110 protein-coding genes (2 of these 110 running past the window's edge) are annotated in these 111548 nt (G+C 64.7%); 51 read left to right on the top strand and 59 right to left on the bottom strand.

The window, feature by feature from the left end; translation table 11 throughout:
- On the top strand, positions 1-465 hold the 3' portion of the coding sequence (locus NIBR502770_RS13945; RefSeq protein WP_141182322.1) for a response regulator. The gene continues 219 nt to the left of window position 1, outside the view; 465 of the gene's 684 nt are visible here — the last part of the coding sequence; the start codon falls outside the window, past its left edge; the stop codon is at positions 463-465.
- A gap of 27 nt (positions 466-492) precedes the next feature.
- Here NIBR502770_RS13945 and NIBR502770_RS13940 read toward each other — a convergent pair whose 3' ends face one another.
- A complete protein-coding gene (locus NIBR502770_RS13940; protein WP_141182321.1) occupies positions 493-1170 on the bottom strand; it encodes an NADPH-dependent F420 reductase in 678 nt (225 codons plus the stop codon).
- Positions 1171-1305: 135 nt separating this feature from the next.
- Between NIBR502770_RS13940 and NIBR502770_RS13935 the strand changes: the two genes are divergently transcribed.
- Together NIBR502770_RS13935 and NIBR502770_RS13930 are read left to right on the top strand one after the other, a co-directional pair.
- Positions 1306-1884, top strand: coding sequence for a TetR/AcrR family transcriptional regulator (locus NIBR502770_RS13935; protein ID WP_141182320.1), 579 nt, complete (start codon positions 1306-1308; stop codon positions 1882-1884).
- Positions 1885-2029: 145 nt separating this feature from the next.
- A complete protein-coding gene (locus NIBR502770_RS13930; protein ID WP_141182319.1) occupies positions 2030-4006 on the top strand; it encodes an amino acid transporter in 1977 nt (658 codons plus the stop codon).
- Here NIBR502770_RS13930 and NIBR502770_RS13925 read toward each other — a convergent pair.
- A complete protein-coding gene (locus NIBR502770_RS13925) occupies positions 3975-4385 on the bottom strand; it encodes a hypothetical protein (protein WP_141182318.1) in 411 nt (136 codons plus the stop codon). The genes NIBR502770_RS13930 and NIBR502770_RS13925 overlap by 32 nt on opposite strands.
- Positions 4386-4549: 164 nt before the next feature.
- Here NIBR502770_RS13925 and NIBR502770_RS13920 point away from each other — a divergent pair, with 164 nt between their 5' ends.
- A complete protein-coding gene (locus NIBR502770_RS13920; protein WP_141182317.1) occupies positions 4550-5068 on the top strand; it encodes a GNAT family N-acetyltransferase in 519 nt (172 codons plus the stop codon).
- 121 nt (positions 5069-5189) lie between these two features.
- The gene (locus NIBR502770_RS13915; protein WP_141182316.1) at positions 5190-6089 is read left to right on the top strand and encodes an SGNH/GDSL hydrolase family protein; all 900 of its coding nucleotides are present in this window, start codon (positions 5190-5192) and stop codon (positions 6087-6089) included.
- Positions 6090-6152: 63 nt separating this feature from the next.
- On the opposite strand, the gene map is transcribed toward NIBR502770_RS13915, so the two are convergent.
- On the bottom strand, positions 6153-6926 hold the full coding sequence (map, locus tag NIBR502770_RS13910) for a type I methionyl aminopeptidase (RefSeq protein WP_141159530.1): 774 nt from the start codon (positions 6924-6926) through the stop codon (positions 6153-6155).
- A 373-nt stretch (positions 6927-7299) separates the two neighbouring features.
- Between map and NIBR502770_RS13905 the strand changes: the two genes are divergently transcribed.
- Positions 7300-8208 carry a response regulator transcription factor gene (locus tag NIBR502770_RS13905; RefSeq protein ID WP_168223177.1) on the top strand — a complete coding sequence of 303 codons (909 nt, stop codon included), beginning with the start codon at positions 7300-7302 and terminating at the stop codon, positions 8206-8208.
- A 55-nt stretch (positions 8209-8263) separates the two neighbouring features.
- On the opposite strand, the gene NIBR502770_RS13900 is transcribed toward NIBR502770_RS13905, so the two are convergent.
- Genes NIBR502770_RS13900 through arsB form a run of 3 tightly spaced genes read right to left on the bottom strand, consistent with a single transcriptional unit; the run spans position 8264 to position 11233 of the window.
- Positions 8264-9652, bottom strand: a complete 1389-nt coding sequence (locus tag NIBR502770_RS13900) for an FAD-dependent oxidoreductase (protein WP_141182314.1) — start codon at positions 9650-9652, stop codon at positions 8264-8266.
- Between the two features lie 43 nt (positions 9653-9695).
- Positions 9696-10115 (bottom strand): arsenate reductase ArsC, encoded by a 420-nt coding sequence (locus tag NIBR502770_RS13895; protein ID WP_141182313.1) that lies wholly within the window; start codon positions 10113-10115, stop codon positions 9696-9698.
- A 26-nt stretch (positions 10116-10141) separates the two neighbouring features.
- A complete protein-coding gene (arsB, locus tag NIBR502770_RS13890; protein ID WP_256371938.1) occupies positions 10142-11233 on the bottom strand; it encodes an ACR3 family arsenite efflux transporter in 1092 nt (363 codons plus the stop codon).
- A gap of 124 nt (positions 11234-11357) precedes the next feature.
- On the opposite strand from arsB, the gene NIBR502770_RS13885 reads away from it, so the two are divergent.
- Positions 11358-11708, top strand: coding sequence for a helix-turn-helix transcriptional regulator (locus NIBR502770_RS13885; RefSeq protein ID WP_141182311.1), 351 nt, complete (start codon positions 11358-11360; stop codon positions 11706-11708).
- A gap of 16 nt (positions 11709-11724) precedes the next feature.
- Here NIBR502770_RS13885 and arsA read toward each other — a convergent pair whose 3' ends face one another.
- Entirely contained in the window at positions 11725-13488 is a 1764-nt protein-coding gene (arsA, locus tag NIBR502770_RS13880; RefSeq protein WP_141182310.1) for an arsenical pump-driving ATPase, read from the bottom strand.
- 112 nt (positions 13489-13600) lie between these two features.
- Here arsA and NIBR502770_RS13875 point away from each other — a divergent pair, with 112 nt between their 5' ends.
- Positions 13601-14296, top strand: coding sequence for a DinB family protein (locus tag NIBR502770_RS13875; RefSeq protein ID WP_168223176.1), 696 nt, complete (start codon positions 13601-13603; stop codon positions 14294-14296).
- Here the strand turns inward: NIBR502770_RS13875 and NIBR502770_RS13870 are convergent.
- From NIBR502770_RS13870 to NIBR502770_RS13855, 4 genes are all read right to left on the bottom strand, one after another.
- A complete protein-coding gene (locus tag NIBR502770_RS13870) occupies positions 14293-14730 on the bottom strand; it encodes a hypothetical protein (protein ID WP_141182308.1) in 438 nt (145 codons plus the stop codon). The genes NIBR502770_RS13875 and NIBR502770_RS13870 overlap by 4 nt on opposite strands.
- Before the next feature lie 87 nt (positions 14731-14817).
- Positions 14818-15648 (bottom strand): oxidoreductase, encoded by an 831-nt coding sequence (locus NIBR502770_RS13865; RefSeq protein ID WP_141182307.1) that lies wholly within the window; start codon positions 15646-15648, stop codon positions 14818-14820.
- Between the two features lie 39 nt (positions 15649-15687).
- Positions 15688-16716 carry an aldo/keto reductase gene (locus tag NIBR502770_RS13860; protein ID WP_141182306.1) on the bottom strand — a complete coding sequence of 343 codons (1029 nt, stop codon included), beginning with the start codon at positions 16714-16716 and terminating at the stop codon, positions 15688-15690.
- 13 nt (positions 16717-16729) lie between these two features.
- A complete protein-coding gene (locus NIBR502770_RS13855) occupies positions 16730-17611 on the bottom strand; it encodes an aldo/keto reductase (RefSeq protein WP_141182305.1) in 882 nt (293 codons plus the stop codon).
- 86 nt (positions 17612-17697) lie between these two features.
- On the opposite strand from NIBR502770_RS13855, the gene NIBR502770_RS13850 reads away from it, so the two are divergent.
- On the top strand, positions 17698-18600 hold the full coding sequence (locus NIBR502770_RS13850; RefSeq protein ID WP_141182304.1) for a helix-turn-helix domain-containing protein: 903 nt from the start codon (positions 17698-17700) through the stop codon (positions 18598-18600).
- Between the two features lie 148 nt (positions 18601-18748).
- On the opposite strand, the gene NIBR502770_RS13845 is transcribed toward NIBR502770_RS13850, so the two are convergent.
- The 3 genes from NIBR502770_RS13845 to NIBR502770_RS13835 all read right to left on the bottom strand — a co-directional run bounded on the left by NIBR502770_RS13845 (position 18749) and on the right by NIBR502770_RS13835 (position 21067).
- Positions 18749-19129 carry an STAS/SEC14 domain-containing protein gene (locus NIBR502770_RS13845; RefSeq protein ID WP_141182303.1) on the bottom strand — a complete coding sequence of 127 codons (381 nt, stop codon included), beginning with the start codon at positions 19127-19129 and terminating at the stop codon, positions 18749-18751.
- A gap of 246 nt (positions 19130-19375) precedes the next feature.
- Positions 19376-20350 carry a type IV toxin-antitoxin system AbiEi family antitoxin domain-containing protein gene (locus tag NIBR502770_RS13840; RefSeq protein WP_141182302.1) on the bottom strand — a complete coding sequence of 325 codons (975 nt, stop codon included), beginning with the start codon at positions 20348-20350 and terminating at the stop codon, positions 19376-19378.
- Between the two features lie 231 nt (positions 20351-20581).
- Positions 20582-21067: a DUF4188 domain-containing protein gene (locus tag NIBR502770_RS13835; RefSeq protein ID WP_141182301.1), complete on the bottom strand. Its 486-nt coding sequence runs from the start codon at positions 21065-21067 to the stop codon at positions 20582-20584.
- A gap of 66 nt (positions 21068-21133) precedes the next feature.
- Here NIBR502770_RS13835 and NIBR502770_RS13830 point away from each other — a divergent pair, with 66 nt between their 5' ends.
- Positions 21134-21709: a TetR/AcrR family transcriptional regulator gene (locus tag NIBR502770_RS13830; protein WP_246857285.1), complete on the top strand. Its 576-nt coding sequence runs from the start codon at positions 21134-21136 to the stop codon at positions 21707-21709.
- A 115-nt stretch (positions 21710-21824) separates the two neighbouring features.
- On the opposite strand, the gene NIBR502770_RS13825 is transcribed toward NIBR502770_RS13830, so the two are convergent.
- The 8 genes from NIBR502770_RS13825 to NIBR502770_RS13790 all read right to left on the bottom strand — a co-directional run bounded on the left by NIBR502770_RS13825 (position 21825) and on the right by NIBR502770_RS13790 (position 28925).
- A complete protein-coding gene (locus NIBR502770_RS13825; protein ID WP_141182300.1) occupies positions 21825-22643 on the bottom strand; it encodes an alpha/beta fold hydrolase in 819 nt (272 codons plus the stop codon).
- Positions 22644-22707: 64 nt separating this feature from the next.
- On the bottom strand, positions 22708-23349 hold the full coding sequence (locus NIBR502770_RS13820) for a helix-turn-helix domain-containing protein (protein WP_141182299.1): 642 nt from the start codon (positions 23347-23349) through the stop codon (positions 22708-22710).
- A 5-nt stretch (positions 23350-23354) separates the two neighbouring features.
- Positions 23355-23789, bottom strand: a complete 435-nt coding sequence (locus NIBR502770_RS13815) for a VOC family protein (protein WP_141182298.1) — start codon at positions 23787-23789, stop codon at positions 23355-23357.
- 337 nt (positions 23790-24126) lie between these two features.
- Positions 24127-25116: a HAMP domain-containing sensor histidine kinase gene (locus NIBR502770_RS13810; RefSeq protein ID WP_141182297.1), complete on the bottom strand. Its 990-nt coding sequence runs from the start codon at positions 25114-25116 to the stop codon at positions 24127-24129.
- The gene (locus tag NIBR502770_RS13805) at positions 25113-25784 is read right to left on the bottom strand and encodes a response regulator transcription factor (protein WP_141182296.1); all 672 of its coding nucleotides are present in this window, start codon (positions 25782-25784) and stop codon (positions 25113-25115) included. Before NIBR502770_RS13805 ends, NIBR502770_RS13810 begins: the two co-directional genes overlap by 4 nt.
- A gap of 4 nt (positions 25785-25788) precedes the next feature.
- Positions 25789-26559 carry a DedA family protein gene (locus tag NIBR502770_RS13800; RefSeq protein WP_246857284.1) on the bottom strand — a complete coding sequence of 257 codons (771 nt, stop codon included), beginning with the start codon at positions 26557-26559 and terminating at the stop codon, positions 25789-25791.
- Positions 26560-26567: 8 nt separating this feature from the next.
- The gene (locus tag NIBR502770_RS13795; RefSeq protein ID WP_246839858.1) at positions 26568-27323 is read right to left on the bottom strand and encodes a phosphatase PAP2 family protein; all 756 of its coding nucleotides are present in this window, start codon (positions 27321-27323) and stop codon (positions 26568-26570) included.
- Between the two features lie 582 nt (positions 27324-27905).
- On the bottom strand, positions 27906-28925 hold the full coding sequence (locus tag NIBR502770_RS13790; RefSeq protein WP_141182295.1) for a hypothetical protein: 1020 nt from the start codon (positions 28923-28925) through the stop codon (positions 27906-27908).
- A 709-nt stretch (positions 28926-29634) separates the two neighbouring features.
- Between NIBR502770_RS13790 and paaA the strand changes: the two genes are divergently transcribed.
- The 12 genes from paaA (at position 29635) to galU (ending at position 40182) form a co-directional block, all read left to right on the top strand.
- Positions 29635-30630 carry a 1,2-phenylacetyl-CoA epoxidase subunit PaaA gene (paaA, locus tag NIBR502770_RS13785; protein ID WP_141182294.1) on the top strand — a complete coding sequence of 332 codons (996 nt, stop codon included), beginning with the start codon at positions 29635-29637 and terminating at the stop codon, positions 30628-30630.
- A complete protein-coding gene (paaB, locus tag NIBR502770_RS13780) occupies positions 30627-31004 on the top strand; it encodes a 1,2-phenylacetyl-CoA epoxidase subunit PaaB (protein ID WP_141182293.1) in 378 nt (125 codons plus the stop codon). The genes paaA and paaB overlap by 4 nt, the downstream gene beginning before the upstream one ends.
- Positions 31001-31861 carry a 1,2-phenylacetyl-CoA epoxidase subunit PaaC gene (paaC, locus tag NIBR502770_RS13775; protein WP_141182292.1) on the top strand — a complete coding sequence of 287 codons (861 nt, stop codon included), beginning with the start codon at positions 31001-31003 and terminating at the stop codon, positions 31859-31861. The genes paaB and paaC overlap by 4 nt, the downstream gene beginning before the upstream one ends.
- A 2-nt stretch (positions 31862-31863) precedes the next feature.
- On the top strand, positions 31864-32385 hold the full coding sequence (paaD, locus tag NIBR502770_RS13770; RefSeq protein WP_141183434.1) for a 1,2-phenylacetyl-CoA epoxidase subunit PaaD: 522 nt from the start codon (positions 31864-31866) through the stop codon (positions 32383-32385).
- Between the two features lie 10 nt (positions 32386-32395).
- Positions 32396-33622 (top strand): 1,2-phenylacetyl-CoA epoxidase subunit PaaE, encoded by a 1227-nt coding sequence (gene paaE / locus NIBR502770_RS13765; protein WP_141159554.1) that lies wholly within the window; start codon positions 32396-32398, stop codon positions 33620-33622.
- A 24-nt stretch (positions 33623-33646) separates the two neighbouring features.
- Positions 33647-34435 (top strand): enoyl-CoA hydratase/isomerase family protein, encoded by a 789-nt coding sequence (locus NIBR502770_RS13760; protein WP_141182291.1) that lies wholly within the window; start codon positions 33647-33649, stop codon positions 34433-34435.
- A gap of 169 nt (positions 34436-34604) precedes the next feature.
- Complete coding sequence (locus tag NIBR502770_RS13755; RefSeq protein WP_141182290.1) at positions 34605-35210, top strand: hypothetical protein; 606 nt, start codon at positions 34605-34607, stop codon at positions 35208-35210.
- A gap of 2 nt (positions 35211-35212) precedes the next feature.
- Positions 35213-35494: a PqqD family protein gene (locus NIBR502770_RS13750; RefSeq protein WP_141182289.1), complete on the top strand. Its 282-nt coding sequence runs from the start codon at positions 35213-35215 to the stop codon at positions 35492-35494.
- Positions 35495-35498: 4 nt separating this feature from the next.
- Positions 35499-36719 carry a PqqD family protein gene (locus tag NIBR502770_RS13745; protein WP_246857282.1) on the top strand — a complete coding sequence of 407 codons (1221 nt, stop codon included), beginning with the start codon at positions 35499-35501 and terminating at the stop codon, positions 36717-36719.
- Positions 36720-36764: 45 nt separating this feature from the next.
- On the top strand, positions 36765-38336 hold the full coding sequence (locus tag NIBR502770_RS13740) for a polysaccharide biosynthesis tyrosine autokinase (RefSeq protein WP_141182288.1): 1572 nt from the start codon (positions 36765-36767) through the stop codon (positions 38334-38336).
- On the top strand, positions 38302-39243 hold the full coding sequence (locus NIBR502770_RS13735; protein WP_371416463.1) for a nucleotidyltransferase family protein: 942 nt from the start codon (positions 38302-38304) through the stop codon (positions 39241-39243). The genes NIBR502770_RS13740 and NIBR502770_RS13735 overlap by 35 nt, the downstream gene beginning before the upstream one ends.
- A 48-nt stretch (positions 39244-39291) precedes the next feature.
- A complete protein-coding gene (gene galU / locus NIBR502770_RS13730; protein WP_141182286.1) occupies positions 39292-40182 on the top strand; it encodes a UTP--glucose-1-phosphate uridylyltransferase GalU in 891 nt (296 codons plus the stop codon).
- Positions 40183-40192: 10 nt separating this feature from the next.
- Here galU and NIBR502770_RS13725 read toward each other — a convergent pair whose 3' ends face one another.
- The 4 genes from NIBR502770_RS13725 to NIBR502770_RS13710 form a co-directional block, all read right to left on the bottom strand.
- Entirely contained in the window at positions 40193-40558 is a 366-nt protein-coding gene (locus NIBR502770_RS13725) for a VanZ family protein (protein WP_246857281.1), read from the bottom strand.
- A gap of 334 nt (positions 40559-40892) precedes the next feature.
- Positions 40893-41507, bottom strand: coding sequence for an LPXTG cell wall anchor domain-containing protein (locus tag NIBR502770_RS13720; protein ID WP_141182284.1), 615 nt, complete (start codon positions 41505-41507; stop codon positions 40893-40895).
- A 170-nt stretch (positions 41508-41677) separates the two neighbouring features.
- The gene (locus tag NIBR502770_RS13715; protein ID WP_246857280.1) at positions 41678-43384 is read right to left on the bottom strand and encodes a DUF4012 domain-containing protein; all 1707 of its coding nucleotides are present in this window, start codon (positions 43382-43384) and stop codon (positions 41678-41680) included.
- 201 nt (positions 43385-43585) lie between these two features.
- Positions 43586-45022: a sugar transferase gene (locus NIBR502770_RS13710; RefSeq protein WP_141182282.1), complete on the bottom strand. Its 1437-nt coding sequence runs from the start codon at positions 45020-45022 to the stop codon at positions 43586-43588.
- Between the two features lie 366 nt (positions 45023-45388).
- Between NIBR502770_RS13710 and NIBR502770_RS13705 the strand changes: the two genes are divergently transcribed.
- From NIBR502770_RS13705 to NIBR502770_RS13690, 4 genes are all read left to right on the top strand, one after another.
- Complete coding sequence (locus NIBR502770_RS13705; protein WP_141182281.1) at positions 45389-46534, top strand: glycosyltransferase; 1146 nt, start codon at positions 45389-45391, stop codon at positions 46532-46534.
- Positions 46535-46578: 44 nt separating this feature from the next.
- Entirely contained in the window at positions 46579-48465 is a 1887-nt protein-coding gene (locus NIBR502770_RS13700; RefSeq protein ID WP_141182280.1) for a glycosyltransferase, read from the top strand.
- 234 nt (positions 48466-48699) lie between these two features.
- Complete coding sequence (locus NIBR502770_RS21885) at positions 48700-49041, top strand: helix-turn-helix domain-containing protein (protein WP_141182279.1); 342 nt, start codon at positions 48700-48702, stop codon at positions 49039-49041.
- A gap of 46 nt (positions 49042-49087) precedes the next feature.
- Positions 49088-49891, top strand: coding sequence for an IS3 family transposase (locus tag NIBR502770_RS13690; protein WP_141182278.1), 804 nt, complete (start codon positions 49088-49090; stop codon positions 49889-49891).
- A 75-nt stretch (positions 49892-49966) separates the two neighbouring features.
- On the opposite strand, the gene NIBR502770_RS13685 is transcribed toward NIBR502770_RS13690, so the two are convergent.
- From NIBR502770_RS13685 to NIBR502770_RS13670, 4 genes are all read right to left on the bottom strand, one after another.
- Complete coding sequence (locus tag NIBR502770_RS13685) at positions 49967-50980, bottom strand: glycosyltransferase family 4 protein (protein ID WP_141182277.1); 1014 nt, start codon at positions 50978-50980, stop codon at positions 49967-49969.
- Positions 50977-52008: a polysaccharide pyruvyl transferase family protein gene (locus tag NIBR502770_RS13680; RefSeq protein ID WP_141182276.1), complete on the bottom strand. Its 1032-nt coding sequence runs from the start codon at positions 52006-52008 to the stop codon at positions 50977-50979. The genes NIBR502770_RS13685 and NIBR502770_RS13680 overlap by 4 nt, the downstream gene beginning before the upstream one ends.
- Positions 52009-52046: 38 nt before the next feature.
- Positions 52047-53564, bottom strand: coding sequence for a lipopolysaccharide biosynthesis protein (locus NIBR502770_RS13675; RefSeq protein WP_141182275.1), 1518 nt, complete (start codon positions 53562-53564; stop codon positions 52047-52049).
- 144 nt (positions 53565-53708) lie between these two features.
- The gene (locus NIBR502770_RS13670; RefSeq protein ID WP_141182274.1) at positions 53709-55196 is read right to left on the bottom strand and encodes a polysaccharide biosynthesis tyrosine autokinase; all 1488 of its coding nucleotides are present in this window, start codon (positions 55194-55196) and stop codon (positions 53709-53711) included.
- 380 nt (positions 55197-55576) lie between these two features.
- On the opposite strand from NIBR502770_RS13670, the gene NIBR502770_RS13665 reads away from it, so the two are divergent.
- From NIBR502770_RS13665 to NIBR502770_RS21725, 3 genes are all read left to right on the top strand, one after another.
- Entirely contained in the window at positions 55577-56404 is an 828-nt protein-coding gene (locus NIBR502770_RS13665; RefSeq protein WP_141182273.1) for an MBL fold metallo-hydrolase, read from the top strand.
- Positions 56405-56558: 154 nt separating this feature from the next.
- A complete protein-coding gene (locus tag NIBR502770_RS13660; protein ID WP_141182272.1) occupies positions 56559-58763 on the top strand; it encodes an acyltransferase family protein in 2205 nt (734 codons plus the stop codon).
- 743 nt (positions 58764-59506) lie between these two features.
- On the top strand, positions 59507-60094 hold the full coding sequence (locus NIBR502770_RS21725) for a DapH/DapD/GlmU-related protein (RefSeq protein WP_210418868.1): 588 nt from the start codon (positions 59507-59509) through the stop codon (positions 60092-60094).
- 298 nt (positions 60095-60392) lie between these two features.
- Here NIBR502770_RS21725 and NIBR502770_RS13650 read toward each other — a convergent pair whose 3' ends face one another.
- Entirely contained in the window at positions 60393-61859 is a 1467-nt protein-coding gene (locus NIBR502770_RS13650; protein WP_141182271.1) for an O-antigen ligase, read from the bottom strand.
- 374 nt (positions 61860-62233) lie between these two features.
- Between NIBR502770_RS13650 and NIBR502770_RS21230 the strand changes: the two genes are divergently transcribed.
- The gene (locus tag NIBR502770_RS21230) at positions 62234-62377 is read left to right on the top strand and encodes a hypothetical protein (protein ID WP_168223174.1); all 144 of its coding nucleotides are present in this window, start codon (positions 62234-62236) and stop codon (positions 62375-62377) included.
- Between the two features lie 152 nt (positions 62378-62529).
- On the opposite strand, the gene NIBR502770_RS21550 is transcribed toward NIBR502770_RS21230, so the two are convergent.
- Positions 62530-62928 carry a hypothetical protein gene (locus tag NIBR502770_RS21550; protein ID WP_246857279.1) on the bottom strand — a complete coding sequence of 133 codons (399 nt, stop codon included), beginning with the start codon at positions 62926-62928 and terminating at the stop codon, positions 62530-62532.
- 93 nt (positions 62929-63021) lie between these two features.
- Here NIBR502770_RS21550 and NIBR502770_RS21545 point away from each other — a divergent pair, with 93 nt between their 5' ends.
- The 4 genes from NIBR502770_RS21545 (at position 63022) to NIBR502770_RS13635 (ending at position 65869) form a co-directional block, all read left to right on the top strand.
- Positions 63022-63726: a cellulose biosynthesis cyclic di-GMP-binding regulatory protein BcsB gene (locus NIBR502770_RS21545; protein ID WP_246857278.1), complete on the top strand. Its 705-nt coding sequence runs from the start codon at positions 63022-63024 to the stop codon at positions 63724-63726.
- Between the two features lie 99 nt (positions 63727-63825).
- Positions 63826-63984, top strand: a complete 159-nt coding sequence (locus tag NIBR502770_RS21225) for a hypothetical protein (RefSeq protein ID WP_168223173.1) — start codon at positions 63826-63828, stop codon at positions 63982-63984.
- A 219-nt stretch (positions 63985-64203) separates the two neighbouring features.
- Positions 64204-65577: a MinD/ParA family protein gene (locus NIBR502770_RS13640; protein WP_141182270.1), complete on the top strand. Its 1374-nt coding sequence runs from the start codon at positions 64204-64206 to the stop codon at positions 65575-65577.
- Between the two features lie 85 nt (positions 65578-65662).
- The gene (locus NIBR502770_RS13635) at positions 65663-65869 is read left to right on the top strand and encodes a hypothetical protein (RefSeq protein ID WP_246857276.1); all 207 of its coding nucleotides are present in this window, start codon (positions 65663-65665) and stop codon (positions 65867-65869) included.
- A gap of 106 nt (positions 65870-65975) precedes the next feature.
- Here the strand turns inward: NIBR502770_RS13635 and NIBR502770_RS13630 are convergent, their stop codons facing one another.
- The 4 genes from NIBR502770_RS13630 to NIBR502770_RS13615 are packed head-to-tail and all read right to left on the bottom strand — an operon-like array spanning position 65976 to position 69814.
- Positions 65976-67151 (bottom strand): alpha-hydroxy acid oxidase, encoded by a 1176-nt coding sequence (locus tag NIBR502770_RS13630; RefSeq protein ID WP_141182269.1) that lies wholly within the window; start codon positions 67149-67151, stop codon positions 65976-65978.
- 23 nt (positions 67152-67174) lie between these two features.
- On the bottom strand, positions 67175-67939 hold the full coding sequence (locus tag NIBR502770_RS13625) for an amino acid ABC transporter ATP-binding protein (protein ID WP_141182268.1): 765 nt from the start codon (positions 67937-67939) through the stop codon (positions 67175-67177).
- Positions 67936-68895, bottom strand: a complete 960-nt coding sequence (locus NIBR502770_RS13620; protein WP_141182267.1) for an amino acid ABC transporter permease — start codon at positions 68893-68895, stop codon at positions 67936-67938. The genes NIBR502770_RS13625 and NIBR502770_RS13620 overlap by 4 nt, the downstream gene beginning before the upstream one ends.
- A gap of 4 nt (positions 68896-68899) precedes the next feature.
- Positions 68900-69814 (bottom strand): ABC transporter substrate-binding protein, encoded by a 915-nt coding sequence (locus NIBR502770_RS13615; RefSeq protein WP_141182266.1) that lies wholly within the window; start codon positions 69812-69814, stop codon positions 68900-68902.
- Between the two features lie 220 nt (positions 69815-70034).
- Here NIBR502770_RS13615 and NIBR502770_RS13610 point away from each other — a divergent pair, with 220 nt between their 5' ends.
- A complete protein-coding gene (locus NIBR502770_RS13610) occupies positions 70035-70736 on the top strand; it encodes a GntR family transcriptional regulator (RefSeq protein WP_141182265.1) in 702 nt (233 codons plus the stop codon).
- Positions 70737-70759: 23 nt separating this feature from the next.
- On the opposite strand, the gene NIBR502770_RS13605 is transcribed toward NIBR502770_RS13610, so the two are convergent.
- Positions 70760-71650: a hypothetical protein gene (locus NIBR502770_RS13605; protein ID WP_141182264.1), complete on the bottom strand. Its 891-nt coding sequence runs from the start codon at positions 71648-71650 to the stop codon at positions 70760-70762.
- Positions 71651-72194: 544 nt separating this feature from the next.
- Here NIBR502770_RS13605 and NIBR502770_RS13600 point away from each other — a divergent pair.
- Positions 72195-72548 (top strand): hypothetical protein, encoded by a 354-nt coding sequence (locus NIBR502770_RS13600; RefSeq protein ID WP_141182263.1) that lies wholly within the window; start codon positions 72195-72197, stop codon positions 72546-72548.
- A gap of 77 nt (positions 72549-72625) precedes the next feature.
- Here the strand turns inward: NIBR502770_RS13600 and NIBR502770_RS13595 are convergent, their stop codons facing one another.
- Positions 72626-73042 (bottom strand): hypothetical protein, encoded by a 417-nt coding sequence (locus tag NIBR502770_RS13595; RefSeq protein ID WP_141182262.1) that lies wholly within the window; start codon positions 73040-73042, stop codon positions 72626-72628.
- A 478-nt stretch (positions 73043-73520) separates the two neighbouring features.
- Here NIBR502770_RS13595 and NIBR502770_RS13590 point away from each other — a divergent pair, with 478 nt between their 5' ends.
- From NIBR502770_RS13590 to NIBR502770_RS13580, 3 genes are all read left to right on the top strand, one after another.
- A complete protein-coding gene (locus NIBR502770_RS13590) occupies positions 73521-74921 on the top strand; it encodes a glutamate decarboxylase (RefSeq protein WP_141182261.1) in 1401 nt (466 codons plus the stop codon).
- Positions 74922-75070: 149 nt separating this feature from the next.
- Positions 75071-75466: an Hpt domain-containing protein gene (locus tag NIBR502770_RS13585; RefSeq protein ID WP_141182260.1), complete on the top strand. Its 396-nt coding sequence runs from the start codon at positions 75071-75073 to the stop codon at positions 75464-75466.
- 217 nt (positions 75467-75683) lie between these two features.
- Positions 75684-76553, top strand: a complete 870-nt coding sequence (locus NIBR502770_RS13580) for a class II glutamine amidotransferase (protein WP_141182259.1) — start codon at positions 75684-75686, stop codon at positions 76551-76553.
- Here the strand turns inward: NIBR502770_RS13580 and NIBR502770_RS13575 are convergent.
- Complete coding sequence (locus NIBR502770_RS13575) at positions 76504-77136, bottom strand: hypothetical protein (RefSeq protein WP_141182258.1); 633 nt, start codon at positions 77134-77136, stop codon at positions 76504-76506. The two genes, NIBR502770_RS13580 and NIBR502770_RS13575, sit on opposite strands and share 50 nt — an antisense overlap.
- A gap of 129 nt (positions 77137-77265) precedes the next feature.
- Entirely contained in the window at positions 77266-77967 is a 702-nt protein-coding gene (locus NIBR502770_RS21220; RefSeq protein WP_168223172.1) for a hypothetical protein, read from the bottom strand.
- A 207-nt stretch (positions 77968-78174) separates the two neighbouring features.
- Between NIBR502770_RS21220 and NIBR502770_RS21215 the strand changes: the two genes are divergently transcribed.
- Complete coding sequence (locus tag NIBR502770_RS21215; protein ID WP_168223171.1) at positions 78175-78672, top strand: DUF2127 domain-containing protein; 498 nt, start codon at positions 78175-78177, stop codon at positions 78670-78672.
- Positions 78673-78676: 4 nt separating this feature from the next.
- Here the strand turns inward: NIBR502770_RS21215 and NIBR502770_RS21360 are convergent, their stop codons facing one another.
- From NIBR502770_RS21360 to NIBR502770_RS13545, 5 genes are all read right to left on the bottom strand, one after another.
- Positions 78677-79135: a cupredoxin domain-containing protein gene (locus NIBR502770_RS21360; protein ID WP_210418867.1), complete on the bottom strand. Its 459-nt coding sequence runs from the start codon at positions 79133-79135 to the stop codon at positions 78677-78679.
- Positions 79136-79193: 58 nt separating this feature from the next.
- Positions 79194-79799 (bottom strand): class F sortase, encoded by a 606-nt coding sequence (locus NIBR502770_RS13560; RefSeq protein WP_141182256.1) that lies wholly within the window; start codon positions 79797-79799, stop codon positions 79194-79196.
- Positions 79800-79966: 167 nt separating this feature from the next.
- Positions 79967-80719 carry a CHRD domain-containing protein gene (locus tag NIBR502770_RS13555; RefSeq protein WP_141182255.1) on the bottom strand — a complete coding sequence of 251 codons (753 nt, stop codon included), beginning with the start codon at positions 80717-80719 and terminating at the stop codon, positions 79967-79969.
- Between the two features lie 122 nt (positions 80720-80841).
- Positions 80842-81246, bottom strand: a complete 405-nt coding sequence (locus tag NIBR502770_RS13550; protein ID WP_141182254.1) for a hypothetical protein — start codon at positions 81244-81246, stop codon at positions 80842-80844.
- A gap of 333 nt (positions 81247-81579) precedes the next feature.
- Entirely contained in the window at positions 81580-82644 is a 1065-nt protein-coding gene (locus NIBR502770_RS13545) for a sodium:calcium antiporter (RefSeq protein ID WP_141182253.1), read from the bottom strand.
- A gap of 185 nt (positions 82645-82829) precedes the next feature.
- Between NIBR502770_RS13545 and NIBR502770_RS13540 the strand changes: the two genes are divergently transcribed.
- Complete coding sequence (locus NIBR502770_RS13540; RefSeq protein WP_141182252.1) at positions 82830-83342, top strand: hemerythrin domain-containing protein; 513 nt, start codon at positions 82830-82832, stop codon at positions 83340-83342.
- A 14-nt stretch (positions 83343-83356) separates the two neighbouring features.
- Here the strand turns inward: NIBR502770_RS13540 and NIBR502770_RS13535 are convergent, their stop codons facing one another.
- The 7 genes from NIBR502770_RS13535 to NIBR502770_RS13505 all read right to left on the bottom strand — a co-directional run bounded on the left by NIBR502770_RS13535 (position 83357) and on the right by NIBR502770_RS13505 (position 89002).
- The gene (locus NIBR502770_RS13535) at positions 83357-84271 is read right to left on the bottom strand and encodes a DMT family transporter (protein WP_141182251.1); all 915 of its coding nucleotides are present in this window, start codon (positions 84269-84271) and stop codon (positions 83357-83359) included.
- Between the two features lie 72 nt (positions 84272-84343).
- Complete coding sequence (locus tag NIBR502770_RS13530; RefSeq protein ID WP_246857275.1) at positions 84344-85621, bottom strand: glycoside hydrolase family 26 protein; 1278 nt, start codon at positions 85619-85621, stop codon at positions 84344-84346.
- 102 nt (positions 85622-85723) lie between these two features.
- Positions 85724-86491 carry a VOC family protein gene (locus NIBR502770_RS13525; RefSeq protein WP_141182250.1) on the bottom strand — a complete coding sequence of 256 codons (768 nt, stop codon included), beginning with the start codon at positions 86489-86491 and terminating at the stop codon, positions 85724-85726.
- 126 nt (positions 86492-86617) lie between these two features.
- Complete coding sequence (locus tag NIBR502770_RS13520; protein ID WP_246857274.1) at positions 86618-87181, bottom strand: copper resistance CopC family protein; 564 nt, start codon at positions 87179-87181, stop codon at positions 86618-86620.
- Positions 87182-87189: 8 nt separating this feature from the next.
- The gene (locus NIBR502770_RS13515) at positions 87190-87921 is read right to left on the bottom strand and encodes a YcnI family protein (protein ID WP_141182249.1); all 732 of its coding nucleotides are present in this window, start codon (positions 87919-87921) and stop codon (positions 87190-87192) included.
- A gap of 120 nt (positions 87922-88041) precedes the next feature.
- Positions 88042-88623, bottom strand: a complete 582-nt coding sequence (locus NIBR502770_RS13510) for a hypothetical protein (protein WP_141182248.1) — start codon at positions 88621-88623, stop codon at positions 88042-88044.
- A gap of 172 nt (positions 88624-88795) precedes the next feature.
- Positions 88796-89002, bottom strand: coding sequence for a hypothetical protein (locus tag NIBR502770_RS13505; protein WP_141159594.1), 207 nt, complete (start codon positions 89000-89002; stop codon positions 88796-88798).
- Between the two features lie 176 nt (positions 89003-89178).
- On the opposite strand from NIBR502770_RS13505, the gene NIBR502770_RS13500 reads away from it, so the two are divergent.
- The 6 genes from NIBR502770_RS13500 (at position 89179) to NIBR502770_RS13475 (ending at position 97527) form a co-directional block, all read left to right on the top strand.
- Complete coding sequence (locus NIBR502770_RS13500; RefSeq protein ID WP_141182247.1) at positions 89179-90417, top strand: DUF1611 domain-containing protein; 1239 nt, start codon at positions 89179-89181, stop codon at positions 90415-90417.
- Positions 90411-92156, top strand: a complete 1746-nt coding sequence (locus NIBR502770_RS13495) for an ABC transporter ATP-binding protein (protein WP_141182246.1) — start codon at positions 90411-90413, stop codon at positions 92154-92156. The genes NIBR502770_RS13500 and NIBR502770_RS13495 overlap by 7 nt, the downstream gene beginning before the upstream one ends.
- On the top strand, positions 92156-93274 hold the full coding sequence (locus NIBR502770_RS13490) for a CapA family protein (RefSeq protein ID WP_141182245.1): 1119 nt from the start codon (positions 92156-92158) through the stop codon (positions 93272-93274). Before NIBR502770_RS13495 ends, NIBR502770_RS13490 begins: the two co-directional genes overlap by 1 nt.
- Before the next feature lie 143 nt (positions 93275-93417).
- Positions 93418-94263, top strand: coding sequence for a hypothetical protein (locus tag NIBR502770_RS13485; protein WP_141182244.1), 846 nt, complete (start codon positions 93418-93420; stop codon positions 94261-94263).
- Positions 94264-94419: 156 nt separating this feature from the next.
- Complete coding sequence (locus NIBR502770_RS13480; protein WP_246857273.1) at positions 94420-95079, top strand: peptidoglycan-binding protein; 660 nt, start codon at positions 94420-94422, stop codon at positions 95077-95079.
- Positions 95080-95085: 6 nt separating this feature from the next.
- A complete protein-coding gene (locus NIBR502770_RS13475; protein WP_141182242.1) occupies positions 95086-97527 on the top strand; it encodes a hypothetical protein in 2442 nt (813 codons plus the stop codon).
- A 16-nt stretch (positions 97528-97543) separates the two neighbouring features.
- On the opposite strand, the gene NIBR502770_RS13470 is transcribed toward NIBR502770_RS13475, so the two are convergent.
- Complete coding sequence (locus NIBR502770_RS13470) at positions 97544-98575, bottom strand: S1C family serine protease (protein ID WP_168223170.1); 1032 nt, start codon at positions 98573-98575, stop codon at positions 97544-97546.
- A gap of 541 nt (positions 98576-99116) precedes the next feature.
- Here NIBR502770_RS13470 and NIBR502770_RS13465 point away from each other — a divergent pair.
- Positions 99117-101339: a transglycosylase domain-containing protein gene (locus NIBR502770_RS13465; protein WP_141182240.1), complete on the top strand. Its 2223-nt coding sequence runs from the start codon at positions 99117-99119 to the stop codon at positions 101337-101339.
- 317 nt (positions 101340-101656) lie between these two features.
- Here the strand turns inward: NIBR502770_RS13465 and NIBR502770_RS13460 are convergent, their stop codons facing one another.
- The 5 genes from NIBR502770_RS13460 to NIBR502770_RS13440 all read right to left on the bottom strand — a co-directional run bounded on the left by NIBR502770_RS13460 (position 101657) and on the right by NIBR502770_RS13440 (position 106912).
- Positions 101657-103795: an OmpL47-type beta-barrel domain-containing protein gene (locus NIBR502770_RS13460; RefSeq protein WP_141182239.1), complete on the bottom strand. Its 2139-nt coding sequence runs from the start codon at positions 103793-103795 to the stop codon at positions 101657-101659.
- On the bottom strand, positions 103792-104280 hold the full coding sequence (locus NIBR502770_RS13455) for a hypothetical protein (RefSeq protein WP_141159599.1): 489 nt from the start codon (positions 104278-104280) through the stop codon (positions 103792-103794). The genes NIBR502770_RS13460 and NIBR502770_RS13455 overlap by 4 nt, the downstream gene beginning before the upstream one ends.
- A 1-nt stretch (position 104281) precedes the next feature.
- Positions 104282-105418, bottom strand: coding sequence for a hypothetical protein (locus NIBR502770_RS13450; protein WP_141182238.1), 1137 nt, complete (start codon positions 105416-105418; stop codon positions 104282-104284).
- 76 nt (positions 105419-105494) lie between these two features.
- A complete protein-coding gene (locus NIBR502770_RS13445; protein WP_141182237.1) occupies positions 105495-105950 on the bottom strand; it encodes a hypothetical protein in 456 nt (151 codons plus the stop codon).
- 503 nt (positions 105951-106453) lie between these two features.
- The gene (locus tag NIBR502770_RS13440; RefSeq protein ID WP_141161497.1) at positions 106454-106912 is read right to left on the bottom strand and encodes an Lrp/AsnC family transcriptional regulator; all 459 of its coding nucleotides are present in this window, start codon (positions 106910-106912) and stop codon (positions 106454-106456) included.
- A 160-nt stretch (positions 106913-107072) separates the two neighbouring features.
- Here NIBR502770_RS13440 and pdhA point away from each other — a divergent pair, with 160 nt between their 5' ends.
- From pdhA to NIBR502770_RS13425, 3 genes are read left to right on the top strand one after another with little or no spacing between them, the layout of a single operon-like run.
- On the top strand, positions 107073-108299 hold the full coding sequence (pdhA, locus tag NIBR502770_RS13435; protein ID WP_141182236.1) for a pyruvate dehydrogenase (acetyl-transferring) E1 component subunit alpha: 1227 nt from the start codon (positions 107073-107075) through the stop codon (positions 108297-108299).
- Positions 108296-109408 carry an alpha-ketoacid dehydrogenase subunit beta gene (locus tag NIBR502770_RS13430; protein ID WP_141182235.1) on the top strand — a complete coding sequence of 371 codons (1113 nt, stop codon included), beginning with the start codon at positions 108296-108298 and terminating at the stop codon, positions 109406-109408. The genes pdhA and NIBR502770_RS13430 overlap by 4 nt, the downstream gene beginning before the upstream one ends.
- A gap of 2 nt (positions 109409-109410) precedes the next feature.
- Positions 109411-110835 carry a dihydrolipoamide acetyltransferase family protein gene (locus tag NIBR502770_RS13425; RefSeq protein WP_141182234.1) on the top strand — a complete coding sequence of 475 codons (1425 nt, stop codon included), beginning with the start codon at positions 109411-109413 and terminating at the stop codon, positions 110833-110835.
- A 123-nt stretch (positions 110836-110958) separates the two neighbouring features.
- Here the strand turns inward: NIBR502770_RS13425 and NIBR502770_RS13420 are convergent, their stop codons facing one another.
- Positions 110959-111548 carry the 3' portion of a DUF1648 domain-containing protein gene (locus NIBR502770_RS13420; protein ID WP_141182233.1) on the bottom strand. 493 nt of this gene lie beyond the right edge of the window, so 590 of the gene's 1083 nt are visible here — the last part of the coding sequence; the start codon falls outside the window, past its right edge; the stop codon is at positions 110959-110961.

Here is a 111548-nt window from a genome sequence, read left to right as displayed (position 1 = left end):
CCCATCATCGTGCTCTCCGCCCGGCACGGGTCCGTGGACAAGGTCAGGGCCCTGGACGCCGGCGCCGACGACTACGTGACCAAGCCGTTCGGGCTGGACGAGCTCCTGGCAAGGCTGCGCGTCGCCGGCCGCCGGAGCAGCGCGCCCGAGGTTGCCGAGGACCCGCCCGCCGTCGACGTGGGGGACTTCGAGGTGGACCTGGCCAACCGGAAGGTGACCCGGGAAGGGGAACCGGTCCGGCTCACCCCGCGCGAGTGGGCCATCCTGGAACTGCTGGTGCGGAACCCGGGCCGGCTGATCACCCAGCAGCAGATGCTGGCCAGGATCTGGGGCCCGGGCTACGACAACGAAACCCACTACCTGCGCGTTTACATGGGCCAGCTGCGCCGCAAGCTGGAAAAGGACCCGGCCCGGCCCCGGCACCTGCTCACCGAGGCCGGGATGGGCTACCGCTTCGAGCCATAACCCGTACCAGGGCCGGCAGGCGCGGGCTTACCGGACGATCTTGAAGTTGAACGCCGGGGTGCCCAGCGCGCCCCAGAGGCGCAGCCAAACGGGCAGGAGCATTTCGGTGCCGCGGGCGGTGGAGATGTCGCCGAGGTCGATGACATCGTCATGGCCGAAGTCCTTCAGGAGGCCCGTGACGGTGTTCTTGGCGTCCGCGTCGTTGCCGGAGACGAAGACCGTGCCGGGGTCGGCCAGGAGCGTGGGGCGCGCCATGAGGTCGGCGTTGAGCGTATTGAGGGACTTCACCACCCGCGAGGCAGGGAAGGTGCGCTGGATCTGTTCGCCGAGGGAGTCGGTGTCCTTGACGAACAGGGTGGGCGGCATGCCCTTGCTGAAATCGAGCGGGTTGGCGATGTCCAGGATTACCTTGCCGTCAAGGTTCCCGGCGCCTGCCGCTGCCAGGACGTCCAGGGACGCATTGCCGTTGGTTGCGTTGACGATGAGTTCGGCGCCGACCGCAGCGTCGGCGAAACCGGCGACGGCGATGCCCGGGTTTTCGGCGGCCCAGCCGGCGAACGGGGGAGTTCCCATGGCGTCCGGGGCCGTGCGCGCGAGGGTGGCCTCCGGATCGCGGGTGCCGATGGTGACATTGTGGCCCAGCTCTGCCAGGCGGGCTGCGATGGTCCGGCCGACGATGCCGGTGCCGAGGACGGCGATGTTCATGGATGCTCCTTGGTGGGTCCGTGGGGACGGTGTTGATTGTGACGGATCGTTCTCATTTAGTTTGTGACGGAACGTTCCGTCTGTCAAACTTAAGGCCAAGCAGAGTGCAGAAGCTTTCGAGGGAGTGTGGTCCGAATGGTGCGAAGGACGGCGGAGGAGAACCGGCGCAATGTCCTGGATGTGGCCACCCGGCTGTTCTACCAGCAGGGAATCCGGGCCGTGGGCATGGATACGGTGGTCAAGGAATGCGGGGTTGGAAACGCCACCGTCTACCGGCAGTTCCCCACCAAGGACGCCCTCGCCACCGCGTATGTGCAGGGGCGTGCCGACGCCTGGTTTGAGCGGATGCGGCAGGCCGCTGATGGGCAACACGACCCCCGGGAGAAGCTCCTTGCCGTGTTTAGGGTGCTGGCTGCCGACTGCGCCGGCCCTACATACCGGGGCTGCCCGATGCTGAACACGAGCACCGAGTTTCCGCTCGGCCAGCACCCGGCCCACATGGCAGCTGTGGGCCACAAGCAGCAGGTGCGCGACTGGTTCAGCTCGCTGGCGGCCGACGCCGGAGCGGAGTCGCCGGACCAGCTCGCCGAAGAGCTCCTCATCGTCCTCAACGGCGCCTACGCCACGGCGGCAGTGCTCGACGGCGGGACGTACGGCAGGCGCGCCCTGGCCCTTGCGCAGTTGCTCGTCGGGCAGGCCTGCCCGCGCCCCTAAACGGTGGGCACCAAAGCCGCGTGCCGCCGTCGTAAATTCCCGCGTAAAGGATTCGTCAATAAAGGTCCTTTTCGCCGATCCGCCGTTTTGCCCGGTGCTAGCTTCGCAGTGGTCGCGGTGCAAAGGGCAGCGCGGAAAGGCAGAGATGACCACGTTGAGCAGGCCCCCGGCGGATCCTTCCGCGCCCCATGCCCACGGCAGGAAGGCGCTGAAGGACTGGCTGCTGTTCGGGCTGCAGGACAGCAAGGGTACCCACCAGGGCCCCGGCGGCGTGCCCACGCAGCACGAGAAAAAGCATGCATGGTGGCAGGTCATGTGCCTGACCGGTGTGGACTACTTCTCCACCCTGGGCTACCAGCCGGCCATCGCCGCACTGGCCGCCGGTGTCATCTCACCCCTGGCCACCCTGGTGCTTGTGGCCGTGACCCTGCTCGGCGCCCTGCCGGTGTACCGGCGGGTGGCCGGTGAAAGCCCCCGCGGCGAAGGTTCCATCGCCATGCTGGAACGGCTGCTGCCGCGGTGGGGCGGCAAGCTCCTGGTCCTGGTGCTGCTGGGCTTCGCGGCCACCGACTTCATGATCACCATGACGCTCTCGGCCGCGGACGCCACCGCGCACCTGATCCACAACCCCGTGGCCCCCGGTTGGCTGCAGGGGCAGAACATTCCCATCACCCTGGTCCTGCTCGCCCTGCTGGCTGCCGTGTTCCTGCGGGGCTTCAAGGAAGCGATCGGCGTCGCCGTGGTCCTGGTGGTCCTGTACCTGGGCCTGAACGCCATCGTGGTGGTGGTGACCCTGGGCCAGGTCATCTCGCATCCGGTGGCCATGGGCGACTGGTGGACCAATTTGTGGGTATCGCACGGCAACCCGCTGATGGCGGTGGCCATCGCCCTGCTGGTGTTCCCCAAACTGGCGCTGGGCCTGTCCGGCTTCGAGACCGGCGTCGCCGTCATGCCCCAGGTGCGCGGGGCGGACAACGACACCGAGGACAATCCTGCCGGCCGCATCCGCGGAGCCCGGCGCATGCTCACCACCGCCGCTGTGATCATGAGCGCCTTCCTGCTGACCTCGAGCTTCATCACCGTGGTGCTCATCCCGGAGCAGGAGTTCCAGCCGGACGGCCAGGCGAACGGCCGTGCCCTGGCCTACCTGGCGCACGAATACCTGGGCGTGGGCTTCGGCAGCGTGTACGACATCAGCACCATCGCCATCCTCTGGTTCGCCGGGGCTTCCGCCATGGCCGGGCTGCTGAACCTGGTGCCCCGCTACCTGCCGCGCTACGGCATGGCCCCGGGCTGGGCCAAGGCCGTGCGGCCGCTGGTGCTGGTGTTCACCCTGATCGGCTTCCTGATCACCTTCATCTTCAATGCCGACGTCGATGCGCAGGGCGGTGCGTACGCCACCGGCGTCCTGGTGCTGATGACCTCCGCCGCGGTGGCTGTGACCCTCTCGGCCCGCAGGAAAGGGCAGCGGAACCTCACCGTGGGCTTCGGCGCCATTTCGGTGGTGTTCGCCTACACCACGGTGGCCAACATCTTTGAACGGCCCGAGGGCATCCGGATCGCCGCCATCTTCATCCTCGGCATCATCGTCATCTCGCTGCTGTCCCGGGTCCGCCGCTCCTTCGAGCTGCATGCCACCCGGGTGCACCTGGACCAGCAGGCCCTGGAGTTCATGTCCAGCACCCTGGACGGGCCCATCGCGATCATCGCGCACGAACCGCTGCGGCTGTCCCCGGAGGCCTACCGGGACAAGCTGGAGTCAGCCATCGAGGTCAGCCACCTCCCGCTGGCGGGGGACGCCCTGTTCCTTGAGGTCATCGTGGACGACTCCTCGGACTTCGAAACCGAACTGCATGTCCGCGGCGTCAACCGGCACGGCTACCACATCCTGGAGGTCCACGGCCCGGTGGTTCCCAACACCATCGCCTCCGTGCTGCTGCACATCCGCGACGTCACCGGCCTGATGCCGCACATCTACTTCCGCTGGACGGAGGGGAACCCCATCACCAACCTGGTCCGGTTCCTGTTCCTGGGCGAGGGCGAGATCGCCCCGGTCACCAGGGAGGTTCTCCGCGAGGCCGTCCCGGACGTCACCCAGCGGCCGTGGGTCCACGTCGGCTGATGTGTGGCTGGCTGATGTGCGCCACCGAGGCGGCAACCCGGGCTGCGTCCGCCAGGCTGGAAGGGCGGTGTGCGCGGAAGGCGGCCTCGGCGTCGTCCTCCCAGACGCCGGACGCCAGCACCACAACGTGCACCATGTCGCCGTAGGAGTCGTTGCAGGCCAGGACGTCGCCGGGCACCCGGTGCGCCTCCGGGCCGGCTGACGGCCAGGGCTGGAAGACCACCCACCAGCCCTCGCCGTCCTGGTCGGGGAACAGGTAGCCGCTGGCAGGCTGCAGGGCGCGGCCGTTCAGCCCCCGGCCGCCGTAGCCCTCCACGGCCTCGGCTGCCGCGGCGAACTTCACCCTGCCGCGGTCCTCGGGCGACTCATCCCACCGCATCTTGCGCCCCCTGGCTCTACACACTTTCCTGCCTTAATGAAAGGTCCTGAGGGGCCCGTCCGGGGCGCGGGCGGCCGTTTTTTGACGCATTATTTACGGGTCGCCGCACCCCCGGCCCCACGCCGCGGGATGAGGGGGAGCGGCCTGCCACCATAATGGGACCCATGGAGAGCCCCGTAACCATCCGCCCCATGTGCCCCGAGGACTGGGACGCCGTACACGCCATCTACGCCGCCGGCATTGCCACAGGGGAGGCGACTTTCGAGAGTGAGCCGCCCACCTGGGAAGCGTTCGACGCCGTGCGGCTGCCCCAGCACAGGTTGGTCGCCGAGGAGGCGGGGCGGGTTTCGGGCTGGGCCGCGGTGTCCCGCGTTTCGTCCCGGGAGGTGTACCGGGGCCTGGTGGAGCACTCCATCTACGTGGCGCCGCAGGCACAGGGCCGGGGCGTGGGCCGGCTGCTCCTGGGCGCCCTGGTGGAGTCGACGGAGGCCGCGGGCATCTGGACCATCCAGTCCAGCATTTTCCCGGAGAACACGGCAAGCCTGGCGCTGCACCGGAAGCTGGGCTTCCGGGTGGTGGGGACCAGGGAGCGGATTGCGCGGATCAGTACCGGCCCCAAAGCGGGGCACTGGCAGGACACGCTGCTGCTGGAACGCCGCAGCGCCGTGGCCGGTACCGGGTAGCTGCCTTATCCCATGTGGCTCCTTCAACTTCTTGTCCGGGGCCATAGGACCCTGTCCTGATCGTGCGCCCGCGCCTAGGGTCATGGGGACACGCGTCCTCGAGTACAGTTTGGAGCCCATAATGCAGTTCCCCGTAGTTTGGCGTCGCAGTGCGGCCACGTTCGCTGCCGCAACAGCCCTCATCCTCTCCGGCGCATCAGCTCCTGCCTTCGCCGCGCAGCAGCCCGTCAAATATGTCAACCTTGGGGACTCCTACTCGGCCGGTTGGGGCTCGTTGGCGCCAACCGCCGCCGTCAATCCGGCGTTCGGCAGCCCGGCCTGCCTGCACGGCGGCCCTGACGACGTGGCGTTGTTCGACCAGCTGCAATCGGTGGCCCTCACCGGCGACTATGCGTGTGCAGGCGCGACAATCGGAACAACAACTTCAGGTATCCCCACTATTGCCCAGCAGGCCGCCAAGGCGTCCCGTGATGGTGCGCTCAACAGCACCACAGGACTGGTGACCCTCACCGCCGGCGGCAACGACGTCAACTTCGGCCAGATCATCGGAGCGTGTGCTGCAGACCCGTCACCGACGGCCGTCGGTTGCCGGGAGGCCGTAGCCTATGGAGTCCAGCTTGCAAACGGCGTCGACGTGGTGGGAACGGTCGCAAAAATTCGCGGGTACGCGGCAAATGCTAAAATCGCCTGGCTCGGGTACCCCCAGCTCTTTGCGACGGCCGGGGAATCCACCACAGTCATAGCAGGCGGCGGTGTCATGTCCGCAGCGGCCGCAGCGGTGTTCGACAAGGGCACGGACCAGCTCAACGCCGTCCTCGCGGGCAAGGCACGGAGCGCCGGCGCGCAGTTCGTGGACGTCACCCCCAAATTCAACGGCCACGAAATCGGTTCCTCCGACTCCTGGTTCAACCTCGGCCAGTACACGCAGTTCAACTTCCACCCCACCGCCGACGGATATACACAGGGCTACTACCCGGCCATGGTCAGCGCGATCAAACCTGCACAGCTCGTGAAGGGCTGAGCCGTACCCTGGGCAGGGACACGCTGAACCGCCGCAGCGCCGTGGCCGGGACCGAGTAGCTTCTTACCGCGAGGGGAGCGTCAGGATCTCGGCGCCGTCCTCGGTGATGGCGATGGTGTGCTCGGTGTGGGCCGTCCGGCAGCCGGTGGCGCTCCTCAGGGTCCAGCCGTCGTCGTCCGTCACCAGCTCCGCCGTGTCCGCCATGATCCACGGCTCCAGCGCCAGCAGCAGCCCGGGCCTCAGTTTGAAGCCGCGGCCGGGCCGGCCCATGTTGGGGACGTGCGGGTCCTGGTGCATGGTGGAGCCGATGCCGTGGCCGCCGAACTGGGTGTTGATGGGGTAGCCGGCGTCGGTAAGGACCCGGCCGATGGCATAGGCGACGTCGCCGATCTTGGCGGCCGGCCCGGCGGCGGCTATCCCCGCGGCCAGGGCCCGTTCCGTGGCTTCGATCATGGCAACGCTCTCCGCCGGGCGTGATTCACCGACGATGAAGCTGATGGCAGCGTCGGCGGCAATCCCGTCCTTGACGACGGCGAGGTCCAGGGTGAGCAGGTCCCCGTCGGCCAGGTCATAGTTGTGGGGGAGTCCGTGCAGCACGGCATCGTTGACGCCGGTGCAGATGTAGTGGCCGAACGGGCCGCGGCCGAACGACGGCGCGTAGTCCACGTAGCAGGATTCGGCCCCGGCCTCGGTGATCATCTCCTTGGTCCACTGGTCGATGTCCAGGAGGTTGGTGCCCACGGTGGCGCGGCTCTTCATGGCCTGCAGGATGTCCGCCACCAGGGCGCCGGTGACGCGTGCGCGGGCCACTTCGGCAGGGTTCAGGATCTCGATCATGGGGCGCCCTTCGTGTCCGGTAAAGCCTACGGGCCATCCTATTTCCCGTATCCCGGCCGATTGCAAGGAACGGTGCCGACCTGCGGGATTATTGCGGGATTGTACTGGGCCCCAGTGACCGGAACCCTGCATTGAGCCCGGGCGGGGTGTCGGGACCCTGCTGATGGGGCTAGCCTGTTAGTGGGTCGACACATTCGTTCGCTTTCGCACGTACCCGTTTCAGGTAACTGTTCTCCTTTTCGCGGTGGGCCAGAGTGGCAAAGCAGGAGACTAACAAGTGCCTTTGGGGTTTCAAGGGCAATTGAACGGAACAAGTATGGCCACTGGCTATCAACCTGGTTTGGCGTCGTCTTCCTGGGGGAGCGTCTACGTCGTGACTGGGGAAGAGCTGGTTGGGCAGGGTCTGCGGAGGCTGTTGTCGGTTAATGGGTTCAACGTTGCCGGGGAATCGGGGTCTGTCCGCCAGGCGGCGCGGCGGATCCCTGCGATACGTCCGGATCTGGCCATCATCGACGATGACCTTCCAGATGGCTCCGGTGCGGGGCTCTGCCGGACAATCGCAGCCGCTGACCCCACCATCCGGTGCGTGCTGATGACGGGTGAAACTGACGAAGCGGTTCTTATTGGCGCGATTCTGGCCGGTGCCTGGGGGTGTTTGTCCCAGCAGGACGACAATGAGGAGCAGCTGAGGCTGATCCGGCGGGCCATGCACGGGTACACAGCCTTCAGCCGCCGTTTCCAGACCGGCATCCTGGCTCCGATCCAGGCCGACGGGATGAATGGGCCCGACGGCCGGCTGGGGATGCTTTCCAAACAGGAAATGAAGGTGGCTGTGGGGGTTGCCCGCGGGCTGGCCAACGCACAGATCGGCCAGGAATTGTCTCTGGCCGAAAAGACCGTGAAAAACATGGTCTCATCGGTGCTGATGAAATTCGACATGTCGCGCAGGACCGAGGTGGCGGTATTCGTCTCCGGGGAACTTGAGGAGACAGGAGACCTCGCCCGGGAGTACCGGCGCAGTCGTGACCCGGACCTGATCGCGGAAGTCACCGCGGCGCTGGTTATCTGCACCAGCGAGGCGGGCAGGATACCGCCGTCCAACAAGGTGCTGCTCCTGGACGCCATGCGGCTTGCTGATGCTTTGGCGGTTGCCCATCCCCGTCCCCGCCCGGCAAAACACCGGCAGGAACGACCAATGAAACTCAAAGGCCCCGATGACCGCATTCCGGGACCTTCAAATACCCGCGCCACAGACAGGGCGCCCGGGCCCACCCGGCACTAACTGGTTGGGACGTTGTCCCCCTTAGCGCTCATTTGGGGGGCGTTAAGGGGGATGGTCAGTCGTCCCCGGGGCGGCCGTGGGCCAGGCCAGTGGGGAATCCGATGAGCAGCGGCTCGGGGGTGCCGCAGCATCCTCCGGAAGTTTCTGCCACGAATCCGGCAGAAGCGGCAGCGGGGACGTCGCAGCTGGTGCCGGTGTCCGAGGAACAGACCCCGGTCTCCGGCAGCTCGAGTTGCACGGTGTCGGCTGCTTCCCGGTCCCCAGCCAGGGCAGCCGCGACGGACCGGACCTGTTCGTAGCCGGTGGCCAGCAGGAAGGTGGGCGCGCGCCCGTAGGACTTCATCCCAACGACGTAGAAGTCCTGTTCAGGGTGGGACAACATTGCTGCACCGTGCGGTTCCACCGTGCCGCAGGAGTGGAATTCCGGGTCGATCAGGGGTCCGAGTCTGCGCGGGGCCTCCACGCCCGGGTCCAGTTCCAGCCGCAGCTCCTGGAGGATCTTCAGGTCGGGACGGAACCCCGTGGCCGGAACCACCACATCGGCCTGGAGGGTCCGGCCGTCCGTGGCGGTCAAGGTGACCGGGCCGGCGTCGGCTGCCTCGATGGAGGCGATACCGAAGCCGGTGTGCAGTTCCACCCCGCCGGATTCGACGAGGGTACGCAGCCGGCTGCCCAGCCGGCCGCGGGCGGCGAGCCCGTCGGCGTCGCCGCCGCCGTCGACCTTGGCTGCCGACGTGCCGCGGATGGCCCAGATGATCCTGGTGCCGGGTTCCTGGGTGGCAAGGTCTGCGAGGTTGATCAGGGTGTTGGCGGCAGAGTGGCCGGAACCGATCACGACGGCGGTGCGTCCGGCAAAGCCTGCGCGCCCTCGGCCCAGCACGTCCGGCAGGGGGGAAGAGATGTGGGCAGCGGCGGCGGCTTCACCGACGGCGGGCAGTCCCGAGGTTCCGAGCGGGTTGGGGGTGGACCACGTACCGGAGGCGTCGATGACCGCGGCGGCCTGGTAGTCGCGGACGTCGCCGTCGGCGTGTTCCACCCGGACCACGAAGGGGGTGCTGTTCCTGTTGCGGCTGTGTGTTTTGTCCATGCCCTGGCGGGTCACCGCGATGACGCGGGCGCCGGTATGGAGGCGGGACGCGATGGCCGGCAGCGCGGCGAGCGGGTTGAGGTACCGGTCGATGAGGTCCCCGCCGGTGGGCAATGCCGCGGGCTCGGGTGCAGTCCAGCCTGTTTCGGTCAGCAGGCGCACGGCTGCGGCGTCGGTGTTGTACTGCCACGGGGAGAAGAGCCGGATGTGCCGCCACTGCCCGATCGCTGCGGCCGGGGCCGGGCCGGCTTCGAGGATGAGGGGTTCCAGGCCGCGTTCCAACAGGTGCGCCGCCGCGGCGAGGCCGATGGGGCCCGCGCCGATGACCACAACGGGGAGGGTGTTGGTACCAGCCATGAGGGTCCTGCTTTCTACGGTCCGGGGGTTACTGGGCGGTCGATTACTGGGCGGGGGTGAGGGAGGCGATGAGGCCCTCGATGCGGCCCTTGATCTCATCGCGGATGGGGCGGACGGCGTCGACGCCCTGGCCGGCGGGGTCTTCGAGTTCCCAGTCCTCGTAGCGCTTCCCCGGGAAAATCGGGCAGGTGTCGCCGCAGCCCATGGTGATGACGACGTCGGATTCCTTGACTGCCTCGGTGGTGAGGACCTTGGGGATCTCGGCGGACATGTCGATGCCGAGTTCGGCCATGGCCTCGACGGCGGCGGGGTTGACCTTGTCGGCGGGCTGGGAACCGGCGGAGCGGACCTCGATGGCGCCCTTGGAGAGGGTGGTCAGGAAGGCGGCGGCCATCTGGGACCGCCCGGCATTGTGGACGCAGACGAACAGGACGGAGGGCTTTTTGGCGGGTTCGGTGCTCACGGGGTTTCTCCTGGGGTTCTCGGGGGTTAGGCGGAAGGCTGGCTGGTGGTGAAATAGCGGGTGCGGGCCCAGAGGGCCGCGTACACCAGGGCAACGAGGGCGGGGACTTCGATCAGGGGCCCGACGACGCCGGCCAGGGCCTGCCCGGAGGTGACGCCGAAGGTGCCAATCGCCACAGCGATGGCGAGTTCGAAGTTGTTCCCTGCTGCGGTGAAGGCCATGGTGGCGGTCCTGGCGTAGCCGAGGCCCAGCCACTTTCCAACGGCCATGCCGGCGCCGAAAACGGCCACGAAGTAGACCAGCAGCGGCAGCGCGATCCGGGCCACGTCCAGCGGCCGGGACGTGATGGTGCCGCCCTGCAGGGCGAAGAGCAGGGTGATGGTGAAGAGCAGGCCGTACAGCGCCCACGGTCCGAGCTGCGGAAGGAATTTTCGTTCGTACCAGTCCCGGCCCCTGGCTCTTTCCCCGAGGGTCCGGGTGAGGAAGCCGGCCATCAGGGGGATCCCCAGGAACACCAGTACGGAGGCGGTGATGGACCAGAAGGAGAAGTCCACGCTGGTGGTGGGCAGTCCCAGCCAGGACGGCAGGAGCTGGAGGTAGAACCAGCCCAGGGCGCCAAACGCGATGACCTGGAAGACCGAGTTGATGGCCACCAGCACGGCCGCGGCCTCCCGGTCGCCGCAGGCGAGGTCGTTCCAGATCATCACCATGGCGATGCACCGGGCCAGGCCCACGATGATCAGGCCGGTGCGGTACTCGGGCAGGTCAGGGATGAAGATCCAGGCCAGGGCGAACATGAACGCCGGGGCCAGTACCCAGTTCAGCACCAACGAAGTGATCATGAGTTTGCGGTCACCGATTACCCGGTGTGCCTGGTCGTAGCGGACCTTCGCAAGCACGGGGTACATCATCACCAGCAGCCCGACGGCGATCGGCAGGGAAACCTGGCCGATCGTGACGGCCTCGAGAACCGTGTTCAGGCCCGGGACGAAGGTTCCCAGCAGCAGCCCCAGTGCCATGGCCGCAATGATCCACACAGGCAGGAACCGGTCCAGGGTGGAGAGCTTGCCCGCGATGGGAGCCGCCCCGTCAAGGCGGAATGTCGGGTCAGTCTGGATGCTCACGGAACTCCTGTGGCGCTGGTGTAAGGCCTGGGCGGGACTGCTGGAACAACATTGATATTCGTCGATATGAGTATCGGCAACTATATCGATGATTGTCAATCTTGTGCATAATGGACGCATGACTTCCCTGCAACTGGCTGAGCCCGCCATCGCCGAGGACTGCTGTGCGCCATCAGGCCGGCCAGCCCTCGAGGTGGAGGAGGCCCAGCGCACGGCCCTTGTGTTCAAGGCGCTGGCCGATCCGAACAGGCTTCGGCTGCTCTCGATTGTCAAGGGCGCCGGAGACGGCGAAGCGTGTGTCTGCGACCTGACCGAACCGCTGGACTTGAGCCAGCCCACAGTGTCCCACCATCTGAAGATCCTGGTGGACGCAGGGTTGCTGCACCGCGAAAAGCGCGGCACCTGGGCGTACTACTCGCTGGTTCCCGGTGCGATCGAGCAGGCGGCCGGCCTCCTGGCCACCCTGTAGAACCGCCCGGTGCCCGTTATGCGGGTTGGGAGCTGTAGGCGGTGAGGGCTGCCAGTTTTTCTTCGCCAACGGGCTCCTCGGGCAGCAGGGGGATGAGGGCCACCCGGTCGGCCAGCGCGTACACCTTTGAAATCTCTTCAAGCTCGCCGGCCGCGCGCGCCTGCAGGAACGGTGACTTTGGGTGTGCAGCGGCGATCGAGTTGTTGATGACCCAGGCCCACGGATGGATCCCGGCCCGTTCCAGGTCGTCCTGCAGCTCCTTGGCCTCGAGCACCGGGGTGGTTTCGGCCAGCGTCACCAGGACCACCTTGGTCTGTGCCGGGTCCTGCAGCCGCATGAGGGGTGTCACAAAGCCCATGGTTGTTCCCACTTGGCGGGCGATCTCCCGGTGGTATGAGCCCGTGGCGTCCAGGAGCAGCAGCGTGTGGCCGGTAGGGGCGGTGTCGATCACCACGAAGTGCCGGCGGGACTCCTGGACCACCTTGGAGAACTGCCGGAACACCGCAACCTCGTCCGTGCACGGGGAGATCAGGTCCTCTGCCAGGGCGGCGCGTCCTTCATCGTCCAGGTTCCGGCCTTTGGTCTCCATGACGTGGGCCCGGTACTCGCGGATTGCGGTTTCGGGATCGATGCGCGAGACGGTCAGGCCCGGGATGGAACCGTGGAGCGTTTCGGCCAGGTGTGCAGCCGGATCGGTGGTGGTGAGGTGGACGGCAAGCCCGCGCCTGGCCAGGGCTGCGGCGATGGCCGCGGCAACCGTGGTCTTGCCCACTCCGCCCTTGCCCATGCACATGACCAGGCCGCCGCCGTCGCGCTCCACTTCGTCCACCAGCGCGGCAAGCGGGGCATCGCCTGCACCAGGAACGGGCGCTGCGGTTGCCGGCAGTTCGGTGATCGGGGCTGTGGTGAACAAGGATTCAAGCGCGGGAATCCCCACCATGTTCCCCGGCTTCAGCTCCAGGATGTCGCGGGGAAGGCGGGCCACTGTGCCGGGGACCGCGCGGAGGGCAGCGGCTTCCCGGGCGCGCAGCGCCTTGGCCAGCTCTTCATCCCCAGCGGCGTCCGGCAGCACGCCGTTGATCACCACGTAGCCATTGCCGATGCCTATCTGGTTGAGCTCCAGGTAGGTCCGTTCTATCTCGCCCAGCGACGACGCCTGCGCGCGGCTGACCAGCACCAGCCGCGTACGGGCCGGGTCCGTGAGGGCCCGGACTGCTGCGGCGTAGACCTGTTTGTGCTTCTCGAGGCCCGAGAGGGGGCCCAGGCAGGAGGGATCACCCGTCCCGGCAGCCAGGAAGTCGGTCCACGACCCCGGAAGCTGCAGCAGCCGGATGGTGTGGCCCGTCGGCGCGGTATCGAAAACAATGTGGTGGTACTCGCCGTAGCTGCCGTCGTCGGCAAGCAGGCTTGTGAACTCGTCGAAGGAGGCGATCTCGGTGGTGCACGAACCGGAGAGGCTCTCCGCGATCCCCGCCAGCTCCGCGTCCGGAAGGACCCCGCGGGCCGGGCCAATGATCCGCTCCCGGTAGGCCTCGGCAGCTTGCTCCGGGTCGATCTCCAACGCCCGGAGACCTGGCACGCCGCGGATCGGGGTGACAGCGTTGCCCACCTCCTGGCTGAACACCTGGCCAATATTTGACGCGGGGTCGGTGCTGACCAGGAGGACTTGCTTCCCTGTCCTGGCAAGGGTGAGTGCGGCAGCGCAGGCCACGGACGTCTTGCCCACGCCGCCCTTGCCCGTGAAGAACAGGAACCGGGGCGCGTCCTGGAGGAACTTCATGGTGTTTCTCCTTGGCTTCCAGACGGGTCGCGGCATGCCGGCCCTGCGATGCTATTGATATCCATCAATGCCTGAAAGAATACCGGCTGACTCCCAAGGAAGGCAGGGTCCGATGGCGGTACCTGACAGCGATCCGGTGAAGGCAGACCTGCTGTGGATCGCGGCCGACTTCCGGCGCATCGTTGTGGGCGCCCCGGCGGATGAGCTGGACCTGCCCTCCAACGGAACGCGGTGGACCAACCGGCAGTTGCTCTTCCATATGGTGCTCGGCCAGAACATTGCGCTCGCCGGGATTCCGCTCCTGGGACTGTTCTCGCGCCTGCCGCCTCCGGCATCCCGGAACTGGAGCCGCCTCCTGGACTCCTGCGCCCGCCCCTATGACTGGGTGAACTGGGCCGGATCCGCCGCCGGAGGCCAGGTCCTGAAGCCGGCCGGCATGCTGGGGATGATGGACCGGACCACGCAGATCATTGTGAACTGGTACGACCATGCCGGCACCAGGGCACTGGACCGCGGCATGACCATGCCCGTGCGGTGGGATCCGTACTTCCTGCCCTGGATGAGCCGCCGGGACATCCTGGAGTGGGCGCCCAAGCACTACCGCCACCACCGGGCCCAGTTGAGCCTGACCACGCTTCAGCCTGAGCGGAGGGTTCGGTGCACTCCGGCCCAGTTACTCCGGCCGCATCCCGCGTGGGAGCGGGGACACGCCGCTGAGCACGGCGTGTTCACCGAGTGCGGCAGGAGTAATCGGGCGGGAATGTTCGACGGCGGCCCCGTGGACGGCCCGGGGCCGCGGCCGGGCTAGGGAACTAACGGGTCCCCGCCGTCCAGGCCGATGGAACGCCCGCGGGCAAAATGGGCGTTTGCGATCTCGTTGACCTCACGGACGCTCTTCCCCGGATAGGCCAGCCGGAGCCACTCGTAGTCCCACTCCTGCATGTCCCGCACGCGGCTGATCCGCTTGTGGGCCCGCATTTGGGCGGTGAGTTCCTCGCCGCTGGGCACCCGGGGCGGGGGCGGGGGCCTGAGGGGTTGCGGCGGGGGCTGCGGCATACGGACCGGACGTGCCGGGGCGTTGGCGGAGCGGACCAGTGCCACCGTCAGCGCAACCACCCCCGCCGCAATCAGCAGCACCCACCAGTACTGGATGATGAGCGCCACGATGATGAGGACGAAGAAGGGCGCGCACCCGATGGCGCCGCCGCCTCCGCTGCGTGACCGACGTCGTTTGGCTGCCATGCTGGTTCCTCTTGCGAAGTGATTGTTAGGCATCCACTTTCGCACCGGGCAAGCGCCGTGTCATGAGTACCCGGTACTCGAATTGGGCTAGTCCGTGATGTCGGTGCTGGTGCTCAGCTCCTGCCACTGGTCCAGCTCGGCGCGCTGGGCATCGGCCACCATGCCGAACGCGCCGAAGGCGTCCGTGCCCAGGACCAGCAGGCCCGGCGGGTTGGGGGAATCGACGACGGCGAGGATCGCCTTGGCTGCCTTGTCCGGGTCCCCGGGCTGGTTGCCGTGGGCCGTGTCGACTTCCTTGCGGCGCTTGCCGGCCGTGTCCGCGTAGTCCCCGATCGCCGTCGCGGACTGGGTGAGAGAGCGGCCCGCGAAGTCGGTCCGGAAGCCCCCGGGCTCGATGGCCGTGACGTTGATGCCCAGTGGCTTCAGTTCGTTGCGCAGCGATCCGGACATGCCCTCCAGCGCCGCCTTGGTGGCCGAGTAGTAGCCGGAACCGGGAGGGGTGATGCGGGCGCCGATGGAGGAGATGTTCAGGATGGTCCCGGACTTGTTGGCGCGCATGCCCGGCACCACGGCCTTGATCATGTCCACGGCGCCGAAGAAGTTGGTGTCGAACAGGCGGCGGATGTCGGCGTCGTCCGCTTCCTCCACGGCGGCGCGGTAGCCGTAGCCGGCGTTGTTCACCAGCACGTCGATGCTGCCGAACTTTTCCTCGGCTGCCTTGACCGCGGCGGCGATCTGCGCCTTGTCCGTGACGTCCAGGGCCAGGGGAAGTGCGCTGTCCGGGAAGCCGGCGGTGATGTCCTGCACCGCGTCAACGTTCCGGGCGGTGACCGCAGCGTTGTGCCCGGACGCGAGCACGGCTTCAGCGAGTGCCCGGCCAAGTCCGGTGGAGCAGCCTGTGATGAGCCACGTTGCCATGGGTTTTCCTTTCGTAGGGGTCTAAGGCGGGGCGGGCACCTAAGCCCGCTGCCGCCGTCGTGCGTGTGCGCTCAGTTCGTGCGCGCCGTAGCTGTTGTCGTCGGGGTTGACCGTGACGCCCGGGGCCACCAGCTGGTCGATGCGGTCCAGCACCTCCGGGGCCAGGACGGTGTCCGCGGCCGGGAGGTAGGACTCCAGCTGCTCCATGGTGCGCGGGCCGACGATGGCGGAGGTGACGCCGGGGTGGTTGATCACGAACGCGATGGCCAGCTCGATGAGCGTCACCCCGGCCCATTCGGCCACCTGCGCAAGCTCCTCCACGATGTCCAGCTTGCGCTGGTTGGCGGGCTGGCTCATGTCGAACCGGGCGCTGGGCCGGGCGCTCGAGGTGGGCCTGGATGCGGAGTCCTTCCGCCACCGCCCGGAGAGCCAGCCGCCCGCCAGCGGACTGTACGTGAGGGTGCCCATCCCGTGGCGCTGCACCGTGGGGAGCACGTCCTCCTCGATGCCGCGGGTCAGGATGGAGTAGGGCGGCTGCTCGGTGACGAACCGCTCCAAATTGCGCTCGCGGGACGCCCACTGGGCTTCGACGATCTGGGAGCCGGAGTAGGACGAGGAGCCGATGTAGCGCACCTTGCCCTGGCGGACCAGGTCGGTGAGTGCGCCGAGGGTTTCCTCCACGTCGGTGTCCGGGCTGGGCCGGTGCACCTGGTAGAGGTCGATGTGGTCGGTGTTCAGCCGGCGCAGCGAGTCCTCCACCTCCCGCATGATCCACCGGCGTGACCCGCCGCGCTGGTTGGGGTCCTTTTCGTTCATGGGCATGAAGAACTTGGTGGCCAGGAAGACGTCGTCGCGTCTTCCGGCAAGTGCCGCACCGACGATTTCCTCGGAGGCGCCCCCGGAGTAGACGTCCGCGGTGTCGATGAAGTTGATGCCGGCGTCCAGGGCGCGGTGGATGAGGCGGGTGGCGTCGGCGCGGTCGTCATTGCCCCACGGGCCGAACATCATGGCGCCGAGGCAGAGGGGGCTGACCTGCACGCCGGTGCGGCCAAGGGGGCGGTATTCCATAGCTTTTTCTCCTTTAGGCTTCGGGGATGACCATGGCAAACCGCTCCGGCCGGGCCACATCAGGGTCCGGGCCGCTGCGGATACCGGTATCCAGGGCGTCGATGGCGGCGAGTTCAGCTGCGGACAGCTCGAAGCCGAACACGTCGAAGTTCTCCGCGATGCGCACCGGGTTGGTGGACTTGGGAATGGCGGAGCGGCCCTGCTGCAGGTGCCACCGGAGCATTACCTGTGCGGGGGTCTTGCCGTGGGCGTCCGCGACGGCGGCAATCGCCGGGTCCCGCATGACGTTTTTCCGGTTCTCGCCCCAGCCGGGGTAGAACGTGATCCCGCCGATGGGTGACCACGCCTGGGTGAGGATGCCGTGTTCGGCGTCGGCCGCCTGGACGTTCCGCTGGGCGAAGTACGGGTGCAGTTCGATCTGGTTGACGGCGGGGACAACGTCCGTTTCCGCCAGCAGCTGGGTGAGGTGGTGCGGCATGAAGTTGCTGACGCCGATGGCCCGCACGCGCCCGTCCTTGAGCAGGGTTTCCAGGGCCTTGTACGCGGCGATGGTCTTGTCGAACCGGTCCGGGGCGGGCTGGTGCAGGATGAGCAGGTCCAGCTGCTCCACGCCCACCTTGCCCACCGCCTTGTCCCAGGCGTGCAGCGCCTCGTCGTAGCCGTAGTCGCTGACCCAGACTTTCGTCTCGATGAAGACCTCTTCGCGCGGCAGCCCGGAGCGGCGGATGCCTTCGCCCACCTCGCGCTCGTTGCCGTAGGCGGCGGCGGTGTCGATGTGCCGGTAGCCTACCTCGAGCGCGGTCTGGACGGCCGCCGTCGTCTCTTCCGGGGGACTTTGGAAGACGCCCAGGCCGAGTGCGGGCAGTGTGATTCCGTTGTTGAGCGTGAGTTCCATGCCTCCACGCTATTTCGGTACGCGGGATTGTGGGAGGGCTTGCCAGTCCCTCCTTCGCTGTCCACCCGGGGCGTAGCGTGGGTGCCATGACGAACAGCGAGGACGTGCGGAAGTTCCTGGCCTCCCGTCGGGCCAGGCTCACACCCGATGAAGCCGGGCTGCCCGCGTACGGCGGCGACCGGCGCGTGAAGGGCCTGCGCCGGGAGGAGGTGGCCATGCTCGCCGGGATGAGCATTGATTACTACATCCGGCTGGAGCGGGGGAACCTGTCCGGAGCTTCGGACAGTGTGCTGGAGGCTTTGGCACGGGCCCTGCAGTTGGACGACGCCGAGACGGCCCACCTTTTCGACCTGGCACGCGCGTCCACGGCTGCCCCGAGGGTGCGGCGCAAGCGCAGCCCGCAGACGGTGCGGCCCAGCGTGCAGCGGGTGATCGATGCGATTACCTCGGCGCCGGCCTGGGTCCGCAACGACCGCGGCGACGTGCTGGCTTCCAACGAGCTGGGCCGGGCCCTGTACCTGGAGATGATGCTCGACGGCGGCACCCCGCCCAACAGCGCGCGGTTCACCTTCCTGAGCCCAAGGGCGAGGGAGTTCTTCGCCGACTGGGAGCGCGCCGCGGATGACATCGTGGCTGTGCTGCGGTCCACTGCGGGCAAGAACCCGTACGACAAGGACCTCTCGGACCTGATCGGCGAACTCTCCACCCGCAGCGAGGAGTTCCGCGTCCGCTGGGCCCGGCACGACGTGAAGTACCACCGCACCGGCCGCAAGCGGCTCCATCATTCCATCGTGGGGGACCTGGACCTGACCTATGAGGCGATGGAGCTCCCTGCGGATCCCGGGCTGCGCGTCAACATCTATACGGCCGAGCCGGGCTCGCCGTCAGAGGACGCACTGAAGGTCCTCGCCAGCTGGGCGGCCACGCAGCGTGCTCTGGGGGCAGCGCCCGAGGTGCCGGCGTCTGACGTGGCGGCGCAGGAGACGTGAACCGCTTTCGCGCGGCGCACATTCGTTTTCGACGCGCGTATTCGCTGCCGCTGCGCAGATTCCGGCCGCGCTAGGGAATTTGCGCGTCGGATGTGGTTTTGCGCGTCGTAATGGAACCACAGAAGCAGAAATTCCCGGAGGCCTCCGCTCACACCAGCGGCGCATCCTCGTTCAGCCACGCGAGTGCCTCGTCCATGGAGGTGAAGTATCGGGTGGGATGGGCCGGCTTGTGCCGTCCCATATAGAAGTCGGCCAGTGTTTGGTCTACGGGGGATGTGCCTACCACCGCCGCGCACTTCACCGGCCAGGTGCCGGCGAAGGCCTTCAGGGCGCCCTGGTCAATCCATTCCAAGCCTGTCATTTCGACCAGCATCGGAAGGGCGCGGTCCCCGCTGAGGGCCCGGGCCCGGTGCATCAGCGCCCTGGCATCCCCCTCCGTGACCACGTCCCCGGGCGACCACTTCAGGTGGAGCAAGCCGCCGGAGAGCTCGATGGTTCCGGTGACGTCTGCATCCCCTTGGTCTTCCATACCTTCTACTGTGATGGCTTTTCAGCAGGAGCGCCACCGGTGAGACGCCCAAGCGTATTACGGCGGCCTGCATGCAACGAGGGGTGAAGTCGGCTCGGTTGGTTCACCAGCTGCGGGGGCCGACGCATGGCGGGCCAGAGGGTGACTTCACCGAACGGGTTGCCGGACACCGCTGCTGGGGTTCAGTCCCGACGCGCAAATTCCTGAACGCCACCCACATAAGCGCCGCGCGCGGCAGATGGTGCGTCACAAGGGATTTTGCGGGTCGAGAACAGCGGAACGCGTACGACGCCGGCCCACCCCCGCCGCCGCGAGCTTCCGTTCCAGCGTTCCAGCCGCAGCGAGCTCCGCCCAGTCCCACCGCTCCACGCGGAATCCCAAAGAACGAAGTCGGTTTTCGCGTTTCTTCTCAGCCAGGACTGCCTCGGATGTGGTCCTGCCCTTGAGGAACTCGGGTTTGACGTACTTCTCCTCACCGTCGAACTCGCCAATGATCCGCGACTCCTTCCAGTAGAAATCCGAGTACCCCACCAGACCTGCGGCGTCCGTGAAGCGCTGCTGGAGGAGAGGGGGTTCGAAGCCGGCCACGTGGATCAGTGCGCGGCTCCAGGATTCGCCGGCCGAAGCAGACGCGGGATCGGCAAAAGCGATGGCGGCCCGGATCCGTCGCGCCGCCGCAGCGGAGTAGATGTTCCCGATGCCCGCTTCCAGTTCAGCCTTGGTCAGGGCAGGCAATTGACGGGCCAGGTCCGGCCGGAGCACGTGGTCCAGCGGTGCCATGGCTTCGGCAAAGGGGCTGAATGCGGCCAGGTCCAGGACAGTCCGGACGCGGTCGGTGACCAGCAGCCCCTCCACGCAGCACGCCCTCAGGCCCGACCGGGCAGCGAAGTGGCGGCTGACTCCGGCGCGTGACCTCCCGCCGTCGTTCTTCAACGTGAGGGCCTGAACCGGGTGGTTCTGCCCGATGAACGGGATGTCCCACACGCTGGCTGAGGAGTGCCTGGCGAAGATTGTGGGTTTTTCAAACGTTTCCGCGGCGGCCTGGACCCTGACGCGGTACTGCTGCCAAGGCTTCAGGTCCCGCCACGTTGGTCCGTCGACATACACGCCGTGCCGGACCCGCACGAGGGTGCCGGACCGCACGCGCTTGGCCAGATCGTTGGCGCTGAGCCCGTGCAGAATGCGGTCCCGCGAAAGCAGGAACGGCGGGAGTTCGGTCATGTATCAACGGTGGCGTGCAGAGCGCATCACCGGAACGGCAGTCCGGGGTTATGTGGATAAGCGGCTTACCCTGTTGGCCAGTCGTACCGTCCCCCATCAGGGACGCGCATTTGCCCCGCTGACGCGCATGCTCCTTTTCGCGCCCCACATGTGGGCCGCGGGAGGGAGCGCCCGCGTCGAGGATGAATCCGCGCGTCGAAAACCCGAGCCGGAGCGGCTCGGGTTTCTCCCCTAGGCGCCGGCGTGGCCCATCCGTTGCTTGGCGGTGTTGGTTCCTGCGCCGATCGGGACATGTGTCGTTGCCTTGGCGAGCCCAAAGACCGGCATTCCGCTGTAAACGACCTCGATGCCGGTGGCCGGCACCTGGTACGTCTCGTGCCAGACGCCGACGTCTCCGCTCCCGGCAAGTTCCTTCATGAAGCGGCGCCAAGGCTCAAGATGAGGGGCGTCCCGGTCCGCCGCAAACTTCCGCAGGTGCTCCGGACTCTCCCAGTAGCTGACCAACATGGTGGTGCGCCCCGCCCACTGGTGGTAGCCGAGCATTCCCGCTTCGGGGACAGCGGCCAGGTGCTGGAGCATGCGCCCCATGGCGGCACCGACCCTGCCCACGGTTCCGATCTTCCACCACCGGTTGGCCCGCATGCCGATCAGGAAGACGGTTACGGATTCCCGTGCGGGGTCGGCGGTGTACCGGCCCGGAAATACCTTCTGCGCCATGGGAACTCCCTCGCTCGATCGTTTCATAACACCGTTACAAAACAAGGTTATGAAACAATGGGGTCCATGGCAAGACCTGTTGTGCATAACGATTCCCTGAGGCGGGACCTGTTGGACGTCACCGCCGGGTTGGTGGACCGCAGTGGTCCCGCGCGGCTGACGCTGCGGGACGTGGCCGCCGCGGCCAGAACGTCCACCACGGCTGTGTACTCACTCTTCGGCGGAAAAGCCCAGCTCCTGACAGCAGTGGTGGAGGACGGGTTCCGCTCGTTCGGCGATTCGCAGCGCGCAGCAGCCGGCGGCGGCCTCCAGGGGCTCGGGAACGCCTACCGGGCCTGGGCACTCCAGCACCCGGCCCTCTACCGCCTGATGTTCGGCGGCGCTTTGGCCGCGTACGTCGATTGCCAGCCAGACCCCGATGCGGCCATGGATGCCATGCAGCCCCTGAAAGACGCGGTCGCTTCTGCACAGACCGCCGGGACCCTGCGGGAGGCACCCGTGGACCTGGTCGCGGCAGCCATCTGGGGACAGGTCCACGGCCTCGTGAGCCTTGAGTTGGCGCAGGTTGGGCCGCCCGGAGCCGATTGGGCCGGGGTATACGTGCAGGCACTGGAAGCCGTTGGGCGTGGATGGGCGGCCTGACGGTTCCGGTCGCCAGCGCCCGCAGCTCCAGATCCAACCAGGGAAAGCACGACGGCGGGGCGCGCCAGTAAGAGCCGCGCCCCGCCGTCGGCAACTCCAAGGCAGCGGGGGCAGCCTAGTCTCCGCGGAAGAGATCCCTGAGCTGGGTGGCGATGGCGGCGGCGGAAACCTGGTGGGTCTGGCCATCGAGGACGCGGTGCTCGCTGCCGGGAACGGCGGCCGCGATGGTCTGTTGCCCCTGCGCCATGGGGTCCGGGGCCTTGCCGCCCACCATGACCAGGGTGGGCACGGTGATGGTGCGGAGCCGATCGACGGGGGCCACGAAGTTGTTGGTCACCCGGGTTTCGTAAGGCAGGGTGTTGGCCGCCGCCGTCTGCTTCTTCCACACCCCGGGCATGAGGCGCAGCATGTAAGGGAGGAACGCCGGCGCCCCCACCATCTTGACCAGGAAGTAGGACACGGCGTTGCCGCGCTTGCCGTCCCGCAGCAGGGCCTCGAGGTGTTCGCGGTGGCTCCCCGGTGTCCCGTCGGCGCCCTGGACACCGGTGTAGGGCGCCTCATACGTGGCCAGGCCGCGCATTGGAACTCCCGCCGCGGCAGCCTCGAGGGCCAGCGCGGCGCCCGAAGAGATCCCGTAGACAAAAGGATTCCCGCCGGCCTCGTTCAGCACGGCCTGGAGGTCCTCGATTTCCCGTTCGGTAGCGTACGGCAGCGTCTCGCCGCTGTCCCCGCGCCCGCGCCGGTCGTAGAAGTACACCGTGAAGGCATCCTTCAGTTCGTTCGCCAGGGCGCGGGAGGGCCCAAAGTTGCGGCCGCAGAAGGCTCCGTCCACCAGGACCAGGCTGGGTCCGGTCCCCATCCGCTCCACGCTGAGGGAGGTGCCGTCGGGCGACAGAATGCTGACGACGGTGCCGGTTTCCTGGGTCTTGGTCATCGCGGTGCTCCATTCAGAGGCGGTACATGTAGGTGCGTCAAGGGTGTCGGGTCAGGCTAGCGGGTCAGGCCGCCAGATGGAACGTGTCCGCGAAGCGGTGCAGGAGGTTCCCTTGTCCGCTCAGCACCTGGACCACGCCGCTCTCGATGGCGCGGTCGGGGGCGAGTTCGCCGGCGATAAGCCGCCGGATGCCCGGTCCGCTGGCGAACGCCAGGTCGGCCGCGCCGTCGCCACGCCGGACGTCCAGGCTGGGTCCATCCACCCGGATCAGGAGCTCGGTGGAACCGAAGTGCGCCGCGTAGGCGGTGGCCGGCAGGGTGGCGGCCACGTCCGGCCGGAAGGTGGTGCGCAGATCCATGGTCATTGAATCAGGGGTGATGATTTGCTCCTCGCGGGGATCGCCCATGGCCTTGAAACCCCAGGCGCCAAGGGCGAGGATCACGGGTTCAAGCTCACGGCCGTACGGCGTCAGTTCGTAGACGATCACCCGGGAGCGGGGAGCCCGCCGGATGACGCCGGCGGCCTGGAGCTCCTTGAGCCGCGCGGCCAGGATGTTGGTGGGGATGCGGGGGAGCCCGGCGGCGAGCTCCCCGTAGCGGCGCGGCCCCACCAGCAGGTCGCGGACAATCAGGAGGGCCCACCGCTCGCCAACGATCTCCATGGCCTGCGTAATCCCGGAGTACTGCCCGTAATCGCGTGCGGCCATGGACCTCAGGCCTGCTGGTTCATGAAGGCTTCGGGTCCCTGTTGCGCGGCCGCCGGGTCCATGTAGCCGAATTCCAGGATGTTGCCGTCCGGGTCCGTGAGCTGGCGCTGGTACATGAAGCCGTAATCGGATGCGGGCTGCGCTTCCGAGCCCCCGGCCGCGAGGCCGCTGGCCACGGTGGAGTCCACTGCATCCCGGCTGTCCAGGAAGATCGCGGTGGTGGCCGATACCGTGGCGGATGGGTCGCCGATGGGACGCTCGCTGAAGGTCTGGAAGTACTCGCGGACCAGGAGCATGAAGTAACTGTGCTCTTCCTCCACCACCACGCAGGCCGCGTTGTGGTCAGTGAAGAGGGGGTTGATGGTGAACCCTACCGCCGTGTAGAACGCCTTGGCGCGCTCCAGGTCGGTCACCGGCAGGTTGACGAACATTGCGGTCATTATGGTCTCTTTTCCAAGGGGTTGGTGCGGATAAGGCTGATACTTGCAAAAAACAAGTGGACCGTCAATACCCGAGTCATCCGCCCCCCTTCGCACCGATGCGGATACCCCCTCGCGACTCGCTTACTCCCCGCCGACGCGCATATTCCATGGCGCGACTCGAATGTGGGCCGCGGAGGGGAAGGTGCGCGTCGAAAACGGAGGTGCGCGTCGCTAAGGAGGGTGGGCCGCGGAGGGGAAGGCGCGTGTCGAAAACGGCAGCGAAAGACGGCGGCACGCGGCCCACGCAGTGCGGCCCACGCACCACGCCGGCACGCACCTCAGCGGTCAGCCCCGGTCAGTCCGGTGCCAGGGGGAGCGCCAGGGGGAGTGCCAGCCGCATGGTGGTTCCCCCGGGCCCGGTGCGGGCCACCTCCACGGTCCCGCCGGCCGCCGTCGCGATGTCGCGGACCAGGGCCAGGCCAATTCCGAAGCTTCGGCGGCCGCCGTCCCCGTCCAGTCCCGGGGCGCGGACAAACCGGTCAAAAATCCGGCCCGGGTCCACGCCGGTAATCCCGGAGCCGGTATCCGCCACCAGGATCACCGCCCGGGACCCTTCAACAGAGCAACTGATGGCTACCCGGCCGCGGGAAGGAGTGTGGGCCAGTGCGTTGTCCGCGAGTGCCAGGACCGCCCGCCGCAGCGAACCGGGGTCCACCCGGACCAAAGCCTGGCCGCCACTGGAGAACTCCACGGAGACACCCTGCTGCCGGGCCAGGTCCTGCAGACTTTCGCTGACGGACCGGGCAACAGAGGCAGCATCGGCAGGCTCCGCGCCGGCGGAAGGTGCGGACGCTGTCGCGGCCAGGAGCAGTTCGTTGACGATCCCCGTCAGGGTGGCGGTGTCCTCCCGGATCCGCGCCAGGGCCTGCGCGGATTCTGACCCCGGCTCGGCTTTGCGCTGGGCCAGCTGGATGCGGGTGTCCAGGATGGCCAGGGGCGTGCGGAGTTCGTGGCTGGCGTCCTGGACAAAGCGCCGCTGCCGGGCCAGGGCCTCGCCGAGGGGCCGGATGGCGCTTCGCGCGCTGACCCACCCCACCACGCCGGCCAGCACAATTCCCGCCAGCCCGGCCAGGATCATCCCCTCGATCAGGTCCCTCGAATCGAGGTACGTGTAGGCCGGGGAGGAGGGCACCGAGGGGTGCGCCAGCTTGTTCATCAGGAACACGGTAGCGGCGGCGAGCAGCACCAGCACCAGGACGGCCACCCCGGCGCTGATCCGCAGGGCCACCTTGAGCGACGCGCGGCGAAGGGTTTCCCTGTCCGGATCAGCAGGGCCAGAAGTCATGACGGGTCGCCAATCTGGTAGCCCACGCCGTGGACGGTGCGGATCACGGTCCGGGAAATCTTCCGGCGCAGGTGGTGGACGTACGTGTCGATCACGCCGGGCTGGTCCGTGGACTGGAAGTGCGCGGCGAGCAGTTCATCGCGGGTGAACACCCTGCCGGGCTCGGCCGCGAGAGCCGCCAGGACTTCGGCTTCCTTGGCGGTCAGCGTCACCAGGTCCCCGTAGGGGGAGCGAACAGCGCGCGACGCCGGGTCGAACTCCCAGGTGCCGATCCCCACCGGCCCAGCGGGGGTTCTGAAGGTCCGGGTCAGGGCGCGCAGGCGAGCGGCCAGCTCACCGGCGTCGAACGGTTTGGCCATGTAGTCGTTGGCTCCGGCGTCCAGCCCGCGGACCTTCTCGTCGGTTTCGCCCAGCGCCGTGAGGACCAAAATGGGGGTGCCGATGCCCTTGGACCGGAGCGCTGCGATGACGCCCAGGCCGTCCAGGATGGGCAGCCCGCGGTCAATGACCATCACATCCCAGGGCTGCGTGAGCCCCAGGTGCAGGGCCTCCTGCCCGGTGACCGCCAGCCGGACCCGGTAATCCGGTTCCAGCAGTTCGGTGATGAGCGGGCCCAGGGCGGGGTCGTCCTCGGCGAGCAGCAGGGAGAGCCGGTCCGCAGGTGTCATGCGGCTATTCTGTCGTGCCGCTGTCCCGGCCGGAGGTGCTGGCTGCCGTGTCGAGCGATGGCGCGGCGTCGGCTCCAAGGTCCGTGCCGTCGTCGTCCGTTGCCTGCTCCGCTGCGGCGCGGCGGTTCCTGCGGCGGTGCTTGAGGTACTCGATGCCCCACGGCACCACGGACACCAGGACCATGAGGATGGCGATCACGTCGATGTTCCTGGCGATGACCTCGTAGTGTCCCAGCCAGGTGCCCAGCAGTGTCACGGACGTGGCCCACGCCAGCGCGCCCACGATGTTCCACAGAGTGAACGCCTTGTGCCCGTACCGGGCGGTCCCGGCGGTCAGCGGCGCGAAGGTCCTGATGATGGGCACGAAGCGGGCCAGGACAATCGCGGCGCCGCCGTGCCGGTGGAAGAAGTTCTCGGTGGCGGTGAGGTGGGCGGTCTTGAGCACCTTGGCGTCGTCCTTGAACCACCGGCGGCCGAATTTGCGGCCCAGGAGGAAGCCCACCTGGTCGCCGGCCACCGCGGCGGCCGTGACCACGCCGATCAGGACGGGCAGGGCGAGGTTCAGTTGCTGGTGCAGGAGCCCGGCGGTGAACAGCAGCGAGTCGCCCGGCAGGAACGGGAACAGGACGCCGGATTCGATGAAGACCATCACGGCGATGACGCCCAGGGCGGCGGGGCCAAACCCTTCCAGGAGGCTGGCCGGGTCCAGCAGGGACGGGGAACCGCTGGCGGTGGCGACGCCGGAAATGGCGTGGGCGGCGAGGATGGTGTGCACGGGGGTCCTTAGTGTCGGCTGGCAGGGGCGGTAAGCGCTGCGGGCAGGCGGTCCAGGAGCCGGGGGCCAAAACGGTTCCAGAGTCCGGCGAGCAGGACCACCGCGGCGCCTGCCGCCAAGAAGGAGGCAATCACATCGGTGGGGTAGTGCACCCCTACATATACCCGCGACCACGCAACAATCACGGGCAAGGCGGCGCCGGCTGCGGCCACGGGCTTGGACCAGCGGGTGCCGCGGCTCAGGAAGTACACCGCGAAGGCCAGGGCAACGGCGAAGGAAACGTGGCCGCTGGGGAAGCTGTTGGAGCCGGTTTCCGGGGCCAGGGGGTCGTAGAGCAGGCCGGGGTTGGGCCGCTGCCGGGCGATGATGAGCTTGAAGACCTCGCTGGCCACCCAGCCGGAGCACGCCGTGAGCCCGAACGCGATCGCCTTCGGGAAGTCGCGGTGCACCAGCCAGAGGACCAGGGCGATCGCCGCGATGATGCACACGCCTGCCACGGGAGCGAACAGCACGTTGATCACCATGGCTATGGCGGTCAGCGCGGCCACGTGGTGCTGGCTGAGGTCCTGGTCCACGTGCAGCTCGGCCGTGGTTTCGCCGGGCGTCAGCTGCACCGTCAGGCCCAGGGCGACGACGGCGGCGCACAGCAGCACGCCCAGCAGCACCCAGTGGCGGGGCTGGGGGAGCGCGGGGAACTGGGTGCCGGCAGCAGCGCGGGTGCGGGGCGTTGCAGTCTCATGGCGGTCATGGGCGGGCTGGTGCACGAAAATCCTTCGGGGGTCCGGCGGTGGACAGGGTTCTGTCCTGGTCTCTGCTTCGATCGTCCCGCACAGTTCCTAAGAAAGGCTTAAGAAACGTGCCCCGCCGGTGTGCACTGCGGCCTGGTCCTGGCGCTGGCGACGCGCATATTCCCCTCCGCGGCGCAGGTTCCGTGGCGAACCGAATATACGGGGTGCACAGAGGAATCCGCGCGTCGAAATTGCAGCCGCGCGTCGAAACTGCAGGGACTCACGACGACGGCCCGCACCTTGGGCGGCCACGGCACCAATTCCGGCCCGGGTCCTGGCGACGCGCATATTCCTCTCCGCGGCGCAGGTTCCGTGGCGAACCGGATATACGGGGTGCGCAGGGGAATCTGCGCGTCGAAACCGCAGCCGCGCGTCGAAATCGGCAGGAACGCACGACGACGGCCCGCACCTTGGGCGGCCAGGGCACCAATTCCGGCCCTGGTGCTGGCGACGCGCATATTCCCTTCCGCGGCGCAGATTCCGTGGCGAACCGGATATGCGGGGTGCGCAGGGGAATCCGCGCGTCGAAACTGCAGCCGCGCGTCGAAGAAGCCGGGATCAGTTGGCCACCGTGAACGGAACCACCGTCACCCCGGAGTTCGTGGAGCCCAGCTTGTTGTCCCGGCACGACGTGCGGAGGTGGAGCTTGTGCACGCCGTTGGCCAGGGTCCTGGTGTCGATCGCGATGGGCGCCGAACCGAAGGACGCCCGCCCGTAGGGGCCGGCCGAATCCCACAGCACGGTTCCGGGGTTGGGCGGATCGGAGTGGAAGTCGGGGTCGATCGAGATGAAGGAGTGCGTTGCCGGGAGTGAGCCGTTGGGATGGGTGGTCAAGCCTACGGCCGGAGTCCAGACGCCGGACACCGGGGCGTCCGGAATGGGGACGCTGCGGACCGAGGCTTCGCAGTACCCGGAGTGGGTGTACCAGCCCTTGCCGCGCAGGAACGGGTACCGGGCGGCGTCGGACCGGGACTTTCCGTTCTGGATGTCTGTCTGCCAGTTGAGGCTTGCCCGCATCTCGTTGCCGTTCGGCTCCGGCACGAACGCGCGGAGGTGGACCTCCTGCAGGCCCGAATGACTGAATGCCGAGAGGGGCCGCGAGAATGTCAGCCAGCGCTCGCAGGTTTCACTGCACACAAAGTCGCCGCCGCCCGTGCTGGACGGGCCGGGGCAGGCGAAGTCCGCTGCCGCGGCCCGCAGGTAGCACTTCTGGACCGCGGTTTCGCCGCTGGACGTGAGGAACACCATCGAGACGTAGTCGGCCGTGCCGGGGTTGTCGTGGAGGACCACCCGCACGTTCACGGTGAAGTTGCCGGAACTGATGGTCTCGCGCTCGGGAATACAGGCCCCCAGGTGGACGTGGCCGTTGTTGGTGACGGAGTTGTTGGCCTGGTCGGCGTCCGGCATCCACCAGGACTGGGCGTCCACGAATTGCCGGGTTTCCGCGTAGGACGTGCCGTCGGCGGGAGGTGCCCCGATGCACGGTCCGGCTGCGGCCCGGGCGGCGCTGGCGCCCAGGGCGGGCATGGCGACGCCCGTCAAAGCAACGGCAATAAGCAGGGCCAGGAACCGTCTCATGACGATCCACCTTCCAACGGTGTCTGTCGCTATATGGGGTGGCGCACCCGCGCTGTGATGCTGTCAGGGCCAAATAAGGCGTGGTCATTGTATGCCCGGGATCAGAGGCAGACCAGAGTTGACATAGTGCTGGCGCCCCCGCGGGGAGGGAATTCGGCGGCAATGCACGACGACGGCCCCTCCCGACCCCCGACCGCGACGCGCATATTCCCTTCCGCGGCGCACATTCCTTCTCGCGCCGCATATTCGGGGGTCGCAAGGGAAAGTGCGCGTCGAACATGGGATGGCGCGTCGTCGGCGCTCCGCGTGGCTGCGCCGCTCCCGCAGAGGACGACGACGGCCCGCGCCATGTGCAGGACGTGATGGGGCGTTGGGGAAAACGTGGCAGGACGTGATGGGGCGTTGGGGAAAACGTGGCAGGACGTGATGGGGCGTTGGGGAAAACGTGGCAGGACGTGATGGGGCGTTGGGGAAAAGGTGGCAGGACGTGATGGGGCGTTGGGGAAAAGGTGGCAGGACGTGATGGGGCGTTGGGAGGGCAGCCCGCGTAACCGGTGGTGGCCAGCGGCCGACGGCCGGTCATGCGATGGACCGGCGCATACGAAAAGAGGGCGGCACGCTTGACGCCCGCGCGCGCTCCCGCATATCCTGAACGAACGGTCGGTAAATAATTCCGAGACGCCCGACAGGTCTTTGCATAGGAGCAACCATGGCAGCGCAGAACTTGCAGTCAGTGCCGGCTGAGCTAACCCCGGAAGAGGACGCCGCAGGCCAGGCCCACTTTGACCGGATCATCGCCGAGGACTCGCGGATCGAGCCCCGCGACTGGATGCCGGCGGCCTACCGCAAGACCCTCCTGCGCCAGGTCTCCCAGCACGCGCACTCCGAAATCATCGGCATGCAGCCGGAGGCCAACTGGATCTCCCGCGCCCCCAGCCTGAAGCGCAAGGCCATCCTCATGGCGAAGGTCCAGGACGAGGCCGGCCACGGCCTCTACCTCTACTCAGCAGCGGAAACCCTGGGCCAGTCCAGGGACAAGATGATGGACGACCTCATTGCCGGCAAGGCCCGCTACTCCAGCATCTTCAACTACCCGGCCCGCACCTGGGCGGACATGGGCGCCATCGGCTGGCTGGTGGACGGCGCAGCCATCTGCAACCAGGTCCCGCTGTGCCGCGCCTCGTACGGCCCGTACGGCCGCGCCATGGTGCGCGTCTGCAAGGAAGAGTCCTTCCACCAGCGCCAGGGCTTCGAAATCCTCCTTGAACTCTCCAACGGCACCCCGGAGCAGAAGCAGATGGCGCAGGACGCCGTGAACCGCTGGTACGCCCCGGCCCTGATGATGTTCGGCCCGCCGGATGACGATTCCCCCAACTCCAAGCAGTCCATGGCCTGGAACATCAAGCGGTTCAGCAATGACGAGCTCCGCAACCGGTTCGTGGGCATGATGGTGGAGCAGGTCAAGGTCCTGGGCCTCACCCTCCCCGATGACCAGATCCGTTTCAACGAGGACACCAAAAAGTGGGAGCACGGGCCGCTGGACTGGGACGAGTTCCACGAAGTCCTGGCCGGCCGTGGCCCTTGCAACGCCCAGCGCCTTGAGCGCCGGAGGTCAGCGCACGACGACGGCGCCTGGGTCCGCGAGGCAGCGGCGGCTTACGCAGCAAAACAGTCAGCAAAGATGCAGAAGGAATACGCAGCATGAGCCCGCACGGCAACCCGGAAACCCCCGCCAGCTCGGCCACCGAGATCAACCGCGAAGCCCCCAAGGCCAGCCCGGCCCCTGACCGCCATGACCGCTCCACCTGGGGCCTCTGGGAGGTCTTCGTCCGGTCCAGCCGCGGCCTGAGCCACGTCCACGCCGGATCCCTGCACGCCCCGGATGCCGCCATGGCCCTCCGGAATGCCCGCGACCTCTACACCCGCCGCAACGAGGGCGTCTCCATCTGGGTTGTCCCGGCCGACGCCATCGCCGCCAGCGATCCCGATTCCAAGGGTTCCTTCTTCGAGTCGCCCCAGGGCAAGGACTACCGGCACGCCACGTACTACACCAAGAGCGAGGGAGTGAAGCACCTGTGAGCGAAGCCAACGCCTCCGCCACCCGGATCACCCCCGGCAACGCCCTCCGTCCGGAGGACATCGCACTCGAGGTCAAGACCGGCCTCGCGAAGCCCAGCGAAGACGTCGCCGAGTACGCCCTCCGCCTGGGCGACGACGCCCTGGTCCTCGCCCAGCGCCTGGGCCACTGGATCTCCCGCGCACCGGAGCTGGAGGAGGACATCGCCTTGGGCAACATCGCCCTGGACCAACTGGGCCACGCCCGCAGCTTCCTCACCTACGCCGGCGCCGGCATGCCCAAGGAGGACGACACCCCCAAGTCGGAGGATGACCTGGCCTACTTCCGCCGCGAGCACGAGTTCCGCAGTGTCCAGCTGTTCGAGCAGCCCAACGGGGACTTCGCGGCCACTATCGCCCGCCAGTTCGTGGTGAGCTACTACCAGTACGAGCTCTACCGCCGCCTCACCGAGTCCACGGACGCCACCCTGGCCGCCGTCGCCGCCAAGGCCGTCAAGGAAGTGGACTACCACCGCGACCACAGCGCCCAGTGGGTCCTGCGCCTCGCCGGCGGCACCGAGGAATCGCGCACCAGGATGATCCACGGCCTCCGCACCATGTGGCCGTACGTTGCGGAACTCTTCCGCGACGACGAACTGACCGAAAGGCTCGCCCAGGCGGGTGCCGGCGTCCCGCCTTCCAGCCTGCGGGAAGACTTTGACCGCCTCACCGCCGAGGTCCTCAACGAGGCCGGGCTGGAGGTTCCGGACGTGCCCGCAGCCCCGGGCGGCGGCCGGCAGGGCAAGCACTCGGAGTACCTGGGCTACATCCTCGCGGAGATGCAGGTCCTGGCCCGCGAGCATCCCGGAGCGAGCTGGTGACCGTGTACGTCTCGGACTTCGAATCCCGCACCCGCACCCCGCAGCAGGATGCGTGGGACATCGCGGCAACCGTGGTGGACCCGGAGATCCCGGTGCTCACCATCGCGGACCTGGGCATCCTGCGGGACGTCCAGGTCACGGACAGCAAAGTCACCGTCACCATCACGCCCACGTACTCGGGCTGCCCGGCCATGGACGCCATCCGGGACGACCTCTACACCGCCTTCGCCAAGGAGGGCTACCAGGACGTGCACGTGGACCTGGTCCTCTCCCCGGCGTGGACCACTGACTGGATGACCGAGTCCGGCAAGCAGAAGCTGCAGGAGTACGGCATCGCCCCGCCCAGCGGCAACTCCCGGGCGGGCGGCCATTCCGGCCCCATCCGGTTGAGCCTGGCCGTGAAGTGCCCGCAGTGCAACAGCCTCAACACCAAGGAACTCACCCGCTTCGGTTCCACGTCCTGCAAGGCCCTCTATGTGTGCCAGGACTGCAAGGAACCGTTCGACTACTTCAAAGTCCTGTAAGGAAGCCCCCATGCCTGTTGTCCGCCAGACCGCCGCCGAAGAGGCTGAGGTGACCGGCCGCCGTCGTCCGTCCTTCCACACCCTGGCCGTGAAGGAGGTGCGCCGGCTCACCGATGACGCCATCGAGGTCGCCTTCCACGTACCGGCTGAGCTCGCCGGCAAGTTCGACTACCTGCCCGGCCAGTACGTGGCCCTGCGCACCACGCTGCCGGATGAGAGCGGCGAGCCGAAGGAAATCCGCCGCAGCTACTCCATCTGCGCCGAGCCGCGCAGCTTCGCGGACGGCACCAGCGAGATCCGCGTGGCCATCAAGAAGGACCTGGGCGGGCTGTTCTCCACGTGGGCCAACGCCGAGCTGAAGGCCGGGGACACCCTGGACGTGATGAGCCCCATGGGCGCGTTCGTGTCCAAGCACGGCCGCGACGGCGTGGCCGTGGACCAGAACGTTATGAACTCCATGAACCACCCGGAGGACCTGGCCGGGGAGGCCGGGAACTTCGTGGCCATCGCCGCCGGATCCGGCATCACCCCGGTGATCGCCATCGCCCGGACGCTGCTGGCCGCCAATCCGGACACCCGGTTCGACCTGATCTACGCCAACAAGGCCGCCATGGACGTGATGTTCCTGGAGGAGCTGGCAGACCTGAAGGACAAGTACCCGCAGCGGCTGGCCATCCACCACGTGCTGAGCCGGGAGCAGCGGATCGCGCCGCTGCTCTCCGGCCGGATCGACGCCGAGAAGCTGCAGCAGCTGCTGGGTACCGCCCTGCACGCGGACGATGTGGACGAGTGGTTCCTGTGCGGGCCGTTCGAGCTGGTCCAGCTGTGCCGGGACACCCTGGCCGAGCGCGGGGTGAAGCCGGAGAACGTCCGGTTCGAGCTGTTCACATCGGGCAAGCCGGACCGCCCGGAGGGGCAGGCCGGCCGTCCCGTCATAGTGGACGAGTCCAAGGAGACGTACAAGATCACGTTCAAGCTGGACGGCCTGCAGGGCGAGGTGGCCAGCCCCACCCACGCCCGCGAGTCCATCCTCAACGCGGCGCTGCGGGTCCGCCCGGACGTACCGTTCGCGTGCGCCGGCGGAGTGTGCGGCACCTGCCGGGCCAAGGTGGTCACCGGCACCGTGACCATGGACGAAAACTACGCGCTGGAACAGGATGAGCTGGACAAGGGCTACGTCCTGACCTGCCAGAGCCACCCCACCAGCAAGGAAGTCACGGTCGACTTCGACGTCTAAGTCTTTTCACAACAAAGGAGCCCCATGATTTCCCTTTCCATCAGCAACGGCATCGCCGAGGTCGTGCTGGACGCGCCGCACAAGCTGAACTCGCTGGATGAGCAGGCGCTGCGGGATTTAGCACAAGCGTACGACGACGCTGCTGCCGCCGCCTCACGCGGTGAGGTGCGGGCGCTGCTGCTGAGGGGAGAGGGCCGGGCCTTCTGCGCGGGCCGGGACATCGCCGAGGTCACCCCGGAGAACGACGACGCCGCCGCGTACCTGGGCGGGCTGGTGGAGCCGCTGTTGAAGAAGATGGCGTCCTTCCCCGCGCCGACGTTCGCGGCGGCGCAGGGAGCGTGCCTGGGCGTGGGGCTGGGACTGCTGCTGGCCACGGACGTGGTGTACGTGGCGGAGAACGCCAAGTTCGGGTCGCCCTTCGCCAAGCTGGGGGCCACGCTGGATTCGGGCGGGCACTGGTACTTCACGGAGCGGCTGGGCATGCACCGGACGCTGGACCTGATCTACACGGCGGACCTAATCTCCGGCGCCGAGGCGGTGGCGCAGGGCATGTTCAGCCGCGCCATGCCTGCGGCCGACCTGCTGGAGTCGACGCGGGCGATTGTCTCGCGGGTTGCTGGCGGCGCCACCGGGGCGTTCGTGGCCTCGAAGGAGCTGGTGGCGCATATCCGTGATCAGCGCCTGGGCCTGTGGCAGGCCATGCAGGAGGAGAACGACGAGCAGGCACGCCTCTGCAAAACCGAGGACTACGCGGAGGGCTTCCGGGCGTTCCAGGAGAAGCGCGAGCCGAAGTTCACGGGATCCCTTAGTTAAACGAGTTTGATCAAGAGGCCTTGCAGAATTCTTGAGTAAACCTTTCAACGCGTTTGCAGAAATCTTTATTTGTGTTCGCGAGAGTGGGCGAAGCCGGGCAACTCCGGCTATTGCGCGCTGCCGGTCTCAAACAGGCAGCGGCATTTAGGAACTTACTCTGGGGGCACCTTTGTCTGAGGTTTTGGATGCGGAAATTGAAGGTACGGAAGAGAACGGCTTCAGCCGCCGAAGGGTAGTTGCGGGCGTCGCCTGGTCGCTGCCGGTTATCGCCACCGCCATCGCTGCTCCGGCCGCCGCGGCGTCGCCGGGGCCCATCAGTGCAACGGCAACTTGGTCTTACGGTGCTGCTCCGCAATACTCCAAAATCGGAGGCGGAGGCAAGATCTACGGCGGTGCTGCCCCCGCTACTCTTAGCCTGAAGAATACGGGGACCTCCGCATTTACAGGTACTGTCAGCGTTACCGTAACGATGACGCCGAAGGGAACAGTGCTTGTAGGAATCGGTGCCGAGTCTTTGGCGCCTGCCGCATCATCCGGCTCAATTACCTACTCGCAGCACCAGTCAACAAAGTCTTTTTCGTATAGCCTGACTAATTTTGGGGCGGGCCAGACGCAAGTCTTTTCGATCACGTATAACTACGAATCGGTCAACCCTAAACCAACTGGCGTTTCTTACTATTTTGTCATGGGCACTTCGGTGGTTCTTACTGCAAACATCGGTGGCTCCCTCACGCTGACCCCGGCCGTCAGCCCCGACCCCCATATCCAGTTCTAGTCATGGTCTGGAAACGCGGCGGACTGGTCGCAGAGGTTTGTACAGAACCCCGGGCCCGCGTCGCCCTGCTGCACCTCGACGCAAACCAGCCAGTGGTTCTCGAGGGGCCGGCGGCGGTCATCTGGGACCTCATTGATGGCCAGCGGAGCGAGCGGGACATCTTCGCCGAGCTGGAGGCCACCTTCGAGGACCACTCAGGCCAGATGCAGGCGCAGGTGGAAGGCTTCCTGGCAAGCCTCGAAGCGCAGCGCCTGATCGAGGCTGCCTCCGGCACTTCACACTAACGGCATGACCTCCGCGGGAATCACCGGGAGCGCACGCTCGGCATGGCAGCAGCGCCTGTTCGATGAATTGGCACGGGGCGGTGACCTGCTGTGCCTCAAAATTATGGGCCAGCGGTTTGTGGTCCGCTGGGGCCGTGCGGTCACGTGGCAGCAGCGGGCATCAATGAGCATCGCCTGGGCCCGCTGTATCAGCGGCAGCCTTGAGCCGCTGCTGCCGCCGGAGCCGATGGAACCCACCGAAGACCGTCAGTTCACGGCCTCAGTCACCTGCGCCGCCATGCAGTACGGGGACGGTACGTTCCATATCGGGGCCGCGTCCTTTGACGAGCTTGCTGAGAACCTCACGTCCCGGCTCACCGTGTCCGCGATTCTGGCCAATGCCGGTGAACTGACCATGCTCCACGCCTGCGGGGTGGGTGACCCGGGCACAGGGGCTGTGGTGGCTTTGGTGGCCAAGTCTGGAACAGGAAAGACCACCGCAGCGTCCGTGCTCGCCAGGACGTACGGCTATGTCACTGACGAGACAGTTGCCATCGCATGGGACGGCTCCGTGGTTCCATATCCCAAGCCCTTATCGGTCAAGCAGGAAGCCGGTGCACCCAAACGCCAGGCAGGACCGGATGAGTTCGGACTTCAGCCGGCCCCGGCCATGCCCTTCATCCAGTCCATCGTGCTTTTGGACCGGGTCCAAGGGGAGCGTCCGGCGGCCCCGGTGCTGAAACGGGTACCACTGGCCGACGCTTTGCTGGCCCTGATCCCGGAATCGTCCTCGCAGGCAGAATTCGTGGATCCTCTGCAGTCGCTATGCCGCCTCATCGAGAGCGTCAGGGGAGTGTGGCAGGTGACCTATTCGGAGGCAGCGGACCTGCCGGCGGCCTTGGAGCCTCTCTTCCAGCTTCAGGCTAGGCCAGAGCCGGAGTGGGAACCAGTCGCTGAAGAACATCCCCAACGGGCACCCCTCCCGGCTGGCTGTATCCGGCGCAGGGCACCGAAAGACGCGGTGAAGATCGGCAGCGACCTGCTGGTCATGCTGGACCAAGACATAGTCCGCCTGAGCGGAATCGGACCCGCCATCTGGGAGGCCTGCTCGGGCCCGGTAGGGCTGGACCAGCTGACTGAACACGTGGCGAAGGTACACGGCAAACCTGAAGGCTACCGGGCCGCCGTCGCCCAGGCCGTAGAGCAACTCATCGCCACGTCGATCCTGGAATGCGGCGAAAACTGAACCGCCTGCACGGGCACATCAAGAACCTGAGCTTAAGGAACCACTATGAGCACAACCACCACGCCCCCGGAGGCATCCCCGGGCCTGGACTTGGCGGATTACCTCACTATCCTGCGGGTGTACTGGAAGGCCATCGTCGCCTTCACCCTGCTGGCCACCTTGGGGGCAGCGGGGTGGACCGTCCTCCAGCCAAAGATCTACTCCTCTGATTCCAGCGGCATAGTGGTCACGCCGGGCTCGGACAACGTGAGCCTGGCGTTGGCCGGCGACAGCCTGGCGAAGGCAAAGGTCAAGAACTATGAGTCCGTAGCGAAATCCCGCCTTGTCGCGGACCGGGTTATCCAGGCCCTGGACCTGAAGACAACTGCCGATGCCCTTCTTGGCAGCATTAGCGTCAAGGTTCCGATGGACACGGCAGAAATCAGGGTCACTGCGCAGTCCACGGATCCGGCAACAGCCCAGCGGGTGGCTGATGCCTGGGTAAATGGCCTGGCCGCCCAGGTGGAGGCCATTGAAACGGCGCCTGCCACCGACGCTGCGGGACAGGCCAGTACGGGTGCAACACCCGACGCCGGGCCGCAGGCGAGTGCAGCGACGGCCGTCCGTGTACTCCCGCTGGGCAAAGCCGTCCTGCCTACCAGCCCCACGTCACCCAACACCAAGCTGAACCTCGCGCTGGGCGCCCTGGTCGGGCTGGCCCTGGGTGTTGCCTATGCGCTGATCCGCCGGCACCTGGACCGGCGTATCCGGAAGGCTGCGGACATTGAGCGGCTGTTCGGCGTCCCCGCGATTGGCACCCTCCCGGTGGACCACCGTTTGGATGGGAAGAGCACCATCGTGGACGCCGGCACCGCCGCGCAACTCCATGACGCCGGCGGGGCTATGGCGGAGGCTCTCCGCGAGCTGCGGACCAACCTCAGCTTCGTGGACGTGGACAACCCGCCCCGGATTATCGTCGTCACCAGCTCGATGCAGGCGGAGGGCAAGTCCACGGTGACGGCCAATCTTGCGGTCACCATGGCGGCAGCAGGCGAAAACGTCGTGGTGGTCGACGGCGACCTCCGCCGGCCCACGCTGGTGGACGTCTTCAACCTTGTTCCGGGAGTTGGGGTCACCGATGTGCTCACGGGCACGGCCGAGCTCGCCGACGTCCTGCAGCCCTGGGGCGCGCTGCCCAACCTCTCAGTCCTGGGATCGGGCCGCATCCCGCCGAACCCCAGCGAGCTGCTGGGTTCCCGCGCCATGAAGAACATGCTCACCACGTTGGCCAAGGATGCTGTGGTCCTGATCGACGCACCACCGCTTCTTCCCGTGACGGACGCTGCTGTTCTCTCGCGCGCCGCCGACGGCGCCATCCTGGTGATCCGGACCGGCAGGACCACCCAGGAGCAGCTGGACCAGTCCCTGGGGAACCTTGAGAAGGTCAAGGGGCGCGTCTTGGGAGCCGTTCTCAACTACGTCCCCACCAAGGGAAGGGACGCCTACTCCTACTACGGAACATATTCCGCGACTCCCGCGCCGGCGTCTGCCGAACCTGAGCCCGTCGACGATTGGCGGGTCGCGGATACCCGCGAAGTAGGGGATGCCATTTCCGTCGGCCGCAGGGTCAGGATCTAGGCGTCCCATGGCAAACGCTGGCGACCAAACCCAGCTAAGGATCCAGGAAGGTGTGCTTCTCGGCCACGCCCTCGTGGCACGCTTGGCGGACAGTCTGGGCATCAGGGTCTTCTTCATCAAAGGACCAGCAAGCGTCATCCAGGGGCTGCGTGAAGCCAAAATATCCGCAGACGTGGACGTCTTCGTGGACCCGGCTCGTCTCGAGGAACTGCTCCAGGGCCTCTCCGAACGGGGCTGGCGGGGGCGCCCGTCGGATCCAGACAACGTCACCTTCCCCAAGCACTCGGTGACACTTGATCACCCTGAATGGCCCTGTTGCGTTGACGTCCACTTCCGCTTTCCAGGAATGGAAAAACCACACAGGGACTGCTTCGAGTATCTGTGGCAACATACCGTGAGCATGGAACTCGCAGGACAGCAATTGAGGGTCCCTTCGAACGAGCTTGGAATCCTGTTTCTGGCTCTGCACGCTTTGCGGTCGCCCGAGCTACCCGCCTGTCGACAGGAGCTTCAGTATCTGGCGGGCGCCATTCGGCGGTCCCAGTCTGAGCCGCTCCTGGAGCTCGCTGCGGCCACAGGTGCCCTGGCCGCTGTCCGGCCCTTCCTTGAAAGTCTTCTTCCCGAATCAGTGGCCCCTGCTTGGCCGGAACCTTCACAAGAGTGGCGCAACCGCGTCGCGGCGAAGGCGCCCGGGAGCGCTCGGATCATTGCGATTTTTCAGGCCCCGTGGAGGGACAAACCAAATATGCTCTGGCGCGCGGTCTTTCCTCGTACAGAAGTGTTTCTGACGGGAAATATCTATGCGGACCTGTCGGTACGGGGTCGGCTGAAGCAGCATCGAGGCAGGTGGGGCCGGTTTTTTCGGGATATCCCCGGCCTTGTCCGGGACCTTCGTCACCTTCCGTGACTTCGATTCAATTGCCGATCAGCCCAACAAATTTGTTAAGGTTCACCTATGACTAAGGGGAAAGCTATAACCAAAGCCGTCATTCCTGCTGCCGGATTGGGAACACGCTTCCTGCCCGCTACCAAGGCAATGCCTAAGGAAATGTTGCCTGTCGTTGACCGCCCGGCCATCCAGTACGTGGTCGAGGAAGCGGTGGACGCCGGCCTCACCGACCTGCTGATGATCACCGGCCGCAACAAGCGCGCCCTGGAGGACCACTTCGACCGCGAGCCGGGCCTGGAAGCTGCTCTGGAGGCCAAGGGCGACAAGGACAAGCTGGGCATGGTGGAGTACGCCTCCAACCTGGGCCCAATCCACTACGTCCGCCAAGGCGAGGCCAAGGGCCTGGGCCACGCTGTGCTCTGCGCCCAGCAGCACGTGGGGGACGAGCCTTTCGCCGTGCTCTTGGGTGACGACCTGATCGACGAGGCAGAGACCCTGCTGTCCACCATGATGGAGGTGCAGCAGAAGACCGGTGGTTCGGTGATCGCCCTGATCGAGGTTGATCCCTCCCAGATCAGTGCCTACGGCTGCGCGGACATCTCGGTTGTTGAAGGCGAGGACTACGTCCGCGTCAACAGCCTGGTGGAGAAGCCTGCGGTTGCTGACGCACCGTCCAACCTTGCCGTGATCGGCCGCTACGTGCTGCACCACTCGGTGTTCGGCGTCCTGGAGAACACCGCTCCGGGCCGGGGCAACGAGATCCAGCTGACCGACGCCCTGCAGACCCTCGCAGCCGGCGAGGGCGAAGGCTCAGGCGTTTATGGTGTGGTCTTCAAAGGCCGCCGCTATGACACGGGCGACAAGCTGAGCTACCTCAAGGCCGTCATCACGCTGGCTTCCGAGCGCGTGGAGTTCGGCGAGGACCTGAAAACCTGGATGAAGGGCTTCGTCGGGTAGTCCTGGCGTTCTATTGTTTTTGGGAGGCGCGTTGCCGGATGGCGGCGGGCCTCCCTTTTTGCATGGCCAGGAGTGCCAGCAGGGCGCCGATGACAGCGCCTGACGTGTTGGTCATGACATCTGACGGGCTTGCAAAGCGGCTGTGAAGAAACAGGAACTGTCCGAGTTCGATGCAGCCGGAAATGAGCATTCCGAAGGCGCCGATTTGCCACCATTTCTTGTTGGGAAATGCCAGGGTGGCAACGAAACCCGCAGGAATGAACAGGCCAACGTTGGCGGAGCGTTCCACAAAGTCGTAGTTAAACCAGGGGGGAATGCCGTAATGGTGGAGGAAATTCAACACGATGGCCAGTTGCCCTGAGACGGGCTGGTCCACGGGCGTCGGCCAGAAGGCAACAAGGGCCAATGGAACCACCATGGCCGCGAGGATGAGCTGCCACAGCCGGTGGTTATTGAGGATTCTCAAGTGGGCCTCAGGACGTCCGTAGAAGGGCGGAGGCGGCGGTGGCCAGGGCGCAGGCTGCGAGGAGAACGAGGAGGGCGTAGCCGAGCACTTGTGGGCTGGGGAGTGGGATAGAAAAGTCGTATTCGCGTGGTGCCCTGCGCCAATGTCTCCCCATAGATCAAATAGATACCACACAAAGCAAAAGGTGGGTGCATCTCCGTTTCCGGAAATGCACCCACCTTCGTTGGTGCAAAAAATACTGGGGCTAGGCAGCGACCTCAGCCTTGGCACGGCGGCGAACCACCACGACGGAGGTTGCACCTGCGGCCAGTGCGCCTGCGCCCACCAGAGTCCAAAGGACCAGGCCGGAGTCGGCGCCGGTGTTGGCCAGGCCGCCAGTATTGGCCAGCGGAGCGCCGCCGGTGGTGCCGGCAACAACGCTGCCGGTGTTTGCCAGAGCGGCCGCAACGGTGACCGTGACGGGACCAACAGTCACGCCTGAGGTTTCGCCGGTGGCGGTGATGGAGTAGGTGCCGGCCTCGTTGATGGCGATGGGCAGTTCAACAGCACCCTTCGCGTCGGCCTGAGCGGACAGGGTCTGTGCCTCGGCTACAACGTTGATGCGTGCAGCAACGGCACGGCTACCGGCGATGTTGGCGCCGTTCGAGGCAGGAGCCTGTCCGGGAGTAACGCGGATGATCAGTCGTTCCCCGGCGAGGAAGCCTTGGCCGCGGAACACGAAGGTTTCACCCGGTCCAACGGTGCCGTCGGAGACGGCGGCCTGCGGCGGAAGTGCTGGGTAGGTTGCGGCCATGGCAGGCGCGGAACCGATGAGTGCAATGGAGCCGGCCAGTGCGAGCGCGGCGAGTGTTTTCTTCATGTGTGTCCCCCCGGAGACGTTTAAGTTTTGATACCCGATTTTGGGGAAGTGTCCCCTCCGCACGAGACCATGTGCAGAACTACGGATAGATATCCCAGATAGAACGTACCATCCCGGATTGGTTGTAACCAACCTCAATCCAGTCGGTTTACATAGTGTTAACGCGACTGTCACTGGCCGTGATCACAGGACGCATTCTCCGTCGGCAGGATAACGTCCTTTACAGGCTGGACAGTTGGTGTGACAACCAGGTTAGGTTCCGTGTGCTGAACAATCTTCCCGAAGGTGAACTCAACCGTTTCGGTTTGGCCTGGTGTGAGCTGCTGGCCAACCACCCCTACTGGCCGGTTGGCGTGTAAGTAGGGGGCGAAAGTCGTCTTCTGTCCGTCGAGGCTGGCGGATTCGATGTTTGCTTGGACTGGTCCGTAGACGACGACATTTGTCCGGACAGTCCCTGGAGCAACGCCATAGTGACCACCGCCGGTAACGTATGAGGGCAAAGACTTCGCGGCATCTGCGGGCGCTGTGTTTGTGCTCACGATTCGAATAGCCGTTTCCTCGTACCCATCCTTGGAGCACTTCTTGATAAGTTGAACTGTTCGTTTGACGTAGTAATCCATCTTGGCGCCAGTTCCGTCGTTGAAGTACGTACCGAATTCGGCTGGTGAGACGCTTGGACCGCTGACGGAGCCACCCAATTTATAGGTTCCAATGATCGCCTGCTGAGCTGAGTTTGCGGACCACAAAGAGACCCGTCCCTCTTCGACACCTCGGGTAAGACTTGCCACCAACGATTTGGCATCACCATTCCCTTCCGAAAGGGCGCCGAACACCTCCTGGGCTACTCCCGCAAAGTAGGCGTCCTGCAGCTTCGGGTCCTCGATCTTAGCGTAGACGTCGGACAGGAGCGTAGAAACTATGTTCTCCTTTGTTAGGACGACAGGAAGTTTGCCCTTGGCCAGAGCCACTACCTGCGGATTGGTGACCTTGATCGGGCCGGTGGCATCCAAAAGATAACTGAAGGCCACTGGGTCGATGGAAACGACTCCGTCAAGACTCTCGCCGGTCTTTTGTTGCCACATGGCTTTTGCTGTAGCGGCTGCAGTGGGAAAATCAGGTGTTAAATTCACATCCTGCATGTATTTGCCGATACGGCTTGAGAAGATTTGTTGCTGTTGGGCCTCAACAGGAAGAACCGGTGTCATCGTTCCCAGTTCAGTAGCGGAGCTCTGTTTGCCGAGACGTAGTTTCCCTTGGTCGATGGTCAGTTCGGCGAGAGCACCCGGGATTCCGCCGGAAGCGCGTGTTTCAGCATTGTTTTGAATCATCAGCAGGTAGCGCTTGGACCCGTCTGCACCCAGCATATCTGGAGCAATTTGTGCGACATTCGCTGCGGTATTTAGTGCGGTGGTTGCTTGTTGAAGCTCTTCTCGCGCACTGTCGAGTGGAGCGGACACCTGTGGAAGCAGGTTATCGGAGTTAATGCTGTTCAGCCGGTCTGCCGAGGCAGCCACTGCATAGGCTGCAGATGACACTGTCGGAGCTGCGTTCTTTAGCGGAGCCAGATTGGATCCCGAAGATTTTGGAACAAGCTCTTTCCAGTCGAGAGAGTCGTAGATCCTCACGAGCGGAGCCATTCCCAAATGCGTAACGTCGTCAGCTGAACGGGCCACTTCTGTCACGGCCGAGAGATTGGGACCAATCCAAGGCAGCCCCGATGCGATGGTCCAAACGGGATCCTGGGCGGAGTTCTTTGCACTCTCGGTGTAATTTGCCATCTGATCGACAGTAGAAGCCGCACCGCCCGTATCGGATGAGGATATTTGGTGTTTCAGCTGCTGCACTAGGTTGGCTGCTGCTGACAAGTCTGCGTTCACCCGGGACGCTTTGTATGCGAGCCATGATGCCGCTATGACGAGAAGCAAGAGACAGCCAAGAAACCACACAAGAAGTCGGCGAATCCGAAGCTTACGGGACCGTTTCGTGGCCTCATTTCGATCAAGCCCCCGCGGACGTGATTCATGGGGTCCTGGCATGGGCGGATCCTTCCAGCTTGCAATAATTCGATATCTCAGTCATCAGTAGGCGCCGGTGCTCTGAAAGACAGCACGCGCGGTTCGCAACAGGATCACCATGTCCCCTGCTAGGGACCAGTTTTCGACGTAGTAGAGGTCCAGACGCACGGAGTCTTGCCACGACAGATCTGAACGTCCACTGACTTGCCAGAGTCCTGTCAGTCCAGGCTTAACCAGCAGCCGCCGACGCACGTCGTGTTCGTAGGCTTCGACCTCTCGAGGCAGAGGTGGGCGTGGGCCGACCAAGCTCATTGATCCGTAAAAGACGTTGAAGAGTTGGGGGAGTTCATCCAAGCTGTATCGGCGCAGGAACCCCCCGGCGCGGGTCACCCGCGGATCGCTCTTCATCTTAAACAAAACGCCGCTACCTTCGTTCCTGGTAGCGAGGTTGCTGAGTTGCGATTCCGCGTCCACAACCATCGAGCGAAACTTCAGCATTTTGAATGGTGCGCCTTCGATTCCTACGCGCTCCTGACGAAACAGGGCCGGCCCACGGCTGTCGAGCTTAACTGCGAGTGCAATGAGCGCCATGAGGGGGGATGCACACACAATCAGGACGCCGGACACAGCAACGTCGAAGAGGCGCTTGGCAACCCGTTGCCCACCTTCCAAGGTTGGTGTCGTTACATGGATAAGCGGAAGCCCGGCGACTTGCTGGGTGTGGATACGAGGACCAGCAATGTCAGTCAGCGCCGGGGCCATGATGAGGCCAACGTTCCGGGAAGCTAATTCCCAACCCAGGTGACGAAGAGTCTGCGGGTGCAACTGCACTCCGGCGGAAACAGCGACGGCATCAGCATTCGATTCGTCGATGGCAGCAAGTATCGACGGGATTGCGGGGTCTGAGCCAAGGACGGGCAGACCGGAGATGTCTGCACTGGTGTTCTTATCAAGACCACCAGGGGTATAGGCGGCGACTGGCAGATAGCCGGAGTGCCTCGCTCCCGCAAGCGTGTCGGCCAGATGCGCAACCGCGCTCGGGCCTCCCAGAATCATCAACCGTGACATGCTGAAGCCGCCCTGACGATCCACTGATAGGTGCTGCCGCAGCAGCCAGCGCGCCAGCAGCAGCCCAAGTAATCCGACCGGAAGCGCAATGCCGACGTAACCCCTGGCAGTGTCGATTCGAAGCACATATGAAACGATGGCTACTATCCCGAACAGCCAAAGTGACGCGGCTGCGACACGTTTGTATTCGTCTGCGCCCGAGCCCAAGATTCGACTTTGTCTGCTGTTCCATGCGCCGAGCATTAGCCACCACGCGATGACCAGAGCCACCGACAGCCCCATGTAGGAGAAGTCTTGTCCTTCGACGACGAGGTTCGGAGCAAAACCGAAGCGCACGATATAGGCACCAGAAATCGCCCACACTATTACGAACGCGTCGACGATACGCAGCCGTCGCGACGTTCGTTGACGCCAATCACGCGTTGTCCCCAAGTCAGTATCCCTACCAGTTCGTTAGTTAGGCCGGGAATAACCCCCGGCGTAACGATACAGCGAGCAGCCAGTCTCCCTCCATTTTTTCATGACGAGGAGTTGGGCTTGCGCCTAAGTAGGTCTGTATCGCATGTTCCCATCACTTCATGTGCCCAGGTTCAGGTTATGGTTAGCGGGACGAACAGAGCCGTGTCAGAAGCGCCGGATCTCAACGCGTGTTTGGGGTGTTTCGTCGGAAATCGATTTCCATCGATCCGTTACGAGCCTCGATGCGTGGCTACCCCTGATGAACGCCGTTTCGTACAGGAATGGTGTGTTCGGAAGGGACACGGCGCGAACTAGACGCCCGGGAGAAGATGGAACTGGATGAAGAGAACGACTGCCGCACCGCAAGACCGAACTGTGGCGATTATCGGAACTAGGGGGTACCCGAGCTATTACGGTGGATTTGAGACGGCAGTCCGTAAATTGGCTCCTTATCTTGCTGCTCGCGGTTGGAATGCCGTCGTCTACGGGCGACCCGGAGCCGCGCGGATGGACGATCCTGCTCGAGATTTGAGAGTCCAGTTGGTCGAAACAAAGGGACTTGAGACAAAGTCCTTAAGCACACTGACCTTCGGTTTGACCTCCGTGTTGCACGCCTGCATGCAAAAACCCGACGTCGCCATAATCATGAATGTTGCCAACGGGTTTTGGCTTCCCCTACTCCGGCTCCGAGGCATCCCAACCATTGTGAATGTTGATGGCATTGAGTGGGAACGCGCCAAATGGGGACGTCTGGCCAAAGGTGTGTTTAAACTGGGCGCGCATTTCACGGCTCGTTTTGGGACGACGCTTATAGCTGACTCCGTTGAGATTTCTAGGCGCTGGAAAAGAGATTTTGATAGAGAATCAACCTTTATTCCCTACGGCGGCGACATTCCGGCCGAGCTTCCGCTTGTGGATGGATTGAATCACCGAGGCTACGTACTAATTGTGGCGCGTTTTGTTCCCGAGAACTCGGTAGAAGAGTTCTTCGAGGCTGTACCGGAAATAGCCAAGAATTTTCCTGTTGTCATTGTTGGTTCGTCCGGCTATGGCGGTCCGCTCGATGATAAGGCCGAGGCGCTCAGCCTCAAACATGAAAATGTTCATTGGCTCGGGCACGTGAGCGACGATGCAAAATTGCTTTCACTTTGGCAACATTGCGGCGTCTATTTTCACGGTCACAGCGTTGGGGGTACGAATCCGGCCCTGGTGCAGGCCATGGCATGTGGTGCACCCACGCTTGCCCGCGACACTGTTTATAACCGGGAAGTGCTGGGTCCACATGGGAGGTTTACCGCAGTTGAGCCCAGAGACGTCGTTTCTTCAGTCTTGGAGTTAGCGGCGGATGTGAACTTACAGGCCGAAGCTTCCTCCAATGGACTGTCGCGGGCGGCGACAACCTATTCGTGGGCAAACGTGTGCAGGGCGTACGAGGAAGAAGCCGAAAAGGTACTTAGATCCCGTCACGTTCCTGCGCGGTCTTAGCCGTGCTGGGAAGATTTGTATTACTTTCTTCTAGGGGGAAATAGTTGCTTACGCACGTCGCCGCGGTCGTGGTCCATCACCGAAGCTATGCATCAGTGGGCGGAGTCGTTGACGCCCTGCTTATGCAGGGAGTGCTTCCGCAAAACATCCTGGTTGTTGACAATAGTGAAGAGCCTGAAAGACGAAGCGAACTTCGTGAGACAATAAATGCCGAAGTCGACTTGGAGTTCACTCCGAACAATGGATATGCGGCAGCAGTAAACCATTCCATAGCCCACTTTTCAAACCGGACGGTGGTGCCCGACTACCTTCTGGTCTCCACGCACGAGACGCAACCCGCCGCGGGTGCTGTCTCCGATCTTTATGAGGCCCTCGAGGGAAACCCGCGGGCGGCAGTAGCCGGTCCAACATTGATATCCGGAATTGAAGAGGAATACATATGGTCGACGGGAGGCTACATCGATCGACTTACTGGAGTGCCGGCACATTACGGCCATCGAGAAAGCCTGGAAATCCTCCACCAATACCATACTCCAATTCGACGTCAATGGCTCGATGGGGCATTCTTGTTGTACCGATGGAAAGAAATCTCAGAGCGCACGGTACCTGAAGGTTACTTCCTGTACATGGAGGAAACTGACTTGCACCTTACCCTAGGTAGGGATGGCTACGAGGTTCTTTGGGTACCTACTGCTAAGGTATGGCAACAATCGGGTGGAATTCCTCCTTATTTCTTTGCGCGGAACATCCGGCTTTTCCTTCGCGAGCATGGTGGCTTTCTAAGGGCGAGAATAGTGCCACCACTAATGGTGGCGCGAAAGATTGTTGCGGATGTAGTTCGCCGACGGGAGGTTGGCAGGACCAGAGATTATTTGCGGGGCCTATCATCGCCCCTTCCGCTGCCGGTTATGAAACCTCTCCTACCCGGCCGAGTACATATTATTAACCCGTTGGGTGCGGCATTGCTTCATTACGAGAATGAACTATGTAGTGTTTTACGTGAAACCGGGCATACGGTTTCTTCAACACGATTTCTCGAGCCGTCGGCCAGTAGACAGCATCGCCTAAATTGGCTGGCCAAATATCTGTCCATACTGCTTCGGGCCCGCTTTTTAGCGTCGGCGAGCAAACCAAGAATTATTGTTGTCTGGCCTGTACTTGGTTACTTGGATGTCGCTCTTGTAGGAATTCTTGGCCTGCGGAACGTTGCCGTGGTAGTACATGACCCTGTGCCTCTCGTACGATCCGTGGGCTATTCCAATCGGGCACGGCGGTTTGCCTCCATTTTCCAGAACCGGGTAGGAATCATTGCCCATAGTAATAAGGCGCAGGAAGCGATTGCCAGCGAGGATTTGCGCTTTAACGTAGATGTTCTGCCACACCCGATTCTGGATCCAGTCAGCAAGGGGAATTTAGGGCAACCTGCTGCTCCCATAGTTCGAGTCTTGGGCCAATACAAGGCCGACAGAGATATTCAAGCACTCCGGGCATTGGGGGAGGACCTCTCACGGACCGTAACTCTTGAGGTTTATGGGCGCGGATGGCCGGCCGTTGAGGGTTGGAGAGTAGTAGAGGGATTTGTTGACGAGGCGAGGCTAGACGATCTCCTGGCAGACAGTAGTGCCGTGTTAATTCCCTACAAGAGGTTCTTCCAGAGTGGCATCGCCATTCGAGCCCTGGAGGCCGGAACCCCCTTCGTCGGTCCTAGGGACAGTGTATTGGCTGAAATGGTCGGCGATGATTCCGCGCTCCTTGTGGACACAGAATCGAGGAGTTCCTGGCAGCGGGCTGTTGATCATGCGATAGCAGAGGGGCCCGAAGAAGCTTGGCGTGCCGCCAAGGGATGGCGCGAAGCGAACATTCGGGAATGGTCTGCATGGATGCAAAGAGGCAATTGGGTCAGCAATCCCATGCGCCAGGAGCGCTTCTAGAGGAGCAAAAGAGGGACCAGAGTCAATGTTGAACTGCTCCCCGGAAGTTGGCCTGAGAAATTCAGTTCTGACTTCCGGGGAGTATTTTTATGCATGCACGTAGTTCGTTGTCCGAAAGTCAGCGCGAGGCCGCTGTAGCGTGGTTCGAGAAGGGCATCGCAGATAAGGCGACGGCCAGCCTGCTGGGCGTGTCTCGCGGGCCGGTCAAGCGTCTCTATCGGCGGTGGAGGATGCATGGTCGAGGAGCGTTGGTGGCAAAGCCCACAAAACGTATGTACTCGTTCGAATTCAAGATCGCCTTGGTCGAACGGTTCACCGCGGGCGAGACTTCCCCGGATCTCGCTAGAAGCCGGATTATCCTCGCCTCGTCTGCTCGAAACGTGGGTGCGGGCATATCGTCGCGAGGGTGCCGATGCGTTGCAACCGAAGTCCAAAGGCCGACCCAGGAAGCCCGACTCGCCGCCGCCTGCGGAGCTGCCTGAACTGGAACGTTTACGGCGGGAGAACGAGCGGCTGAGGGCGGAAGTGGCTTACCTGGGAAAATTGCGGGCCTTGAGGGCGCAGGAACGACGGTGAAGGTCAAGGCCCTCATCACCCTCAAGGCTGACTTCCCCCGTCGGTCCTGCTGCAGGTCGCCGGCGTTGCCCGGTCGACGTTCTTCTATCACCAAGCCCGTCTCCTAGTCCCCGATCCGCAGAAGTCACTCATGGCCACCGTCACGGAGATCTTCGAGAAGAACCATGGCCGGTGCGGGCACCGCCGGGTTCATACCGAGCTGGTCAAGCAAGGGTGGTCGATTTCGAAGAAATCCGTGCTGAAGCTGATGCGTTCGCTGCGGCTTGTCTGCATGGTCCGATGGAAGAAGCGCTGCAACTCCCACCAGGGCGAGCAGGGCAGAGTTGCCCAGAAGCTGCTGAACCGGGAGTTCGACGCGGATGCCCAAAATCAGAAATGGGTAACAGACGTAACCGAGTTCAGCGTCGACGGCCGCAAGCTCTACCTCTCGCCGGTCATGGACCTCTTCGACCGGCAGATCATCTCCTACCGCGGTGGCCTCTCCCCGAACCTGGAGCTCACCAACGCCTCGCTGCGCGAGGCCCTCAGCTGCCTTGAGCACGGTCAGCATCCGCTCGTACATTTGGATCAGGGCTTCCAGTACCAGCACGCCTCCTGGTGGGCTCTCCTCGAGGGAGCCGGTGCAGGACAATCGATGTACCGCAAAGCCAATTGCTACGACAACGCAGTGAGGGAGGACTTCTTCGGACACCTCAAAGAAGAGCTCTTCCACCGGGTCCGCTTACTCAACACCGAAGCACTTACCACGGCACTGTACAAGTACATCCGCTGGTACAACACCGAAAGAATCTCGACAAAGCTCGAGGGCCTGAGCCCGGTGCAATACCGTGCTCAGGCCCTCGCGGGTTAGGCTCCAACATTCGGAGACCAGTTCATGTGCGTCCGGGCCCTCTTGCGCTCAATCGAATATTTGTAATGCGCCGAACTACTGTCGAATCATGCTAGACAAAAGCTGTGCCATCTTCTGAGTGGTGTGATGCAATTCCACCTTTTGGCGGCCTCGTATTCCCATCTCTGCGGCCTCCACAGGGTTACCCAAAAGTCCCAGTATTCCAGAGGCCATAGAACCGGCGTCCTGTGGTTTAACGAGTACGCCTGAAATGCCGTGCTCTACGTAGTCCGCCATGCCCTCTGTACCGCTTATGACCACTGGGCGGCCAGTTGCCATCGCCTCTAGCGCCACAGTCATCCCAGATACATGAACGTTTGGACGAGTTGCTACCGCCACTACAGAGGCGGCCCGGTAGTGCTGACGCAGCTCAGTGTGGGGCATCATAGGTAGTAATGTCACGCCGGGTGGCGCCGCCGTAGATGCCGTCGTTTGCACAGCCAACTCCACATCGGGTCGGATGCGCTTAACTTCTTCCAGAGCTTCGAAGAGTGTGGCTGAATCTCGATCCCGGTCACGTCCCACACTGAGAACAAGAGGTTTTTTTGGGTACTCGTATGGCGAGAAAAAATCTTCATCAATGCCAAATGGTAAAAAGAAGATGGGGGGCGCATCCCGGCCCAACCACGTGCGGAGGACTTCCTCTTGAGCGCGACTCAATACCCATAGTCCGTCAAACTTTGGAAGTATCCTACGGAGGATCATGTCCTTCCTATTGGTTTCCTGTCGGATTAGGCGGTCAGTAGCCCAGATGACCCCGGTATACTTTGCCGCGGAAGGCTTTTGGAAGAATAGTCGAATCGCGGTGTCTTCGTCCCAGGCGATTGCCGTCTGGTTGTTGTTCCCACGATGAAGGCTGGCGGCCAGCCACTTCAGCAAGGATTTTTGGTTCAGAGGTAGCGCCTCAGAATAGCTCGCTGGCTTGTCCATCCCTGCACTGACCTGATGAAGTCCATAAGGCCATCGGTCCGGAACCGATCCTTCGGCATAGGCTTTTTCCCACGCCCTTACGTCCCGGCCAGTTGCGTAGAGCACCTCGACTGTCCTCATGAGTTCCCCTTGGCCAGCAGGTCCCTGGCGAGTTCCAGCGCTTCAGGTTGAGAGGTAGCGAACCGAGCTGAAGGGAACTTGTGAGTGTAATCATTATAAATGGAGCTCACTTTGCCGTAGGAGTTATCTAATACGACGTGTGGAATTTCCATTAGGGAAGCAAGCACATGCGCATGTAACCTATCCGTGATGATAAGCCTGCGGTTGGCAAATTCTTGAACCCCCGCTTGGAGATTCATTCCGAGCATTCGCTCGTAAGAATGCGTCAGCAACTTGGCTGTCTGACGCGAATCTAGCAGCACGTCATTCTGACGCGCGATCCTGCCAGGAATCTTTGTTGCCTTCCATTTAGCACGCTCTAGACCCTTTAGACCCCAGTCTGCAACCTCAACATCCGCCATAGCACTGAGTTGTTTGGCAACGCTGGCAGTTGATCCTTTAGCCTCGGTATCCCTGCGAGCCAGGACGAGAACGCCTCGGCTCATATCCGAAGTTGGAATGTCCGGGCTCCAACCCAGTGCCATGTCTCGTACGAACACTTTTCGAACTGACGGGAGCAGTCTCTCAGCCCTTTCCATGGAGTTCTCATCACGCAACATGACGGTGAGGTCAGCGTGGTTACCAAAGATCCGGTCAGATGCTCGCGCTCGAACCGGCGAGTCGTAGTAGAGGGTCTGTGGAAGTTGGATGATCTTTCGGTCTGGGAAATCGCCAACTACGCGTTCTCGAAAGGCCTGAAACTTGGGCCAGACGTCCCCAAGATTACCGCCACCGTGAAGAAGGATGGCTCCCGCAGGAAGCATCTTCTTGAGTGCAACCGGGCTGTAGCGCTCGATGTCGCAGGTGTATCGAACTCGAATGCCCAAGGACTGCAGGTATGCTCGCTCACCGGCCCAGATCATCCCATCACCAACATTCATGTGTGACGGAAAATCAAGCAGCGCAACTTGGTCGATTCCATCTAGGGCATCAATTAGGGCTGTCTTGGTCTCAAGTCTGAAACCCGAAAGAACGGACTCAACTGTCATGCTCAATGAATATTCCTATCTCGATTCCCATGCTCCACTTATGCTTCGGTGCGTAACGAACCGAGTACGGAACTATAGGACCAGCTAACACGTGTTAGAAACAACAATAATATGCTCGATCCAGCAAAAAATATTCCGGCAGCGACTACGTACACTGGTTGCGGAAATATAGCAGTAAACGAGACGGCAATCAGTCCGAGAATCAGCACCGGAAGAACCGGGCGTGCCACCCGAGTAAACCACCGTTTGTAATTAAGATTTACAGTGCGACCTGCTGTCAACAAGTATGCAAACTCCAGAACCGGCAGCGGAATTGTCATTGCCAAGGCCACCCCTGTTATGCCGCAGGCGGGAAAAAGTATGAGGGCGAACCCGGCGTACGATACAAGCCACATGACTTGGTGAGTCAGGAAAGCGCCTGGACTCCCGGCGGCGTCAGACGCTGGGATCAGCGGTATGTGGAGTGCATTGAGGACGAGGCCGGCAAGAAGGGCGCTTGCTGCCGTCGCAACCTCGGTGGTTGGGACTGACCCCGCAAGCCAGACTTCTAGCACCACAGGTAGCGTTACGAGAAGGAGAAGGCATCCAATTGTCGATGCCGCGAAGGCGACAAAAAGAAGATCGTAAAGCACGACGTTCGCTTTGCTCAAATCTCTGACGTAGAGCCTGCTCAATACCGAGCGGAAAGGATCTGTGAGCCAGCCAATAACCTGTCGTACGCTTGCATATATCCGGAATGCGGCATTGAAATAAGCAACCTGATCTGCATTGCCTATTACTCCAATGATCACCGTTCCGAATTGCAAAATTGAGGCACCCACCATGGAAACACTGAAGGCGCCCAAGCTGTAGGCCATCATGCGTTTAAGTTCGGCGGTTGATACCTTGTTCCAATGCATATGGACGAGTTGTAACCGGCGAACTCTGAAGGTCGCGATGATGGGTGGCACCATAAGAGCAACAGCTTCCGCCAAGACCACACCTATGATGCCGCCATTCAGCCAGCAAGCTGCCAGTGTTCCAAGTACCCGTACAAGAACTCCGACTACCTGGTAGGTCCGCTCAACATGCAGGAAGCCTGATCCAAAGAGTACGGAGCTCATTGGTCGGATCGCCATAGTCGCAAGGATGCCGATGCCTGCGAGGACCATGACCGAAAACTCGGTGTCGCTCACACTCTGACGCGCCTCGTTGGCGTAGTTGATTGCTACAGCAGCGAAAACGCTTAGGGCGAGCAAGCAGGCTCCGGCAGCCCAAGCGAGTCCTGTTGAAGTGACCCTATTCGGATCTGTCGTTTCGTCACCGCTTCGAGAACGCGACAGGAAATGCACGATCGCCGTCCCGACGCCGAGATCTAGAAAGAAGAGAAAGGATGCAACCGCTAAGAGAAACAACCAAGTTCCATACGCTGCGGCGCCAACGGCAGAAAGCACTAAAGGGAGCAATACCACGCCTGCTACCAGAGAGGCGATTCCGGCGAATGCGCTAAATGATATGCCTTTCGCCGTGTTGCCTCGCCGGTCTAAGGCGTGATCGACGCGGGGCAAAGCAGCCATGTATGAATTCCTATGCAGCTCAAAGATGATGGGCGGGCAGGCTACAAATCAGAAAACTCAACCACTATGGGAGTTGCAACGATAGACGCTTCCGGGATTCCCGAGTTCATCACGTCCTGGCTCAGTTCCCATCGGTGCCGGGGGTTAGTTATGACCGAGCGGAAACTTGCTTGGGGAGCGGTAAGTGTGTGTCGCTTCTTCTCTGCTATTGTCTCGAGAGCGGCGCACTTTCGGCGTGTCAGAGGGATTGCTGCTTAAAGATTCGCCCTGGTAGTCGCTGCCTTGGTCGTTGCTGTAGTAGCTGTAGCTGTAGGCATCGGGCCCCTTCACCGGCAGCCTGTTCAACACGACCCCAAGAAGATTTGCGCCGACGAGGTCCAGAGCACTCAGAGACTTTTCCAGGTCCTGTTGGGAAATCTTTTGTGATCCGATGACCAGTACAACGCCTCCTACGTGTCGTGAAAGAACGGCGGCGTCTGTAACGGGAAGTAGTGGTGGAGCGTCAATTACGATTGAATCGAACGCTTCCTCCAGGCTTTCAATTAGGTTCCGCATATCGTCAGAACCCAAGAGCTCACTTGGATTGGGAGGGATCTGTCCTGATGTGAGGACGTGAAGGTTATCTTCTCCCCATGGCTGCAGGAGATCGTTGACATCTGCCGCCCCAACAAGTGCCGTTGTTAGGCCTGCATTCCTGTCCAAACCCAGGTACTCGTGAACCATCGGCCGACGAAGGTCAGCGTCGATAAGGCAGACCGATTTTCCGGCCTGAGCCAAGGCGATGGCCAGGTTCGTGGCGGTGGTGCTTTTGCCCTCTCCTGGGAGAGATGAACTTACAAGGACAGATTTTGCGTGACCGGTTACGTTGGCAAACTGCAAGTTTGTTCTAAGCTGGCGGAAAGATTCTGCTCGGGGACTTTGCGCCGCCGCCTGTGTCAGTAGCGGATTTCGCGTCGCCAAAGGATCAAAACTGATACCACCCAGCAGTGGGGCGTCGCTTACCCGCCGCACATCTGCTTCGCCGCGGATTCTGGTATCGAGAGTGGACCTTAGTAGCGATATAGCAGCACCAACTGTAAGACCAACGAGCAACCCAAGAATTAGGTTGATTTTGGTGTTTGGAGCTGACGGTGAGGTAGGCGCAGTGGCCGGCGTGATGACCGACAGACTTACCGGTGATGTACCGCCAGTTTTCGGTTTCTCCAAGGTGTCGACGGCCTTGATGAGGCTCTCTGCTACCGCTTGTGCCGTAGCAGCGGCTTGCACGGAGGAGCCGTCCTCGACTGCGATAGTAATTAGCACAGTATTGGCGTCTGTAGTCGCCTTTACGCGTGTCGCAAGTTCTTGGGGGGTGACTGCCAAGCCCAGGGCGTCGATGGCAGGCTGAAGTACCACGGGGGACGAGACGGTCTTGACGTACGACTGAACTCGCGCCTGACTGAAAGTATTTCCCTGCTGCAGTTCCTGCACGGAACCGGAGCTCTGAATGGCCACAAACAGCTGTGTTTCTGCAGTGTAGGTCGGCTTCGTCAGAATGGAGTAGGTTCCGCCAGCGAGCAAACCCGCTAGGGTGACAGCCACTATTAGTAACGAGTTACGTCGAAAGATGCGCAGGTACTCGCGTAGGTCCAAGCTCGGGCCCCTTAGTTTATTGCGGGGGCATTCAGACCAGCCGCCCCCAGAACGGCAAAATGCGTGAGTCCCCGCAATTCTACCTTGGACAGAGTGACGACTAAGTCCGGGGCTGTCTGCACGGATGAGTTGCGTGAGATACGTGCATGTGGCCCGAGCGGCAGTCCTTTGTCCATGCTCCGAGTTTCAGGGAGCCGGGGGTCCGGAGCCATGGGCGGCCATTGCACTGGCAACCCGTGGCCGGTCACGAACCGAGTGAACGGCCCCACTCCGTCAGTCGCTAATGGAGTCAGCGCGCGCATCAAAACGTCCGAGGCGTGAATGAGTACAATCGGTGACCAAGACGATCGCACACTGCTTTGCCGGAGGTCGGAGAAACAATGTCGGAATGGCTCGAAGTCGGCACGGACAACTATGTACTGGTCACTGAAGGATCCCTGCTGAACACGGGCCTGGTAGTCGGCTCCGAACGCGCTATGCTTATTGACACCGGATGCGGTCCCCGCCAGGGACGCGAGATCTTGGACGCAGTCAGGCAGAAAACGGACCTGCCGCTCGTGGTAGTCAATACCCATGCCCACTACGATCATTTCTTCGGCAACGCCGTCTTCGTTGAAGCTGGGGTGACTGAATTTTGGGCCCACCAGAACTGCGCCACCGAGATTGACCAGCGCGGTGACGTGCAGCGCCGGCACGTTGGAACGCTGGAGCCTGAGATGGCCGCCGGTGAAGGCGAGAACGTGGAACTCGTGGTCCCCAATGCAATCGTCAAAGACCAGCCCGTCCTGGTGGACCTGGGTGGCCTCACTGCGACCCTGTTCTACCTGGGCCGCGGCCACACTGATGGTGATCTCCTTGTGGGGACGCCCACGACTCTCTACGTGGGTGACCTGGTGGAGCATGGCGCCCACCCCTCGTTCGAGGACTCCTACCCCGAGGAATGGGCCGACGTTCTCCGGCACATCTCGGCACTGCGCCACCGGTACGAATTCCTTATTCCGGGCCACGGAAAGCCCTGCAGCGACCAGTTCGTCAAAACCATGGCGAACACCATGAGCACCGCCGTCCGCCAAGCCCGCCAGTCCATTCGTGACACACCCAACGATGCTACGAAGGCAATTCCTGTCTTGCCATATGGACCTGAGCAGTCTCGGTGGTTCATCAAACGTTTGCAGGAGAGCCGGGGGGAATCGAGTCGTGTGTCATAAGGCCTGCGGTTTTTGGCGACGAGCCTACCCGACCGCCAGGTAACGGCATCGATACGTGTATTGCTCATGCCATTGGCGTCCGTGGGCGGGTCGGTGAGCGGGCTTGCGTAGCCGTAGAATAGCCGGTAGGTCTCATTTCTTCTGGGGGAAAACAATGCGTAGTTCCGCGATCGCGATCAGGCATGCCACGGCGGCGAAAACCGGGCCGGGGAAATCACTGCAGCGGCTCGATATTCAGGGCCTTCGTGCCTTGGCCGTCCTGTCCGTTGTAGCAGACCACCTCTTCAAGTTTCCCGCTGGTGGTTTCGTCGGTGTTGACGTCTTCTTCGTGATCTCAGGCTTCCTGATCACTGGATTGCTCATCAAGGAGCATGCCAGATCTGGACGGATTTCATTCCTTGACTTCTACCGCCGTCGAATTCGGCGCATCACACCTGTTGCAGTTTTGGTCCTTGCTGTCACGGTGGCTGCATCGTGGTCGATCTATACAGCGACCAGGGCGCAGGCAGTGGCTGTTGACGCCATCTGGTCATTCTTTTTTGCCGCGAACTGGCATCTGGCTCTGGTGGGCACCGACTACATGCAGAACCAAGGGCCCGTTTCACCTTTGCAGCACTACTGGTCCCTCGCTGTCGAAGAGCAGTACTACATGGTGTGGCCGATAGTGATGGTCGTGATTCTTGGTTTCGGCTTCAAATCTGAGCGGCAGCAGAAGGTACGCAAGACTATTCTCCTTACCGCTCTTGTCCTTCTCACTGCAGGCTCCTTTGTATGGGCCATGCATGAGTCCGCAACATCGCCTTCTTGGGCATACTTTTCGACCGTCTCTAGGGCCTGGGAACTCGGTGTCGGCGCAATTCTCGCCGCATCGGTTGGACTCCTTGCACGCATACCCCAAGCGATCCGACCGACCCTAGGATGGTCTGGTTTTGCTGGCATTATAGCCAGTTTGTTCGTCATCACCCCAGAATCGACTTTTCCTGCGCCTTGGGCAGCACTCCCGGTTTTATCGACTGCACTGGTTATCGTCGCGGGAACCGGTAGCTCCCGGGACTTCCTGAAACCGCTGACAAACCGAGTAGCAGGCTACATCGGCGACATCTCATACTCGCTATACCTTTGGCACTGGCCGGTCATAATCCTACTGACGGCCTATGTCCCGGCAACACAACCAATCTATTTCTATCTTGCACTCGCGATGTCTGTTGGCCTTTCAGTCTTGTCTTACCACTTCGTGGAGGACACGATTCGCCGATCTTCTTGGCTCGACGTAAGGAGGAAGAGGGGTCCCCGCGCGCGCCGGCCGTTCCGGCGGCCTCGCATGCAGCGTGGAGCTGGAGTATCTAACAAGGCCGCCTATATTGGTCTCGCTGTACTTGCTGTAATAACCGGCGGTACCTCATTGTTAGCTCTGACGCCGCAGGAAACACCATCGTCGGCCGCGTATGCCGCAGCACCCAAACCCTCAGGTTTCGCCAATGCTGCTGCGCCAAAGTTCAGTCCGGCTGTACAGGGTGTGCAAGACCAGATAGCTGCTTCCCTAACCAGCACTGCTTGGCCCGAGCTCAGCCCATCTCTAGATGCTCTTGGAAACTCCTCATGGGCACCGGAGGTTTACAAGGATCGCTGTCTTACAGTGCCAGCCGAGAAGTGGGGCGTCGACTGCGTATACGGCGACAAGAAGTCCTCCAAGGTTGCAGTCGTCTTGGGGGACAGCATGGCCGCTAGCTGGATGCCAGCCATTCGCGGCGCCCTTGAACCGCAGGGCTATCGCATCGAAATGTTGACTAGATCCGCCTGCCCAGTCTTTGCCGTGACACTGGCCAACAAGGATCAGGAAGCTTGCGGGTCGCACCGAGCCGCTTCATTTGCCTATGTCGCCGAGCACAAGCCCGCTCTGGTAATTGTCGCCAATCTTGACTCCATCGGTAACACAGTTGCCGGCAAGGATGTGGCAGCCGCCATGGCAGAGTGGGAAACAGGTGGCCGGGACAGCCTGTCGAAATTCGGCACTTCGAGCAAGATTGTTATGCTCAGCGTTCCGCCGCGTGGCCCCAATCTGAACGATTGCGCAGTAGCTGGTAGCACGCCCCAGACATGTACAGCGCAAATCTCCGACTTCTGGTGGAAAGTCACTGCCCGCGAAAAGGCTGCGGTTGAAGCGGAAGTCAAGGCGAATGTGCCGGTACACTACGTCGACGTATCCAACTGGTTCTGCACACCGACTGCGGTGTGCCCGCCGTACATCGGAAATCATCCTGTTCGGGTTGATGGCATCCACATGGTTGGCGAGTACACCGCTACCTTGTCTGCTGTCATGGCAGAAGCACTACACGATGATTCGGCCACGGCTCCGTGAATCCATGATTCCTGGGGAGTCAGTAAACTACGGCTCAGCTTTTCAGCTGCCATCGCATTCTCAGGTCCCTTGCGGTCAGGCTGAATCGACCGGGAACGCGCTCACGGTGTGCACAGCTTGCCGGTCGTGGTTGTGCCAAGCATGGCCGTATGGTGCAGTGGTGTGAGGGTCCCGGCGCCCGGGGACTGTGCCTCGTACGTCCCGCAGCGGTAGGGCTTCGTCCAGGCAAGCTGCGACGAAGGAGTGTGGGATTCCAAGTGGCGTTACGGGATTTTGATCCCAGCCTTCCTGCACAACCTCTCCATTGTCAGCGCCGCCGACTTCCAGTTCACCGGCTCACCGGGACTTCAGAAGCAGCGGCCCAGACGCCCTCGCCGACCGCAGCACCCATTGCTAGGAGCACAGCAGCGGAAGCGGGAGCGTCGCCGGCTTTCCACCCTGCCGACCAGCTACAGGACGCGGCCGCCCCGCTCGATGCCATGGTAATCCTCGATCCGCACCGCACAGGCCCCGGATACGCAGCCCAGGTATGCTCTCAGGATGATGAGCGCCGCATCCGAGGGGTAGGACGCACAGCGGGTCAGGAGCAGATCGCCCAGTTCCGTGCGGTCCAGATCCAGCGTTCAGGACTCGTCCTGGAACACCCGCGGCATCCGGATGTGGGCCGGGAGCGCTCAATGTACGGTCGATCTCCGCGAACGCGGCGTGCTGTTAACCGATCTTGTACCCCATATACTTCACGCATGGCGAATCTCAAGAGTGCGCTTAAATCCACGTCCATATGGCCTAAGCTCCGCGGTGCAAGGTCAGGCGCAGCTTTTGCAGCCGGGGAAGTCGTGGGCAGCATCCCGTCTGGCGCGCTCCGCACCCTGGGCGCGAAGCTCATGGGGATGAAGGTCGCCCCCACAGCCAAGCTTTACCGCTGGCGGGAAGTGCGTGATGCTCAGAACATCAGCGTCGGCGCCGGTTCAATCATCGGCATGTGGGCCACTCTAGATGGGCGTGAGGGGATTACTATCGGGAAAAACGTGAACTTCTCCAGCGAGGTCGCTCTCTGGACTCTCCAACACGACTACAACAGCCCCTGCTTTGCTACGTCAGGTGGCCCCATCGTGATCGGTGATCGTGCATGGATTAGCTTCCGCGCCACCATCCTGCCCGGCGTGACCATCGGGGAGGGCGCCGTTGTGGCAGCCAACTCCGTAGTCACGAAAGACGTTGCGCCGTACACGGTGGTTGGGGGCATCCCTGCAAAGAAGATCGGGCAGCGAACCGCGGACCTGACTTATGAGTGGACGAATGCCCGCAGTCATGCCCCTTGGTTTATTTGAACTGTCTAACCGGCGCGACGGGGTGTCCTGTAAAGATTTGAATTGACGCTCACAGGGATAAGTCTGGACAAGCCGCTGGTCGAGGTGCCCATGCTTGGCGCGCTCGTGTTCTGCGTTCTTGGCCACTAGTGAAGGCGACAGACCACGCTGGGGACGATTAGCAGCATCGAGGCCGAGCAACCACTGACGACCGCCAATTCCGATGCGCCGCTCAATGTTGGCGGGAACGAAAACTGCAAAATATACATGGCAGCAGTTCGACGGATGAAGTCAGGGCCTTCTCGTCGCCCGTGGCGTGTCAGTGAACTCGGCTGACCGGCTGGCGCGCATCGGAATGGTCTACAAGTGCCCCGAGGTTCTGTCCAAGGCTAGCCTTTAGCGAGTTGTCGCTCGTGTAGACGGCTGTGATGAGCGCGCCAAGCAAGAGCCCCACGGCTATGCTACCGCCGTTGCTTACGTCGTTCGGGAAGGGCGCAAATGCAATGGAAAGCAGCAATCCTGCGCCCGCGGAACCCAGGGCCAAAGTTTCAGAAGTCCGCCTGCGAAGGCAGGCCAGAACCGGTGCCATGGCGACGATGAAGAAAGCGACGAGCCCAAGTAGCCCTGTCTTGACGGTGATCCAGAGGTAGAAGTTGTGGCCGTAGTACTGGCCTTTCGTAGCGGAGAAGCTGCCAACCGGTCCAACAGCTGGGCGGTAGGCGTAACCGAACCCGTGGCCAACCACCGGTGATTGGCCGATGGCTTGTATGAGGTAAGCGTCTTCGTTGATACGCGCCTGCACTGAGGTGTCATCGTTGAGAGTTGAGGTATCCAGTCCATCCACTACTCGGGACATGAAGGCGTTGATCTGGGCGACGACGAAGTCCCCTCCGGGAATTCCAATTGCGGTGTTGGCAAGCCAAAGGACCAGAATCGGAATCCCCACCAAGATGGACAGCCGGGCGGCCACGGCCACGGGCCTAATGGTCCGGGCAGCCACGATGGCAAAGATGACGGCCATGCCGACGGCAAGGAAGCTGTTTCGTGAGAAGCCCAGGAACGTCATCAGTAGGGCCGGCACGAGGTAGGGGTTGACCTCCTGCAAGGTTGCTCGACCGACTACGACGAGGGCGAGCGTGGCACAGAGGACGAGCACGGAAATCTCCGTAGCGGCCGTGAGGAATCTGGTTGAATCACTCGTGCCGGCGCCCGAGCTCGACAGAAACAATGCGGCAGCTTCTGTCCTGCCAGCCAGCTTGAATTTCAGAACCATCGACAGTGCGATGACGCCGAGAGAGGTCCAGAGCGAGTAACAAAGGACGCGAAGGGCGACCGTCGCTTCCGGCGCTCCAAAGACTCGTGATGCAACGACCATTGACAAGAGCACGGTTAACAGTCCGCGGCCATCGCTGATCACTTCAATGGTTGGGTACTCCAGAGCGATTCCGGCCACAACGGCGCACCCAATTAGGGCCGTGAGCAGGGTTGCCCTAATCTTCGCACTGGAGATGGCCCTATGAGTAGCGATTGCCCATGCGGCAGCCATGAACAGGAACGGCTCGAACATAAAAACCGTAGTTGAGCCGAGCTGGACGCTATACGGAATGAAGGCGGGGAAGGCGGTAACTCCCAAAATAATGGCAACGTACGCGGTCCACGCTGGGCGCATGGTCAGCACCGCCAGAGCTATGACGCCTGCCGCAGCAATCGCCCCCATGACCGGCCCCAAAGCGAAGAAGAGGCCGAGAACGAGCGCGAAGGCGCCCCCAATAGTCACCGCGAACATGCCATCACGCTAGCAGGCGGGAGTGCGAACCTGCACCATGACGACTCATGCCCATTGCTGCTGATCTAGAGTCGAGATCGATGCAAAACACCCTGCTGTCGGCAAGGTCCCCGCAATTGGCCGAGACTTCGTCCCCGGCACGATATGCCGTAGTGGCCTTCCATCGGGAAATAAGAGTTGCAGTAAGTTCCTCTTCTGCCGACGCCTCAGGTACATGCACCTAGACGCCGACTCTCTACAATTCCTGCCTACGGCCCCGAACAGCCCCGGTGGTTTATCAAGCGGCTCCAAAAGGACTGGCGCAGCAGCCCCGAAGCCTCGTAACAAACAAACGTTTTCAGCCAATCTTAAGATTTGCTCCTTATGGTCGGCGCATGAGCAGGCACGGGGGAAGTTACGACGTTCGCTGTTCCAAGCGGGACGCACGGCAGCGCAGGCTGCGGTACATCTCCTATGTGGCACTGGCCGCGTTGGCCGTAGCCACCATCGGTGTGGTCCTGATGGCGATTGAGCGCTAAGCGCTCCACCGCACACGTAACCCCAGATGCCGGCCTGACCTGCATAAACACCCATTCTTGAGTCAACCTTGAGGGTAGGCCGAGGGGTAAAGTGAGTTCGCCCCGCCAAGGTGGAGGCATGCTTTCACGTCTCCGGGCAGGGAGCGTTGTTCTCACCTGCGCCCTGCTTGCCGCCGTCCAATTTCTAGCCCGCAGCCAACGCCGCAGCCGCCGCAGCACCCGCGGAACGCGTCGCGGCCACCCACACCAACCCGGCCACCGCCAACGCCAGCCTGGGCTCCGTCTCCGCCATGCCCGGCCAATCCGGCCAGCAGCTCGCCGTCCCGGTCGCCGCCGGCCTGCAGCCGGCCCGCATCACCGGCAGCATCGCCGTCACCGGCCAACCCACCACCGGCACCATCCGCGTCAGCGCCGAAGGCAGGACCCTCCTCGAAGCGCCCGCCAAGGGGACCATCGCCCTGGACGCCCCCCATCAGCGCGGCAGACCTCGCCGACCACCAGCTGGTCTTGGCCCTCGAATACAACCCCGCCGTCCGGGACGTCTGCACCACCACCTAGTCCACCGCCACGTTCGGCAGCATCAGCCTTACCACCCAGGGCACCGAGACCGCCCCCACCACCGTGGCCGAATTCCTGGCCCCTCCTTGCCGGCCATCCTCATCCCCGTCCCGGCCGAACCCGCCACGGACGTCTCCGCCGCCATGGCCCCCCGCTACCCGGACGCCGCACTCAAGCTCGTGCCGCCGTCGGACCTGGACGCCCAGGCCGCCGCCCTCTCCGCCGGCTCCCGCATCATCACCATCAGCAGTACGGACGGCGCCGCCAGCACCACGCTCGGGACCCAGGCCGGCCGCCCCGCCCTCACCATCACCGGCACCGGCGAAGGCCTCCGCACCGCCGCACGCGCCCTGGCAGACACCAAATCCGCCCTGACGGACGGCGCCACCGTCACCGGCATGACCGCCACCGTCCCCGCCGCCACCGGACCCGAACAAACCTTCACGGACCTGGGCGCCCAGGCCATCCGGCTGGCCGGCAACGGAACCCAGGAAATCTACTTGGGCGTCAACCAGTCCCAGTTCGGCGGCCCCGTCTCCGCCATCAGCCTCCAACTCCGCGGCACCCACACCGCCATCCCCACCGGCGGCCAGGCCGCGCTCTCCGTCTACTGGAACGGCTACCTGCTCAGCCCCCAAACCCTCAACGCCGACACCTTCGACATCACCGCGGACGTCCCCGCCGGCCACATCCAGTCCCGCAACGGGCTCCGCCTGCGCCTCACCGCCCTCCCCGCCCTCCCCGCCGGCGGCGACTGCTCCGGCCCGCGGGGGAGGCAAGGTGCCTCTTGAGGAAACCTTGAGGTTATGACTCGATTTGTCAAATACGTTGACGCGTGGTTGGGTGGTTCGGAATGGGGATGGAAAGACTACTGACCAATGGAGGCTTCTGTGGCTTTTTCGGACTACGCCCTGGCATTGACCGCTTTGCTGGGCACCCTGCTGGTTCCCTTCGCCGTCCTGTACCAGATGCTGAGGCTGAAGCGCCGCGCCATCCGGATCCCCGTCCGCTCCGCCCCCGCACCAGCGCCCAGAGGCAATCAACGCTGACCATGCCGTACGTCGACATCAACCCCCACAAAGGCCGTCCCAAGTGGGTGGGTTACACCATTCTTGTCGTCCTCCTGGTGCTCACCGCAGCGGTGGTGGCGGCCGCGCTCATTCACCACTGAGTAGGCAGCCTGGCTGGGCATCCCGGGCCCAGCACCTAGACTTACTCATTGAACCAGTGCCGCATAACCGTTTGCCGAAACGTCCGGGGGGACAGACATGCCACATCCGGCGGATCAGAGTGCAGGCGCCCAAGCAGAGGATGCAGGGCAGCCGCAGCTGCGCCGACGCCGCGACCTTCGTCGTGCCGACGGCTCAGTGGACGATGCCTGGACAGGAACCATGCCAGCCGTAACCCCCGAAATGTCCAGTTCCAACGACGCCGGGAAACCGGCCACACGCCGCTCCTCCTGGGCGGAAGCCGCTGCCGCAGCCGACGCCACCAAGCCGTCCCGCGCACCTTCTCCCGCGCAGCCCCAGCACCAGCCTGTTGCTCCTCCCGCTGCCGCACCCTCGGCGCCCCCCATCGCTTCCGTGCCGCCCGCCACTCCACTGGCCGAACGCCAAGACGAGCTTGCCCCGGAAGCTGCCGCACCGCCGTCGGACGCCCCTGCTTTTAGGCGCAGCCGCCCCACGGTGGCGGACGCGATTGCCGACAGCCCCATGCCGGACTTCATCAGCTCGCCGGGCCTGTTCGTCAAGGAGCAGAAGCCGCGTCCCCGTGGCGGCATCCGTGGAGCCCTCTATAACCTGACCGGCGGCGCCTGGAACCTGGGGCCCGGCCCCAAGCAGCGCCAGGAGGACGAGCTGGGCCGTCGCATCTCGCGCCAGCTCCAGGGCAGCTACAATACGGCCATCCTGAGCCTTAAGGGCGGTATCGGCAAGACCTCCACCACGGTGGGCGTGGGCCTGACCCTGGCCGAATTCCGGGGGGATGCGCCCTGCGCCATCGACGCCAACCCGGACTCCGGGGACCTGGTGGAGCGTGCCCTGGGTGAGGGTATCTACCAGCAGTCGTCACCGCGGACCATTACGGACCTGCTGGAGAACATCGAATCCATCGACTCGCTGACGGCTTTGGCCCGGTACATGCACCACGCCGGCCGGCTGCACCTGATAGCGGGGGAGCAGGATCCGGAGGTCTCGGACTCCCTGACGGCGGAGGAGTACCTGCGGATCCGCAAGCTCATCTCCAGCTACTACTCCGTGGCGCTGACGGACTGCGGCACGGGCGTGACCCACAACGCAATGAGCGGCATCCTGCAGTCGGCCGACAACCTGGTGATCGCCGCCGGCTACGCAGTGTCGGGTGCCAAGCGCGCCCGCAGCACCCTGCATTGGCTGGCAAGCCACGGGTATGAGGACCTGGCCCGCAACGCGATTGTGGTCATCACGGACAAGGACGAGGTGTCTTCCCGTGTGGACAAGGAGGCGATCGAGGAGCACCTGTCCGGGATCTGCCGGGAACTCATAGCTGTCCCGCACGACCGGGGCGTCGCCGACGGCGACCTGGTGACCCTTGATGTGCTGAAGCCGGAGACCCGGCGAGCGTACAAGGAAATTGCTGCTGCGATCGTGGACGGGTACCGGTAGTTCCGTTATCCCAGTAGTGGCTGCATCCAAAGACAGGTAGCCGGTACCGGGGTAATCGTCGCCTCGGAACCCTAACCTCGTCATCATGATGGAACTCATGGACGGTGGGCGCCGGCGTCGCCGCCTACCGAAGAGGGAAACGCTGGAGCTGGTTGGGTTCACTGCGCTGTCGGTGACCGCTGCGGCGGTGTTGCTGCCGGCGATCGGCGTCAAGGCCGTCGTGAGTGCCCTGCCGTTCGCCCGGAAGCCATCCGGTCCTGCCGAGCCTGAGGACTCCTACCTCATCAACTAAGCCATCCTGCCTCCGGTGCGTACCGCCGTCGTACGCCTTACGCGCGGGCAGCGGGATGCCCGCCTCACGTGAGCGGGGCGGGCATCTTCCGTGTCACGCGGATGACTTACACGAGCATGCTCTCAGCCGGCGAAGGCTGGGCCGGCGCCGCGAAGACGCTGCTGTCCAAGTCCGCAACGGATGCCTTGCCCACGAACCCCATCGCCCCCTTGAACTCCTCCTGCAGGATGCTGAACACCCTGTCCACTGCAGGCTCACCGCCGGTGGCAAGGGCGTAGGCAAAGGGGCGCCCGGCGAGGGCCGCCTTGGCTCCCAGCGCCACTGCCTTGACGATGTCGTGCCCGCGCCGGATGCCGCCGTCGAGGTAGATCTCCGCCCGTCCGCCCACCGCGTCCACGATGGACGGCAGGACGTCGATGGTGGCGGGCTGGGAGTCGAACTGCCGGCCGCCGTGGTTGGAGACGAAGATGCCGTCCGCGCCCTCGTCCACCGCCCGGGCCGCGTCCTCGGCGTCCATGATGCCCTTGATCACCAGGTTGCCCTTCCACTCGGACCGGAGCCTGGCGAAGTCCTCCCAGGTGGCGCCCGGATTCTTGTTGGACGCCATCCAGTTGTTCATCTCATCCATACGCAGCGGGCGGCCGTTGATCTGGTAGTTCCCGTAGGTCATCTTCCGCCCGGTAAGCCAGCGCCACAGCCAGGCCGGACGGGTGGCGGCGTTGAAGTAGTCCGCCACCGGCGGGCGAGGCGGCATGGACAACCCGTGGTGAAGGTCCCGTTCGCGCTTGCTGGAGGACCCGACGTCGCCCGCCACCACCAGCGTCTCCACGCCCACCGCCCGTGCCCGGTTGATGTAGCTGGCGGTCTCCTCCGGGTCCTTCCAGAACGCGATCTGCGCCCACAGGTTGTTCGGCGCCACCTTGGCCACCTCCTCCAGTGAGCAGCCGGCCCACGCGCTGTGGATGAAGATGGACCCGGCCCGGACCGCGGCTCTGGCAACGGCAGGATCCGAACCCGGGTGGAAGATGGTGAGCATGCCCATCGGCGCCACCATCAGCGGCATCGCCAGGTCATGGCCCAGCACCGTGGTGGACGTGGCCAGGCCCCGGAGGTCCACCATTGACCGCTGCCGGAGCATCAGGGCATCGAACCGGTCCTCGTTGGCGCGCATCGTGGTCTCGTCCAGCGCGCCGCCCTCCAAGTAGTCCGAAATCATCTTGGGAAGCTGTTTCCGCGACGCTTTGCGGTAGTCATCGATGCTGACAATCCATTTGTTTCTCAAGGGTCCTGCTCCAATGCTTTGGGCTAGATGACTTTCGCCAGGAATTGTTTGGTGCGTTCATGCCGGGGTTCGCGCAGGACCGTCCGCGGGTCGCCCTGCTCCACGATGCCGCCGCCGTCCATGAAGATCAGGTGGTCGCCCACTTCGCGGGCGAAGCCGATCTCGTGGGTGACCACGATCATGGTCATGCCGCCGTCCGCGAGTTTGCGCATGACGTCCAGGACCTCGCCCACCAGCTCCGGGTCCAGGGCCGAGGTTGGCTCGTCGAACAGCATCAGCCGCGGTTCCATGGCCAGTGCCCTGGCGATGGCAACGCGCTGCTGCTGTCCACCGGACAGGGACGCCGGGTACGCGTGGACCTTCTCGGACAGGCCCACCCGCTCCAGGAGGACCCGGGCCCGGTCCTGGACGGCCTTCCGGTTCTCCTTCTTCACCCGGACCGGCGCCTCGCAGATGTTCTCCAGCACCGTCATGTGGGGGAAGAGGTTGAAGCTCTGGAAGACCATGCCGATGTTCTCGCGCATCCTCGCGGCCTCGGCGTTGTTCTGCGCATGCAGCCGGCCTTTCCTGACCTTCACGCCAACCGGCTGTCCCTCCACAAGGATGTACCCGCCGTCGAGCGTTTCCAGCTGGTTGATGCAGCGGAGGAACGTGGACTTGCCGGAGCCGGACGGCCCGATGATGCAGGTGACGCTGCCCTTGGGGACGGTGAGGTCGATGCCTTTGAGGACTTCCAGGTCGCCGAAGCTCTTGGTGACGCCCTGCGCCTCGATCATCACGGTGCTCATGGCTGGACCTCCTTGCCGGTGATGCCGGGGCTTACCGGTTTGGCTTTGCGGCGCCGGATGCCGCGGCCCGGCGTGATGCCGCCGCGGTTGAAGTGCCGCTCAATGAAGTACTGGCCCAGGCTCAGGATGCTGGTGACCAGCAGGTACCACATGCTCGCGGCAATCAGCAGCGGGATGGTCTTGAAGTTGGCGCTGTACACCAACTGCGCGGAGTAGAGCAATTCGGGGAAGGCCAGGACGCTCACCAGGGAGGTGGTCTTCAGCATGGAAATGGTCTGGTTGCCGGTGGGCGGGATGATGATCTTCATCGCCTGCGGCAGCACAACCCGGGACAGGATGGCGAACCGCCGCATGCCCAGGGCCGTGGCCGCCTCCGTCTGCCCGCGGTTCACGCTCAGGAGCCCTGCCCTGACGATCTCCGACATGTAGGCGCCTTCATTCAGGCCCAGTCCCAGGATGGCTGCCATGAACGGGGTGATCAGCACGTTGGCGTCCACCGAGAAGAACTCCGGCCCGAACGGAATGCCTACCGCGATGCGCGGGTAGATGGCGGCGATGAAGCCCCAGAAGAGCAGCTGGACAAAGACCGGCACCCCGCGGAACAGCCAGACCAGGAACGCGGCGGTCCCCGCCACGATGGCGTTGGGTGCCAGCCGGGCCAGCGCCAGCAGGACGCCGACGACGATTCCCACGGCCATGGAGATGGCCGTCAGTCCCAGCGTGCGCAGGAGCCCGGTGAACAGCCGCTCCGAGGTGAACCAGCCGAAGACGATGTTCCACTCGAAGCGCGGGTTGGTGACCAGGGAGTAGCCCACCAGGAAGATCGCAACCGAGACGATCGCCGCCGTGAGCCACAACCCTCCGTGGCGCTGGTGCGGACGGCCCATCAGGAGCTGCCGGTCCAGGCCGTCGCCGGCCGGTGCCTTGGCGTCGGGTTCCGTGGCTGTGTTGGCCATGGGGCTACTGCGCTTTGTTGAAGGCGAAGTCAGAGATTGCACCGCTGCCTACACCCCACTTGTCCAGGATCTCCTTGTACTTGCCGCTCTTGGCCAGCGACTCCATGCCCAGCTCGATGGCCTTCTCCATGCCAGCGCCCTTCTTGAAGCCGATGCTGACGGGGGAGACGTCCTTCTCGCCGAGCAGTTCGATCTGTCCGCCCTGCTTGATGGCGTAGCCAAGGGTGGGTCCATCGATGTAGACGGCGTCAATGCGGCCTGCGGTCAAGGCCAGGTTGGGGGCTTGCATGTCCGGGTAGGTCATGGCCTCAATGGCCGGCTGGCCGGCGTCCGTGCAGGCCTTGGACAGGGCGGGCAGCCGCTTGAGGTCCTGGAAGGAACCCTTCAGCACGCCCACGCGCTTCCCGCAGAGCGTGTCGATGGTGAGCTTCTGCGGGTTGCCCGGGGCCACGCCGATGCCGCTGCCGGACTGGTAGTAGTCCACGAAGTCGAGCACCTTCATGCGCTCGGTGGAGGGGGACATCTGGGAGATGGCCATGTCGAACTTCCCGGCGGAAATGCCGGGGATGATGCCGTCAAACGGCCCGCTCTTGACCTCGGTCTTCAGGCCGAGCGTCTGGCCCAGGGCCATGGCGATCTCGGGGTCAATGCCCTGGATGGTGGTCCCGTCCGCGGCCATGAAGTGCAGGGGCGGGGAGCTCTGGCTCATGGTGACGGTCAGGGTTCCCTTGTCCTTTGCGTCCTTGGGGAGCGCTGCCGCGGCGGCTTCGTCGACTTTGACGGCCTCCGCGGAGCTGGAGGGTTTGGGGGCATCGGACTGGGCGGAAGAGGACATCCCGGGGTTGGAGCACCCGGAGAGAAGGAGGCTCGCCATGGATACTGCGGCCGCGGTCACCAGCATCGATCGAAACTGAATCATCTATACGCCTTCGGAGTTGGGGGAGGAGGGGCTGGGGGCCTTGGGCCTCCAACCCCTGAAGGGCAACAGCGGCTGTGGTACAGATCACTTCGCTGTCCGGTATCATGTACCGTACATCATGCACGATTTTCCGCCAACACCTTTTTCGCGGTCATTGTCTTGTGACGGAGGCGCCTCTGGCGCTGCCTTCGTTGACCGATACTTCGCATAGGATTCCGAAATGAACGCCGCTTCGCCTGAAGAAGAAGTACTCATCCCCGGCCGGCCCATGCTGGTTGACCAGGTGTTCGAGGCCATCCTGTCCCTGCTGCTGGATGACAAGATCTCCACGGGCTCGCCGCTGAGCATCGACGGGCTGGCCAAGCGCTTCAAGGTGTCCTCCACGCCGGTCCGGGAAGCCCTGGCAAGGCTGGAAACCACCGGCATGGTCCGCCGCGAAGCCCTGCGTGGGTACAAGGTGGCCCCCGAACCGACAGCCAGCGACGTCGCGGCGCTCCTGACCTCGCGGCAGATCCTGGAACCCGCGTGCACCAGCATTGCCTGCACCAACTCAACCGAGGAGCTGGTGGCGGACCTGGAAAAGTTCCACCGCGACCTTGAGGCGTCGCGCCATGGGGGCGACACCTTCGCGGGTTACCGGGCCTACTGGCAGGCGGACGAGAACTTCCACCGGCGCATCGTGGAGGCCACCGAGAACGAGTTCCTGCTCCGAGCCTACGGCTCCATTGAAGGGCACATCCAGCGGTTCCGGCTCATGGTGCACAACGACATGAGCGGCGACCACACGGTGCAGGAGCATCAGGCCATCATCGACGCTTTCAAGGCCGGGGATCCTGCGGCGGCGACGGCAGCGATGAACAGCCACATCGAGGGGATCCGGAGCCGCTCGCTCAGCCTGCAGAAGTTCGGGCAGCAGGGCTGAGAGGCCCTGGCGCCCTGGCCGTGTTAGCAGCCAATTTTGGGCACATTCACGTGGGAGCAAAATTTGAAGATGTCTTCGAAAGCAGCGGCAATCTTCGTGGCTGTCGGCGAACTCTCCACCGCCTTGTCGGTATAAGCCTCCCAGCGGGAAACCTTGCCGGCTACCGCAGGGTTGTCGGCGTCGAGGTCCTTCACAGCCTTAAGGCAAGAGGAGCCTGTGGTTGTGGCCTTGAGCGAGGCACTGAACCTCCGAAGGGCACTGGAGGAGTCCGTCAGGTCTTGGAACGACGTCACGGACTCGCCCGCGGACTTGGCGCACGATGCCAATGCCCCCGCCTTCGGGTCACGGTGTTTAAGTATTGCCAGGTAGAGAGATTGATCCATCTCCTTGTACCTGTCAGCTGCAAGTTTGTACCCGGCCCAGGCTGTGGTCTGCTTGGAATCCGGTGACCAATCGTAAAGCCAGCTTTTTGGTTGCGCCACCTCTCCGGGCGCCAGGAACCACTTTTGGCTTGTATTGGAAAGAAAAGTGGTGCGGAAAAAGCCTGCTTCGTCCGTGTGGGATACGTAGGGCTCCAACGAACCCGGAACAAATGCCCACACCTTGTCCCCGTGATTGCTCAACACGGAATTGGTCTCGACGGGTCCATAACCCGAATAGCAAATAGTCAATCCTTCGTAAAGGTCGTCGTTCTCCGGGTATTGGATGGGGACGGGCCGGTCCGCTGGGCACCCCTGGCGGTTGTACCACGCGGTGCCAGTGTCCTGTGGGTTGTCGGTCTGTTCCCCCGATGGTGGGGTTGAAGGACCCGGATCGTTGCCGCCACCGCCGCCGTCGTTGGAACAGCTGGGCAGGGAGAGCACCAAAGTGAGCAGCCCAATCATGGATACAAATTTCCTGCGGCGCTGATTCATGGCATCTACGCGGCTTTCTTGGCCGGCCTAGCGGTATTCGGACCATCTCCTGAATCCGAGAGCATAAGCCTACGGCGGAATAATGAAAGCCAGTAGAGGCGAACACATGCAGGGGAGACGAATAGGTAGTTCTTCTGTCGTTCGCCATATTAGGTAGGTGCATTCTGCAAACCTTGAGATGGGTGCGTTTCCTCCCCCAAGCGAAGACAGTTTCGAGGACCTTTTGGAGAAGCCGTTCGGCAGGTATCCGGGCTGGAAAATTCAAGTATCGGTTACTGGTCAAATTTGCCGGGCAGGCGCCTAGCCTTCATCCATGCTGAAGACTGTGTTTAGGATTTTTCGACCTGAGCCAAAATGCAGGTTTTGCGGCCAGGTGCTTCCGCACACTCCCTCTGCGGAATTTTGCTCCCGTGACTGTTACGACAGGTACCACTACCTCAACGGTGCTGCCGGCTCCGGGCAATAACCACGCTTCGTGGCGAAGGGGCCGGTCGTGGGCGCTCCGGGGCGGAAAGCTGCTGCCGGCTGCGATTATGCTCGAACCATGGCGATGCAAGATTCCCCGGCCAAGACCATCAAGGTCCGCGACAAAGGACCGTGGCGGCGGCGGATGTGGATGTGGATTGTTGCTGCCGGGCTGGACGTGTACATCCTGGGTTTCGTCATCGGACTGCAGCCATCGGGTCCCCTCTGCGGCAGCCCGCTGCTGCGCGAGAGCCATGCGGCTGAACTGATAGGCCTGCAGAAGGCCGGCATCGGGGCGGCCGCTGTTTGCTACAAGAACATCGATGCCGACTCCGTCCCTGTCTGGACCCTCATGGCCGTCGGAGTCTTTCTCGTCATGGCAGGAGTTGCCGTCCGGATCGTCAGCATCCGGCGTTCCGCCAGTTTGGACTGAGCCCAACGGGCAGACGCGGCAGCGCGCCCGGTGACCACCGGACGCGCCATGGCTGAGACTCTTTCCAGCTCGGGTCCTCAGCCTTTCATGCCGCCGCCCGGGCCACCGGTCTCCGTGGAGGTCACGGTGAAGGACGCATCCAGGTAGACGGTGGCGCGAGTGCCGTCCGACTTGATGATGTGGGCCTCGTAAACCGCACCCTCGGCGTCGTTCTCCACCCGCTGGATAGTGGCGCCCGGATTCGCGGCCAGCGCGGCGTCGGTGACCTTCGTCGCCGTATCACCGGTCAGCAGCGTTTCCGTGATCCCGTTGGCCTGGTGGCCGCCTTTTGACTCGTCCCGGGGCTGGCCCTGCGTCGCGGACGCGCTGCTGCTCGAAGTGCTGGAGTCGGTGGTGGCGGCATTCGCCGGCAACGCCGTGGTTGCCAAGGCTCCACCGCCGATTGCTGCTGCGAGGGCAAGGCCGGCCAGCGTTGACTTCATGGTGGTTTTCATGGGGGCTCCTTCGTTGTTGGTCCTCCAGTTGGAGGGAATACAACAAGCATTGGGGCCGCTCCTGTCCCCGGTGTAGGGCAGGGCTGTGCAGCCGCTGTGCATGCTGTCAGCTATCCCCGGGGCGAGAGGGGCGCGGGTGTGCGCCGTGCGAAACGCGGGCGTAAAAAAATCGTCAAGGTTTCCGGCCTGAGGCCCCGATCCCGGCCGGCCCGTCCCGCACCGGGGGTACCTTGGATGCAGTGCCGCCGCCTCATCATCCCCCAAATTTGAGGCGGCGGCACGTGTCTTTTCTCCGGCGCCGCGGACTGTCCCTGACCTCGATTGGTGACGTTGCCGCCGTCGTCCATCCTTCGCGCCACCACGCCCGACTCCCTGGGAGCCGTTCCCAGCCGGTGCATGAATAATACGGAGTGCTGGCAACAGCGGAAGTGCAGCGGCAGGCACCTGCCTGCCGCGACGACGGGCGAAGGAAGCGGACATGACCAGGTCACACCGGAGCGAACGGCATGAACCCGAATCGAGCGTGGAGCTGAACCCCCTGTTCAGCCGGCCGGGGGAGTCCACCATCTTCCCGCGTTTCACCATCCCGGACGGCGAATCCCTGCCCGGCACCGCCTACCAGGTGGTCCACGACGAAGTGATGCTGGACGGCAACGCCCGCCTGAACCTGGCCACGTTCGTGGGGACCTGGATGGAGCGCGAAGCCTCCCAGCTGTACGCCGAAACGTTCGACAAGAACATGATCGACAAGGACGAGTACCCGCAGACGGCGCTGATCGAAACCCGGTGCTGGCGCATGCTCGCGGACCTGTGGAACGCCCCGGACCCGGCCGCCGCCGTCGGCACCTCCACCGTGGGTTCCTCCGAGGCGTGCATGCTCGGCGGGCTGGCGCTCAAGCGCCGGTGGCAACACCGCCGTCGTGCCGCCAAGAAGCCCACCGACTCACCCAACATCGTCCTCAGCTCCGCCGTTCAGGTCTGCTGGGAAAAGTTCTGCAACTACTTCGAGGTGGAAGCCCGCTACGTGCCCGTATCCGCCGAGCACCCCGCCCTGGACGGCCACGGCCTGGAACGCTACGTGGATGAGAACACCATCGGCGTGGTGGCCATCATGGGCGTCACCTACACCGGCGCCTACGAAGCCGTGGAGCAGATCGCCGCCGCACTGGACGCCATCCAGGCGGACACCGGGCTGGACATCCCCATCCACGTGGACGGCGCCTCCGGGGCCATGGTGGCCCCGTTCCTGCAGCCGGAACTGGTTTGGGACTTCCGGCTCCCCAGGGTGGCCTCCATCAACACCTCCGGACACAAGTACGGGCTGGTGTACCCCGGCCTGGGCTGGATCGTGTGGCGGGACGCTGGCGCCCTGCCCGAGGACCTCGTGTTCCACGTCAGCTACCTGGGCGGGGACATGCCCACCTTCGCCCTGAACTTCTCCCGGCCCGCCGCCCAGGTGCTGCTGCAGTACTACCTGTTCCTCCGGCTGGGCTTCGCCGGCTACCGGTCCGTGCAGGCAAGCTGCCGCGACGTGGCCCTCTACCTCTCCCACGAGATCGGCGCCATGGACGCCTTCACCCTCTGGAGCGACGGGTCCGACATCCCGGTCTTCGCCTGGCAGCTCACCGACGGCCACACCAAGAACTGGAACCTCCACCACCTCTCCGAGCGCCTCCGCATGAACGGCTGGCTGGTCCCGGCCTACCCGCTGCCGGACGGCCTCAGCGACATCACCGTGCAGCGGATCGTGGTCCGGAACGGGTTCACCCGCGACCTCGCCGCCAGCTTCGTGGCCGACCTCCAGAAGGAAGTGGCGTACCTGGATGCCCTGGCGGGGCCCATGCCGGAAGAGCAGCAGAAGGAAGCTTTCCACCACTAAGCGTCCTGCACCCGGAAACTTGAGTACCCCCTACTCGTGTGCCCTCCTACGCCCAGCGCGTAGCGTCGGCGTTGGTTCGGAAACGTACTTGCAAGGGGGAGCATGTGTATGGAAGGGAAACCTTAGGCGCCAGGGGCGCTGCGGGAGCCGTGAACCAGGAGGAAAGCCCGAACCTGCCCGTGCTGGATGACTCTGTCCTGGCACTGTTGCGGGCCGAAACGGATTATGACGACGGCATCTGGAAGGTATTCGTCCGGGACTTCATCGATCAGATGCCGCCCAGGATCGAGAAGATCCGCAGCACCCTGACCAGCGGTGACGGCAAGGGCGCGATGGCAGCCGTTTTGAGTCTCCGGACGTCGGCGCAGATGGTGGGGGCCATGCACCTGGCCGGCGTTGCCCTCGAACTGGAGGAGGACCTCCGCTGCGCGGACAACGGATCCGATCCGGCCGGTGCGTTGCCGGGGCTCGCTGCGAAGTACCTTCGCAGGATTACCTACGCCGGCCAGCGGACCACGGACCAGCTGGAGTTGTTCATCGGATAGAAATTGGCAGTCACATGTTTCCATCTTGAGGAAACGTTGAGCTTGCATTCCTAATCTGTGGCCATGGGTAAATATGGGGGAAGTTACGATGCGCGTTACTCACGCAGGGAGTTGCGCCGCCGCCGGCAAAGGGCGACGTCCTACGTCGGCCTGGCGTTCTTGGCTGTGGGAACTGTTGCCGTAGTGCTGGCGGCCCTGGGGCGCTGAAGGAGCGGCCATGTGCCGGTTGTTCGGGCTGCACGCAGGGTCCCGGCCCGTCCGCGCCACCTTCTGGCTCCTGGACGCCCCGGACAGCCTGGCTGAGCAGAGCAGGCGGGAGCCCGACGGCGCGGGGATCGGCACGTTTGCGGCCGACGGCGGCGCGCGGGTCAGCAAACGGCCGCTTGCCGCATGGGAGGACCACGCCTTCGCCCGGGAAGCCCGGCAGCTGGTGAGCACCACCTTCCTGGCACACGTCCGGTACGCCAGCACCGGCGCCCACACCCTGGTGAACACGCACCCGTTCGAACAGGATGGCCGGCTGTTCGCGCACAACGGGGCGTTCCACGGGCTGGACCGGCTCGACGCGCGGCTTACCGGTTTTGGGGTTTCCGGGTTGGTGCAGGGCCAGACCGACAGCGAACGCCTCTTTGCCCTCATCACCGCCGAGAGCCGCCGGGCCGGCGGGAACGTGGCCGAAGGCATTGTGCGGGCGGTGGAATGGATCGCCGCGGAGCTTCCCGTCCTGGCCCTGAACCTGATCGTGACCACTGCCACCGACCTCTGGGCACTCCGCTACCCGGCCACCCACCCGCTGTTCATGCTGGAACGGGACCCTTCAGTAGAGCCGACTCCGGTGGCGCCGCTGGATGCGCGGAGCCACCGGATCCACACCCGAAGCACCGAACTGTCCGGTGCCCGGTCCGTCCTCTTCGCCACCGAACCCATGAACCACAACCCCGGCTGGCGCCCCCTGGCGGCGGGGGAGCTGGTGCACGTTGCGCCGGACCTGGCGGTTAGCTGCACCCTCCCGTTCCCGGACCAACCTGCCCACCCGCTCACGCTCGCCGACCTGGATCCGTCCGCCGCGGCGTCGCAAACGTCCTGACGGCTGGCTCCGAAAAGCCCTTGGACGCGGTATCCAGCCCCGACTTTCCCGGTTCTTTGCCTTGTCTGCGTCCCACCAACCCTGCCGCACCGAAGGCCCCCGCCAGGACCAGCAGGCTGCCCAGCCACCCCGCTGCAAGGAACATCTGGGTCATGCGGTCGCTGGCCTCGAAGGGTGCCAGCGACTGGCCGGCCACCACAACGTTCCCTGCCGCCTGTTTCGCCACGATCGCCATCCGCAAACCAGGCTCCGGCTGCCACGTCACCGTGTCGCTGCCCAAGGCCCGCGCCGTGTCGAGCACCCCCTCCGGTACCACGGGCATGGCCCCGTGCAGGACCACGGTAGAGGAGAGCGGGCTGTTGGTGTCCCCGTAACCGATCAGGAACACGCCACTGTCAGGGGACAGCTCCAGCCGCGGCCCCGCCGCCGTATCAGGCCCCGGCTGTTGAAGCCGCGCCGCGGCGGCGGCAGCCGGCGCCGTGTTGGCCATGTGGCGGCCAATCTGCTGGAGCGCGACGTACACGCTCCCAAAGGCAAGCGTGATGATGATGGCCGCCGCCAGGCACCAGATGATCCTTTTCATGGGAACATCATGCGCTCATATCCCTGCCCCGCGGCGGTACCACAACGAACCCGGCCCACTGCCCACGCCCGCCGGACCCTGGAACCGTCCACGCCGCCGTCGCACGCGTCCCGACGGCTGGCCGGCGCGTCAGGTGCTGGGCGTTGCCGCCTTCTTTGCCAGGGCCTCAGCCATCTTCTGCACCCTGGCGCCGTAGCCGCCGTTCAGCGCCGTGTCCTTGATCTTGTTCGCCTGGGCGTCCAGGTCCGCGGGGGCAGCGTTCTTGAGCGTGGTCAGGTCAGCCTGGAGGTTCGCGGGGAGCTTGGCGAACAGCTTGGGGTGGGCGATGAGCTGGTCGGCCACCTGCTGGAGCCCGGCGCCCGGATTGCCCGAGCTGAACGCGGTCCGCAGTTCCTGCCGCAGGCCGGCCACGCCGGTGACGGTCTTCTCCAGCGCTTCGGCGCGCTTCTGGACCTCGGGACCGTAGCCGCCGGAAAGGGCGGTGGTCTTGATCTTGTAGGCGTCCTTCACCCGGTCCGCCGCCGGGGCGTCCTTGAGCGTGGTGACGTCGGCCTGGAGGGCGGCGGGCAGCTTGGCGAAGAGCTGCGGGTGGTTGACCAGGGCTTCGGCTGCCTTCGCGGCACGGTCCCCAACAGCCTGGGGGCTGTCCGCGTTGATGCCCAGGAACGCCTGCAGGCCGCCGGCGCCTTTCGCCGCTTTGGCCTGGCCGGTGGCGGCGGCGGAGGCGGTAGCTGTTGGACTGGGGGAGGCGGACGCGGCACCCACGCCTGCAACGGCCATGGCACCGGCGGCCAGGAGGGCTGCGGCTCCGACGCCGATGCGGGTTTTCATAGACGGGATAGAGGGTTTCACCACGGTGTGTCCTTCCAATTTTGCGCGTGCCTCCCCGCTGGACGGCGTGGACCGGCACGGGATCACTATAGGAGCCGATGCTGGGGAAATGCTGGATGCCGTGGCGGCCCGGCGCGTGGTCTGCTTGTCGGGTGCCGCGCGTTGTCCGGGGGATACACTGCACGGGTTCTGCGAAGGGAATGTCCAATGGAAAACACGCGCCAGGGAACGGCCCTGCTGGACAGGACCTTCCGCATCTCCCTCATCCTCAAGGGCCTGGACGGGGTCCTGGAACTGATCGGCGGCGTCCTCCTGCTGCTGGTCACGCCCGCACAGATCAACGGCCTGGTCCGGTTCCTCACCCAGCACGAACTCGCCCAGGATCCGCGGGACTTCGTGGCCAATGCCCTGGTGCACCTGACCGCCAACCTTTCGGGCCCGGCGTCGTTGTTTGGCGCCGTCTACCTCCTCCTGCACGGGGTGGTGAAGATCGTCCTGGTGTGGGCGGTCCTGCGGGAGAAGCTGTGGGCCTACCCCTGGATGATCGCCTTCCTGCTGGTGTTCATCGCGTACCAGGTGTACCGGATCTCGGTGGAGTTCACCTGGGGCATGGTGCTCCTGACCGCGTTCGACATCTTCATTGTCTGGATCACCTGGCGTGAGTACCGGATGCGGCGGGCCCAGAACCGGGTGCCCGTAGGCTGACCCGCTACTTGACTGTCAGCGTTCCGTGCATGTTGGAGTGGTACGTGCAGTGGTAGGGGTAGCTTCCCGCCGTGGCGGGGGCGGTGAAGGTGGTGCTGGTCCCGGGTTTGGCCACGACGTTGAAGGAGCCGTCGTCAGCGGTCACGGTGTGGGCTTCGTTGTCCATATTCATGACCGTCACACTCCCGCCGCCGGGGACGCTGTCCGGCCCGGTGTAGGCGAAGGACTTGATATGGATGGTCAGGCTTGGGTTCGCTCCGGTGGACCCGTGCTCCGCCATCGTTGTTCCGCTGGGGGATGCCATGGGCGAACCTCCCATGCCAGCCATGGATGCGGGCGTGGAGGCCGGCGTCTCCGGTGCGGCGGCGGGCCCTCCTCCACTGGTTCCACACGCGCTGGCCCCGAAGATAGTGGCGGCGCCGATCAGGGCCAGGGCCGCGCGCTTAGTGAGTATCGACTTCATGATGTTCCCTCTCGGGGATGAGTGGCCGGTTTCGGCCTGGGCCGGGAGCGGCTGCGAATTACGCGGGGTGGCTGGAGACCAGATGCGCGTAGACAACGGTGTTGTCGAGGTATTCCCTCGTGGCCGGGTCGTAGCCCCCGCACGTGATAAGGCGTACCTCGGGGCGGTCTGCGTTCTGGTAAACCTTCACTGTTGGGAACGTTGATTTGTGGTAGATATCCACCCGGTCCACGGTGAAGACCGCGGCGGTGTGGTCCGCGCGGGTAATGGTGATGGTCTGGCCCGCGGTGAGTTCGTGAAGCCGGTAGAACAGTCCAATGTCGCTGGTGGTGCTGTTGACGTGGCCCAGGATCACCGCCGAGCCCGTCTGGCCCGGAGTGGGCAAATCCTGGTACCAGCCGGCAGGAGACCCCGGTTCCCCCGAGGGCGTCTGGACTTCCCCGTTCGCTTGCTTTCCCACCGGAGCCACAGCCGCGTCCACTCCGATGGAGGGCACCTCCACACGCACCGGGACGGAGGCGGGCAGCGGGGCATCCGGAGCAGCAGGAGTGGCCGCGGCCGACGGGACTGGCTGTACCGGCGCAGCGGGGGGCGGCCCTGTTGGGGACGCCGGCCCTGGAGCGCCGGTGTCCGCGGGCAGCGCTGCGGCTGGTGGGCCGGACACTGCTGCGGGTCCCCCGTGCCTGAGGGTTCGGCGTGGAGGCCGAGGCCGATGGTGGTGATGCCGCCGGCCAGGAGCAGGGCGGCTGCCGCGGACGCGATGACGCGTCCGCGGCGGCTGCTGTTCCGGGGTCCCATTAGGTCCCTGCTTGTTCCCGCTGTCCTCTGGGCCTAGGCGGCCATCTTGCGGCGGAGTGCGTACGCACCGCCGGCTGCGAGGACCAGGCCACCGCCGGCAGCGAGGAGGCCAAGGTCAGGTCCGGCCGGAGCCGGGGTGGTGATGCCGGTGCCGGGGGCTCCGGCGGGCATGGCCTTCAGGGAGCCGCACAATGCCGGGGAGGTGGCGGCCAGGGGCAGGGAGGGCACCAGGTCGCTGGGAGCCTTCTGCGCTGCCTCGGGCAGGGTGGCCGGATCCAGGCCGTGGACCACGACGACGGCGGTTCCGGCCTTGAGCGAATCAGCAGTCTTGGCATCCAGGGTGAAAGTCCGGTTGTAGGTATAGGAGGCGCCCATGCCTGCGACCTTCAGGTCCGTTCCGGCTGCGGGGCTGGTGTCCCCGCTGGTGGAGAGGGTGGCGCCGATGCCGCCGTAGGCAGGTGCGCCTTCGGTGGTGCTGATGACACCGTCTTTGTTGGTGTCGGCGGACATGTCAGGGCACATCCCCTTGGCACCGATGTGGATGTGCTGCACGTGCGGGTACGGGTTCCCGTTGAACATGGCAGCGAGTCCGGAGACTTTCTCCGTGACGGTTGCCTGGTCACCGTTGACGGTGACCATGACGGTTCCGGAGGCATTGCTGCCGTTGATCGCGGCGAGGTTCGCCTGGTACATGGTGGCGTTGTCGGCGGCAAGGGCCGGGCTGGTGGAGAGTGCGAAGGCGCCCAGGGCAAGAACCGGGGCAACCAGGAAAGCGGATTTCTTCATGACATTTCCTCCATTGGAAATGGACGCTCCCCTGATGGGTCCGCCCATGACTGTGACACTGATGATTCGCTGTGCTTCCCGTCACGGATGGGGAAGGTGGGCGTCTTTTTGCCCCTCCCTGGCTATTCGGACCAGCAGGCCAGTACGGCGGTGGCTATCTGGTACGCGAAAGCGTCACGGGAAACGTCGTGGGGGCCCAACGTAGCGGGGAGGGCTGCCGCGTCCACCGTCAGGACGAAATTGTCCTTCGTGAAGACCGCGGAGGTAGGCGTCTGGAACGCCGGAAACCCCAGGTTTGCCAGCCCCTCAATCGGCGCAGCCCCGGCAGCCTGTTGCTGCAGTCCGTCAAAAAAGGCGCGGGCAGCTGCCGGATCGGACGTTTCCTTGACCGAGAGCAGCAGGTGCCCGGACGGGAGCGCATAGGTGCAGGTGTAGAGTTTGTCCGCCCAGGAGTCCGTGGTGGGTGGCTCGGATGGAAGGGATAGGGCCTTGACGATATTCGTCCTGGTTTCGTCGCCGCATACCATGGTTGCGGCGGACGAGGGCCGTCCGCCGCAGCACCGGCAGTTGCCTGCGGCGAAACGGACGGACTGGCTGAAGGTCCTTCGGGCGGCGGGTTTCCGGCGCCGGCCGCGGCGCAGCCGGACAAGACCAGGGCCAGGAACGTTGTCAGGGCCGTAATCCGCAGCCGTCCCCTGTTGTGTGCTCGCGGACTGCTTCGTGGACTCATGGCTGCACCTTCCGAACGCTCCTGCACTGGCCGGATTCGGCCGTACCTACCAACTGTTCGTTACAGCAACCCTTCTGGACCGGTCCGGGCCCGTGCTGCGCGGCCTTGGATTCGACGCTGGATCCGGCGGTCAGGACATGGTGGCGACGGCGAACAGGCCGGCCACGCCCACCAGGTACAGGACCAGGACCACCAGTGAGTCCGTCCCCATGCCAAGGCGCTTCTTTTTCGGGCGGAAGAGCAGGCCCAGCAGGTAGGTGAGGGTCAGCAGGATGGCCAGGGCAGTGAGGTAGATGTCCGTGGCCTGGGCCTGCGGCAGCACCGGTTTGCCGGTGATGAGGACCGCCACCAGGAACAGGACGGGGAGGAAGGCGTTGCCGCCGAAGATGTCGCTGAACGCCAGCTTGTAGTCGCCCTGCTTGACCGATGCCAGGCCGGTGGAGATTTCCGGCAGGGACGTTGCCAGGGCCAGGAAGGTGGCGCCGAAGAGGACCCCGGAGAGGCCGATGTGCCCGGCGATCGCGTCCCCGCTGCGCTCCAGGACGACGCCGGCGGCCAGGGTTGCCAGGGCTGCGACGGTGAAGATCAGGGCTGACTTGCCCGTGCTGATGTGGCGGTTCTGGTCGGTGGACTTTTTCTTGGAGTGGCCTTTGGGCTGGTCCTGGCCGCCGGGGGCGTCGCCCTGCTGGTGCCACGGCAGGCCCTTTTGGGAGCGTTGGACCAGGATCAATCCGAGGATCCAGATCACGGCGATCAGCACCGCGGCAGGGGTCAGGTGGAAGGCCACGAGCGAGCCCGGCATTTGGCTGCCGGCGATCACCACGCCCAGGACGGCGACGACCGTGACGGCCTCGATGACCAGGGTCAGGGATGCTGCCTTGTAGCTGAGCGGCTCCGTGCCCTTGGTTCCGAACACGTCCAGGATTACCAGCACCACTGTTTGGATGGCGATGCCGCCCAGGATGTTGCCCACGGCCACGCCGATGTTGTTGGACGCGGCCGCGCTGACCGTGATGGCGATCTCCGGCAGGTTGGTGGCAACGGCCAGCAGGATCAGCCCGCCCAGCGCCGACCCCAGATGCAGCCGGTCATCGAGGACGTCCGTCTGCTTGGACAGCTGGATCCCCGCCACCCAGATCACCGCCGCGGCACCGGCGAAAATCAGGAGCAGGACCACCAGGGGCAATGCTTCCATGTCTCTTGTCTCCTCTTGGATTCGTGTCACGGGCTTAATGAGGCTGTACCCACCGGTTGGCCCTGCCCGGTGGTTATTTACTGGGAATCCGCTGGGAATCCTTCGCTTGCAGGGTGTGCCGGTGGAAGACGGGCCGGTGAGGGTAAGGAGTAGTCCGTAGCCACCACCCCGCCGAGAGGACCCCCATGGACATCGTTGAAGTGATTTTGAACGACCACCACGAGCAGCGGCGCCTGTTCGCCCTGCTTGATGAAATGCATGCCAGCGAAACGTCCAGCCTGGACGCGGTATGGAAGCGGATGCGCATCCTGCTGGAAGTCCACGCCAAGGCGGAAGAGGAACTCTTCTACCCGGAGCTGCTGGAACTGGGGAAGGGAGCCGGCGGAAAGGACTCCGCCGAAGACGAGACCACCGACGCCATCCACGACCACAACGAGATCCGGGACGCCATCAGCGACGTGGACCGGCACCCGACCGGGACAGCCGACTGGTGGGCGGCGCTGGCAAAGGTCAACGAAGCCAACGGCGACCATATGGCGGAAGAGGAACGCGAAGGCCTGACCGACTTCCGGCAGCACGCCTCCCTGGAACTGCGGCACCGGCTGGGCCTGGCGTTCGCCATCTTCGAGTCCGAGCACGCCGGAGGGCTAGAGCCCCAGGACGTCAGCCCCGAGGAATACATCCGCGAGCACGAATAAGGCCTTGGGCGGTGTTACCGCTTGACCCCTGGTTCGGCCGGTGCCTTGACCGTGGCCAGCAGGATGACCCCGGCCACCGCGGTGGCTCCTGACAGGAGGAACAGGACGATCGCCAGCGGCGGGGCGGAGGCAGCCTCGCCCAGGATGGTGACGCCGATGGCCACGGCCACCAGCGGATCGATCACGGTCAGTCCGGCCACCACGAGTTCGGGCGTTCCCCGGGTGTGGGCGTTCTGGACCAGGAAGCTGCCGGCCAGGGCCGCGATGACCAGCCCCGCCAAACAGGTCAGCGACAGCCACTCGAAGTCCCCCTGGAAGAGCCTGGCAATCACGGTCTTGGCCAAAGCCGCGACGAACCCGAACAGGATCCCGGCGCCGGCGGTGAACACCACGGCGCCGGAGCGGTGCCGCCACAGCGCGTAGGCCACGGCGACGCAGGCCAGGACCACGGCGAGGACGATCAGGATGGTCACCAGGTGCCGGTCACTGATTTCCACGTCCGCAGCGGAGAACGCCGCCACGGCCACGAACACGCCCACCCCGCCCACGCAGAGGGCGACGGCGGTGAGGGCCCGCCGGCCGGGGGACCTGCGGGTCATCCGGGCGGTGGCGAGGGTCGTGACCACCAGGGCGATTGCCCCAATGGGCTGCACCACGATAAGGGGCGAAAACCGCAGGCTGGTGAGCTGGAGCAGGATCGCAGCGCCCAGCATCGCCGTCCCGGCCAGCCACGCCGGTTTGCGGACCAGGGCCTGGAGCCGCCCGCCGCCCATGCTGCCGGCTGCGCGTCCCGCGGCGGCCGGCTGGTCTCCCACGGCCCGGTGCTGGAACAGGGTTCCGAGGGCGAGCAGGACGGCACCCGCGGCGGCGATGGGAATCCCCAGCCAGTGGGTGGACGTCAGCGCGGACACGGCCGCGGCCTGGATCATGGACAAACCTTACCTAACCGGCGCCCAGTGGAGCGGAATGGGAAGCCGTGCTTCCGGCGACGCAGCTGTGAGCTAGGAGGTTGCTGGGCGGCAGGAGGTCCCTGCGCCGTACTGCAGCCAGTCCGGCAGGGCCGCGGTGAATGCGTCGCGGATGGCCGGGGTGTTGGTGACGGTCCAGTCGATCCTGCCGTTGACCTCGACCTCGTTCTTGTCCCATTCGAACCAGTTGACCATCTTCAGGTTGGGGAACTGGGCGTGGGTCTGGGGCCCGAACACCTGCTCCCACCAGGCGCGCTTGATATCCATCTCTGCGGCGCCGCCGGCCGTTGGGTTGTAAAGCGCAGCTGTCTCCGGGATGGCAACGGGCTTGCGGTGGTCTCTGCCGTACACCCCGTAGAAATCAGGGAGCAGGCTGTCATCGCCGTTGGCCCCGTTGTAGGTCCCGGTGAGCTGCTGGGCGAACTTGTCGGCCTCCGGGACTTCGTTCTCACCCCACGGGTATTTCGCGCCCCAGTGGTACAGGGACATGCCCACCCAGTCCACCGCCTGGTCACCCGGGTAATACGGGGCGTAAGGATCGTCCGCCATGGTGATGGCGCCGTCGTGGTCGGTGTCCAGGGCCGCGAAGTCAGCGCTGCCCGCCTGCGCCTCGAACTGGCCGCCCGCGAAGGGATAGCCGCCCGCGTAATTGGGCGCCCACATCATGGCCGAGCCCGGGGCATCGTGGTGGACGGCGTCCGCGACCCGGGTGAACATGTCCCTGTACTCCAGCGGCTGCTGGGACCAGGGATACCAGGACCCGTTCATCTCGTGGGCCAGGCGGACAATGACCGGGACGCCCTGGCTGTTGATCGACGCGAGATCCTTCACCAAGGCGCTGATGACGTCAGGGGTGACGGCGGCCAGGCCCTGCTTGGGTTCGAGGGTCAGGAGCATCACGTGCCCGTCCGCCCGGATTTGGGCGGCGGCCTGCTGCAGGTGGGTCCGTTCCTGGGCCGTGTACGGAAAATCGGCGAAGGAGACGCTGACGGCGGGTTTGTGGCCCAGGTCCGCGGCATACCGGGACAGCGGCTTGGCCTCCAGGTTCAAGTTCACGCCAAACAAAGCGCCCGACGCCGGGACCAGGCTGCCCCGGTCCTCCACCTCACACACGGGGACGGCCGCGGCACTCTGGTTCGCGGCCGCCTCCTGGGATTTGCGGTCACGATCCGCCAAACCACCCGTGATGCTGGCAGCGCCCAGGCCCAGGGCGATTACTGCCACGCCGATGGGCAATCCCCAGTCCTTCAGCCGGCCGAGAATGATGTCACGGCTTTTGGCGTCCTTCGGTGCGGACGTTTGCTCGGGCAAGGCGGACCCCCTGTTGGCCTGCGGTTTTACTCCGATCCTAGGGTCCAGCGGGCGCTCACCAAAACGGCCCCGGCGCTCCTCGCCGGGGCCGTGGAACCGGACCTACCGCTGGGCGATCCGGAACAGCGCACCGGTGGGGTCCGTGAGGGCTGCGATGCGGCCGAACGGGGTGTCCTCGGCGGGATGGACCACCTGCCCGCCCAGGGACGTGGCGATCTCCACCCCGGCGTCGGTGTTTTCAACGGCGAAGTAGGTCTGCCAGTTGGCCGGCACCCCTTCGGGCAGGAAATGGGAGGCGTCCATGATTCCGGCCCGTGAGTCGCGCCCGGATCCCAGCGTGGTGTAGCGGAAGTCCTCGGTGTCACTCATGACGTCCGTGTCCCAGCCGAAAACGTCCTGGTAGAACTTCACCGACGCCGCGTAGTCGCGGGCGTGGAGTTCATGCCAGTAGGGGGTTCCGGGTTCGCCCGTGGACTGGAACCCGGTATGGCCGCCGAACTGCCACGCGCCAATCGCGGCCCCGCCCGCGTCCCCCAGCATCGCCATGTGTCCCTGCTCGGGGACCTCCATGGGCCCCATCAACACCTGGCCGCCTGCCGCCACGGCCGCGTCCGCCGTCGCCTGGATATCCTCCACCCGCAGGTACGTGGTCCACACGTCCGGGTACCCGGAGCCGGCGTCGTTCTTCATCATCCCGGCCACCATCGCACCGTTGGCGAACGCCGTGATGTAGCCGCCGTACTTCTCCTGGTCGCCCTCCTCGTAGGTCCAGCCGAACAGCGCGGTGTAGAACTCGCGGGACTTTTCCGGATCGGACGTCATGAGGTCGATCCAGCAGGGATCACCGTTGGCGAAGGTGGGCTTGGGCATGGGGACTCCTGGTGTGTAGGGCTGTGGGCCGGGCAAGGCCCACCCTAACGCTGCACGCGCTAAAAGCCGAGGGGCCGCCGGCACGGCCGCAACTGTGGGTTGGGCCGTGCCGGCGGCCGGCCATTCCTACTCCTCGTCCTCCGGGTTCCGCAGCCGGCGCCTGACCAGCAACCCGGCCACCACCAGGCCGATCACCAGCACGGCGCCAACTGTCCCCGCAACCACCAGCGGCCCCGGAACCCCTGGGTCGGCTGACGCGGCGCTGGCCGCCGGCGCCCCCGGCGGCGCGGAATTCGGGCCGCCGGCGGTGAAGGTGAACGTCCCCTCGATGGGATGGCCGTCCGAGGAGACCACCCGCCAGACCACCGTGTACTTGCCCTGCGGGGCGCCAGGCTTGACCGGCTGGCTGACCTGGTTGTCAACGATCTGCACCGGGCCGTCCGCCTGGTCGGCTCCGGTGGCGTCCTCCACGCGGACAATCGAGTTGATGGCGATGGGGGTGTGGTCGAACGTCAGCTCGACCTTGGCGGGCATTGCGCTGACCGTGGACCCGTTGGCCGGGTTGCTGGACTCCAGGGCATCATGTGCCTGCGCCGGCGCGGAAAAGACCAGCAGGAGCGCGGCGGTGGCCAACGGCAGCAGCATGCGTGCCGGCCAGGCGGTCCTGTGGCGGGTCGACGATGTTTTCATGTATCGCCCTACTTTCCGGCGGTCCGGGTACGGCGGCCGGCAACTGCCACGCCCAGGGCCGCTGCGCCGAGCACCAGTCCTGCTGCCCCCAGGACCACGCCCCAGACGGACGTTGCGTCGCTGGACTCCTGGGCCGTCCGGGTCGCTGCCTCGGCACTGGGCGACGCCGGCGCTGCGGCGGCGGCCCCGTCGTCGGCCGTGGTCACGAAGGAGGGGGCGGGATGCTTGGGTTCCGGCTGCCCCTCGGCGCTCTCCTCGTCCCACTTCACCACGCTGCCGTCCGTGTAGGTCTGGGCTGCCTTCAGGGTGACCCTGGTGCCCGCGGCGGGAAGCCGGCCCACGGACAGCGAGAACGCCTGGTACTGGTTTTGGCCCAGCTGGTGGGCTTCGTCGGCAGTCCAGACCACGGAGGTGGGCGCCTTGGTGACCGTGCTGCCGGACACGCTGACGGGCTTGGGCAGCTCGCCGGTGACCACCTGGGCGGTCCATCCCTCCACGGGCTTGACGGAGACGGAGGTGAAGGGAGTGTCGGTTGGCAGCGTGACCTCGAGCTTGGTGGTCTTGGCCGTCGGGGACTCGTTGGGGACGTTGAACGTGAGGTGGGAATAGCCGTTGGCGCCGGTATCGTCCGGGGTCACGCTGACGTGGGCGGACGCGGCGGTTGCGCCCGCGGCCACTATTCCCGCGGCGGCAGCGGCGGCGGCAAGGGTCTTGAGGGTACGGCGGAATGAGGTGTTCACAGTAAAGCCTTCCATAGGGTGCGCCAAAGGGGCCGCAGGTGCGGCGGCACGGGAGAAAATGACAACGCGGCGGCCCCCTGCCGCTTTCGGCAAGGGGACTTCGCGGGATTCGGCGGCCGCCTAGTTGGCGGCGTGGAAGGCAGGCGGTCCGCGGAGGGCGGGCAGCCGCAGGTTCCGCCACCGGAAAGGAATAACGACGGCGGCCGGCGCGGAAAGGCGCGGCCACTCCGGGATGGCAAGGGAAGCCAGGATCCGGACCAGGGGGCGCAGCCATGCCGCCAGGGCCCACACGGCCGCCTCGCCTCTGGCCAGGACCAGGGCGGTGGCCACTGTCGCCGCAGCGTGCAGGGCCAGCATCAAGGCTCCCGGCACGGCCTCATGGCCGGGCATCAGGGCGGCGGAAGCAGGGACTGATCCGTGGACGTGGGCGCCGTCAGCCGGGGTGAAGGCAACCGACGCCGAGAGCGCATCGAAGGCCCAGTGCAGGCCCAGTTGGCTGGACGCCAGGAGCCCAAGCATCGCCGCGGCATTGATTTTGGTTTTCGAGAGGATCGTGACCGGCGCAAGCACAAGCGCCACAATTCCGGCCATGATCGCCGGATGGGGCAGCGCACCGCCGGCCACTACGTGTGCAGCCGCGGCCAGGGTCAGCATGGCCGCGGTGAAGGCAATGACACGGGGGAGACGGAACGGAGCATTCATGCCGGTCGCCGCCTTTCCATCCGCTGTTGCCACCCTCCACTCTAAGGAATGACCGGTAGCGGCAGGTAATCAGCTGGGCAGCTATGTGGATGCCGCCGGAATGCCGGCCGCCGAAAACACAGGAAAGCCCCTGGCCGGGGCCAAGGGCTTTGCTGCGAACTGCGGGTGCGCGCTACTCCGCGAGCTTGGCGACCGATTGCGCCCAAGTGAAGAACTTGTTGGTGCCCAGATCCTTGACCGTCTTGATGTTCAGGGCTTCCTTCAGCTTCTGGGCGTCGCTTTCGGACAGTCCCTTCAGCGCCTCCACCGGCGCTTTCGCGAGCTCGTCGATGCCCTTGTCGATGTATTCCTTGTCGAACTTCGAGTTGATTCCAGTCATACTGTCCTCCTGGTGTCCGGTTGGGGCTCACTGTGCCGGGGGGCACATTCGCCATTCAACCACGCCAGATGCTTTTCTGCGCGGGTTTTGTTGCTGGACACCAAGTAGTCCCTAACCTGAACTTCAGGTACCGCTTTCCCTGTCCCCGGCTTGTATTCCCCACTAGCGTGCGGGGCATGAGCACAGATCGAGGGGTATGGGTCAAACCGCTGGACCCTGTTCGCATGGCGAGGGCCAAAGCCGCTTTTACCACCCGGCGGGTGGTACCGGAGCGGATAGCATCGCTGGTGTCAGGCGCAGTCCGTCCCCGCTCGGGCGATCTTGTGCTGGCCCGGATCGTACAGTTGGGCCACCACCGCCACATCGAACAGCCAAACGGCCGGCGCGCCGTGCTGCACGATGACGACGAAATCATCGTCACCTACGGTGACCGGTACGCCACCGACCAGTTCGAATCCCGGGTCCCCGCCACCCTCGGCGAAACCCAGCTGGTCGCCTCCGGCGGGATCGCCTCGGAGGTGCTGAGCAGGAGCATGGCCGTTCGGCGGGCAACGGAAATCGAGCCACTTGGGCTCTTGGGGGACGCCAAGGGGCGCCCCCTTAACATCCAGGATTTCGCCCTGCCGCCCGTTTCACCCCATGTTCCCCGTCCCCGGACGATCGCCGTGATCGGGACAGCCATGAATTCGGGCAAGACAACCACCGTGCACTGCCTTGTCAACGGGCTGAGCAAAGCGGGCGTCGCCGTGGGGGCCACGAAAGTTACGGGAACAGGTTCCGGAAACGACTACTGGTGCATGCTCGACGCCGGCGCCCACCTGATGCTCGATTTCACCGACGTTGGCCTCGCCTCAACGTACCGCCAACCAATGGAGGTGCTGGAGACGAAGTTTGCTGAACTGGTGAACCACCTGACGGCGTCGGGCACCGCCCTAAACCTGGTGGAAATCGCCGACGGAATCTACCAGGACGAAACGTCCCGCCTGCTGGAGGCGAACGTCCTGCGAAACATGGTGGACGCCGTCATATTCGCCGCCCCTGATTCGATGGGCGCGGTAGCCGGGGTTTCCCACCTCCAGAAACTGGGGCACAAAGTCCTTGCGGTAACGGGACTCCTGACCCGGTCCCCCCTGGCCATCCGGGAGGCCGCAAAAGTGACAGGGCTGCCCGTGCTGACCCGTGAAGAACTCACCGAGCCTGGTACCGCGGCATCCCTCCTCGGGATCCAGGACGTCCTGGCGGCCGCCCAGGCGGACAAGGCCGAAACCGCTGTTGAAGTCCAGGCCGAGCCCGCAGCCAACGAAGTGATCATTGGACCCTTCACCTCATCGCCGGAGCGCCAGCCTAGGCCAAAGCCGGGATTTTTTGGATTCCCCAGGCCCAGCACTTCCGCGGGAAGTGCGGACCTGTGGTGAACGCAGCGGCCGGAAAAGACAGGCTCTACAGAATTCCGGGCAAGGTCTACGCCAAAGCCATAGCCATTGGGCTGGGACAGGTGGCCACGCTGGTCGCCTATATCTTCCTGCTGCGCCTGATTGTGGACGGACTGGCCCCGGCCACGGTAGGAGCCGCTGCGGACCTGCAATGGAGGTGGGCCCTCATCCAGGCAGGACTGCTGGGTCTCGTGGCACTGCTGCACGGCTGGCTCCGCGCAGCCGGTTTCAATGTTGCGGAGACTGCCGGCTACGAAGCTGTACGTGTGCTGAGGATGAAGATGTACGGCCATTTGCAGGGCATGACGCCCCGCCAATTCCAGCACCGGGCCCGCGGCGGCCTTTTGCTGCGCTTCCTCGGTGACCTTTCAATGACACGGCTGTGGATCAGCCGGGGGGTGCTGAGCGGAATCATTGCCGCGATCGTCATGGTGGGCGCGCTGGCTGTCCTGTTCTTTTTCAGCGTCTGGATGTCACTGGCCATCGTGGTGACGGTCGCCGTGGGGGCCGCCGCGTCCTTCCTTGCCGGCCAACGCATGCGCCAGGCGACGCGTGTTATGCGCCGGCGACGTTCGCTGGTGATGAGCAACATCGACGAGCAACTCAATGCCCAGCCCGTGGTGCAGGTCTTCGGCCGGTCCGCAGGGGAATACAGCCGGCTCTCCCATCAAAACGACGAGCTGACCCGGGCACTGGTAAGGGTCGCGCGGCTTCGCGGCTACCTCCGCGGAGTCTCCACCGCCTTCGCGTTGCTGGCCTTGGGGGCGGTCCTCACTGTCGGCCTCTTTGAAGTCCGGCGGGGGACAGCGACCATCGGCACTGTGGTGGGTTTCGTCGTCGTCACCCGGCAACTGTCCGGGCCGGTACGTACCCTGGGCCTGGCCCACGACTACTGGCACCGGGCCCAGGTCTCCGTGGGCAAAATCAAGGAATACCTCCGCAGTTCCACCCGGGACCTCGACAGCGGCGGCCATGCTCCGCTGAGAGTCCGGAAGGGTTCCATCAACTTCATGTCCGTGTCGGTGCAGGGCGCGCTGAGCGAGGTCGACCTCCAGGTAGCCCCGGGGGACGTGGTCGCGATCACCGGGGAGGGCGGCAGCGGAAAATCGACCCTGCTGGGCCTGGTCTCCCGAACTGTGGACCCGGACGGCGGATGCGTGATTATCGACGGGCAGATGCTCAGCAAAACCGCCCTGCGTTCCGCCTCCCGGTGGATTGGGGCTGCCGGGCCCGAGTTGCCGCTGATGCGCGGCTCCCTGTGGCGCAATATTACGTATGCGTCCCCCCGGGCCTCCGAGGAGGAAGTGGAACGCGTGCTGTCTGCCACGGGCCTGGACGAGATGCTTCTGGATCTTCCTTATGGGCTGCAGACGTGGGTCACGGAGGGCGGGCTCAATCTTTCGTACAGCCAGCGGCAGCGGATAGCCCTGGCCCGGGCGCTGGTGGGCAACCCGCCGATCCTGCTCCTGGATGAGCCCACGCTTGGCCTTGACCAAAAGGCCAAGGCCGACTTCGCCGCCATTTTGGCCCGCTATGACGGCACAGTCCTGATTGCCACGCAGGATCCCCGGGAGATCGCCATGGCCAACACGGTGGTTGTCCTTAAAGGCGGAGCGGTGGCCGAAGTCATGTACGGCGAGGAGTACCGGGACAGGGAGTGGCTGGAGTCAAACCTGAGCGGGGAACACCGGCTGTACGGCAACCAGGAAAGCGGAGCCTAATGCACCCCAAGAAGCGCGACCGGGTCCTCATCGCCGCTGCACTGGCCGTGGCCCTGGGCGGAACCGGGGCGTTGGCGGCCAACTACGGGGCAACGGAAGCCGCCCACGTTGAATCAATAGACCTTGCGGCCGGGGCCCTCGAGGATGAGCATCTGTCCATCCAGTTCCTGGGAGACACCATGCTGGGGGACGGCGAGGCGCCCCTGGCAGACGCTGCAGCCTACGAGGCAGCGATGGCGGCGGTCCTTCCGATGATCGATGGTGACCTGGTCATCGCCAACGCAGAAGCCCCAATGACCTACTCCACCCAGCCCCTGAGTCCCGGCAAGCAGTTTTCCTACCACGCGGACCCCATGGCGGCTTGGGCACTTTCCAAAGCCGGCATTGATGCACTGGGCCTGGGCAACAACCACTCCATGGACATGGGAATCGAAGGCCTCGAGGACACCGTCAAGTTGTCAGCAAACTCGGGCATGGACACCTTCGGGGCCGGCCACAACCTGGCAGAGGCGGAACGGCCGCTCATCTGGCACACGGATATGGGGACGATCGGCGTCGTCGCGCTGGGGGAGAACTTCGGGAAGGCAACACGGGCAGACGAATCAACCCCCGGAACGGTTGCCTTCAGCCCGGAAACCGTCCAGAGGGGCTACGACCTGGCCCGTGCTGCCGGCGCTGACTGGGTCATTGCCTACGTTCACTGGGGCGACAACTATACGGAAACCCTCCCTGAACAGCGGTTCTGGGCCCAGGCCATGGTGGATGCCGGCTACGACCTCATCGTCGGCACCGGACCCCACATTGCCGACAAAATTGAATACATCGACAAGGTGCCTGTCGCCTACAGTCTTGGCAATTTCGTTTTCGGCACCCCGGGGCGCTTTGCCTCCTTTGGTAAACAAGGGGTGGGGATATCGCTCGGCCTGGAATTGCGGAAGGATGCCCCGGCCCAGTTCGTGGTGAAGTGCTTCAACACCGACAACGCCATGACCGGCTTCCTGACGCAACCCTGCACTGCGCCCCAAATGGTGAGTGCCATTCCCCTGGTCCATCCGGCGCTTCAGATCCAGGGCGATGTCGCCAGGATGCCGTGCCGCTGTTTCGAGCCGCGGGAGTGAGTGCCCGGCGCGTCCGAAGGCGCAGACAGCCTGTGCTTAGGATGCTCGCGGCCGCCATCAGCGTGCTCACCTTCGCTGTTTCCTGCACTGCCGCCCCCGATGGAACCCCGGCAGGACCGACGCAGTCCAATCGAGGAGGAGACATGGCAAGCCCCACTGCCACCAGTTCGCAGACACGGATGATACGGCCGGGCGAGACGGGAGATTTTGCTTTCAGTGGCCAAGGTCCACTGCAGGACCAGCCCATCCGCGTCTGGTACAAGGCGCCGGACGATCCGTCGTCGGCGCAGATTCTGATGGTCATGACGGGGGCCCACCGCGACGGGGAGTCCTACCGATCGGACTGGCTGCCGCTCATCCAGAACAGCAACACGCTGCTGCTGGTGTTGGAATTTTCCAAAGACGACTACCCGGGCGCCGCCAGCTACAACCAAGGCAACATCCTCGACTCCGCCGGCAATATCAACCCGCCAGAGTCCTGGAGCTTCAATGTAGTGGAATCACTCTTCCAGGCAGTGGTCCGGGATACCAACAGCAAAACCGAAAAGTACGCGCTCTTCGGCCATTCAGCGGGAGGCCAGTTTGTTCACCGCTTCATGGAATTCACCCCAACGAACCATGTCAGCGTCGCAGTCGCAGCAAACGCCGGCTGGTACACCATGCCGGACCAAAGCGTTGAGTACCCGTACGGATTGAAAAACTCGCCGCTCGCACCCAAGGCGTTAAGAGACGCCTTTTCCCGGCGCCTGATCATTCTCCTCGGCGCCGACGACGTCGACCCGAAAGATGCGATGCTTCAGCGCGACCGGCAGACCGATGCCCAAGGCGACAACAGGCTGACGCGCGGGTTGGCGTTCTACCAGGCCTCCCGGAATGCAGCCCGGGAAGGGGATCAGTTCAACTGGGCCTTGTCCGTCATTCCGGGTGCAGCGCACGACCACAAACTGATGGCTGCTGCGGCCGCGCCTTTGCTACTCGAAGCGCGATAGTCCCTGGATGCCCCGTATAGCGATGACCGGCAGCGGCCACCGGCAGAGGAAAGCTTCGCAAAACTACTAATCATGCTTACTATTGGTGGGCGCGGGCTGCCCGCTGGGGCAGAGCACCCGCGCCGCACTGGAGGTCTCACAAGCATGGACAACGAAATGCGTCCTCTCACCGACGAAGAACTGATGTCCGAACAGGCCACAGCACTGCCGGACAAGGAAGTAGCATCCGTCCTGGACCTGAACGCGGACCTGGACCTGGGGATCAATGCTGCAGCCCCGATCGACCTGGCCGTCGCCGCCAATGCCAACGTGGCCGCGCCGATTGACGCCGCCGCGTCAGCCAACATCCTGTCCTACGGCTCCGACGCGCAGGCCTTGTCCAGCCAGGACGCGGCAATTGACCAGGGCATTACTGCCGATGCCAACGCTGATTCCACCCAGGACAGCGTGATCGGCCAGGGCGACGGCGCAGCCGACGCCGGCACCACGGACGCCGGCACCACGGATGGGACCACCGGAACGGCACCTGCGCCCACAAGCACCGGTGGCGTCACGGACGCAGCGGGTGCGCTGAACGGTAACCTGCTTAACGTTGACGTCAACCTCGATGCGGACGCCGCCATCGCCGCCCCCATCAACGGTGCCGTCGCCGCGAACGCCAACGTCGCCGCCCCCATCGACGCGGCCGTCGCCGCCAACATCGGCTCCATCGACAGCCAGGCGTACGCCATCTCGGACCAGAGCGCCACCATCTCGCAGCACATCGACGGCGCCGCCAACGCCACGGCCGGCCAGCAGTCCGACCTGCAGCAGTAAGCCAAGATGACCCAGACCCAAGGCGGCCCGCCTGCCCAGGCGGGCCCGCCGTCGTCGAGCACCGGCCTTTCCCAGGATCCGCCGGACCGGACCATCACGACGGCGGGTGCCCACCTTCCTGCGCTGGCCGACGGCGTGCAGTTGCTTGGCCCGGCGGAAGGCTCCGGCTACCGGGAGCCCCCGTCCTTGGTACGCCGCGGCGACGGGCAGACCCTCCAGCTGACCCGGCTCCTGTACCTGGTGCTGGAGGGGGCGGACGGGACGCGCGACCTGGAGGCCATCTCCCGGCACGTCAGCGACGGCTCCGGGCGCCTGGTCAGCGCGGACAACGTCCGCACGCTGATGGACTCCCAGCTGCTGCCGATGGGCCTGCTCCGGCTCGCCGACGGCAGCCAGCCCGAGGTCAGGAAGTCCAACCCGCTGCTGGGCCTGCGGTTCCGCTTCATCGTGTCCGATCCCGAGCGCACGCGCAGGATCACCGCCCCGTTCGCCGCGCTGTTCCACCCGCTGCTGGTGGTGGCCGTGACGGCCGCCTTCCTGGCCGCATGCTGGTGGGTGCTCATGGTGAAGGGCCTGGGCTCGGCCACCCATGAGGCCTTCGAACAGCCTGCCCTCCTGCTGCTGATCCTCGCAGTCACCATCCTCTCCGCCGGGTTCCACGAATTCGGCCACGCCGCTGCCGCCCGCAAAGGCGGGGCGACGCCCGGAGCCATGGGGGCGGGGCTATACCTGCTGTGGCCCGCATTCTTCACGGACGTCACGGATTCCTATCGGCTGGGCCGCGGCGGCAGGATCCGCACCGACCTGGGGGGACTGTACTTCAATGCCATCGTGGCGGTGGCCATCATGGGTTTGTGGTGGGCCACCGGGTTCGACGCACTCCTGTTGGTAGTGGTCACGCAGATCCTGCAGATGGTCCGGCAGCTCATCCCGCTGGTGAAATACGACGGCTACCACATCCTGGCCGACGCCACCGGGGTGCCTGACCTGTTCCAGCGGATCAAGCCGACCCTTCTGGGGATCCTCCCGTGGCGGTGGGGAAACCCGGAAAGCAAGGTGCTGAAACCATGGGCGCGGGCTGTGGTCAGCATCTGGGTCCTGGTGACGGTGCCGGTGCTGCTGTTCAGCATGGTGATGATGGTGCTGTCTCTGCCGCGGCTGCTGGCCACCGGGTGGGCCAGCGTGGGCAAACAGCAGGAAGCTTTGGCCGCGAGCCTGTCCGCGGGTGACGTCCTGGGCGTGACGGTGCGCGCGCTGGCCATCATCGTGGTGGCTGTGCCCGTGCTGGGCGTGGTGTACATCGTGATGCGGCTGCTGCGGCAGCTGGTGACCGGGCTGTGGCAGAAGACGCGCGGCAAGGTTGCCCAGCGCATCGTGGCCATGGGCGCCGTGGCCGCCCTCCTTGGTGGGCTCGCCTGGGCGTGGTGGCCCGACGGCGGGACGTACCGCCCGGTGCAGGCCTACGAGCGCGGGACGCTGGGTGATGCCACCCGGACGATCCTTCCAGCGCGCGACGCCGGGGCGCTGCGACAGGGCGCGGCGGGACGAACCGTTGCGCTGTGGCCTGCCGGCACGGCCAAACCGACCCGGGACAACCCCCAGCTGAGCATGGTGCTGGTACCGGCGGCTGCCTCCGCCGCTCCTGCTCCCGGCGGCGGTTCCGACGCAGGTCCCGCTGCTGCGGCACCCTCCTGGGTGTTCCCTTTCGACCGGCCGGCCGCTCCCGAGGGCGACGGAAACCAGGCGCTCGCCGTCAACACCACCGACGGCTCCGTCCAGTACAGCGTGGCGTTCGCGCTGGTGTGGGCCGAGGACGGCCAACCCGTCACCACCACCAATCAGGCCTACGCCTTTGCCAACTGTTCGGCCTGCGCGGCGGTTGCCGTGGGGTTCCAAGTGGTGCTGGTCGTGGGGCAGACGAACGTGATCGTGCCGCAGAACCTTTCCGCGGCGGCCAACTACAACTGTCTGGACTGCCTCACCTATGCCCTGGCCAGCCAGCTGGTCCTGACCCTTGATGGTCCGCTGGACGGGGACAGCAAGCACCAGCTGGAAGCGCTGTGGGCCCAGATCGCCGAATACGGGAAAAACATCCGCGACGTACCGCTCTCCGATATCCAGGCCACCCTCAACGGATACAAGGAGCAGATTACGGCCATCGTCAAGGGTGCGTCGGTGACTTCAGCTTCCACGCCTGCACCCTCTGTTTCGGCTGAGCCCAGCCCTGGCCCCACGCCGTCCGCGGCCGTCGTGGAACCGTCCGGTCCGGGGACGGTGCCTGCCTGGGATCCCAACCCAGCCCCGACGTCCGGTGCCACCGCCCCGACGGAGCAATACACGGAAAGCCCGCAGCCGACGTCGTCCGTTGCCTACCCGACCCAGGCGCCTACCCTTGACTCCGGTTATGGCTCGAAGCCTGTTCCGGTGCCCACCTCCAGCGCCGGCTGACGGGTACTGGGGGCGGTCAGCAGGCTTTGGGTGGCCCTGAGGGAGTGGACGCGGCTGCCATCCGCCAGATGGTCCCGTCCCAGGACATCCTGTAGCGGATGCCCCAGTCGGAGCACGTTTGGCCGCCGGGACCGTCGGCCGCGGCCTGCTCAGTGCGGAGGACGACATCTGCCGTCAGCTCGTTGCCGGAGCCGTTGATGGTGTTGACGGTCAGGGCGCGCCAGAAGGACGTTCCCAGCCCGGAACTCCACTTGGCCAGTCCGCCTTCACTGGCCTGCAGTTCGGGAGTCAGGACGGCAAAAGCAGTGTCGTAGGCAGCCCGGTTGATTGCCTGTCCATGGGTGAGCAGGCTTTGGATGACTTTGGGTGCCTGCTCGTGGTTCGAATGGTTGGTGGTGATGATGTCGCTGCTGGAAGTCTGCGCCTGGTTGTCGCAGCTGGCCTGGGGTAGCGGTGTAGTGCGGCGGCCCCAGTCTGAAAGAGCCGCGGCGGCAGATGGTGCCGGAGCGGCGTACCCCACGCCCTCGGCACCGTAATCGTTCTGGTCCCGGGTGCCCAGGACCCACGTCCGTTTCGAGCTGACCACCCCCACCACACTGCCGTCCATGAGGAGCAGGGGTCCGCCGCTGTTGCCTGGATTGATGGCCGTGTCCGTCTGGATGAGGCCCCGAACTGTTCCGGCAGGGAGGCTGACTTCCTGGTTGAGGGCGCTGACACGGCCGGAGGTGAAGGTCAGTCCACGGTCGAGGGGAAAGCCAAGTGCTGCCACCTCAACGCCTTGGGTGGGAAGGTCCGGAGCAAGATTGAACCTGTAACCGGTCACAGCCGTGGGCGTCCGCAACAGGGCCAGGTCCAGATTGTCGTTGATCCCCAGGACCGTGGCCGATGTGAACTGGCCGTTCACCGAAACGTTGATGGCGGCCTCGTTCTTTGCCACGTGGGCCGCCGTCATGATCAGGTCGTTGCCCACTAGGAAGCCGGTGCCCACGCCGCCGCCGTCGCAGAGGGTTACGGCCAGGCGGGCCACCCCTGAGCTGACCAGTTTCACGGTCTCCGCCCAGTCTCTTGGCGCGGTCGGAGATGGCGTTGATGTCAGCGATGGCGATGGCGATGCTGAGGCAGTGGGCACTGGGGCCGTGGTGGAAGCCGACGGCGCGGCGACTGGCGGGGAAGTGGAAGGCGGAGAGGAACTGACAGGGGCGGTCTGGGGTGGCTGGCAGGCCGCGGCGAGGAGCAGGAGAGCAACCGCGGGTGTACAGCGGACAAGTCGGCGTGTGGCTGCGAACATCGGGTTTCCTTCCCCCAAGGTGATCACTGGCCCAGCCCCAGTTACCGGTCCAGTAGGCTCACGCTAGCGACGCCGGGTCCCGGCAACAAGCACATCCACTACCTAACCTGGGGCGGAAGCTACCCCTGTTAGAGGCCTACGCCGCTGGAGGCATCTGTTGGGCGGCCGACTTTGCTGGGAAAACGCCATGAGTTATCCCGGAGTCCCGCGTGGTTGCAGGGATGGGCCCGCGGGACGCGAATTCTGAAGAGTAGGGTAAAAACGTACGGTTGCCGGCAAGGAAGAAGATCCGGACACACGAATGCCCAAACGAGTCCCGTCCCCAACTTCCCCAGCCGTGCCCCGGCGCAGGAACCTGTTCCGCGCCACCGGAATCACGCTTGGCTGGTTCCTGGGTTTCATCGGTGTCAGCGCCCTATGCGGCGCCCTGGTGGCCGGGTTGATGGTACCCGCCGCAGCGCTGACCGAGACGGCAGTGGCAGGCGGTTCCGCCGCCCTGACCACCGACCTGCCCAATGATGTCTTCTCCGCGCCGCCCGCACAGATGACGCGTGTCCTGGCGGCGGACGGGTCGCTGATCGCGACGCTCTTCGACGAGAACCGGACCCGGATCCCGCTCGACCAGATGTCACCCAACATCAAGAACGCGATCGTGGCGGTCGAGGACTACCGGTTCTACCAGCACGGCGGCATCGATCCCGAAGGCATCTTCCGGGCGCTGGCGGTCGACGCCGCCGGTGGCCACCAGGGCGCGTCCACGCTGACCCAGCAGTACGTCACGAACATGCTCAACGAGAACCTCATCGCCCAGGGCAAGGATGCCCAGGTGGTGCTCAACGGGCAAAAGGGCGTGAACCAGAAGATCAAGGAGATGAAGCTCGCCATCGGCCTGGAGGAGAAGTACTCCAAGGACCAGATCCTCGCCGGATACCTGAACGTCGTCGGCTTCAACGCCAACGCGTACGGCATCCAGGCCGCGAGCCAGTACTTCTTCTCTGTTGATGCCAAGGACCTCACCCTGCCCCAGGGCGCCCTGCTGGCCGGCCTGGTCAACGGCCCGTCACTCTACGACCCCACGGTGCACCCGGAAGCGGCCAAAGGCCGCCGCGACCTGGTGCTCGACGCCATGCTGCAGCACGGCTACATCGACCAGCAGCAGCATGACGACGCTGTGAACACTCCGATCCAGCTCAAAGTCAATCCACCGAAGCAGGGCTGCGCCTACGCGGCCCAGGCCCAGTACTTCTGCGACTACGTCCTGCACCAGATCGAGAACGACCCGGCGTATGGCGCCACCCTGGACGAGCGGGACCAGAAGATCATGGCCGGTGGCCTGACCATCAAGACCACCCTGGATCCGCGCCTGCAGGGACCGGCCCAGGCGCAGGTGGATGCCACCGCCGGCGCAAACCCGGACAAGTGGGGCGCCTCGCTGGTGACCATCGAACCGGGCACCGGCAAGGTCCTGTCCATGGCGCAAAATTCACGGAAACTGCCCGACCAGGGCGCCGGGTTTGTCTCCGACTACAACTTCAACGTGGACAGCTCTGACAGCGCCGGGAACAGCCTGGGCGGTGTGGGAGGCATGCAGCCGGGATCAACCATGAAGCCGGTGACCCTGGCCGCGTGGCTGGGCGAGGGTAAATCGACCAACCAGGTTGTGGACGCTTCCAAGCGCCGCTACGGCATCTACTACCCGTGGAAGACCACCTGCCAGCCGGTCCAGGGCTGGTTCGACAGCACCGTGCCGCAATCCTCGGACCTGCAGAACGATGAACCCAACTGGTACCGGCCCATGACGGTCCGGGAAGGCATTTACCAGTCGATCAACACGGCAACGTTCGCCTCACTCGCCGGTCTTAACGATTTCTGCGATGTCCAGCGCGCCGCCGACGCCATCGGCCTGCACCTGGGCAGCGGAAACGGCGCAAAAATCGATCTCTCAACCCTGGGCAACATCCTGGGAAGCCAAAACGTCGCGCCGCTGACCATGGCCAATGCCTTCGCCACGTTCGACGCCAACGGGACCTACTGCTCGCCGATGTCCATCACCGAGGTTGACGATTCCCAGGGCAACAAGATCGGCGGCCAAACGTCCTCCTGCCAGGCCGGCGCCCTGAAACCGGACGTCGCCAAGGCCGTCACCAACGTCCTCCAGGACGTCCTCACCAAGGGCTCCGGCCTCCTGATCCCGCAAAAGCTGGGAGTTCCGGATGCCGCTAAAACCGGAACCAACGAGTACAACAACCAGACCTGGGTGGTTGGCTATACGAAGGGCCTGGCAACGGCGTCCTTCTTTGGCGACCCCTTCAACGGCGGCCCGACCCGATTGGGCCGCAACATCACCGTCAACGGCAAGTTCTACCCGGCGGTGGATGGGGCATTCATCGCCGGTCCGCAGTGGGCGCAGTACATGCAGGGTGTTGTGGGCCTGTACGACCACGGCAACTTCGATGCCCCGCCGCAGAACCTGATCAGCGCCCCCGGTACCGTTTCGCAGCCGACGCCGTCGAAGGGCAAGTGACCCGGATTCCGTTTTCGACCGGCAAAATCCCTGACGCACGGGTTATTTGGGTGTCGCGGCGGAGCCTGCGGGTCGCAACCTAATATGCGTATCGCTGATGTCGCATACGTGAACAACATCCTCCGCAAGAAGGGAGACCGGTCATGCTCAACACTGGGAATCTAGGGGTTAGTGTAGGGGCCTTGGTGGCCGTGGGCGTTGCCCTGTACATCGTGCTGGTAGTCCGCCGACGGAAATGACCTGCGCCGCGTAAAGCAGATCGCCCTGCAGCCAGGTGGACTGCAGGGCGACCCTAATTGTGGCGTCCGGATAACCTCTCAGAAGCCGGACTGGTTAGTTTCGGTGAAAGTCGTGACAGGCGATGCAAATGCGTTTCCGGCGACGTCTGTCAGATTTGCCGAGGGTGTGTACGACGGCTTTGTGATCCCGACATTTTGCAGTGTGCTGCCAGTTGCCGAGTTGCCGAACTTGATCGTCAGAATCTTGCCGGTTGCGTCCAGTGCCAGGGTCGAAGCGCCGCCCGCTCCATTGCCGTTGGGTCCGAAGGTCGCATTTGCGCTGACGTAGTTGGCGCCCAGGGAGATGGTCCCAATGTTGAAGCTGGTGCAGTCGCCGGTCGCGAAGCTCAGCCCGTCATTAGTTGAGTTCTCGATCAACGTGACGGTGCCGTTGAAGGTCGTGGCGGTGGTGGCGCTGGAGCAGAACTTGGCCGGATCCAAGGCCTCAGAGAATTGTATGGTCACGGTGTCGCCCTTATCCGCCTGATTCGGCTTGGCGCCTCCGCTGCCGTTCGCCAGGGTGACGCTCTGGACGGTGGGTCGCGCAGTGTCCTTGGTGACTGTTGCAGAAACGGCGGTGCTGTTGCCTGCCGCGTCGCTGGTGGAAGCCGTAACCGTGACGGTAACTGTCGGAACAGTTGTGGACGTGTCCTTAAGGCTCGTCAGGTTCAGCGAACCTGTGTTCCAAGTCGCACCGGAGGCGGTCCCGGGAATGGTGATCGTGCCGTCGGTGACATTCACACTTACGGCTGAGCCGGAGTCGCTGGTGCCGCTGATCGGATAATTTGCCACATTGCTTGCAAGGATGTTTTGCAGTGCATTGAGCTTCAGCACAGGCGCAACGGTGTCCTTAAGGCTAGAAGTTGTGGCTGGTCCGCTGGTGTTGCCCGCTGCATCGATAACCGTGACCGTGTAGGTGACGGTGTCATCTTTGAGGGACCTGAGGTCAAGGTTCAGCGACCAGGTGCCGTTGCCGGCAACGGCGGTGCCCGTGACTGGGGCGGGGGACCCTGGGCTCATGGCCGAAACAGATACGGTCGCCCCGGCTTCCGCGTTGCCCGCTACGTTGATGGACGGGGCGGTGGTGGCGTTGACATACGTCGGGACTTTCAGGGCCGTTGCCGCATCAGGGGCCGAGGTGTCCTTAATGCTCGTGGCGGTCCTGGCTGCGCCTGTGTTGCCCGCGGCGTCCGTGGCGGTGGCCGAGAACGTCACGGTTCCCTCGTTCAGGCTGCTGAGGTTCATGGTGATGGACCACGCGCCGCTTCCGGACGCGGCGGCCGTCCCCGGAACGGAGTGCCCGGCACCGTCGCTGGCTGTGAGGTTGATCGTGGCCCCTGCTTCGGCGGTACCGCCGACGGTTACCCGGGAAGTGTTGGCAACGTTGGCCTTGGGAAGCGGGGTGGTGAAGGCAGGAGCCGCCGGCGCCTGGGTGTCGATCTTGACAGTCTGGTTCTGTGTCGTCCCGGCGTTGCCCACCTTGTCAGTCGCGAAGTAGGACACCGTGTGTGTCCCTTCCCCGGCAACCGGAATGGTGGCGACCGTGCCGCTCACCGTCTGCTGCGCGCCGCCGTCGACCGCGTACGTAATGGAGGCGACGCCTGAACCGTTCGTGCCGTCGTCGGCCGTGACTGTCACGGTGACGGGGCTGGTGTTGTTCCAGCCGGCCGCGTTGGGGGAGGGCGAAACGGAAGCTGAAGCAGTGGGCGGCATGGAGTCGCTGCTGACGCCGTTGCTGCGCGGGCTCTCGGCGCCGGTCCAGAGCGCGATGGCGGGAGTGACGGTGTAGTACCAGGTGCCGCCCGGGACGTTCTGCTCCGTGCAGGTGAGGGTGGTGACGGTTCCGGCGCAGCCGCCGGTGGCCGGGATGGCGGTGCCGCCGGTTGCTGCTGAGTAGCGGGCCACCGTGTAGCCGGTGGCGGGACGGCCGTTGACAGTGGTGCCGTTGGCCCAGGTGACCGAAAGTGCGGCGCCGTTGGCGCTGACCGCGGGTTTGGAGCCCGGAGTCAGGGCGTCGGCAGCGGCGGCCGCGTTGCTGCTGCTGGTGGTGGAGGCCCAGAACGCGTACGCGGCGGTGCCAGAGCCGAGCAGGAGCAGGACCGCTGTGATGATCCAGGCCAGCCTGCGGGACGGCCGGCGGCCGAGGAAAAGGGACGCGTTGCGGACGGCGAGGCTCATTTCCGGACCTCCGCCGTCACTGGAACGCTGAACGTTGCGCCCTGGCAGGCTGCAAGTGAGGTGGTGTCCATGGTGGCCGCTCCGGCGAGGGTGATGAGTGCTGACGAGTTCGCGGCAACGTAGGTTGCGGGGGTGAGGGGTGCGGCAGTGCCAGTGAACCTGACGCCGGTGGTGGTGCATCCGGGGTGCGCGGCATCCGCCCTGGCCAGCCCGTTGCCGGTGACGCTGTAGACCTGGACCGGGTACGGGTTGGGGTTGGTCAGGCGGAGGACGACGTCGGCGCTGCCGCCAGGGTAGAGGGCTGCCTTGGGGTTGTCGCCGGCGACGAGGGCGTCCACGGTGACGGCCTGCATGGTGCCTGCAGCTGCCGATCCGCTCCCGGCCCCGGTGCCGCTCCAGAAGGCAAAGGCCGTTCCGGCCCCGGCACTCACGAGGAGTCCGGCGAGGGCAGCTGCCTTGAGGCCCCGGCTTCTTGTGGTGGTCATCTCAGTTCCCCTGTCCTGATCCTGAGTAGCTGAGCTGGAGGGTGGCGCCTTTGCAGCCGTCCTGGTTGGTGGACGTGTCCAGCATTCCCACCCGGGGCCACGCCGTCTGGGCGACGTTGAGCCCCTGGAGCGAAGCGCCCGTGGCCGGGACTGCCAGCGGGTAGGGGCCGCTGTACTGGGTGACGGCGAAGTCGGCCGCCGTGCAGGGCAGGTTGGCTGCCACCGCGGCCGCGCTCCGGGTCACACCCGCGACGGCGACAGACAGGTTGGTCAGCGACAGCGGCTTGTTGATGGGGTTGCTGATCTGCAGGTTCAGCCCGGCCGACATGCCGGGGGACAGGGTACCGGGGACGTTCCCGGAGATGCCGAACTGTTTGATGGTGGAGTCCAGGACCAGCTGGATGTTGGCGTAGGCGTACTGCGTCTTGCCGGAGGCGTCCTTGCCGGTGCCCACCAGGTAGAGGCTGGATGTTCCGGTGGGGGAGGCGTTGGTGGTGGCCACCTGGAGGGTGGTTGAGTCTCCGGTGGCCGGGTTGGGCGAGAACGATGCGGTGGCTCCGGCCGGCAGGCCGCCCAGGACGCTGAAGTTGATGGGTCCGCTGAGGTTGGTGCGGCTGAGCTGAAGCGTGTAGACCGCGGTTGCCCCTTGCGGGATACTCACGGAGTCCGGGGTGGCAGTCATCGAGAACGAGCTGGAAATCTTGTAGTTCACCGTGAGGCCTGCCGTCGCGCTGCCCGAGACCTTGCCGCTTGTTGCAGTGATGGTGATGGAACTGGTGCCCGCCGGCGTCGTTGCGGCGGTGGTGGTGTTCAGGGTGGCCGTAGTGGGGCTGCCGGAGTTCAGGGTGACGGACGACGGCGAGAAGGCACCGCTTGCCCCGGCCGGAAGTCCCGCGGCGGTGAGATTTACCGTGCCGCTGAAGCCGCCAGTGGAGGTCACGGTGATCGTGTACGCGGCCTGCTGGCCTTGCTGGACGGACTGGCTTGCAGGGGAGACCTGCACCGTGATGCCCGGTCTTGGATTATTCGACGCCGCGACCAGCGCCCCCGCGCTCACCAGCAGCAGTATCAGTGCGACAAGTGCTGCCTTGATGCCGGTCCGCCTGCGACGCCGCGGATGTCCGTCCTGCTCGTGCACCCTGTGCCCCTCTTTCCTTGGTGCAAATGACGGCAAGCCGGGGGCGGATTCGCACCGCCCCCGGCCCGCTCGTTTGTTAGCGGCTGGTGACGTTCACCGTGATGGTGGCACCCTTGCAAGCGTCCTGGTTGTCCGCGGTATCGAGGAACGTCAGGGTACCGGTGCCCACAGTCGTTCCAGTGGTTTTCGCTGTAACCGTCACAGGCGTGGTGGTGGCGTCGACGGTGAACCAGCTGGCCAGACACTTCGTCGGGTCACTGGTGGCCACCGTCGGAGCCAAGCCTGCGACAACCGTGCTGGAGGTGTTCGAGTTATCTGCCGTGTAGGTCACAGCCCGGGTCTCACCTGGCGCAATACCCGCGGCGAATGAGGAGTGCAGGGTGACTTCGTTGTTGCCGGCTGAGGCTGCGGCCGTTCCGGTACCGTTGCCCGTGGTGCTCCAGTAGGCGTATGCGGCGCCGCCGCCGGCTGCCAGCAGCGTCGCGGACAAGGCAACAGCGGCGATCTTGTTCTTCTTGGTCATCTTGCGCATGGAGAAGCTCCTTGAATGTGTGATTGAGAACCCGTTCCCCCATTGGTGGCTCCATCCAGGTGCCTTCCGGTGGATCGATGACCCAATGTTTGTCGGAGCGAAACAGGCACAACAACAGGTACCGGTACCCGAGTTTCTGGAACCTCAAGGAGCCGGGTACTCGGTAAGCGCTGCCACTACCTGCGTTCTCCGCGCTCTTTGGGGCTGGACACTTCTCCGCGGATGGCGAAAACCCGCGGCGCACAGGGCCAAACCAAGTAGTCGACGTTCGCTGTCTTCGGGTACTGCCCCAGCAGCGCTATGGAGCGCTCACATTGAGCCAATCTTGCGTATCCGGGACACCCGTTTTCGACGCGCAAAAGCGAACGTGAAGCGCACCTTCCCTGGCGCATCAGAAATGTGCGCCTCGAAAAGTAGCTGGCGAGTCGGAGGTGAATCTGCGCGTCGCGGGGCCCGGTCGCGCGTCGATAGTGAGCCTCGGTCGCGGAGAGAGCGCGAGTCTTCTACCGCGTATCCACGTCCTCGAACACCAGGAACGTCTGCGTATCGAGCACGCCGGGCATGGTCTGCAGCTGGTCGAAGATGACCCGGCGCAGGTCGATGTTGTCCACGGCGCGGACCAGCAGGATCACGTCGAAGTCGCCACCCACCAGTGCAATGTGGTGGACCTCCGGAATGGCACCGAGTTGGTCGCGGAGCTCGCGCCAGGAGTCCTGCTTCAGCTTGAGGGTCACATAGGCGGAGGACTTCAGGCCGGCCTTGATGGGATCCACCAGCGCCGTGAAGCGGGTCAGCACGCCGTCGCCGGTCAGCCGGGCGATCCGGGAGTAGGCGTGGGCCCGCGAGATGTGCACATTCTCCGCCACCTGGGTCACGGACATCCGGCCATCACGGGTCAGCTCGGCAATGATGCGACGGTCAATCTCGTCCAACGGAACTTCAGCAGCTTCCTTGCCCGGCATTTTGTCCACGGCTCCTGTCGGTAATCCACATCACAGTTACAAATCGTCTTCAACAATAGGGCCTATAGAGCAGCTTCTCCACGATTTGCCCATCCAGTAGATACGAAACCGGCCTCAGGGCAATACTGGGAGGGAATAGTGGCTACCGAAGGACGGACCAATGACGATCTCCGCAGACCACACCGCACCGGACACCACAAGCACGGCAGCGCCCGAAAATGCGCTGACGGAAGCTGTGAAGAAGTTCGGCATCACGGTGGAGGACTACATGCTCCCCGCCCGGCACCAGATCCAGATGGTGGATCCGGACGGCAGGCTCAAGCCCGAAGGTGAGCAGGGCACCCAGCCCGGCCACGAATACCCCGTGCCCGGCGACAAGGAACTGCTGGCAGCGTACGAACAACTCGTCGTCGGCCGCCGCGTCAACGACCAGAACTCCGCCTTGGTCCGGCAGGGCCGCATGGCTGTCTATCCCTCCAGCCACGGCCAGGAAGCCTGCCAAGTGGCCGCCGCCCTGTGCCTCTCCGAAGGCGACTGGATGTTCCCCACCTACCGCGACGCCGTGGCCGTCATGACCCGCGGCGTGGACCCGGTGCAGGTGATGACCATCTTCCGCGGCGACTGGCACGGCGGATACGACCCCCTCAAGTACAAGGTGGGCATCCAGTGCACCCCGCTGACCACCCAGCTGCTGCACGCCGTCGGGGTGGCCCACGCCGCCAAGCTCCGCGGCGAGGACACTGTGGTGCTGGCCATGTGCGGCGACGGTGCCACCAGCGAAGGCGACTTCCACGAGGCCCTCAACTTCGCCGCCGTCTTCCACCTGCCAGTGATCTTCTTCGTGCAGAACAACAAGTACGCCATCTCGGTGCCGCTGGCGCACCAGTCCGTGGCGCCGTCGCTGGCGCACAAGGCCGTGGGCTACGGCATGGCCGGCGAACGGGTGGACGGAAACGACGTCGTGGCGCTCCTCGCCGTCCTGGACCGCGCCGTGAAGCTGGCCCGCGAAGGCTCAGGACCGCTGCTGGTGGAAGCCAACACCTACCGCATGCAGGCCCACACCAATGCCGACGACGACACCCGCTACCGCGAAAACAGCGAGGTTGCAGAGTGGCGGGCCAAGGACCCGGTCAACCGGATGCGCACCTACCTCACGGACCGCGGATTGTTGGATGACGACGGCGAGGCCCGCATCCGTGAACACGCTGAGGCCGTTGCCGCCCAGCTCCGCGAAGGCCTCGGCGAGGATGTGCCCGTCGACCCGCAGGAGCTGTTCCGGCACGTCTTTTCTGTACAAACTCCGCAGCTGAAGGAACAGTCCGCCCTGCTCGCCGACGAGCTGGCCCGCGACGCCGCAGCTGTCGATTCGAAGGAGGCCGGCAAGTGAGCCCCACCATCACCACCTCATCCGAGGCCAACGGCAACGTTTCCGCCGCCACCGCCCGGGCAGCGGCGTCCGCCGCCGCGTCCGCCGAAGCCGCCGGCCCGCAGCCGGTCACCATGGCCAAGGCCCTGAACACGGCCCTGGCCGACGCCATGCACGCCGACTCCTCCGTCCTGGTCTTCGGCGAGGACGTGGGCATGCTGGGCGGCGTTTTCCGCATCACCGACGGCCTCACTGCCGCGTTCGGCGAGCAGCGCTGCTTCGACACCCCGCTGGCCGAATCCGGCATCGTGGGCATGGCCGTCGGCATGGCGATCAACGGGATGCGTCCGGTGATCGAGATGCAGTTCGACGCGTTCGCGTACCCCGCATTCGAGCAGATCGTCAGCCACGTTGCCAAGATGCACAACCGCACCAAGGGGGCCGTGAAACTGCCCATGGTCATCCGCATCCCGTACGGCGGCGGCATCGGCGGAGTGGAACACCACTGCGATTCTTCCGAGTCCTACTACGCGCACACGGCAGGCCTGAAGGTCTACACCCCCGCCACCGTGGCGGACGGCTACCGGATGCTCCGCGAAGCCATCGACTCCGACGACCCCGTCATCTTCATGGAGCCCAAGAAGATGTACTGGACCAAGGACTCGGTGGACCTTGGCGAGCTGCGGCGCCAACATGCGGAAGGTGCGACGGCGGGACGCACCTCCGAGGGGAGGGCCGCCGTCGCGCGTCCCGGCACCGACGCGACGCTGATTGCCTACGGCCCGTCCGTGCCCACCGCCCTTGCCGCGGCCGAGGCCGCTGCCCTGGAGGGCCGCTCGCTGGAAGTGATCGACGCGCGCACGATTGTGCCGTTCGATGATGAGACGGTGTGCGAGTCCGTCCGCAAGACCGGCCGGGTTGTGGTGATCGCCGAGGCGCACGGCTTCGCGTCCGTGTCCTCTGAGATCGTGGCCCGGGTGCAGGAACGCTGCTTCCACTACCTCGCCGCACCTATCCGCCGCGTGACCGGCTTCGACGTCCCCTACCCGGCGCCCAAACTCGAGAAGTACTACCTGCCCGGCGTGGACCGCATCCTCGACGCCGTTGACGACCTTCAGTGGGAGAACTGACCATGAGCGAACCACGCGTGTTTTTGCTGCCCGACCTGGGCGAAGGCCTCACCGAAGCCGAACTGGTGGCCTGGCATGTCTCCGTTGGTGACGAGATCGCCGTCGACCAGCCCATCGCCGAGGTGGAGACCGCCAAGTCCGCGGTGGAGGTACCCTCTCCGTACGCCGGGATCGTGGCCGAGCTGCACGGGAAGCCGGGGGAGACCCTGGACGTGGGGAAGCCGCTGATCTCGGTGACGCCGCTTGGTGCTACTGCCGGGGCGGCCGCGGTGTCCGCCGCGGATGATGCTGAGACCTATCGGGAAGAGGAGAAGGCCGGATCAGGCAATGTCCTGATCGGTTATGGGACTCCCGGTGGACACGGTGTGGCCCGGCGCACCCGTGCCCGGAAGGCCGCCGTCGCGCTCGCTGAACCTGCTGAGGCCAAGCCCACCGAGGACGACCTCAGCCTCCTGCGCACCCGCGTGCCGGGCAAGCTTGGTGCCGTGATTTCGCCGCTGGTCCGGCGCATGGCCCGGGAGCACGGCGTGGACCTCGGGGAAATTTCCGGCTCCGGCGACAGCGGCTTGATCATGCGGCGCGACGTTGAGGCTGCCCTGCGGACCACTGCACCGGCGGAAGCCCCGGCAGCCAAGCCTGAGGAGACCAAACCAGTCGAAACGCAGTCGGCCGCCGCACCCCGGGAGGCGACCCCGGCCAATAGCGTGGACGCCCGCACCGGACTCGCCGTCTCCGCCCGCACGCCCGTCCGCGGCGTCCGCAAGGCCGTTGCCGCGAACATGGCGCGCAGCCGTTCCGAGATCCCGGAAGCCACGGTGTGGGTGGACGTGGACGCCACGGCACTGATGGAGCTGCGCGAGGGGCTGAAAGCCAGCGGTGCTGAGGTCCCCGGCCTGCTCGCATTCATTGCCCGGTTCGTCACTGCGGGGTTGAAGAAGTATCCGGAACTGAACACCCGCATCGAGACTGCCGGCGATGGGTCGCAGGAGATCGTGGCCTTCGACGGGATCAACCTGGGCTTCGCGGCGCAGACCGACCGCGGCCTGGTGGTGCCCTCGGTCCGCGGGGCCGAGAAGCTCAGCGCCCGGGAGTTGGATGCGGAGATCCGCCGCCTCACCCAGGTGGCCCGCGACGGCAAAGCGACCCCGGCTGAGTTGGGCGGCGGAACGTTCACGGTGAACAACTATGGCGTGTTCGGCGTCGACGGCTCGGCGGCAATCATCAACCACCCGGAGGTGGGCATCCTCGGCGTGGGCCGCATCATCGACAAGCCGTGGGTGGTCAACGGCGGGCTGGCTGTCCGCAAGGTCACCGAACTCACGCTGACCTTCGACCACCGGGTCTGCGACGGCGGCACGGCCGGAGGCTTCCTCCGCTTCGTGGCCGACGCCATCGAGAACCCCACGTCCCTTCTGGCGGACATCTAACCCCGCCGGACGTTTTGGACACGGAAAACCTCCACGGACCCACAGAGAGGCTGGCGCTCCCGACATTCGGGCCGCGCCAGCCTTTTTGCGCGTCGAAAACGAATTTGGGTGTCGAAAAGCCCCTCAGCTCGCGAAGCGGAGCGCGATCACCAGGCCGATCAGCGCCACCACGCCGGCCAGCAGCATCGCCGCCCTGGGGTCGCCGAAGTTCAGGGTCCACCCAATGCCGAACCTGCGCGGAACCACCAGTGCCGGATCCTCCCGGTTGATATAGATCACGCCGCCGCGCCAAAACTTGTCGTCGTCGCGGTGGGTGAGGCCGGTGTCTTCCCCATTGCTGCCGCGGTCCCTGTTGTTCCTTGCCAACACGGCAATAGTCGCCGCCACCGAGGCCAATACCGGGATTACGATCACCAGAGGTGCCCACCGGGAAACGGTCCCGGTCCACATCAACAGTGACGAACCCATCAGCCCCAGGTCGATCATGGCCACCAGCCCGAGCAGCGCTTTGGCGCCCAGCGACATGTAGTGCCGGGCCCAGCGCGAGGACCCCAGGGGGCGGGCCGGGTCAAGATCGGGCCTGCTGCGGACCACGGCCGCGGCGATGCCTCCCAGTAAGGCCGTCAGCCCCAGTTGCAGGAAAACCAGCGAAAATGCGGAGCCGACCGACTTCACTTCAATCCTGTTCGGCACGCCGTTGGCGCCATAGTGCA

It is taken from the genome of Pseudarthrobacter sp. NIBRBAC000502770 (assembly GCF_006517815.1).
Taxonomy (GTDB): Bacteria; Actinomycetota; Actinomycetes; order Actinomycetales; family Micrococcaceae; genus Arthrobacter; species Arthrobacter niigatensis.
The sequence above is the reverse complement of the archived record's forward strand: the minus strand, read 5'-3'. Positions and strand labels throughout refer to the sequence as shown.

What these genes read in the sequence shown, in the direction of transcription:
- NIBR502770_RS13555 (WP_141182255.1), bottom strand. Translation starts at nt 80,719, where the DNA reads ATGAAGAAATCCGCTTTCCTGGTTGCCCCGGTTCTTGCCCTGGGCGCC.
- NIBR502770_RS13735 (WP_371416463.1), top strand. Translation starts at nt 38,302, where the DNA reads ATGCCATTTCCGTCGGCCGCAGGGTCAGGATCTAGGCGTCCCATGGCA.
- NIBR502770_RS13830 (WP_246857285.1), top strand. Translation starts at nt 21,134, where the DNA reads ATGGCAAGACCTGTTGTGCATAACGATTCCCTGAGGCGGGACCTGTTG.
- NIBR502770_RS13610 (WP_141182265.1), top strand. Translation starts at nt 70,035, where the DNA reads ATGAACGCCGCTTCGCCTGAAGAAGAAGTACTCATCCCCGGCCGGCCC.
- NIBR502770_RS13625 (WP_141182268.1), bottom strand. Translation starts at nt 67,939, where the DNA reads ATGAGCACCGTGATGATCGAGGCGCAGGGCGTCACCAAGAGCTTCGGC.
- NIBR502770_RS13825 (WP_141182300.1), bottom strand. Translation starts at nt 22,643, where the DNA reads ATGACCAAGACCCAGGAAACCGGCACCGTCGTCAGCATTCTGTCGCCC.
- NIBR502770_RS13930 (WP_141182319.1), top strand. Translation starts at nt 2,030, where the DNA reads ATGACCACGTTGAGCAGGCCCCCGGCGGATCCTTCCGCGCCCCATGCC.
- NIBR502770_RS13855 (WP_141182305.1), bottom strand. Translation starts at nt 17,611, where the DNA reads ATGGAACTCACGCTCAACAACGGAATCACACTGCCCGCACTCGGCCTG.
- NIBR502770_RS13860 (WP_141182306.1), bottom strand. Translation starts at nt 16,716, where the DNA reads ATGGAATACCGCCCCCTTGGCCGCACCGGCGTGCAGGTCAGCCCCCTC.
- NIBR502770_RS13885 (WP_141182311.1), top strand. Translation starts at nt 11,358, where the DNA reads ATGACTTCCCTGCAACTGGCTGAGCCCGCCATCGCCGAGGACTGCTGT.
- NIBR502770_RS13505 (WP_141159594.1), bottom strand. Translation starts at nt 89,002, where the DNA reads ATGACTGGAATCAACTCGAAGTTCGACAAGGAATACATCGACAAGGGC.
- NIBR502770_RS13865 (WP_141182307.1), bottom strand. Translation starts at nt 15,648, where the DNA reads ATGGCAACGTGGCTCATCACAGGCTGCTCCACCGGACTTGGCCGGGCA.
- NIBR502770_RS13485 (WP_141182244.1), top strand. Translation starts at nt 93,418, where the DNA reads ATGGCAAGCCCCACTGCCACCAGTTCGCAGACACGGATGATACGGCCG.
- NIBR502770_RS21220 (WP_168223172.1), bottom strand. Translation starts at nt 77,967, where the DNA reads ATGAAAACCCGCATCGGCGTCGGAGCCGCAGCCCTCCTGGCCGCCGGT.
- NIBR502770_RS21885 (WP_141182279.1), top strand. Translation starts at nt 48,700, where the DNA reads ATGGTCGAGGAGCGTTGGTGGCAAAGCCCACAAAACGTATGTACTCGT.
- NIBR502770_RS13510 (WP_141182248.1), bottom strand. Translation starts at nt 88,623, where the DNA reads ATGAATGCTCCGTTCCGTCTCCCCCGTGTCATTGCCTTCACCGCGGCC.
- NIBR502770_RS13835 (WP_141182301.1), bottom strand. Translation starts at nt 21,067, where the DNA reads ATGGCGCAGAAGGTATTTCCGGGCCGGTACACCGCCGACCCCGCACGG.
- NIBR502770_RS13580 (WP_141182259.1), top strand. Translation starts at nt 75,684, where the DNA reads ATGTGCCGGTTGTTCGGGCTGCACGCAGGGTCCCGGCCCGTCCGCGCC.
- NIBR502770_RS13815 (WP_141182298.1), bottom strand. Translation starts at nt 23,789, where the DNA reads ATGACCGCAATGTTCGTCAACCTGCCGGTGACCGACCTGGAGCGCGCC.
- NIBR502770_RS13685 (WP_141182277.1), bottom strand. Translation starts at nt 50,980, where the DNA reads ATGAGGACAGTCGAGGTGCTCTACGCAACTGGCCGGGACGTAAGGGCG.
- NIBR502770_RS13640 (WP_141182270.1), top strand. Translation starts at nt 64,204, where the DNA reads ATGCCACATCCGGCGGATCAGAGTGCAGGCGCCCAAGCAGAGGATGCA.
- NIBR502770_RS13575 (WP_141182258.1), bottom strand. Translation starts at nt 77,136, where the DNA reads ATGAAAAGGATCATCTGGTGCCTGGCGGCGGCCATCATCATCACGCTT.
- NIBR502770_RS13845 (WP_141182303.1), bottom strand. Translation starts at nt 19,129, where the DNA reads ATGGAAGACCAAGGGGATGCAGACGTCACCGGAACCATCGAGCTCTCC.
- NIBR502770_RS13455 (WP_141159599.1), bottom strand. Translation starts at nt 104,280, where the DNA reads ATGACCACCACAAGAAGCCGGGGCCTCAAGGCAGCTGCCCTCGCCGGA.
- NIBR502770_RS13935 (WP_141182320.1), top strand. Translation starts at nt 1,306, where the DNA reads ATGGTGCGAAGGACGGCGGAGGAGAACCGGCGCAATGTCCTGGATGTG.
- NIBR502770_RS13465 (WP_141182240.1), top strand. Translation starts at nt 99,117, where the DNA reads ATGCCCAAACGAGTCCCGTCCCCAACTTCCCCAGCCGTGCCCCGGCGC.
- NIBR502770_RS13875 (WP_168223176.1), top strand. Translation starts at nt 13,601, where the DNA reads ATGGCGGTACCTGACAGCGATCCGGTGAAGGCAGACCTGCTGTGGATC.
- NIBR502770_RS13925 (WP_141182318.1), bottom strand. Translation starts at nt 4,385, where the DNA reads ATGCGGTGGGATGAGTCGCCCGAGGACCGCGGCAGGGTGAAGTTCGCC.
- NIBR502770_RS13520 (WP_246857274.1), bottom strand. Translation starts at nt 87,181, where the DNA reads ATGAAAACATCGTCGACCCGCCACAGGACCGCCTGGCCGGCACGCATG.
- paaB (WP_141182293.1), top strand. Translation starts at nt 30,627, where the DNA reads ATGAGCCCGCACGGCAACCCGGAAACCCCCGCCAGCTCGGCCACCGAG.
- NIBR502770_RS21230 (WP_168223174.1), top strand. Translation starts at nt 62,234, where the DNA reads ATGAGCAGGCACGGGGGAAGTTACGACGTTCGCTGTTCCAAGCGGGAC.
- NIBR502770_RS13660 (WP_141182272.1), top strand. Translation starts at nt 56,559, where the DNA reads ATGCGTAGTTCCGCGATCGCGATCAGGCATGCCACGGCGGCGAAAACC.
- NIBR502770_RS13870 (WP_141182308.1), bottom strand. Translation starts at nt 14,730, where the DNA reads ATGGCAGCCAAACGACGTCGGTCACGCAGCGGAGGCGGCGGCGCCATC.
- NIBR502770_RS13535 (WP_141182251.1), bottom strand. Translation starts at nt 84,271, where the DNA reads ATGATCCAGGCCGCGGCCGTGTCCGCGCTGACGTCCACCCACTGGCTG.
- NIBR502770_RS13635 (WP_246857276.1), top strand. Translation starts at nt 65,663, where the DNA reads ATGATGGAACTCATGGACGGTGGGCGCCGGCGTCGCCGCCTACCGAAG.
- NIBR502770_RS13605 (WP_141182264.1), bottom strand. Translation starts at nt 71,650, where the DNA reads ATGAATCAGCGCCGCAGGAAATTTGTATCCATGATTGGGCTGCTCACT.
- NIBR502770_RS13915 (WP_141182316.1), top strand. Translation starts at nt 5,190, where the DNA reads ATGCAGTTCCCCGTAGTTTGGCGTCGCAGTGCGGCCACGTTCGCTGCC.
- NIBR502770_RS13525 (WP_141182250.1), bottom strand. Translation starts at nt 86,491, where the DNA reads ATGCCCAAGCCCACCTTCGCCAACGGTGATCCCTGCTGGATCGACCTC.
- NIBR502770_RS13665 (WP_141182273.1), top strand. Translation starts at nt 55,577, where the DNA reads ATGTCGGAATGGCTCGAAGTCGGCACGGACAACTATGTACTGGTCACT.
- NIBR502770_RS13805 (WP_141182296.1), bottom strand. Translation starts at nt 25,784, where the DNA reads ATGACACCTGCGGACCGGCTCTCCCTGCTGCTCGCCGAGGACGACCCC.
- pdhA (WP_141182236.1), top strand. Translation starts at nt 107,073, where the DNA reads ATGACGATCTCCGCAGACCACACCGCACCGGACACCACAAGCACGGCA.
- NIBR502770_RS13900 (WP_141182314.1), bottom strand. Translation starts at nt 9,652, where the DNA reads ATGGCTGGTACCAACACCCTCCCCGTTGTGGTCATCGGCGCGGGCCCC.
- NIBR502770_RS13790 (WP_141182295.1), bottom strand. Translation starts at nt 28,925, where the DNA reads ATGAGACGGTTCCTGGCCCTGCTTATTGCCGTTGCTTTGACGGGCGTC.
- NIBR502770_RS13615 (WP_141182266.1), bottom strand. Translation starts at nt 69,814, where the DNA reads ATGATTCAGTTTCGATCGATGCTGGTGACCGCGGCCGCAGTATCCATG.
- NIBR502770_RS13620 (WP_141182267.1), bottom strand. Translation starts at nt 68,895, where the DNA reads ATGGCCAACACAGCCACGGAACCCGACGCCAAGGCACCGGCCGGCGAC.
- NIBR502770_RS13720 (WP_141182284.1), bottom strand. Translation starts at nt 41,507, where the DNA reads ATGAAGAAAACACTCGCCGCGCTCGCACTGGCCGGCTCCATTGCACTC.
- NIBR502770_RS13540 (WP_141182252.1), top strand. Translation starts at nt 82,830, where the DNA reads ATGGACATCGTTGAAGTGATTTTGAACGACCACCACGAGCAGCGGCGC.
- NIBR502770_RS13550 (WP_141182254.1), bottom strand. Translation starts at nt 81,246, where the DNA reads ATGGTATGCGGCGACGAAACCAGGACGAATATCGTCAAGGCCCTATCC.
- NIBR502770_RS13940 (WP_141182321.1), bottom strand. Translation starts at nt 1,170, where the DNA reads ATGAACATCGCCGTCCTCGGCACCGGCATCGTCGGCCGGACCATCGCA.
- NIBR502770_RS13760 (WP_141182291.1), top strand. Translation starts at nt 33,647, where the DNA reads ATGATTTCCCTTTCCATCAGCAACGGCATCGCCGAGGTCGTGCTGGAC.
- arsA (WP_141182310.1), bottom strand. Translation starts at nt 13,488, where the DNA reads ATGAAGTTCCTCCAGGACGCGCCCCGGTTCCTGTTCTTCACGGGCAAG.
- NIBR502770_RS13600 (WP_141182263.1), top strand. Translation starts at nt 72,195, where the DNA reads ATGGCGATGCAAGATTCCCCGGCCAAGACCATCAAGGTCCGCGACAAA.
- NIBR502770_RS13445 (WP_141182237.1), bottom strand. Translation starts at nt 105,950, where the DNA reads ATGCGCAAGATGACCAAGAAGAACAAGATCGCCGCTGTTGCCTTGTCC.
- NIBR502770_RS13840 (WP_141182302.1), bottom strand. Translation starts at nt 20,350, where the DNA reads ATGACCGAACTCCCGCCGTTCCTGCTTTCGCGGGACCGCATTCTGCAC.
- NIBR502770_RS13590 (WP_141182261.1), top strand. Translation starts at nt 73,521, where the DNA reads ATGACCAGGTCACACCGGAGCGAACGGCATGAACCCGAATCGAGCGTG.
- map (WP_141159530.1), bottom strand. Translation starts at nt 6,926, where the DNA reads ATGATCGAGATCCTGAACCCTGCCGAAGTGGCCCGCGCACGCGTCACC.
- NIBR502770_RS13750 (WP_141182289.1), top strand. Translation starts at nt 35,213, where the DNA reads ATGGTCTGGAAACGCGGCGGACTGGTCGCAGAGGTTTGTACAGAACCC.
- NIBR502770_RS21360 (WP_210418867.1), bottom strand. Translation starts at nt 79,135, where the DNA reads ATGAAGTCGATACTCACTAAGCGCGCGGCCCTGGCCCTGATCGGCGCC.
- NIBR502770_RS13480 (WP_246857273.1), top strand. Translation starts at nt 94,420, where the DNA reads ATGCGTCCTCTCACCGACGAAGAACTGATGTCCGAACAGGCCACAGCA.
- NIBR502770_RS13675 (WP_141182275.1), bottom strand. Translation starts at nt 53,564, where the DNA reads ATGGCTGCTTTGCCCCGCGTCGATCACGCCTTAGACCGGCGAGGCAAC.
- NIBR502770_RS13745 (WP_246857282.1), top strand. Translation starts at nt 35,499, where the DNA reads ATGACCTCCGCGGGAATCACCGGGAGCGCACGCTCGGCATGGCAGCAG.
- NIBR502770_RS21215 (WP_168223171.1), top strand. Translation starts at nt 78,175, where the DNA reads ATGGAAAACACGCGCCAGGGAACGGCCCTGCTGGACAGGACCTTCCGC.
- NIBR502770_RS13680 (WP_141182276.1), bottom strand. Translation starts at nt 52,008, where the DNA reads ATGACAGTTGAGTCCGTTCTTTCGGGTTTCAGACTTGAGACCAAGACA.
- NIBR502770_RS13500 (WP_141182247.1), top strand. Translation starts at nt 89,179, where the DNA reads ATGAGCACAGATCGAGGGGTATGGGTCAAACCGCTGGACCCTGTTCGC.
- NIBR502770_RS13545 (WP_141182253.1), bottom strand. Translation starts at nt 82,644, where the DNA reads ATGGAAGCATTGCCCCTGGTGGTCCTGCTCCTGATTTTCGCCGGTGCC.
- paaA (WP_141182294.1), top strand. Translation starts at nt 29,635, where the DNA reads ATGGCAGCGCAGAACTTGCAGTCAGTGCCGGCTGAGCTAACCCCGGAA.
- NIBR502770_RS21725 (WP_210418868.1), top strand. Translation starts at nt 59,507, where the DNA reads ATGGCGAATCTCAAGAGTGCGCTTAAATCCACGTCCATATGGCCTAAG.
- NIBR502770_RS13475 (WP_141182242.1), top strand. Translation starts at nt 95,086, where the DNA reads ATGACCCAGACCCAAGGCGGCCCGCCTGCCCAGGCGGGCCCGCCGTCG.
- NIBR502770_RS13850 (WP_141182304.1), top strand. Translation starts at nt 17,698, where the DNA reads ATGACGAACAGCGAGGACGTGCGGAAGTTCCTGGCCTCCCGTCGGGCC.
- paaE (WP_141159554.1), top strand. Translation starts at nt 32,396, where the DNA reads ATGCCTGTTGTCCGCCAGACCGCCGCCGAAGAGGCTGAGGTGACCGGC.
- NIBR502770_RS13705 (WP_141182281.1), top strand. Translation starts at nt 45,389, where the DNA reads ATGAAGAGAACGACTGCCGCACCGCAAGACCGAACTGTGGCGATTATC.
- NIBR502770_RS13425 (WP_141182234.1), top strand. Translation starts at nt 109,411, where the DNA reads ATGAGCGAACCACGCGTGTTTTTGCTGCCCGACCTGGGCGAAGGCCTC.
- NIBR502770_RS13595 (WP_141182262.1), bottom strand. Translation starts at nt 73,042, where the DNA reads ATGAAAACCACCATGAAGTCAACGCTGGCCGGCCTTGCCCTCGCAGCA.
- NIBR502770_RS13820 (WP_141182299.1), bottom strand. Translation starts at nt 23,349, where the DNA reads ATGGCCGCACGCGATTACGGGCAGTACTCCGGGATTACGCAGGCCATG.
- NIBR502770_RS13920 (WP_141182317.1), top strand. Translation starts at nt 4,550, where the DNA reads ATGGAGAGCCCCGTAACCATCCGCCCCATGTGCCCCGAGGACTGGGAC.
- NIBR502770_RS13490 (WP_141182245.1), top strand. Translation starts at nt 92,156, where the DNA reads ATGCACCCCAAGAAGCGCGACCGGGTCCTCATCGCCGCTGCACTGGCC.
- galU (WP_141182286.1), top strand. Translation starts at nt 39,292, where the DNA reads ATGACTAAGGGGAAAGCTATAACCAAAGCCGTCATTCCTGCTGCCGGA.
- NIBR502770_RS13460 (WP_141182239.1), bottom strand. Translation starts at nt 103,795, where the DNA reads ATGAGCCTCGCCGTCCGCAACGCGTCCCTTTTCCTCGGCCGCCGGCCG.
- NIBR502770_RS13740 (WP_141182288.1), top strand. Translation starts at nt 36,765, where the DNA reads ATGAGCACAACCACCACGCCCCCGGAGGCATCCCCGGGCCTGGACTTG.
- NIBR502770_RS13650 (WP_141182271.1), bottom strand. Translation starts at nt 61,859, where the DNA reads ATGTTCGCGGTGACTATTGGGGGCGCCTTCGCGCTCGTTCTCGGCCTC.
- NIBR502770_RS13810 (WP_141182297.1), bottom strand. Translation starts at nt 25,116, where the DNA reads ATGACTTCTGGCCCTGCTGATCCGGACAGGGAAACCCTTCGCCGCGCG.
- NIBR502770_RS13440 (WP_141161497.1), bottom strand. Translation starts at nt 106,912, where the DNA reads ATGCCGGGCAAGGAAGCTGCTGAAGTTCCGTTGGACGAGATTGACCGT.